The following is a 113,702-nucleotide window of genomic DNA, read 5'->3' on the forward strand; positions in this document are numbered from 1 at the left end:
TTGAGTTGGCGCTCTGGGATTTATCCCAAACAGCGAGTGCTCGCAACAACTTACGTGACCTCGGTCCAATTTATTCCGGACAGTAGTGGGCGTTCGCCGGGATGACCCGAGATTTTCCCCGGACAGCAGTGGGCCTGCGGCGGGATGACAAAAGAGGGATGGCTCGTGGCGCCGTTGCCTCGTCAAGTGCCCGGCCCGAACCGGGACAACGACCTCACCTTCGCCCGCGCCGCCTCGACCTCGCGGTCACGCGGCTCCGCGGTGGTGACCAGGGCGTCGATCAGCGTTCGGGCAGCGGCCGCAACGTCGAGCACCGCCTGGTCGAACGCGGCCTCGTTGGCCTTCGAGGGCACGGTGAACCCGCTGAGCTTGCGCACGAACTGCAAAGACGCGTCACGGATTTCCAGCTCGGTGGCCGGCGGCTCGAAATTGAAGAGGGTCTTGATGTTGCGGCACATGGGCACTCCCGGAAAACGCGGCGCCGGTTCGCCAAGGGGTCGGCGACGGTCTATAACCACGGCTGTGCCCCCAAGGAACCGGATCACCGCATGAGCATCCCGACACTCTACGCCCACCCGTTTTCGTCGTACTGCCAGAAGGTGCTCGTGGCCCTCTACGAAAACGACACCCCGTTCACGTACCGGTCACTGGAGGACCCGGCCGCCAACGCCGAGCTGCAGGCGCTGTGGCCGATGAAGCGGTTCCCCGTGCTCGTGGACGGCGGCCGCACGGTGATGGAGGCCAGCATCATCATCGAACACCTCGCCCTGGCGCGACCAGGACCCGTGCGGCTCCTGCCCGACGATCCGGCCGCCGCGCTGGACGTGCGCCTGATGGACCGCTTCTTCGACAACTACATCTCCACCCCGCAGCAGAAGTTCGTCTTCAACGCCATCCGCCCGGAAGGCGTGCGTGACCCCTACGGCGTGGACGAGGCCGGCCGCATGCTCGACACCGCGTACCGCTGGCTGGACGGCGTGATGGTGTCGCGCACCTGGGCGACGGGCGACGCGTTCACCCTGGCCGACTGCGCCGCGGCCCCGGCACTGTTCTATGCCGACTGGACCCGCCCGATCCCCACGGACTGCCCGAACGTGCGGGCGTACCGCAACCGGCTGCTGGCCCGGCCGTCGTTCGCCAGGGCGGTGGACGAGGCCCGGCCGTTCCGGCCGTACTTCCCGCTTGGCGCGCCCGATCGGGACTGACAGGAAAGCGCCGCGCGTCAAGCGAACCGGGCCACCAGCCGCACCACCGTGTTCCAGTTGCGGGTCGACAGTGGCGACCCCAACAGCTTCTCCAGGAACGCGTTCGGGCTGCCCGGGGAGTTGCCCACCATGCGGCACACGCTCAGCACCTCGCCGGGCGTGACTTGCACCAGCTCGACGTCGCGGCGCGCGGAGGCCATCGGCAGCGGGGGTGGAACCACCTCGGGCGATGACAGGAACGACACGCAGCACGCGTAGACATCGTGCGGGTCGACGCCGGCAAACGGCGCCGTGGCCACCACCTCCGACAGGTAGGCCACCGTGCGCACGAAACCGGGCTCCTTCAGGCCACACACGCCACGCAGCGCCTCGCACGCCGCCTCGTACACCGCCTGGGCCGAGCGCCCCGCCGCCGGCTCGTACACCAGCGTGCCGTTGGTCAGGAACGACGACGCGGTGTGCGCACCGGCGTCCAGGAACGCCGCCTCGAACTGGCCACGGGTCGGACAGTTGGGCCGGCCCAAGTTGACGTTGCGAAGGAAGACGGCATAGCGCATGGGGGGACATTCTGCCCGGCGCTCAGCCGTGCAACAACGCCTCGAGCTTACCCACCGTGGCCCAGTTGCGCCCGGTGCCCTCGTCGCGCAGCGCCTTCATCACCGCGTCGCCCAGCGGGGTGGACAGCAGGCCGTCCGGACACCACAGGAACGCGGCATGCTGCCCCACGTGCAGTTCGGCAGGCGACCAGTCTTCGGCCCGTGCCGCGTCCAGCAACCGCAGCGACCCCGGGTCACACGGGAACATCACGAGCAACCGCGACGGCTCGGGCACTGACTCGTACGGCAGCTCGGCCATGGCCGCGCGCCACTCGGCGGCGGTGCGCACCAGCACCCGGCACGTCACGCCCAGGTCGGACGCCACGGCCTGGGCGATCTGTTTCGCCGGGTCACCCCGGTATCTGGGCGGCACCGAAAACACCACGTTGCCGCTGTTGAGCAAGGTGCGGACGTCCCCGAACCCCAGCCCTGCCATCAGTTGTTTCAGGTCGGCCATGGCCACGCGCTTGGCCTTGCCGACGTTGATGCCGCGGAGCAGTGCGATGCGTTCGTCCATGGGGTAAGCCTTCGCAAGGAGGGGGCATTCTCTCCGAAGTGCGCTCTGAAAAAAAACGCCGCCGAACACGTGGAAAACGCCGTTCCCGTGTTAGCCCGCACCGGAAAATCCCCGGTGCCTCATCCTTGGGCATTCCAAGGAGAACCCAATAGGCATCGGGGGTTCAACGATCCGTCACCAAGTTGTGCACAAGGCTGTCCACGGGGCCTGTGGACTCACCGCAAAACCCCCTTTTCCACCCTGCCTCAAAGCCGGGCAATCCAAAGGAAAGCAAGCAACGGCGCGGGTTCCAGCGATCCATCACCAAGTTGTTCACATGGCTATCCACCTCTGGTGTGGAAAGGCGGCCGCGGTGGACAACTCGCGGTTCACTCGGCCGCGAGGCCCTCCACCTGGATGCGCAGCGTCACGTCCATGCGGAACCCGTAGGCCTTGCCGGCATCGATGCCGAACTCGTCCCGGTTGAACGTGCCCACCACATCCGCGCCGCAGAGTTCACGCTTGAGCATCGGGTGCGGGACACACTTGAACGAGTTGACCTTGAGCGCCACCGGCCGGGTCACGCCGTGCAGCGTGAGATCGCCCACCAACTGCGTGGGAACGCCGTCGATGAAGCCCTCGAGCCGGCCCTTGTAGGTGGCCACCGGGTACTTCGCGGTGTCGAACAGCGTGGCCTTCCTTGCCTCGGCGTTCATGATGTCCAGGCCGAAGTCGACGCTGTCCATGTCCACCGTGACGTCCACCTGCCCGGTCTTGGCCGCCTTGTCGAGCACCACCTGGCCGGCGGTCTTGTTGAACTTGCCGCGCCAGATCGAGACGCCCATGTGGTCGGCCTCGAAGCTCGGGTAGGTGTGGGCGGGGTCGAGTGTGTACGTGACGGGGGCGGCCAGGGCCGGTGCCGACGCTGCCACCAGGGCCAGCAGGAGAATCGATTTCATCGGGGTTCCTCGAAGGCAGTGGGTGAACGACGATTCTGCAACAGCAGCCGGCGTCAGGCACGCGCCATCAACGTGACGATCGACGACCCGGTGGTCAGCGTCTTGTGCACGGGGCAGGCCTCCGCCACACGCAGCAGGCTGGCTCGCTCGTCGTCGGTCAGCGTGCCGGACACCTGGATCGAGCGGGTCATCACGTTCTGCGTGCCGCTCTTGGCGTGTGACACCTCCACCCGCAACTGCGCCACCGCCATGCCCTTGCGGGCGATGTAGAGCTGCAGCGTCAACGTGGTGCAGGCGGCCAGCGCCGCATCGAGCAGGTCGTGGGGGGTGGGGCCGCCCAGGCCCCCGGCGGACGGCTCCAGGTCGGCGGCGAGCGTCTGCCCGTCGTCGAACGTGACGTCGCACGCGGAGGTGCCGCGGGCATGGTCCCAAAAGGCGTGTGTGGTCATGGCGGTATGGTCAGGGAAGAAGATCGGCCCCGAAGCTTAACCAGTGGGCCAGCGCGCTCCGAACGGCCATTGTGGAAGGATCGGAGCAGGCCCCCTACACTCGACGAAGCGTCGGCCGGGTCGGCCAGGAGGGAGATGCATGCCCTCCGCCTGCCTCCGTCAACCGCCGCGTGAATGATCCTGGCCGCCCACCCCTCTGCCCTGACCGCCCCATTCCCATGCCCGATTTCCGCAGCCCCGAATTCCTGCTCGCGCACATCCAGCACACGCTGTCGTTCTACGAAGGCCGCGAGATCGACCCTTCCGGCGGGTTCTTCCACTTCTACAAGGACGACGGCACGGTCTACGACCGCCGCACGCGCCACCTCGTCAGCAGCACGCGCTTCGTGTTCAACCACGCCACCGCATACCGCCGCTTCGGCCGCCCCGCCGACCTCGACGCGGTGCGCCACGGCCTCGCGTTCCTGCAGGCCGCACATGCGCAGCCGCAAGGTGGCTACGCGTGGCAGATCGACTGGCACGATGGCCGCGCCACCGTGCAGGACGGCACCAACCATTGCTACGGCCTCGCCTTCGTGGTGCTGGCCCACGCCCACGCGCTCAAGGCCGGCGTGGCCGAAGCGGCCGCCGGCCTGGAAGCCGCCTGGCAGCTCATGGAGCAGCACTTCTGGGAACCCGCCCATGGCCTGTACGCCGACGAAGCCACACCCGACTGGCAGCTGCAACCGTACCGCGGCCAGAACGCCAACATGCACTCGTGCGAGGCCATGATGGCCGCGTTCGATGCCACCGGCGACCGCAAGTACCTGAACCGTGCCGTGCAGCTCGCCGACGCCATCACCGGCCGCCAGGCCGCCCTGGCCGACGGCCTCGTGTGGGAACACTACGGCCCCGACTGGCAGGTCGACTGGGACTACAACCGCCACGACAAGACCAACATCTTCCGCCCCTGGGGGTTCCAGACAGGCCACCTCACCGAATGGACGAAGCTGCTGATGCAGCTCGACGCACACCTGCCGCCCGCCGAGCGCCCCGACTGGCTGCTGCCGCGCGCGCGCCACTTCTTCGACACCGCGATGCGCCACGGCTGGGACACCACGAACGGCGGCCTCGTGTACGGCTTCGCCCCCACGGGCGAGGTGTGCGATGCCGACAAGTACTTCTGGGTGCAGGCCGAAAGTTTCGCGGCCGCCGCGCTGTTGGCGGTGCGCACCGGCGAGACCGGCTACTGGGACTGGTACGACCGCATCTGGGCCTACAGCTGGGCCCACATGGTGGACCACACCCACGGCGCCTGGTACCGCATCCTCACGCCCGACAACCGGGCCTACAGCGACGAAAAAAGCCCGGCCGGCAAGACCGACTACCACACGATGGGCGCCTGCCACGACGTGTTGCGCGGCCTGAAGGCCTGATGCCCCCAACCACCGGACCCCGACCGTGAGCCTCTCCCCCGACCTCGCCCGCCTCGCCCTCCAGGAACAGCGCCTGCGCTTCAAGCACTTCGACGGCGACACCGCGTGGACGCTTGGCAACCGCATCAAGGCCCTGGCCGATGCGGCCGGCACGCCCGTCACCGTGGAGATCCGCGTGGGCGGCCACACCGTGTTTTTCATGGCCATGGCAGGCACCCAGCCGGCCAATGCCGACTGGGCACGCCGCAAGCGCAACACCGTGGAGCTGATGCACCGCAGCTCGTACCGCGTGGGCCTCGAGTTCGCGCGCGACAACAACACGCTCGAAGCCCTGATGGGCCTGCCCACCCGTGACTACTGCGCCCACGGCGGCGCCGTGCCCCTGCACGTGGAAGGCACCGGCGTGGTGGGGGTGGTCACCGTGTCGGGCCTGCCTCAACGCGACGACCACGAAATGGCCGTGGCAGCCATCGCCGAACTGTGCAGTGTGCCGGTGGCGGAGGTAGCGCTGGGCTGAAGCCCCATCGTGTCACCCCGACGAAAGTCGGGGCCCACCATGCCCAGGCGCCACGGCCCAGTGGGTCCCGGCTTTCGCCGGGATGACAGCGCGTCCCGTGAAGCGCCTTGGCGCGCGCGGACCGTGCCCGTCAGACCACCTTCCGGTCCGCCACCGCTGGCGGCACGTACTGGTAGAGCCACGTCTCCGTCAACGGCTTGCCCTCGTGGCGCAGGAAGAGGCGCAGCGTGATGGCCTGCGTGCTCGCATCCTCGGGCTTGAGGTCGAACATCGCGCGCCAGCCGTCGATGGCTTCCAGCGGCCGCGCCGACGTGATCTCGACCTTGCCGCGGCTGGCGGTGATGACCGCCTCCACCTTGGCATCGCGCCCGAGCCGCGACAGTTCACCGCCGGTGAAGTCCACCGCGAACCGCCATGAGAAGTACGGGCGCGGCTTGCCCACCACGCCACCCAGGCCCGTTCGCGTGGCCACGCAATGCGCGAGCGCCGACCGCGCCGGCGGCTGCGCGCCCCAGTACAACCGGTAGCCCACGAGCCACTCCTGCCCCGGCTGCGGCTTGCGGTCGGGGTTCCAGAAGGCCACGATGTTGTCGAAGGTCTCGTCGTTGGTGGGAATCTCCACCAGCTGGATGCTCCCCTCGCCCCAGTCCGACTTCGGCTCCACCCACAGCGACGGGCGGCGGTCGTAGAACACGCCGTCGTCCTGGTAGTGGTCGAAGTTGCGGTCGCGCTGCACGAGGCCGAAGCCGCGCGGGCTCTTGTCGGTGAACGCGTTGAACTGCAGGTTCGGCGGGTTCGTCAGCGGGCGCCACACCCACTCGCCGTTGCCCCGCCACATCGCGAGGCCGTCGGTGTCGTGGATCTCGGACCGCCAGTCGTTGGCCATGCGGTGGTCGTTCTCGCCATGCTGGAACATGCTGGTGCACGGCGCGATGCCGAGGCGCTCGATCACCTTGCGCGGGTACAGCGCAGCGTCGATGTCCATCACCTGGGTGTCGCCCGGCGTGATGGCAAAGCGGTAGGCCCCCGACACACTCGGTGAGTCGAGCAGCGCGTAGACCACGAGCGTGTTCGAACCCGGCGCGGGCCGTTCGAGGTAGTACGAGACGAAGTCAGGGAACTCCTCGGGCCGCTCCATGCCGGTGTCGATGGCAAGACCACGGGCCGACTGGCCGTACTGCCACTCGCTGCCCACCGCACGGAAGTAGCTCGCCCCCAGGAACGCGGCCGCGTCGCGCACCGGGTCGGTGTGGAAATTCAGGCGGAAGCCGGCAAAGCCGAGGTCGGCCGGCAACGCGCCTGCCTTGAGCCCGCTCTGGCCGTAGTCGAACATGGCCGGGTCGTAGGCCAGTTCCTGGGCCTGGCCCGAGGCCACTTCGTACATGCGAACGGGCTTCTTGAAAAAGAGCCCGAGGTGGAAGAACTTGGCGCGAAAGCGCGCGTCCTGGTCGGCCCACAGCGCGTGGTCGGACCGGAATTGCATCGACTGGTACTGGTCCCAGTCGAGCCCGGCGACCGAGGCGGGCAAGCGGTCGGGCCGGGCCACGTACGGCGCCGCGGACAAGGCCCGGGCCTGGCCCTTCAACGCGGCGAAGTCGAACGGTTGGGGACGGCCCAGCGGCTTGAGTGCGGCGAAGGTCTCGGTCCACGAGAGCCCGAGGCTGCCGGCGGTGGCGAGAGCGGCACCGCGGCCGAGGGAGCGGAGGAAGTGGCGTCGTTTTTGCATTGCGACGCAGTTTGCACAAAACCGGAAGGGCGGACGCAATGCCGGGTTTTTCCGGGGGTCTGACGGCGCGCATCCATACGCAACCAACCGCACCTGGGATAAACCCCGGGCAATGCGCGCATCAAAGTACAAAACCCCGCGACGTGCGTACCAAATCTGCAATTCGATACGCGTATCGTTCCCTCGGGGCGACGGTCATCCCGTCACACCCGCTGTCGAACAACGAGGAGAGAACGTCATGACATTCCAACGCGCCTTCGCGGCCCTGGGGCTCGGCCTGCTTGCCACCTCGAGTGGTTTCGCCGCCGATCTCGTGATCGCCACCGTGAACAACGGTCACATGATCGAGATGCAAAAGCATACCAAGGTGTTCGAGAAGGCAAACCCGGACATCACCGTCAAGTGGGTCACGCTCGAGGAAGGGGTGCTGCGCCAGCGCGTCACCACCGACATCGCCACCAAGGGCGGCCAGTTCGACGTGATGACGATCGGCCTCTACGAAGCGCCCATCTGGGCCAAGAAGGGCTGGCTGAAGGAAATCGGCACCTCGCCGGCCTATGACGTGGACGACCTGCTGCCATCCATCCGCAGCGGCCTGTCGAACGGCGGCAAGCTCTACGCGGCACCGTTCTACGGCGAAAGCTCCATGACGATGTACCGCGCCGACCTCGTCAAGGAAAAGGGCCTCACGATGCCCCCCAACCCGACGTGGGCCCAGATGGCCGACATCGTGTCGAAGCTGCACGACCCGGCCAAGGGCGTGTACGGCCTGTGCCTGCGTGGCAAGCCGGGCTGGGGTGACAACATGGCATTCCTGACCACCATGGTCAACACCCATGGCGGCCAGTGGTTCGACATGGCCTGGAAGCCGCAGATCGACACCAAGCCGTGGCACGACGCCATCGGCCTGTACGTGGACCTGATGAAGAAGTACGGCCCGCCCGGTGCGTCGGCCAACAGCTTCAACGAGAACCTCGCGCTGTTCAACGAAGGCAAGTGTGGTGTGTGGATCGACGCCACGATCGCCGCCTCGTTCGTCAGCGACCCGAAGCAGTCGAAGGTGGCCGACAAGGTGGCCTTCGTGCAGGCCCCCACCGCGGTGACCCCGAAGGGCGCCAACTGGCTGTGGTCGTGGAACCTCGCCATCCCCGCGTCGTCGAAGAAGCCCGAGGCCGCGCAGAAGTTCATCGCCTGGGCCACGTCGAAGGAGTACGTGAACCTGGTGGCGAAGGAAGCCGGCTGGCACGCGGTGCCCACCGGCACCCGCAAGTCCACCTACGCCAACCCCGAGTTCCAGAAGGTCGCGAAGTTCGCGGTCGAGGAACAGAAGGCCATGGGCACGGCCAACGCCAACGACAGCACGCTGCCGAAGTCGCCGTACACCGGCGTGCAGTACGCCGCGATTCCCGAGTTCCAGGCCATCGGCATCGCCGTGGGGCAGCAGATGAGCGCGGCGCTGTCGGGGAAGGTCACGGTGGACCAGGCCTTGAAGACCGCGCAGACGGCTGCCGAACGCGAGATGACCAAGGGCGGCTACTACAAGAAGTGACACCATGAACACCGCCACCCGGGAACTCCCGACGGCGGTGCCTTCCGCGGGCACCGCTGTTTCCACACCCCGCCGCGAAGGCGCGGCGGTGTCCCGCTTCCTGCCTCGTGCGCTGATGGCGCCGGCCGTTGTCACGCTGTTCCTGTGGATGATCGTCCCGCTGGTGATGACGATCTACTTCTCGGCCATCCACTACAACCTGATGCAGCCCGGCGAACACGGGTTCGCGGGCCTCGAGAACTTCCACTACTTCATGACCGACCCGGACTTCTGGCCGTCGGTCAACCACACGCTCCAGCTCTTCGCGTCGGTGATCGCCATCACGGTGGTGCTGGGCGTGGGCCTCGCGCTGCTGGTCAACGAACCGTTCCCCGGCCGGGGCCTCGTGCGGGTGCTGCTGATTTCGCCGTTTTTCGTGATGCCCACGGTGAACGCGCTGCTGTGGAAGCACATGATGATGAACCCGATCTACGGCGTGCTCGCGCACGTGTGGACGTTCTTCGGGCTCACGCCGATCGACTGGATGACGGACTTCCCGATGCTGTCCGTGATCATCATGCTGTCGTGGCAGTGGCTGCCCTTCGCGTGCCTGATCTTCATCACGTCGCTGCAGTCGCTCGACCGTGAACAGATGGAAGCCGCCCGCATGGACGGCGCCACCTCGCTGCACCAGTTCTGGTACCTCGTGCTGCCGCACCTGGGGCGTGCCATCGCCGTCGTCGTGATGATCGAGATGATCTTCCTGATGAGCGTGTTCGCCGAGATCTACACCACCACCTCCGGTGGCCCGGGCAACGAAAGCACGAACCTCGCGTTCCTGATCTACAAGCAGGCGCTGATGAACTTCGACGTGGGCGTGGCCTCGGCCGGTGCCCTGTTCGCGGTGGTGCTCGCCAACATCGCGGCCGTGTTCCTGATCCGCATGGTCGGCAAGAACCTCGACTGAAGGGAGACCGAGATGAAACAACCCCCCTTCCCCTACGTGCGCACCGTGAGCGCCTGGGCGCTCGCGCTGCTGCTGTTCTTCCCGCTGTTCTGGCTGGGCCTCACGGCATTCAAGACCGAGATGCAGGCCATTGCCACGCCGCCCCAGCTCTTCTTCACGCCCACGCTCGCCACGTTCGCCGAGGTGCAGGCACGCAGCGACTACCTGCTGTACGCGCGCAACTCGCTGATCACGAGCGTGGTGTCCACCGTGCTTGGCCTGCTGATCGCCGCGCCCGCGGCGTATGCCATGGCGTTCCACCGAACCAAGCGCACCCGCGACATCCTGATGTGGATGCTCTCCACCAAGATGATGCCGGCCGTGGGCGCCCTCGTGCCGGTGTACGTGATGGCCCAGACCACCGGGCTGCTCGACTCGCTGTTCAGCCTGATCGTGGTGTTCACGCTGTCGAACCTGCCCATCATGGTGTGGATGCTCTACAGCGCGTTCAAGGAAGTGCCGAACGACATCCTCGAAGCCGTGCGGCTGGACGGGGCCACGGTGTGGACCGAGTTCCAGCACGTGATCCTGCCGCTGACCAAGGGCGGCATCGCATCCACCGGGTTGCTGTGCCTGGTGCTCGCGTGGAACGAGGCGTTCTGGTCGCTCAACCTCACGTCGGCGAACGCCGGCACGCTCGCGGCGCTGATCGCGTCGTACTCGAGCCCCGAGGGCCTCTTCTGGGCGAAATTGTCGGCCGCGTCGTTGCTGGCCATCGCCCCCATCATCGTGTTCGGCTGGTTCAGCCAGAAGCAGCTCGTGCAAGGGCTGACCTTCGGCGCCGTCAAGTAAACACCACAGGAGAACACCATGTCCTACCTCCAACTCCATGGCGTCGTGAAGGCGTTCGGTGACATTCGCACCATCCGCGGCATCGACCTCGGCATCCAGAAGGGTGAGTTCGTCGTGTTCGTGGGCCCGTCGGGCTGCGGCAAGTCCACGCTGCTGCGGCTGATCGCCGGCCTCGAAACCACGTCCGAAGGGTCCATCGAACTCGACGGCAAGGACATCACCGACCTGCCGTCGGCCAAGCGCGACCTCGCGATGGTGTTCCAGTCGTACGCCCTCTACCCGCACATGACCGTGTTCGACAACATGTCGTTCGCGCTCAAGCTCGCGAAGGTGGACAAGGCGGTGATCCGCGAGAAGGTCGACCGCGCGGCCACCATCCTGAACCTCACGAAGTACCTCGATCGCACGCCGAAGGAACTCTCCGGCGGCCAGCGCCAGCGCGTGGCCATCGGCCGTGCCATCGTGCGTGCGCCCAAGGTGTTCCTGTTCGACGAGCCGCTGTCGAACCTGGACGCCGCGCTGCGCGGCCAGACGCGCGTGGAGATCGCCAAGCTCCACCGCGACCTGGGCGCCACCACCATCTACGTGACCCACGACCAGGTGGAGGCCATGACACTGGCCGACCGCGTGGTGGTGCTGCGCGACGGCCAGATCGAGCAGGTGGGCACACCGCTCGATCTGTACGACCACCCGGCCAACCAGTTCGTCGCGCAGTTCATCGGCACACCGCAGATGAACGTGGTGCCCGCGGCGGCCGTGCCCGAACTCACCCGCATCGCCGGCGGCCAGCTGCCGCCGGATGGTTCGGTGGGCGTGCGGCCCGAGGGCGTGCGTGTGCACGCCTCCGGCGAGGGCATCCCTGCCCTCGTGGAACTGGTCGAGTCGCTCGGCGCCGACACGCTGATCCACACCCGCGTGGGCGACCGCGCGCTGCTGGTGTCGCGCCAGAGCGAACGCACCGCCCTCAAACCCGGCGCGAAGGTGGGCATCTCGTTCACGGACGACGCCATGCACCTCTTCGATTCCCAAGGCCGCCTGCTGGCGGCACCCGCCACTGCCTGACCTCCGACATGAGCACCGCCCCCTCCGTCATCCTCCACCTCGGCCTCGGGTCGTTCCACCGCGCGCACCAGGCCGTCTACCTGCAACGGCTGATGGACGCCGGTCATGCGGGCTGGATCCTCAAGGGCGGCAACCTGCGCGACGACATGGCCGACACCATCGCGGCACTGCAGGCCCAGGACGGCGCATACACGCTCGAAACGGTGAGCCCGGCGGGCGAGCGCCGCTACGAACGCATCCACGCGATCCGCGAGGTGATCCCGTACGACCCGTGGCTCACGGGCCTCGTCGGCGCGGGGGCTGATCCGGCCACCCGCATCATCTCGTTCACGGTCACCGAGGCGGGCTACTACCTCGATGAACACGACCAGCTCGACCCCCGCTACCCGGACCTCGCCTCCGACCTGAGCGGTGCCACCTGCACCACCATCTACGGGGCACTGGCCGCCATCCTGGAAGCACGGCGGCTGCATGACGCCGGACCGGTCACGCTGCTCAACTGCGACAACCTGCGCCACAACGGTTCGCGGTTCCGCGCCGGGTTCATCGATTTCCTGTCACGCCGCGGGGACGACACGCTGCGTGCCTGGGTGCAGGCCCATACCACCTGCCCGAGCAGCATGGTGGACCGCATCACCCCGCGCCCGTTGCCCGACGTGGCCGAGCGCGTGCGCGCGGCCACCGGCCTCACCGATGGCGCGGCACTCATGGGCGAATCGTTCATCCAGTGGGTGATCGAGGACAACTTCGCGAACGGCCGGCCGGCGTGGGAGCTCGTGGGCGCGGAACTGGTGTCGTCGGTGCTGCCGCACGAGGAAGCGAAGATCCGCATCCTCAACGCCAGCCACAGCGGCTTCGCGTGGGCTGGCACGATGCTGGGCTCGCAGTTCATCCACGAGGACCTCGCACACCCCGAGATCCGCCGCCTCGTGCACGACTACGTCACGCTCGACGTGATCCCGTCGCTCGTGACGCGGCAGAACCCGTACCCGGTGGACCTGGCCGCCTACCGCGACGTGGTGTTCGAGCGTTTCGGCAACCCGTACCTGCGCGACACCAACCAGCGCGTGGCCGCCGACGGGTTCGCGAAGATCCCGGGGTTCCTCGTGCCCACGTTCCGCGACCGGCTGGAACAAGGGGCGCCCATCGCCAGCACCGCGGTGCTGGTTGCACTCTTCTTCGAGTTCCTGGGCCGCTGGCACCGCGGTGAACTGCCGTTCGACTACCAGGACCAGAGCATGGACCCGGCCAAGGCCCACGCCTTCTTCGCGGCGGACGACCCGCTCGGCGCCTTCGTGCGCGACCCGGTGCTGTGGGGGCCGCTGGCCGGCGACCCGCGCCTGGAAGCGGCGCTGCGCCAGGCCCACGGACGCGTGCGAGCGTTCGTTGGGACGTTCGTTGGGAGTAACGTATCGGTTTGATGTCACGATCGACCCCGGAGCAGACATGAACGGCAACCGAATGCGCAGCCCCGAACTGGAACACGATTTCCAGCGCGGCCCCGACCTCGGCTACGAACCCGAAGGCACGTACGGCTACGTGCGCTGCCTCGAACACGGCTTCCCGAACCCGCTCGTGCGATGGCACTACCACAACGAGTACGAGCTGCACCTGATCACGGACACCCACGGCAAGGTGTTCGTGGGCGACTACATCGGCCACTTCGAACCCGGCCACCTCGTGCTGACCGGCCCCAAGCTGCCGCACAACTGGATCTCCACCGACGTGCCCCCCGAGGGCGTGGCCCTGCGCGACGTGGTGCTGCAGTTCCACGAGGCCCCGCTGCGCCGTGCCGCGGAACTCATCACCGACCTGCGCGACGTGCTGCCGCTGCTGGAGCGCGCGCGCCACGGCGTCGAGTTCTTCGGCATGAGCGACGTGGCCGTGGCCCGCATGCAGCGCATCAAGGCGTTGCGCGGGCTCAAGCGTCTCACCGAGTTCCTGCAGTTCCTCGGCGAGCTGGCCGAGTGCGCCGACTACCGGCTGCTCTCCAGCATGCCGCTGCAGAGCTTCGACGACGAGCCCGCGCAGGCACGGGTGAGCAGCATCGTCGACTACATCACCGACAACGCGGCCAAGCCGCTGTCCATGGCCGAGATCAGCGCACGCGCCGGCATGAGCGAGAGCCAGTTCTCCCGCTTCTTCCGGCGTGCCACCGGCAACACGTTCACCGACTTCGTGAACCGCGTGCGGGTCACCCGCGCATGCCAGTTGCTGATGGACACCAACCAGTACATCACCAACGTCTGCTACGACGCCGGGTTCAACAACGTGGCCAACTTCAACCGCCGCTTCCTCGAGATCAAGGGCATGACCCCGAAGGAATTCCGCCGGCAGGCGGAGGCGCGGTTCGGGCCCGATCGATAGGTCAGCGCTTCCTGCGCTTGCGAGGCGCGACCGGGGTCTGCCACGCGCTGGTCCAGAACTTCATCGCCTCGTCGATGCCTTGAGCCACGACACGCTTCGACTGGCGAGAGGCCTCGGCGGACGCCTGGGACCGCGCGTGCGACGCCACGGTGTTGGCGCCGCTGAGCCACATGCTGAGGAACGGGTTTTTCTTGAGCCATGGGTTTTTCATCGAGTACCTCCGGATGAAGTAGCCATGCTACGTACCGCCCCCGGCCCGGTCTGTAGGAGGACACGCGGGCTGCACGTGCAGGTATCACACCCCCGTCCACACCACCCGGCCCGCCTCGGCGATCACCGCGTTGCGTGCGGCCGGGCTCGCGGCGCCGGCTTCGGTGAGGTACATCGCCACCACCACCGGGGCCCGGCCGGGCACCCACACCACGCCCACGTCGTTGGTGGTGCCATTCGCCCCGGAGCCGGTCTTGTCCCCCAGGCGCCAGCCGGCCGGCAGGTGGACACGCAGGCGGTCACCGCTGGTCTTGGTACCTCGCATCCAACCGGCCAGGCGCTCGCGCGACGCACGCGTCAACGCGTCACCCAGCACCACCTTGTTCAGCGTGGCGGCCATCGCCGCGGGGGTGGTGGTGTCGCGCGGGTCCCCGGGGCGCGCCTCGTTGAGCGACGGCTCGTTGCGGTCGAGGCGGGTGACGGTGTCACCCACGCTGCGCGCGTAGGCCGTGACCGCGGCCGGGTCGCCGCATGCGGCGAGGATCAGGTTCGCCGCCGCGTTGTCGCTGACGGTGATCGTGGCTTCGCACAGCTCACCGAGCGTGATGGTGCCGCCCACGCGGGTGACCGTCACCGGCGAGTGGTCGATGATGTCGTGCGCCGCCACCGGCAGGGCCCGATCGAGCCGCTCCACGCCGGCGTCCACGCGCTGCAGCACCACCGCCGCCGCGAGCCACTTGAAGGTGCTGCACATCGGGAACCGCTCGTCCACGCGGTGGCCGCTGCAATGACCGGTCGCGGTGTCGAGCACGGCCACGCCCAGGCGGCCACCCACCGACGTTTCCAGCCGAGCCCATTCGGGCGAGACTCCCCAGTTTTTCCGGGCCGTGGCCGCCGTGCCGCACCCGGTGAGCGCGGCCGCCAGCATGGCGTTGAACAGGCGTCGATCCATCGTTTCCTCCTCTTGCAGTTACTGATGGAGCGGGACGATAGCGGCGCGCACCGGTGCGGACAAACGACGATATCGAGGGCGAGCCATCAGAAAATCTGGGGCCCAAGGCAGCACAATGGCGGCACCATGCAGTTGCCCCTGAACGCCTTGCGTGCCTTTGAAACGGCGGCGCGCCACCTGAGTTTCACGCGCGCCGCGATCGAGCTGAACGTCACCCAGGCCGCGGTGAGCCAGCAGGTCAAGAACCTCGAGGACCGACTCGGTGCGCCGCTCTTTCGCCGCCTGCCACGAGGCCTCGCGCTCACCGACGAAGGCCTGGCACTGCTGCCGGTGCTGGCCGACAGCTTCTCGCGCATCGGGTCCGTGCTGGGCCAGTTCGATGAAGGCCGCTTCCGCGAGGTGCTGACCGTGGCCGCGGTGGGCACGTTCGCCGTGGGTTGGCTCATTCCCCGCCTGGAGGCGTGGCGGCGCGAGCACCCGTTCGTGGACCTGCGCCTCTTCACCAACAACAACCGGGTCGACATCGCGGGCGAAGGGCTCGACTTCGCGATCCGCTTCGGCGACGGGGCGTGGCACGGCACCGAAGCCGAGCCCCTCATCGATGCCCCGCTGTCGCCCGTGTGCTCACCTGCCATCGCTGCGCGGCTGGTGGCACCGGGTGCGCTGGGCGGCGAGACGCTGCTGCGCTCGTACCGTGCCGACGAATGGGCGCGGTGGTTCGAGGCGGCTGGTGTGCCGTGCCCGTGGTTGCGCGGCCCGGTGTTCGACTCGTCGCTTGCCATGGCGGCAGCCGCGTCGCAAGGGGCCGGGGTGGCACTGCTGCCGCCCACGATGTTTGCGGGCGAACTGGCCGATGGCCGGCTGGTGCGGCCGTTCGGCACCGAGGTGTCCACCGGGCGCTACTGGCTCACCCGGCTCAAGTCGAAGCGCCCCACGCCCGCGATGCGCAACTTCCGCACCTGGCTGCTGGCGGCGATGTGACGGTCAGAAGTGGGTGGTGACGGCGTCCGACACGCGGTAGTCGGGCTCCACCACCGGCATCCACGGCCACTTGTCGAACGTGGTGCACGGGTGCGAGATGCCGAGCCCCACGCGGTCGCCCACGGCCGGGGCATCGCTTTCGTCCGCGGCATCCCAGCGCAGGTAGGCATGCTGGTCGTTCAGCTGGTCGATGCGCCATCCGGCCGGCACCGGCGAAGCCTGGCGGTCGCCGAGTGCGGCGCGGGCCACCGGCACGGGCATCGCGAGGTCGAACGACAGGTCACGTTTGCCCACCGCGAGGATGGCGAGGCCCGGTTCGGGCCGGGACTGCACCGCGGCCCACACCTCCAGCGCCGGGCGCAGGGTTTCGTCGCACGCGCAGCCGAGCCGGGCCTCGACGGTGTGCACCATGCGGCGGTAGAAACCGTGGTCGTGTGTCACGTAACACCCTGAGCGCAACAGCCCGCGCACCGGTTTGCCGAGCGGTGGCGCCAGGCGGCCCGCCACGAGGTCGAAGATCGCGGAACCGCCGGCCGAGACGAGCACCTCATCGGCCTCGAAGAGGCCGGCGCTGTCGCAGTGCCGGGCGAGGTCCTCGACACGGTCCATGAGGTCGCGCACGAACGGTTCGTCGCGCGCCGTGTCGCCCGTGGCCTGCAGCCCTTCGTACGATTCGATGCCCACGAGGTGCACGGCCGGGCTCGCGTGCAGGGCCGCGGCCAGCGCCTCGCCTTCCGCCGTGGTACGGCAGCCGGTGCGGCCGCCCGAAAACCCCACCTCGAGCATCACCTCGAACGCCACGCTGCCCGGGTGGCGCACCCACCAGGCGTCAACGAGCGCGAGTTGTGCGAGCGAATCAACGAGGAACACGACGCGCAGCCCGGCATGCCCGCGCAGAAGTGCCTGGATGCAGGCCAGGTCGGCGTCGGCGAACACCTGGTTGGCCACCAGTGTGTTGCGCACGCCGGCCGCCACCCCCACCACCAGCTGGGTGACGGTGGCGAACGTGATGCCCCAGGCGCCGGCATCGAGTTGCCGGGCGAACAGCTGCGGCGACATCGTCGTCTTGCCGTGGGGCGCGAGGCCGATGCCCCAGCGCTGCGCCCGCCGCTGCATCCACGCGAGGTTGTGCTCCAGCGCCTCGCGCTTGATCACGGCCACTGGCAACGGAAGGTCGCCGGCCAGCACATTCCATCCGAGCTGCCCCACCTCGCTGCGACGCAATGGGCGGTGGCCGTGCGGGAAACCCTTCAGGCCGGGTTGGAGCAGCGGATCGAGCAGATCGTCGGGGGTCATCGCGGGCATCATGGCACCGTTTGGGCGTTGGCACACGCCTCGCCTCCGTCGTCCCGGCGCAGGCCGTGATCCCCACCTTTTCGCTGAACAGCAGCGTTCCCGTCTACCGCTGGAGATCCCGGCGTTCGCCGGGATGACCGAGATTTTCCCCGGACAGCAGTGGGCCTGCGCCAATGGGATGACAAAAGAGGGATGCCCGCTGGCGGTCAGCGGGGCCGGCGCGCGGCACCCGCCACGGCCACCGATCCGAGCAGCAGCATCAGCGCGGTGGCCGGCTCCGGCACCGGCGCCACCGGTGACAGCAGGAAGGCGCGTTGCTCGCCGCCGAACAAGCCGGTGCCCACGATCTGTCCCAGGTCGTTGATGTCGGCGAACCGCAGATCGGACCACCCGGCAGCGGCGACGGGGTCGAGCGCCGTGGCCAGGTCGACGAAACTGCGGGTGGCCAGGTCAAAGATGAATTCGTACTCGCCCAGTTCAGGCCCGCGGTAGGCGCGCCCGATCACCATGTCCTGTGTGTTGACCCGCTTGGCGACGCTGTACAGCGTGAGCCCATCGAGCCCGGCACCGATGTCGATGGCCTGTCCGTCGTGCACCGCGAAGGCGCTTCCGATCGTTGTGTCGGCGCCATCGTCCCAACGGTTGAACACCCCCACCACGGTACCGTCCTGGTTGAACCCGGCGGCCTCCGACCGGCCGCCCCCGGCCGGCACCGGCAGCGCGGTCCACACACCGTCATCCAACAGGCCCGCGCGAGAGGGCGTCCATATCGTTTCATCGAGGCGGGTACCGACGATCACACCGTCGTCGCGCAGGCCCGCCGCGGCGATCGCCAGCACGGGCGACGTCACCGGCTGCATGCCCGAGACGGGATCATGGATCGCGAGCTGCCTGATGCCGAGGCCGCCGGGCACGGTGGTGCCCAGCACACGGCCGGCGCTGTCGATGCCGATGGGTTCGAACGGAGGTGGGCCGATGTTGCGCATGCCGCCGTCGACCGTCCACGTGAAGGCGCGTACTTGCCGGTCCTGCAGCCACCAGCCGACCACCTGGCCACCGGCATTGATATCGATGCCCCGGGTAGCCAGCGCCGGCATGCCGGGTGTCGACCGTGCGTCGAGCCGCAGCAGGCCGGTGGTGGCGCTGTAGTAGTAGCCGCTCGACACGTCGTCGCGCGGGCTGAACCCGGTGACCTGGCCGGCATCGTTGATGGCGGTGGGCACCTGGAAAACGCCGTTGGCGCTGATGTCGCGCAGCCGGTAGTCGAAGGCCTGTGCCGGGCCCCACAAAGCGGTCAACGCGGCCACGGCGAATGACAGGGAACGCAAGCGCATGGCGAACCTCCGGCGCGGCAGGAATCCCACAACTTAGGCGATGCGCATCCGGTGCGCCATCCCACGAATCGCATGGCGTGGTCCATCACGCCAGGAGGGTCAGTTGCGGAGCAATTGCCCTATGTCAGTTTCGACTGGGCAGAGCCTGTCGAACGTAGTAGTTGTCGAATTCACCCTCGTCCACCATGAGGAATCCGTGACGGACATGAAAGCGGTTGGAGTCGTTCTTCAGCACCCAAGATTTTGGAGGTGCGATCACACCTCGAACGCAATGACGTTCTTCAGGAACACGCAGGGCACGTCGCTCTCGTTCCAATACGAGTAGCCAGTGTCCGTTGCAAAGAGGTGCGAGCGCCCCGCGGTCAGGTCGAGGCGCTTGCGGCCCACCTTCAAGGTCAGCGTGCCGTCGGCGATGTACAGCATCTCGTGGAACCCCTTCGGGTCGACCGTGGCGTCGTACCGCTCGCCGGCCGCGAGCCGCCATTCCCACAGTTCGAAGGCGCCCGCGGCCATGCGGTGGCTCTGCAGCAGCGACGCGTGGCTGCCGTCCTTCGTGCCCCGCCACGCCAGCACCGGTGCGGCCTCGCCGGTGGCAGGACGGATCAGTTCGGCGAACGTCACGCCCAGCACCCGCGCCAGCCGGTCGAGCGTGGCGAAGCTGACGTTGGCGTCGCCCCCCTCCAGGTTCACGAGCATGCGGCGGCTCACGCCAGAGGCGTCGGCCAGGGCCTGCTGGCTGAGCCCCAGCGCCACCCGGGCAGCGCGGAGGTTGCCCGACAAATGCTGAAGGACTTCAAGGGAACTGCCGGTCATGTGCGCAGTATACTGCCCAGCCTTGCGCACTTTGTTGCGCAACCCGAACCCCATGAACACCGCCGTCTCCAACCTGCCCGCCGCTGCCTCGCCCGTCCACCACCGCCGCGAGGCCCTGCTGGTGTTCATCACGATGCTGTGGGGAGGCACCTTCCTCGCGGTGCACAACGCGCTGCAGTGGAGCGGGCCGTTCGGGCTGGTCGCGGTGCGCTTCGGCCTGGCCGGGCTGATGCTCGCGCTGTTCCTGCGCGGCAAGCTGCGCCACATCACGGCCCGCGAATGGCGCGCCGGCGCACTCATCGGTACGGCGCTCTTTTTCGGTTATGCGCTGCAGTGCATGGGGTTGGAGACCATCTCCAGCAGCAAGTCCGCGTTCCTCACGGCGCTGTACGTGCCCATGGTGCCGCTGGTGCAATGGGTGTGGCAGCGGCGTGCGCCGTCGGCCACCGCGTGGTTCGGCATCGCGCTCGCCTTTGCCGGCGCCGTGTGCCTGGCCGACCCCTCGGCGCTGAGCTGGGCGTTCGGGCTCGGCGAGGGGCTCACCCTCGCGGCGGCACTGGCCATCGCGTTCGAGATCCTGTTGCTGAGCCGCTTCGCGCACGGGTGCGACCCGTCGCGGCTCGCGTTCGTGCAGATGCTGTTCGTCTCGGTGATGTGCACGGCCGTTGCGCTCGCGCGCGGGGAAGCCATGCCCGAACCTGCACCCGGCTTCGTGCTCACCATCGTGGCGCTGGCCGCGGCCACGGCGTTCATCCAGTTCGCCATGAACTGGGCGCAGCAGGTGGTGTCTGCCACCCGCGCCACGCTCATCTACTCGCTGGAACCGGTGTGGGCCGGCCTCGTGGGCCGCTTCGCCGGGGAACAGCTGGGGCCGCTCGGGCTGGTGGGCGGGGCGCTGATCGTGCTGGGCCTGGTGGTCACGTCACGCAAGCCATCCGAACCGCACCCCAACTGACACCGCGCTCAGGCGGTGATGCGCCGCAGCGACGCCACCGTCTTCACGGCCGCGATGGCCGCCTCGGCGCCCTTTTGCACGAAGTGTTCGCTGAAGTAGCGGCGGTGTTCGTCGTGGTCGTGGAAGTGGTGCGGCGTCAGCACGGCCGACATCACCGGCACGCCGGTGTCGAGCTGCACGCGCATCAGGCCCGAGACCACCGCATCGGCCACGAACTCGTGGCGGTAGATGCCGCCATCGACCACCAGCGCCGATGCCACGATGGCGGCATAGCGGCCGGTTTCGGCGAGGCGCTTGGCGTGCAGCGGAATCTCGAACGCGCCGGGCACCTCGAACGTATCGACGGCATCGGCCGGGAAACCCTGGCGGGCGAGCTCGGCGAGGAAACCTTCGCGGGCGCGGCCCACGATGTCGGCATGCCATTGGCCATGCACGAACGCGAAGCGGGGACGGGAAGCAACAACAGACTGATTCATGGTGTTCTCTTGAACGGTGAAAGCCAGAATCAGGGCGCACGAGCGCACTGCACCCGCGTCCGCGAAGGGCGGAAATGGGGGACACGTGCACGTCGCGCTCTCTTTCATCCGGACTGTGACCGTCGGCCCCGGAATCCAACCGGGTCTGCTGACCCCGGCACGGGGAGTGCCGGGCGCTCGCGGGCTTGTGCGATCGAGTCGCCATCACCGCCGGTGGGGAGTTTCACCCCGCCCTGAGAACGCAACAGCGGGCCTGGACCCGCCGCGAAGCGATCATAGCGTGCCGCGGGAAAACCCGCTGTCGCCCGGGCTACAGGCCCATCAGAGGTTCACACCGCCCGACACCTCGATCCGTTGCCCCGTGACCCACTGGTTGCCCGGCGACAGCAGCGCCGCCACCGCCCCGCCGATGTCGTCAGGCAGGCCCACGCGGCCGAGTGCGGTCTGCGACGCGATGGCCGCGTTCAGCTGCGCGTTGTCGCGCACCATCCCGCCGCCGAAGTCGGTTTCGATGGCGCCCGGAGCGAGGGTGTTGACACGGATGCGACGGCCGCCGAGTTCCTTCGCCAGGTACCGCGTGAGCACCTCGATGCCGCCCTTCATGGCCGCGTAGGCCGCATAGCCCGGCAGCGTGAAGCGCGCAAGCCCGGAGGACACGTTGACGATGCGCCCGCCATCGGCGATCAGCGGCAGCAGCGCCTGCGTCAGGAAAAACGTGCCCTTCAGGTGCACGTTCATCAACTCGTCGAACTGGGCTTCGGTGGTGTCTGCAAACGCCGCGTACACCCCCACGCCGGCGTTGTTCACGAGGTGGTCGAAGGAGTCGCGCTGCCACACCTCGGCCAGCACCTGCTTCAGGCTCACCACAAATGCGCCGAAGCTCGCGCTGTGGCCCACGTCGAGCGGCAGCGCCACGGCGCGGCGGCCCAGGGCCTCGATGCGGCGCACGGTGTCGAGGGCGGCCGCCTCGTTGCCGCGGTAGGTCAACACGATGTCGCTGCCGCCCGCGGCCAGCGCCAGCACGGTGTTCTGGCCGAGGCCGCGGCTGCCGCCGGTGACGAGGGCGATCGGGGTGGTCTGCATGCTGTTCTCCGGAGATGTCGTTGCGATGGGTGGACTGTAGGAATGTGGCCCCGCCGGATAAAGTGCCGCTACCCGACCTCACCGTTCAGCCAGCGAGAACAGTCACCGATGGAACTCGACGCCCTTCGCACGTTTGTCAAAGTCGCCGAACTGGCGAGCTTCACGCGCGCGGCCGACCAGCTCGGCATGCCCAAGGCCCGGGTCTCGACCTCGGTGCAACAGCTGGAGACGCGGCTCGGCACACGGCTGCTCCACCGCACCACCCGCACGGTGCGGCTCACGCCCGATGGCGAGGCCTTCCTCGAACGCTGCCAGACGCTGCTCGGTGAAGCCGACGACCTGCAGACGATGTTCCAGCAGGCCCCCGGCGCCATCGACGGCCGGCTGCGCATCGACCTGCCCGTCGCCTTCGCACGCAACGCGGTGATCCCGCGGCTGCCGGAATTCCTCGCGCGCCACCCGCGTGTGGCGATCGACCTCAGCACCACCGACCAGCGTGTCGATGTGGTGGACGGCGGGTTCGACTGCGTGCTGCGCATCGGCGCGCTGGAAGAGTCGGGGCTGGTGGCGCGGCCACTGGGCCGGCTGCAGATGGTCAACTGCGCGAGCCCCGGGTACATCGCGGCACATGGCACGCCGCAGTCGCTCGACGACCTCGACCAGCACCTGCTCGTGCGTTACTCGCAGACGCTCAACCCGAATGCCCCCGGATGGGAATACCCCGAAGGGCGCACGTGGAAGTTCCGGGACATGCCGAGCGTGGTCACGGTCAACAACTCCGATGCGTACCTGGCCGCATGCCTCGCGGGCCTCGGCCTGGTGCAGGTGCCGTTGATCGGAATGTCCGAGCTGCTGGCGGCGGGACGGCTCGTGACCGTGCTGCCGGCGTGGTGCGCGGAGCCCATGCCGGTGTCGATCGTGTACGCGAACCGCCGCAACCTGCCGAAGCGAGTGCAGGCGCTGATGGATTGGCTGGCAGAGGTGCTGGCGCCCTACATGGACGCCGCGCGGTGAGGGGTCAGGAGAGACCGGCCGTCACCTGCTTGCACACGTTCTGGCCCACGTCGGTGAGGCGGAGGCTGCCGCCGTTCCACTCGAACCATTCGAGGCTGATGTAGTCGTCAATGTCGGACGGGGCGATGTCGGCGGCACGGCGCTTCTTCAGGAGATTCACCGTGTCGAGCAGGGAACTGCGCAGCGCTTCGCGCCGCGGCGCGGACAACGAACGGGAAAACGGGGACATGGGATCAGTCTCCTGGGTGGTTCACCCACGATACCACTTCCACCAGACAGATTCGTGACCCTTTCGCAGCACGCCGAGGGTGTTAAGGTGAGGCCCTGCCGATTTCTTTTCCCGCCGGGTGCCAATGGCCTGGGTCCGACGAATTGCAAGGACTGCCATGACCGCCCCGCCCCTTCCCATCGTCATCGATTCGCTGCTGCTGACGGCCACCCGCATCGCCACGTTCGACGGCCAGCGAGCCCTCACATCGGCCTCGGGTTTTTTCTTCGAGCGCGACGAGCGCCTGTACCTGGTGACCAGCCGGCACGTGGTGTTCGACGAACCGTCGGGACACTATCCGAACCGCATCGAGATCGAGGTGCACGCGCAGGAAGGTGACCTCGGGAAATCGGTCAACATGTCGCTGTTGCTGTACAAAGACGGCCGCAGCCTGTGGCGCCAGGGGTCCGACACCGGGGGCGACATCGACGTCGCGGTGGTCGAGCTCGACCGCAGCGCCATGCCCGCGTCGGCCGTGCTGCAGGCCTTCACGCCGGCGCACCTGCAGCCGTCGCACAGTGCCGTGGAAGTGGGCAGCTCGATCCTCGTGGTGGGCTTCCCGCTCGGTTTCCACGACACGCTGCACCACCTGCCGGTGGTGCGCCAATCGGTGGTGGCCTCGGCCTTCGGCATGCGTTTCCAGGGCCAGGGCTACTTCCTGACCGACGCACGCACACACCGCGGCACCAGCGGGGCACCCGTGGTGCTGCGCGACCCGTCCAGCAAGAGCGCGCTGCCGTGGAAGCTGCTGGGGGTGCACTCGGCGCGGCTCGACATGTCGGGCCGTGACCTCGCCCAGGACGAATCGCTCGGACTCAACTGCGCGTGGTACGCCGACATGGTGATGACCCTCACCGAGGACCAGCCACCTCAGAAGCTGTGAATGGATGCGCGAGACGAGCGGGCGTTTCGGGCTCGTTCACACCGTCTCAGTAGCCACGTTCAGGCCGCACCACCCCGTCCACCGCGGCACCACGTTCGAGCGCCTCGATCTTCTGCACGATCTGCGCGACCGACTCGTGCCGCAGCGTCATCGCCGCCACGTGCGGCGTGAGCACGATGTTCGGGTGCGACCAGAACGGGTGGTCGGGCCGCGCAGGTTCGTTGCGGCACACGTCGAGCGTGGCGCCGGCCAGCACGCCGGTGTCGAGTGCGGCCAGCAGGTCGGCCTCGACCACGTGGTCGCCGCGGGCCACGTTGATGAAGTACGCAGGGGTCTTCAACTGCGCGAACACGCGCGCATCGATCAGGTCGTGGGTCTGCGGCGTGAGCGGCAGCATGTCCACGAGGATGCGCGTGTTCGCGAGGAACGGCGCGAGGCCGGCCTCGCCCGCATGCACCCCCGGTTCGCCGCGCGGGGTGCGGGTCCAGCCCGACACCGGGAAACCGAGCGCGCGCAGGGCCTGTGCCACCGCACGGCCCAGCACGCCCAAGCCGAGGATGCCGACGGGCCAGTCGGCCTTGCGCTGGGGCGGCAACGGCCGCCACGTGCGGCCGGCCTGCAGCACCGCATAGGCGTCGAAGCGGCGCACGTGATGCAACACCGCGTGCACCACGTATTCGGCCATCTGCTCGCCCATGCCGGCGTCCTCCAGCCGGATCACGGGCACGCCGGCCGGCAGCCGCATGGCCAGCAACGCGTCCACGCCGGCGCCGGCCGCGAAGATGGCCTTCAGGCGCGTCTGCCGGTCGAAGAAGGCCTGCGGGGCGCGCCACACCACGGCGTAGTCGGCATCGAGCGCGTCGGCGCTGACCTGGGCCACCGGCATCGCCGCGGCGAGTTCGGTCACCCACGGCCCGGTCTCGGCCGGTCCGGCCCCGAAACAGCACACGATCTTCATGTCACGCCCCTTCGTCAGAACAGCTTGCCCACATTGAACAACGTGAGCACGCCAAGTGCCGCGAAGATGGCGGCCGCGATGCCGTGCACGAGTTTCATCGACACCGCCTTCGCCAGCCGGTCGCCCACGAACACGGCGGGCACGTCGGCGATCAGCATGCCGCAGGTGGTGCCGGCCACCACGGCCACGAGGTCATGGTAACGGGCGGCCAGCGCCACGGTGGCGATCTGGGTCTTGTCGCCCATCTCGGCCAGGAAAAACGCAATGACGGTAGTCACGAACACGCCGTGGCCGTTGGTGGAGCCTTCGTCTTCGCCGATCTTGTCGGGGATCAGCATCCAGCCGGCCATCGCGATGAACGACACCCCGATGACCCATCGCAACACCTCGGGGCCGAGCAACGAGGCCACCCAGCCGCCCACCGCACCGGCGGCCGCATGGTTGAACAACGTGGCGACGAGGATGCCCAGCACGATGGGCATCGGGCGTTTGAACCGCACCGCCAGCAGCATGGCCAGCAGTTGTGTCTTGTCGCCCATCTCCCCCAGGGCGACCACACCGGTCGAGATCAGAAACGCTTCCATGAACACTCCAGGGCCTGCAGACGCAAGATGACCGCACCCTTCCCGGCCCTTGTTCCGGAAGGTGTGCAGTCAAAGGTCTTGCCAGGCGTGGAGCTGTTCGCGCCATGGCCGTGAGGGCCAAGTGTGTTGACGCGGACCCCTGCGGGCGCAGGGCGGCTACTCCCCAATGACGGGAAAAGGCGATTATACGGAGGCCACCGCGGCCACCCCGGCCTTGGCGATCTGCGCATCCTGGTCCGACTTCACGCCCGACACGCCCACCGAGCCCACCACCTGCCCGTCCACGATGATGGGCACACCCCCTTCGAGCATGCCGGCCAGCAGCGGCACCGACAGGAACGCGGTGCGCCCGCCGTTGATGATGTCTTCGTACGACTTGCTCTCGCGGCGGCCGAGCGCCGCGGTGCGGGCCTTTTCCGCCGAGATGTACGCGGCCGACGCCGCGCAGCCGTCGAGGCGCTCGAGGGCCAGCAGGTGGCCGCCATCGTCGGCGATCGCGATGGTCACGGCCCATTGGTTGCGGGTGGCCTCGAGGCGCGCGGCGTCGAGGATGAGGGAGACCTCGGCTTGGGTCAGCACGGGTTTGGTTTTCATGGGTCAGGGTCCTTGCAAGAATTCGGCGCGGTGCGCGCCCGGGGCGAATGATGCCTTGCCCGCAAGCGCGATGCCGTCGCGGGCGCAGTGTGGAACCGATATCAGCGTCGCGCAACACCGTACCGGTTCCCTCCATCCTGAGCGTTTGACCAATCGGCATCGAGGAACAAGCCTGGGCGAGCGCGAGACGACTCCATTCCGTCACCCCGACGGACGTCGGGGCCCACCGGTGGCGCTGCGAGTTGGGTTTTCTCTCTGGCGAGGCCGCGCCGGGTGTCGGCCCGGCAGCCGAGTCCCTTCTTTTTCTGGTGAAAAAGAAGGAACCAAGAAAACACCTCAACACCAGCTTCCCAGACCTTTGCCCAGGCGCTTCGAGGACGTCTCTCCACGCTCGGACGTCCGGGGTCTGCCTTCCCAGGCATCGCACCACCCGTGCCACTCGCGTCACCCTGAACGGGTCTCCAGCATGGTCATCGATACAGCCAGGCGCTGCGCACGGCGCGCCTCGCGAACTTCCGGATCGCTCGCCGTATGTCGCGCAAACGATGTGCACGCCCCGCTGTCGCCTCGGTGACGGCGTCCGGTCCGTCCCAACGCTGGCGGACACTAGAATGCACGGGTGAGAAGGTGCCGCGGTGGTTCGCCCCGCCGCGGTTAAACGGGAAACAGGTGCAAAGCCTGTGCTGCCCCCGCAACGGTCGGCGGATCGGGATGCCTCGGCAGGGTCGAACCCTGCAGCCACTGTGCCCCACGGCATGGGAAGGCGAGTCATCCGGCCGCGTGGTGATCCCCATCGGACCCACGCGCCACTCCGCGAGCCCGGATACCGGCCTTCGAACGAACTCGATGGCTGCGGGCGTGCGGCAACCGGGCGGGCCACGTGTGCGCGTCATCACCTGGCCGGCCCCCCTCGCTCCCGCGGCAAACGCCACCACGATGGACACGCCTGCGGGGACGCAGGCCCAGGAGCACGACATGATCACCAACCGCCCCCCGGCCCGCGCCGCACTCGCCACCGCCTTGCTGGCGCTGGCCACCTCCCCTGCGTTCGCGCACCATGCCATGGACGGCGAAACGCCCCGCACGTTCCTGCAGGGGCTCCTGTCCGGCATCGCCCACCCGGTGATCGGGCTGGACCACCTCGCCTTCGTGCTGGCCGCCGCCTGGCTCGTGTCGCGCCTCGCGGCACCGCTGCGCGTGGGCCTGGCCGCAGCCTTCGTGGCCGGCTCGCTCGCCGGCACGGTGCTGCACCTCGCATCGGTCGACGTGCCGGTGTCGGAGTTGCTGGTGGCGCTCACCGTGGTCGCCGCCGGCCTGGCCGTGGCCTGGCACCGCCTGGCCCCCACCACGCTGCTGTGGCTGGCCCTGCCGGTGGCCGGTGTGTTGCACGGCTACGCCTACGGTGAATCCATCGTGGGCGCCGAACGCATGCCGCTCGGGGCCTACCTGCTCGGCTTCGCGCTGATCCAGTCGGCCGTGATGCTGGGCGTTGCGGCCCTGCTGTCGCGCCGCCCGCTGCCGCAACTGCAACGCGCCGCCGTGCCGGTGGGTGCCGTGGTGGGCCTCGTCGGCGCGTACTTCGCGTTCGTGCAGCTGAACGCGCTCGCGGCCTGAGGACCGCACCATGACCCACGCCAAGATCCCCGCCACCGTCGTCACCGGTTTCCTCGGCAGCGGCAAGACCACGCTGCTGCGCCACATCCTCCAGAACGCGGGCGGCCGCCGCATCGCGGTGATCGTCAACGAGTTCGGTGAACTCGGCATCGACGGCGAGATCCTCAAGGGCTGCGGCATCGGCTGCGACGAGGACGGCAACGAACGCGTTGGCCAGCTCTACGAACTGGCCAACGGCTGCCTGTGCTGCACCGTGCAGGAAGAATTCCTGCCGGTGATGCAGCAGCTGGCCGCGCGGCGCGCCGACATCGACCACGTGCTGATCGAAACCTCGGGCCTCGCGTTGCCGAAGCCGCTGGTGCAGGCCTTCAACTGGCCCGAGATCGCCAACGTGTTCACCGTGGACGCGGTGGTGACGGTGGTCGACGGCCCGGCCACCGCGGCCGGCCAGTTCGCCGAGGACCCGGTGGCGGTGGACGCGCAACGCCGCGCCGACCCCGAACTCGACCACGACTCCCCGCTGCACGAACTGTTCGAAGACCAGCTCTCCGCCGCCGACTTCGTGATATTGAACAAGGCCGACCTGATGACCGCCGCGCAACGCGCCGAGGCCGAGGCCCTCATCCGCCCGGAACTGCCGGCCGGCGTGCAGATCGTCACCGCCGAGAACGGTGCGCTGCCGATCGACCTGCTGCTGGGCCAGGGCCGCGCCGCCGAATCGCAGATCCACCTGCGCGAGAGCCACCACGACCACGAGGAAGATCACGAACACGACGAGTTCGACTCGTTGGTGGTGGACCTGCCCGCGGTGGACCGCGACCGCCTGCTCGCCGCGCTCGGCACGCTGGTGACGCAGCACACGATCTTCCGCATCAAGGGGTTCGCCCAGGTGTCGTCGAAACCGCGGCGCCTGCTGGTGCAGGGCGTGGGCCAGCGTTTCGACAGCCACTTCGACCGGCTGTGGCGCACCGGCGAAACCCGGGCCACCCGCCTCGTGTTCATCGGCCAAGACCTCGACGCCGCCGTGTTGCGCGCGGGCCTCGACAGCGCCATCGCCTGACGGCGCGGCCATGCACCTGCTCAGCACCCGCCCCGGCGGGTTCGTCGAGGACGCGGGCACCATCGTGCGCCTCGGCCAGACCCCCGCCGAGATCGTGGTGCTGAGTTCGGCCGACACGACGCTGGCGCTGCTGGCCGCCGCGCAGGCGCGCGAAACCACGCCGCCCAGCCTGCGGCTGGCCAACGTGATGTTCCTGAAGCAGCCCGCGTCGCTCGACCTGTACGTGGACGAGGTGCTGCAGCATGCCCGCGTGGTGGTGGTGGACCACCTCGGTGCGGAATCGGCCTGGCCCTATGGCATCCAGCGCCTGGGCGAGCTGGCCCGCGCGCGTGGGCAGCGCCTCGCGATGTTCTCCGGCGACCTGCAGGAAGACCCGAACCTGCTGCGCAAGGGCACCGCCCCGGTCGCATGGAGCCGCGAACTGTGGCAGTACCTGCGGGCCGGCGGCCCCGCCAACGCCACGCAGTTCCTGCGCAGCCTCGCCCACCACGGGCTCGGCCGCGGCCGCGCGCCCGAACCACCCCGCGGTGTGCCGCAGGTGGCGCTGCACGCGCCTGGCCACGCCGGCCTCACCACGGTAGACGACGTGCGCGCGCGCTGGACGGCCGGCGCGCCCGTGGTGGCCCTGGTCTTCTACCGCTCGCACCTGCAATCGGGCAACCTGGCCGCGTTCGACGCCATCGCCGCCGCGCTGGCCCAACGGGGCATGAACCCGCTGCCGGTGGCGCTCGATTCGCTGAAGGACCCGGTGTGCCTCGCCACGCTGCGTTCGTTGTGTGCGGAACACGCGGTGTCGCTCGTGCTGAACACCACCGCCTTCGCGGCGCTGGCCGATGGCGAACCGCTCGCCGGTGACGCCCCCGTGCTGCAGGTGATCGTGAGCGGCACCGACCGCGACGGCTGGCTCGCCGACCCGCAAGGCCTGCGCCCGCGCGACATCGCCATGCAGATCGCGCTGCCCGAGGTGGACGGCCGCATCATCACGCGGGCCGTGAGCTTCAAGGGCCTCGCATGGCGATGCGAACTGACCCAGAGCGACGTGGCCGCGTACCAGCCCGACGCGGAACGCGTGGCGTTCGTGGCCGAGCTGGCGCGGCGCTGGTGCGTGTTGCGCGTCAAGCCCGCGCAGCACAAGCGCGTGGCCCTCGTGCTCGCCAACTACCCCGGCAGCGAGGGCCGCATCGGCAGCGGCGTGGGGCTCGACACGCCCGCGTCGGTCATCAACCTGCTGCGCCGCCTGGCCGCCGATGGCCTGCACGTGACGGGGGCGCCCGCCGACGGCGGCACGCTGATGGCCACGCTGCAGCAGGGCATCGCGAACGACCCCGCGCAGTGGCCGCTGCGCCCCGCGTGGCAGAGCCTGGCCCTGGCCGACTACCGCGCCCACCTCGCGCAGCTGCCCGCCGGACTGGCCGGCGCCATCGATGCCCGCTGGGGGCCGCCCGAGCAGGACCCCCTGGTGCGCCAGGGCCGCTTCATGGTGGCCGGACTGCGTTGCGGCCACGTGTTCGTGGGCATCCAGCCGGCCCGCGCGCTGGGCGTGGCCGACAGCACGTACGCGAGCTACCACGACGCCGACCTCGTGCCGCCCCACGGCTACCTCGCGTTCTACCTGTGGCTGCGGCACGCCTTTGCAGTGGACGCGGTGGTGCACGTGGGCAAACACGGCAACCTCGAATGGCTGCCGGGAAAGAGCCTGGCGTTGTCGGCCACGTGCTGGCCCGACGTGGTGCTGGGCCCGCTGCCCCACCTGTACCCGTTCATCGTCAACGACCCCGGTGAAGGCGCACAGGCCAAGCGGCGCACGCAGGCGGTGATCGTGGACCACCTGATGCCGCCGCTCACACGCGCCGAGTCGTACGGCCCGCTGCAGGACCTCGAACGCCAGGTGGACGAGTACTACGACGCGCTGCTCGTGGACAACCGCCGCGCCGTGCTGCTGCGCACGCAGATCCTCGCGGCCGTGCGCCGCCAGCGCCTGCACGAGGAACTCGACGTGACAACGAACGACGACGACACGCTGCTCGCCCGCGTGGACGCGTACCTGTGCGAGCTGAAGGAAACCCAGATCCGCGACGGCCTGCACGTGTTCGGCGAATCGCCCACCGGCCGGCTGCGGCGCGACACGCTGCTGGCCATCGCCCGGTTCCCCGTGGGTGACGGCCAGGGTGGCAACGCCGGCCTGCTGCAGGCCTTGTCGAACGACCTGCTGCCGGGCGACCGCTTCGACCCGCTCGACATCGACCCCGCCGCCCCGTGGACCGGCGCACGGCCCGCGCTGCTGCAATCCGCCGAGCCGTGGCGCCACCACGGCGACACCCGCGAGCGGCTCGAACTGCTCGCCCAGCAGGTGCTCGACGGCGGCGTGCCCCACGGCCTGCCTCACACCGCGCAGGTTCTGGCCCGCATCGCAGGCAACATCGCCCCGAACCTCGACGCGTGCGGCCACGAGGAACTGCACCAGCTGTCGCGCGGGATCCAGGGCCGCTTCGTGCCGCCCGGCCCGAGCGGTTCGCCGTCGCGCGGCCGGCCCGACGTGTTGCCCACCGGGCGCAACTTCTACGGCGTGGACACCCGCGCGATCCCCACGCGCACCGCCTACGACCTCGGTGTCAAGTCGGCCGAGATGCTGATCGAACGGCACCTGCAGGACCAGGGCGACTACCCGCGGGCCGTGGGCCTGTCCGTGTGGGGCACGGCCACCATGCGCACCGGAGGCGACGACCTGGCCCAGGCGTTCGCGCTGCTCGGCGTGCGTCCGCGCTGGGCCGCGGGCAGCCACCGCGTCACCGACTTCGAGGTGCTGCCGGTGGCCGTGCTGGGCCGGCCGCGCATCGACGTGGTGCTGCGCATCTCCGGCTTCTTCCGTGACGCGTTCCCGAACGCCGTGCAGATGTTCGACGCGGCCGTGCAGGCCGTGGCCGCGCAGGACGACGAGGACGCCGAACAGAACCCGGTGCGCGCCCGCATCCTCGCCGAACGCGATGCCCTCACGGCCCGGGGTGTGCCGCCGGATGCCGCACGCGCACAGGCCGGCTGGCGTGTGTTCGGCTCGCCACCGGGTCACTACGGCTCGGGCCTGCAGCCGCTGTTCGACCATGGCCAGTGGCAGACCGACCAGGACCTCACCGCGGCCTACGTGGGCTGGAGTGCCCATGCCTACGGGCAGCACGGCGACGCGGTGCCGGCCACAGGTGCCCTGGAACGCCGCCTGCGCGACATCGACGCGGTGGCGCAGAACCAGGACAGCCGCGAACACGACCTGCTCGACTCGAACGACTACTACCAGTTCCAGGGCGGCATGGCCGCCGCGGTGCGCACGCTGAGCGGCACGCAGCCCGCGATGTACCACGGCGACCACGCGAACCCGCGCGCGCCACGCGTGCGCACGCTGAAGGAAGAGATCGCCCGCGTGGTGCGCGCGCGGGTCGTGAACCCCAAGTGGATCGACGGCGCCAAGCGCCACGGCTACAAGGGGGCGTTCGAGATGGCCGCCACGGTGGACTACCTGTTCGGCTTCGACGCCACCGCCCGCGTGGTAGGCGACCACCAGTACGCGCTGGTGGCCGACGCCTACGTGCTCGACCCTGCCACCCGCTCATTCCTCGAACAGCACAACCCGCGGGCGCTCGGCGACATCCTGTCGCGCCTGCTCGAAGCCGTGCAGCGCGGGCTGTGGCAGCAACCGGGCGACCACCGCACCGCACTCGAATCGCTGCTGCTCGCCCACGAACACGACATGGAAGGACACGCCCGATGACCCCCGCCGCCCTGCCGCCGGTGTTCCCGTTTGCCGCGCTCGCGGGCCAGCCCGAGATGCGCCTCGCGCTGCTGCTGGCCGCCATCGACCCCGCGCTCGGCGGCGTGCTGATCGAAGGGCCGCGTGGCACGGCCAAGAGCACCGCGGCGCGTGCGCTGGCCGAACTGCTGCCGGGTGCGGCCTTCGTCACGTTGCCGCTCGGCGCGAGCCTCGATCACCTGGTGGGCTCGCTCGACCTGGGCGAGGCGCTCGCCGGGCACGCGCTGCGGTTCAAGCCCGGCCTGCTGGCCCGGGCCGACGGCGGGGTGTTGTACGTCGACGAAGTGAACCTGCTGCCCGACCTGCTGATCGACGCGCTGCTCGATGCCGCCAGCAGCGGTGTGCACACCGTGGAGCGTGACGGCATCTCGCACACCCACGCCGCCCGGTTCACGCTGATCGGCACCATGAACCCGGAAGAAGGCGAGCTGCGGCCGCAACTGCTCGACCGCTTCGGGTTGTGCGTGCACCTGTCGAACCTGACCGACCCGGCCGAGCGCGAGCAGGCCGTGCGCCAGCGCCTGGCCTTCGACACCGACCCTGCCGCGTTCCGCGCGCGGCATGCCGACGCCCAGGCGCGGCTGGCCGCCGGCCTGGTCCGCGCCCGCGCGGTGGTGCCCACCCTGCCTTGCCCCGACGCGGTGTTTGCCCGTGTCACCACGCTGTGCCTGGCCGCCCGTGCCGACGGCCTGCGGGCCGACCTCGTGCTGCTGCGGGCCGCGCGGGCATTGGCCGCGTGGGAAGGGGCCGCCGCCCCCACGGTGGACCACGTGAACCGCGCGGCACCGATGGTGCTGCGGCACCGCCGTCACCCGGATACGGACACGGCCGCACCGCCGCCACCGCCACCGCCCGCCGCGGGCAACGACACCACGCCCTCCCCGTCCGGCGACGGCCAATGGGGAGAGATGCCACCCGAGCCGGTGGGAATCACCCCGGTCAAGCCCTTGCGCCCGCTCGACGGCGCCGCCCTCGCAAAAAAAGCCTGAGCCCGCCGGACGCCCGCGGCGCGAACGCGGGCACCCGGTGGGCGGCGCCCGGCCGCGAGACCACCGGTCCGGCCGGCACCACGGTATTCGATTGGCCGCGCACCCTGGCCGTCCGCGGCGCGGAACGGCTTGACCGCACCCACCTCCGGTTCCGCGCCGAGGAGGCGCGTGCCGCCACCCTGCACTGCTTCGTGCTGGACTGCTCCACCTCGATGGTGACGAATGGCCAACTCGCACGCGCGAAGGGCCTGCTCGCCACCTGGCTGCAGGCCGCCTACCAGCGCCGGGACGACGTGGCGTTGCTGTGTTTCGCGGGGGGCCGCCTCGATTGGCGGCTGAAGCCGGGGCGCGCCCGAGCCTGGGTCGAGCGTGGGGTGTTGCCCATCGCGGGCGGTGGGGGCACCTCGCTCACCCAGGGCCTGGCCGAAGCCGATGCGATGCTGGCCCAGGCCGCGCGCCGGCAACAGGCGCAGTCACGTTGCCTCTGGCTGCTGACCGATGGCCGCAGCCCGCAACAGCCTCCACGGCCGCGCGCTGCGCACCACGTGGGGGTGGTCGATTTCGAATCATCGCGGGTGAAACTCGGCCGCAACGCGGTGCTCGCCGCGCGTTGGGGCGCTGTGTACCTTCAGGCGTAGGCGAGCAGCACCGCGTCGCACACGCGCGCGCCGGTTGGGGTCACGCGCAGCGCCCCGCCTTGCCAGCTCAACCAGCCCTGCCGCACGAACTGCTCCACCTTGGCGTCGTCCAGCAGGTCGGCTCGTCGGCGGCTCAAGGCGTCCACGGCAGTCAGCAGTTCGGCGCAGAGCGCCGCGTTGTCTTGGGAGGAGGTGACGCTGTTCATGGCTGGCAACCTGGGACGGGGTGATGGCGCCAAGCGTACTGGCGCGCCCCGGCACGAGACGTCGGTGGCGTACGCGACACCGCGTAGGACAACACCGGGATGCAGGATCGCTTTGCCGCACGCGCCTGCATCGACATAATGGGGCGACCTGACCCAGGGGAGCCTATGTCGAATCGAATGGCCTTGAAGACCATCGTCGCGGGAACTGCGTCCACCTTGCTGCTGCTCGCTGCCGCAGGCTGTGCGCTGGTTCAACCGTCATCCACCGCCTGCCAGGGAGCCGACCCCGCCGTGGTGTGCACCGCGGACGGCCCGGTGCGCGGCGCCATCGACCATGGGGTACTGGCCGTCAAGGGCATCCCCTACGCGGCTCCGCCCACCGGGGCACGCCGGTGGCAGCCACCCGCGCCCCCCACCCCGTGGTCCACCGTGCGCGATGGCACCCGCTTCGGCGCCATCTGCCCGCAGCTGGCCGGCCCCCAGGTGGCCGGCGATGAAGACTGCCTCACCGTCAACGTGTGGACCCCCCGGCCCGCCACTGCCGGGCCGCTGCCGGTGATGGTGTTTTTCACCGGTGGGGGCAACCACGCCTTTTCCGGCCAGGGCGCCGGCGTGTTCGGCGGTGTCCAGTACAACGGCGACCGGCTCGTGCCCGAGGGGGTCGTGTTCGTGAGCTTCAACTACCGGCTCGGGGCGCTCGGGTTCCTGGCGCACGCGGCCCCCGGCCCCGACCGCCTGGCCGGCAACTACGGCAGCCTCGACCAGATCGCCATGCTCCGCTGGGTGCAACAGAACATCGCGGCGTTCGGAGGGGACCCGAAGCGGGTGTTCCTCTTCGGCACGTCGGCCGGTGGGGGCAACCTTTGCGCGCTGATGACGGCGCCGTCTGCCCGCGGGCTGTTCCAGGGTGCGTCGCTGCAATCGAGCGTGCCCACCGGCTGCGAGATCGCCACGCTCGCCGACGTGCAGGCCGGTGCCGGCGCGCGCGTGGCGCAGGCCCTCGGGTGCGACGGCCCCGGTGCGGCCGCGTGCCTGCGCGCCAAGCCCATGGCCGACGTGGTGCGCGCCGTGCCCGGCACCTTCGGCGTGTTCCCGCGGCTCTATGGCCCGAATGTGGATGGCCAGGTGTTCCCCGAACAACCCATCGCCGCCATCCGGCGCGGCGCCCACACGGCCATGCCCGTCATCGTGGGCAACTCCACGCAGGAAACCATGCAGTTCGTGGGGGGCCTGGGCCCGGTGCCAGACGGTGCCAGCTACGCGGCCGCGGTGCGCAAGGCGTTCGGTGCCCCGGCCGACCGCATCCTCGCGCAATACCCCGCCGCGAACTACCCCACCCCGCGCGATGCGCTGGTGCGTGTCACCACCGACGGCCTCTTCACCTGCCAGTCCCGCCGCGTGGCCCGGGTGCTGGCCGGCGCCCAGCCCCAGCCGGTGTACCGCTACCTGTTCGACCACCGGCTCGACAACGACCCCGACCAGCGCGCCCTCGGTGCCGTGCACACCGTCGAGCATCCGTTCTTTTTCGCGTGGCAGGGCCAGTACCGTCCCACCGAGGCCGACCTCGCCGTGCAGCGCCTGCTCGTGGGGCACTGGACAAGCCTCGCGCGGGACGGCAACCTCCCATCCTGGGCACCCGCCGGCGATGCGTACCTTCGCATCTCCGACCGCCCCCTGCTCACCCGCGACGACGACGCGCGTTGCGACTTCTGGGACACGGTGACCCTGCCATGGCCGCACCTCTGAACACGCTGTCTCGGCGCACCTTCCAGGCTGCGCTGCTCGCCACGCCGTTGGCCACGCGGGCCGCCAGCGGCAAACCGGTGCTGCTCGGCATCGACGGCGAATTCGGGCTGCGAAACAGCACCTCCGCGCAGGCCATCGAACTCGGCGTGCGCGTGGCGGTGGACCAGATCAACGCCCGCGGTGGCGTGCTCGACGGCCGACCGCTGCTCGTCGTCACCCGCGACCACCGCTCCATTCCCGCCCGCGGCATCCAGAACATCGCCGAGTTCGCCGAGATGCCCGAGCTGGTGGCGCTCTTCGGCGGCCGCTTCAGTCCCGTCGTGATCGAGCAACTGCCGGCGCTGAAGGCGTCGAAGGTGCCGTTCCTCGCCGTCTGGTCGGCCGCCGACGCCATCGTCGACAACGGCAGCACGCCCAACTACGCCTTCCGGCTGTCGCTGCGCGACAGCCTCGCCATGCCGTTCATGATGGACGTGGCACGCAAGCGCGGGGTGGAGCGCATCGGCCTGCTGCTCACCAACACCGCGTGGGGCCGCAGCAACCTCGCGGCCGTGCGCGCCTACGAGGCCGACCACACGACACCTCGGGTCGTGGGCACCGCCTGGTACAACTGGCAGGAGCAGACGCTGGTCGACAAGTTCAAGCGGCTGGTGGACCTGGGCGCGCAGACCGTCCTGCTGGTGGCCAACGACGACGAGGCCGCCACGCTGGTGCGCGAGGTCGCGGCCCTGCCGGCCGAGGGCCGCGTGCCGATGCTGAGCCACTGGGGCATCACCGGCGGCCGATTCTTCCGCGAAGCCGGCCCCGGGCTCAAGGACATCGACTTCAGCGTGATCCAGACCTTCAGTTTCTTCAACGCCCCGAAGGCCGAGCTGGCCACGTTCCTCGCCACCGCGAAGTCCCACGGCATCGCCCGCATCGAAGACATCGAAAGCCCGGTAGGCACCGCCCATGCCTACGACATGACCCACATCCTCGCCAAGGCCATCGACCTCGCGAAAAGCACCGACCGGCCCGCGGTTCGCGACGCGCTCGAACAGGTGCGGCTCCACCAGGGCCTCGTGCGCCGCTACGCCCCGCCGTTTTCACCCACGCGCCACGAAGCCCTCGGGCCGGCGCAGTTGCTGATGGCCCGCTACCGGGCCGACGGCGTGCTCGTGCCCGCCGACGACTGAGCCGGCATGAACCGCCCCCGCTGGTGGCCCGCCAGCCTCGTCAGGCGCTATGCACTTGCCACGGCCGGCCTTGCGGCCGCGGCACTGCTGCTCACATCGCTCGGCTCCTGGTGGCTCATCCGCCAGCAACACGAGAATGCCATCGAGCAACTCGCCCAACGTGAACGCCAGCACCGCGCCGAATCCGTGGGCAACGACCTGCGTGCCCTCTCCGCGCGCATGGCCGAGGTGTCGGCCAGCACCATCCTCGCCACCGGGCTCGTGGACAGCGCCGGCCGCGAGACCTACCTGGCGCCGTTCCTGAACGGCATCCGGCAGATCAACGGCATCCCGGTGCAACTCACGTTCACCGACTACCGAGGCACCGAGATCGCCAGCAACGACACCAGCTCGTTCACGCCCGAGCAGTTGGCGTGGTTGCGCGCGCACCTGCAGGACGCCCAACCCGCCGCCACCATCTTCTCGTCGCCGAAGGGCGACGAACTCGTGGCAGTGGAACCCATGCTGTATGCCCGCACGTCGTCGCCGGAGGGGGCCGTGTTGTACAAGGTGGGGCTGCGCGACCTGGACTCCGGGCCGTCGGTGCAGCTCGAATGGGGGCCGCGCGAAGACGAAACCACCATCGACACCTCGCCGGTGCCCGTGCCCGCGGTGTTCCAGCACCTGAACTTCCGCGTGAAGGCACGCGACGGGTCGCTTGCCCACGCGGCGTCGCCCGAGCTGCCGTACTTCCACATCCTGCTCGTGACCATCGGGCTCTTCACGGTCATCGTGATCGCCGGCCTCAACCTGGCCCGCGTGCTCACCCGCGACCTGCGCCAGCTCGAGGCCTTCGCCACCCGCCTCTTCGAAGGCGACCTGGGCACCGAACGCGCCCCCGAAGGCAGTAGCGCCGAGGTGGATGCCGTCGCGCGGGCCCTCAACGGCATGCTCGACCGGATCAACCTGCAGCACATCACGCTGCTCGGTGAACAGGGCAAGCTCACGCGGCTCACCGGCGAACTGCAGGCCGCCGACCGCCGCAAGGACGACTTCCTCGCCATGCTGGGCCACGAGCTGCGCAACCCGCTCGCGCCCATCAGCGCCGGTGCGCAGCTGCTCGCCAAACTGCCCGGCACCGACCCGCGCATCGTGCGCACGAGCCAGGTGATCTCGCGCCAGGTGGGGCAGATGACGAAGATCGTCAACGACCTGCTCGACGTGTCGCGCGTCAACCGCGGGCTCATCACGCTCGAACGGATTCCCCTCGACGCCTCGGAGGTGGTGGCCGCCGCGGCCGAGCAAGTCAAGCCGCTGATCGAGTCGCGCGGGCACACGCTCACCATCATGCCGCCCACCGAACCGGTGCGAGTCATCGGCGACCACGCCCGCCTCGTGCAGGTGTTGAGCAACCTGCTGACCAACGCCGCCAAGTACACCCCCAACGGCGGCCACATCGTCGTGCGGCTCGGCTGCACCGCAGCCGAGGCCGTGCTCGAGGTCACCGACGACGGCATGGGCATCACGCCTGAGCTGATGCCCGAGATCTTCGAGCTGTTCACACAGGGCTCCCGCGGCGCCGACCGGGTGCAGGGGGGGCTGGGCCTCGGCCTGGCGCTGGTGAAGAACCTCGTGGAACTGCATGGCGGCGCCGTGCGCGCCGACAGCCCGGGCGAAGGCCGGGGCGCCACGTTCACCGTGCGGCTGCCCCGCGCGTCCGACATGCCGCTGTCCGCCAACGCCTTGCCGGCGCCCCACCTCGCCAAGGTGCAGCCCCGGCGCATCCTCGTCGTCGACGACAACGCCGACGCCGCCCGCACGCTGGCCGACTGGCTCAAGCTCGAAGGCCACACCGTGTACGTCTTCTTCGACGGCCCGAGCGCCCTCGACTTCGCCGCCCCCGACCACATCGACGCCTTCGTGCTCGACATCGGCCTGCCCGGCATGGACGGCCGCGAGGTGGCCCGCCGCCTGAGGGCCCGGCCCGACACGAAGGCGTCATTGCTCATCGCGCTCAGTGGGTACGGGCAGGCCGTGGACCTGGAGCGGTCCGCCGCCGCCGGGTTCGATCACCACCTGGTGAAGCCGGCGGATCCGGAGGCGTTGCAGCATTTGCTGGCGCAGGCTTGAGGGTACGACAGCGTCGAACTGCAGTCGCTCGGCGACGGCCGCTTCAACGTGATCGGCCATGAGGGCGGCCCGACGGTCGAGTGAGCCAGTGGGGGCGGCGGACAGGTTCGGGTCTGCGCTGCCCCGACCCGCCGCTCGCGTTGGGCGGCGCCACATCCCCGTACGCCAGCCGTCTCACTTCGGTCAGCGAACCATCATGACTGCAACCGTCCCCGCGCCTAATCTCGCGTTCTCCGGGTCATCGCGGCCCGAGAGGAACAGAAGGACTCCGGATGCGTGCGTGGTGCGATCTCCATGACAGGCCGCTTTGGCTACCGCTTGCGGTATCAGGGTTGACGCGGGTGCGGGGTGACGAGGCCGACCTCGGTGCATCGCAGGACAAGATGAACCGGAACGCCTGCGACATCGGCGCGTTGGAGGCGCTGTGAGCATGCAACGACATCGGCGCCTCAATGGTGCATGGTGGACGCTCGCGTTGTCCGTGCTCTGCGCTTGCAGAGCGGGAGGCGAGGGCGAGCGTGGCGCATCGGCATCGGCATCGGCGCCAGCACCCGCACCGTCCCCCTTCACCGCGAGCGCCAGCGCAGGCTGCGGAACCACCGCCCGGTTCGCCAACGGCAGGCATACCTTGGTGTCCGATGGGCAAACGCGCGAGTTCTGGGTGGACGTTCCGGCGAACTACAGGCCCGGCGTGCCTCTCCCGCTCCTGGTCAGTCTGCACTGGAGAGGCGGCCAGGCCACCGACGTCTACGGCACCGGTGCCGGCGCCTTCTTCGGACTGAAGCAGCTCTACGGCGAGTCTGCGATCTTCGTCGCTCCGAACGGCCTCGACCAGGGCTGGGCCAACAACAATGACCGCGACGTCCGTTTCATCCGCGCCGTGGTCGATCGACTCAAGCTCGGCCTGTGCATCGACAATGCACGCGTCCACGCGACCGGCTTCATCTATGGCGGCATGATGTCGAACGCCCTCGGTTGCCAGGCCGGCGATGTCTTCCGGGCCGTCGCACCCATCGCCGGATCGCTGTGGAGCGGCTGCGGCGACTCCCCGAACAAGGTGGCGGCCATCATGATCCACCCGGAGGCCGATTCGGTCGCCGCTTACCAGTTTGGCGAGGAGGCTCTCGGCAAGTACCTGGCCAAGAACGAGTGCAGCACGGTCAAACGCAGCATCGGCAGGAACGGCTGTGTCGAGTACCAGGGCTGCAGTGCCGGCCATCCAGTGGTGTGGTGCGGGTTTGCGGACCGTGGCCACTGGCCTCCCGAGTTCGCGGCCCGGGAGATCAAGACCTTCTTCGATCGCTTCTGATCGGGCAGGCCATTGCCAGGGAGCCAAAGGCGATCGCGAGCGATGTCAGAGCATTCCTACATTCAATGGTAATGTTGTCCTACAGGCTACATCCACCGCCCTCCGTACCCTGTCCCCCAGCAAGTTTGACCCCACATTCTGGAGAAGTTGATGCGCAGTGTTCTGTTGGCAGCCCTGGCCTTGGCCGCGCTGAGCGGTTGTAGGCAAATCCCCAAGATGCCGGATGCCGAGTCGGCAGTGGCCGTGCTCCGCACGGCGGACGGCCGCGAGGCCGGCAAGGTGACGTTGGTGGAAGTGCCCTCGGGGGTGCGGCTGGTGGTGGAAGCCACCGGGCTCACGCCGGGGCAGCACGGGTTCCACATCCACACCAACGGCGCATGCGAGGCCGCACCGGACGCCACCACCGGCAAGTCCGTGGCCTTCGGCGCGGCCGGCGGCCACTTCGATCCCCATGCCACGAAACACCACGGCGCGCCGGGGGATGCCCCCACCCACTCCCATGCGGGTGAGCTGCCGAACCTGGTGGCCGACGCCAACGGGCGGGCCACGCTGCAGTACGTCAATGCCCACGTGACCCTCGCCCCCGGCCCTGGTTCGGTGGCCGGCCGCTCGCTGATCGTGCACGCCGACCCCGACGACTACACCACGAACCCGGCCGGCAACTCCGGGCCGCGCGTGCTGTGCGGGCGCATCGAGGTGGCCGGCGCCAAATAAGGAGAGGCGGCGCCAGATTCAGGAGTCGTCCTACACACACGTGCCGCCATGTGCGGCACCATGTGCCACTCGCTGCAGTTGACGCGAGCGGTGTGGTGGCGCTGAACGGCCCCGCGCTGCAACCCGGCCATTCGGGAGTCGACAGTGGGTGTGTCTTTGTTCGATTTCGGAGAGTTGTTCACGCTGAGCGCGCGCCCGGTGATCGGGGAAGCGGCCAAGCGCGGACTCGGGTTCTATTTCGACTACCCGGCGGGCCCCACGCGCATCCATGGCGATGCACAGGCCTTTCAGCGCAGCATCTACCGGGTGGTCTCGGCCGCCAGCCGCACGTTGGGCAGCGGCGCACTGATCCTCGCGGCCGACGCGGTCAACAGCCCGGTCGACGGTTTCGCGGACCTGCAGATCCGCGCGGCGGCCTCGGGCAAGCGGCGATCAGATGCCAGCATCGACGACTTGCTCGCCGAACTTCACCTGACCAAGGAACGGGCCTCGGCCGACGGCACCCGCGTGGTGTCGGCCAGGGGCACATGCCCCGTCCTGGGGGCGCAACTGCGCTACCGCTGCGTGCCCAGCGCCGGCATCCTGCTGAGTTTCAGCCTGCGGCACCGCGGTGAGGTGCGCGACGACGTGCGCCTGCCCGACGCCCAAGGCAGCCATGCACTCATCCTGCACGACCAGAACGCGCCAGTCCAGGGCATGAACCGCCGGCTCCAGCGGCTGGGCTGGCGAGTAAGCCTCTTCGAAGAAGAAACCGCATTCCGCCAGGCACTGGCCCAGGACGACGGCACGTGCCGCCTCGTCGTGGTGGTCGAGTCGGAACGCCTGGGCCTCGACGCATTGACGCGCCTGAGTGCCTCGCTGTCGATTTCCCCCACCGGGAGCGGGCCATGCTCGTTCGTCTATGCAGTGGGCATGGGCTCGCCGGCCGCGGTGGCCCAGGCACCCTCGGGCTGGGAAATGCACACGGTGCCGCTCCTGCCGTCGGAGTTGTGGGAATTCACGCGGCGCGCCGACCCCGACGGCGACGAGATCCACGAGCACTCCCGCCCCACCCCGCTGCCGGCGTCGCACCGTCCCCGGGTGCTGGTGGTGGATGACGACGAGGTCAACCGGGTGATCGCGTCCGGGCTGCTGCAGATGATCGGCTACGAGGCCATGTCGGCGGCCAGCGGCCACGAGGCCATCGCGATGTGCCAGCAAGGCGCCCCGGATGCGGTGCTGATGGACATCAACATGCCCGGCCTCGACGGCTACCAGACCACCGCGGCCCTCAAGCGCCTGCAGCAGCGTGGTGGCATCCCGCCGTTCCCCATCATCGCCGCCACCGCGGCCGGCACGCCGGCCCGGTCGCTGGAACGCGGGCTCGACGGACACCTCAACAAGCCGCTGCTGGCCGAAGACCTGCGGGCCCAGTTGGGCCGGGCGCTGAAAGGCCTGGCCACCGGCCTGTGACTACTCCGCCACCGGCAGCGCGCTCGTGCACTTGATCTCGTCCAGGCACACACTCGACCGCACGCCACTGACGCCCGGCAACCGCATCAGCTTGTCCATCAGGAACTGCGACAACGCCTTCAGGTCTTGCGCCACCACCTTGATGACGTAGTCGAAGTCACCCGTCACGGAATAGCACTCGAGGATCTCGGGCATGCCAGCAATCTGGTCGGTGAACCGCTGGATCTCGCGGATGTGGCCGCGTTCCATGGAGACGTGGATGAAGGCCACCACGCTCAGGCCCAGGTGGGCGGCGCTGAGCCGGGTCTCGTACGCGGCGATGACGCCCCGCTCCTCCAGCCTGCGGTGTCGCCGGTGCGATTGCGCCGGCGACAGCGCCACGGCCTCGGCCACCTCCAGGTTCGAGGCCCGGCCCTGGGTCTGCAGGAAGCGGAGGATCTTCCGGTCGGTGCGGTCGAGCGCGAGGTCACGCAACATGTTCATCACCTTTGTTCAGATGGAGAAATATTCTCTCCCATTCAGCCACATACCGAGCAACACAAGAAACCCGATTTCGCCGCGTATCGGCGACACTTTTCACCATCGATCCATCCACGAACCCCGCCGGCGGCAGAGAAATCTTCTCTCTCGGCGTGACCAGGAGCTGCCATGACCGACCTCGTTGACAATCCGATGGGCCTGATGGGTTTCGAGTTCGTCGAGTTCGCGTCCCCCACCCCCGGCGTGCTGGAACCCGTCTTCGAGGCCATGGGGTTCACGAAAGTGGCGCAGCACCGATCCAAGGCGGTCACGCTGTACCGGCAGGGTGGCATCAACTTCATCGTCAACAGCGAACCGCACAGCGCGGCGTCGTACTTCGCCGCCGAACACGGCCCATCCGCCTGTGGCATGGCGTTCCGCGTCAAGAACTCGCACCTGGCCTACGCGCGGGCACTGGAACTCGGCGCCCAGCCCGTCGAGGTGCCCACCGGCCCCATGGAGCTGCGCCTGCCGGCCATCAAGGGCATCGGCGGCGCCCCGCTGTACCTGATCGACCGGTTCGCCGATGGCCAATCCATCTACGACATCGACTTCGAGTTCATCGACGGCGTGGACCGCCACCCTCGCGGGTCGGGCCTCCGGGTGATCGACCACCTGACCCACAACGTGTACCGCGGCCGCATGGCCCACTGGGCCGCGTTCTACGAGCGGCTGTTCAACTTCCGCGAGATCCGCTATTTCGACATCAAGGGCGAATACACCGGGCTCACGTCCCGCGCCATGACGGCGCCCGACGGCCTGATCCGCATCCCGCTGAACGAGGAGTCGTCCAAGGGCTCGGGCCAGATCGAGGAGTTCCTGATGAAGTTCAACGGCGAGGGCATCCAGCACATCGCCCTGCTGAGCGACAACCTGCCGGCCACGCTGGACCAGCTGCGCCAGGCGGGTGTGCCGATGATGGCCCCGCCACCGGCCACGTACTACGAGATGCTCGACGCCCGCCTGCCGGGGCACGGCGAATCGGTGGCGGCACTGCAGTCCCGCGGCATCCTGCTCGACGGCTCCACCGAGGGCGGCCGCCCGCGCCTGCTGCTGCAGATCTTCAGCGACACGCAGCTCGGCCCCGTCTTCTTCGAGTTCATCCAGCGCAAGGGCGACGACGGGTTCGGCGAGGGCAACTTCAAGGCCTTGTTCGAGTCCATCGAGCGTGACCAGGTGCGGCGTGGGGTGCTGCAGGCGGGGTGACGTTCCACGGACGCGCCGCTGGCGCGTCAGCTGGCAGACGCCCCCGATTTCTGCACAAGGGCCGCCCACCGCGGGATCTCGGTGGCCATCAGCGCGGCCAGCGCCTCGGGCGACCCCGCGGCGATCTCCATGCCGAACTGCCCTCCCAGCTTCGCCGACACCTCCGGCGTCTGCAGCGCCTTGCGGATCTCCGACGACAGCCGGTCCACGATGGCCCGGGGCGTATTCTTCGGCGCGTACACCGCCTGCCACGATGCCATCTCGAAGCCTGCCACACCGGCTTCCACCATGGTCGGTGTGCCCGGCGACAGCGCGATGCGCTTGGCCGTGGTGACGGCCAGCAGCTTCAACTTGCCCTGCTGCAGCAACGGCAGTGCCGCCGTCATCTGGTCGAACATGAAGGTCACGTTGCCACCCGACACGTCGATCATCGCCGGCGGGGTTCCCTTGTAGGCCACGTGGGTCAACGGCACACCGATCAGGTCGGCGAACAACTCACCGGCCAGGTGGGTGGACGTGCCGGCGCCCGACGACGCGAAGGTGCGGCGGCGCTCGTCCTTCTTGAGCAGCGCGATCAGCTGCGCCACCGTGTCGACCCCGAGGTTCGGATCCACCAGCAGCACGTTGGGCAGGAAGGCCACGAGCGACACCGGCTCGAAGTCCTTCACCGGGTCGTACGGCAGCGCCTTGTACAGGCTGCGGTTGATCGCGTGGGTGCTGATGGTGCCGCCGATCAGCGTGTAGCCGTCAGGGGCGGACCGCGCCACGTGCGTGGCGCCGATGCTGCCGCCCTGCCCCGGGCGGTTCTCGACGATGACCGTCTGGCCCAGCGACTCCTGCAGCTTCTGTGCGATCAGGCGGCCCACCACGTCGGTGGACCCGCCGGCCGTGAACGGCACGACGTAGGTGATCGGCCTGGCCTTCGGCCACGCGGGTGACTGGGCCCAGGCGGGCAGCGATGACGCCGCCAGCGCGGACAGTGCGGTGCGGCGTTTCATCGGCGGCCTCCCTGGCGCCAGGCTTCGAAGGCCGGCAGGGTCTCCGGGTCGGTGGGCGGGTACAGGCCCACGATCGACTGGCCCGCCATCACGCGTTCGGTCACGAAGTCCTCGAACTCGGTCATCGCCGTGGCCTCGGCCGCCACGTCATCCGCCAGGTGCGCGGGAATCACGATGACCCCCTCGCCGTCACCCACCACCACGTCGCCCGGGAACACCGCCACGTCACCACAGCCGATGGGCACGTTGATGTCGATGGCCTGGTGCAAGGTCAGGTTGGTGGGGGCCGACGGCCGCTGGTGGTACGACGGGAACGGCAGCGCGGCGATGGCCGGCGAGTCGCGGAAACCGCCGTCGGTCACGATGCCCGCCGCGCCGCGCTTCATGAGGCGCGACACGAGGATGGAACCGGCCGATGCGGCGCGCGCATCCTGGCGGCTGTCGATCACCAGCACCGCGCCGGACGGGCACGTTTCCACCGCCACCCGCTGCGGGTGGGCCCGGTCCTGGAACACCGAGAGGGTGTTCAGGTCCTCGCGTGCGGGGATGTAGCGCAGCGTGAAGGCCTCGCCCACCATGTTCGGCAGCGTGGCGTTCAGCGGGTGCACGTTCTGGAGGAACTGGTGGCGCAGCCCGCGCTTGAACAGCGCGGTGCACAGCGTGGCCGTGCTGACGAGGGCGAGTTGGTCGCGGGTGGTGGCTTTCACGAGGGTCCTTGGCGTTCAGAAGATGTCGGGTTCGGCCACGGGCGCGCCGAACGTCGTTTCGAGGAAGTCGAAGTCGCAGCCTTCGTCGGCCTGGAGGATGTGCCGCGAGAACATCCAGCCGTAACCTCGTTCGAAGCGCGGTGGCGGCGGGGTCCAGGCGGCACGCCGTTCGGCGAGTTCGGCGTCGCTCACCTCGAGGTGGATGCGGCGCGCCGGCACGTCCACGGTGATGAGGTCGCCGGTGCGAACCAGCGCCAGCGGCCCGCCCACGTAGGCCTCCGGCGAGCAGTGCAGGATGCAGGCGCCGTAGCTCGTGCCGCTCATGCGCGCATCCGACAAGCGCAGCATGTCGCGCACGCCCTGCTTCACGAGCTTCGCGGGAATGGGCAGCATGCCCCATTCGGGCATGCCGGGGCCGCCCTGCGGGCCCGCGTTGCGCAGCACCATGATGTGGTCGGCCGTGACATCCAGGTCCTCGTCCTCCACCGCCGCCTTCATCGTGGCGTAGTCGTCGAACACCAGCGCCGGGCCCGTGTGGCGCAGGTAGCGCGGCGCGCAGGCGCTCGGTTTCATCACGGCACCGCCCGGTGCGATGTTGCCGCGCAGCACGGCCAGCGCGCCTTCGGCATACAGCGGGTTGCCCAGCGGGCGGATCACGTCGTCGTCGAACACCTTGGCTTGCGCGATGTTCTCGCCGAGCGTGCGGCCGTTCACCGTGAGGGCGTCGAGGTGCAGCCGGTTGCCGAGGCGGTTCATCAACGCTGGCAGCCCGCCCGCGTAGTAGAAGTCTTCCATTAGGTACTTCTCGCCGCTGGGGCGGATGTTCGCCAGCACGGGCACCGTGCGGCTTGCCGCGTCGAAGTCGTCGAGCGTGACGTCGCAGCCCGCACGCCGCGACATCGCGATCACGTGCACCACCGCATTGGTGGAGCACCCCATGGCCATCGCCATCGCAATGGCGTTCTCGAACGACGCGCGGGTCAGCACACGCTGTGGCGTGAGGTCCTCCCACACCATGCCCACGATGCGGCGGCCGCACTCCGCGGCCATGCGCACGTGGTTGGCGTCGGGTGCGGGGATGGACGACGCGCCGGGCAAGGTCATGCCCATGGCCTCGGCGATGCCCATCATCGTGGCGGCGGTGCCCATGGTCATGCAGGTGCCGTGGCTGCGCGCGATGCCGGCCTCCACGCCGATCCATTCGGTGGTGCTCAGCTTGCCGGCGCGGCGTTCGTCCCACAGCTTCCACGCGTCGGACCCCGATCCCAGCACCTGGCCGTTGTGGTTGCCACGCAGCATGGGCCCGGCCGGCAGGTAGATGGCCGGCAGGCCCGCGCTGATGGCGCCCATCAGCAGGCCTGGCGTGGTCTTGTCGCAGCCACCCATCAGCACTGCGCCATCGACGGGGTGGCTGCGCAGCAGTTCCTCGGTTTCCATCGCGAGGAAGTTGCGATAGAGCATCGTGGTGGGTTTGACAAACGCCTCGGCGAGCGAGATGGCGGGCAGTTCGAGCGGGAAGCCACCGGCCTGCAGCACGCCGCGCTTGACGTCGTCCACCCGCTGGCGGAAATGCCCGTGGCACGGGTTGATGTCGGACCAGGTGTTGACGATGGCGATCACGGGCTTGCCCGCCCAGTCTTCCGGTGCGTAGCCCATCTGCATGATGCGCGACCGGTGGCCGAAGGACCGCAGGTCGTCGGGGGCGAACCACCGCGCGCTGCGCAAGGAGTCGGGGGATCGGTGTGTCATGGCCGACAGTGAAGCACTAAGATATTAGTGTGTCAATTCTCGCGGCCGATAGAATGACTCATCGATTTCCCTGATCCGCATGAACACACCGCACCGCCTGGACCGCTCCCGCCACGCTGCCCCGCAGGTCTTCGACAAGCTGCGCGAGTCAATCATCGGGCTCGAGCTGTCGCCGGGCACGGTGCTGTCGCGGGCCGATCTCGCCACCCGCTTCGGCATCAGCCAGACCCCGGTGCGCGATGCCCTCATCCGGCTCGGCGAGGAAGGCCTCGTCGACATCTTTCCGCAGCACGCCACCGTGGTGAGCCGCATCGACGTGGGCTCGGCGCGCCAGGTCCACTTCCTTCGCCGGTCCATCGAGCTCGAGGTGGTGCGAACGCTGGCCGAGAAGCCGGAGCCCCAGCTCGTGGCGAAGTTGCGCACGCAGCTCAAGCTGCAGTCAGCGCTGGTCGACACCACCGACTACGCCGAGTTCGTGGCGGCCGACCAGGCCTTCCACCAGACCCTGTACGAAGCGGCCCACGTGCCCGACCTGTGGCGCCTCACCCGCCGCATGAGCGGCCACCTCGACCGCCTGCGCCGGTTGCACCTGCCTGCCAAGGGCAAGACCCGCGCGGTCGTGCGCGACCACACGGCCATCGTCGACGCCATCGCGGCCGGCAACGTGGCCAAGGCGCAGGATGCGCTGCGCGAACACCTGTCGGGCACGCTCGCCACGGTGGACGCCATCTGCGCGAAGTATCCCGACTACATCCACGGCGTCTAGCGGCCGGCCGATCCCGACCGGCCCCGAACCGCATTTACCCTAAGTGACACACTAATGTTTTAGTGCGTTACTGGCGGCCATTCGCCGCAGGTGTCTTCCCGCGGCGCAGTCCTTCAACCGACCAAGGAACCGCCCATGAAGATGCTGTACGCCACGGCGCTGATCGCCGCCTCGTTCCCCCTGCACGCCGTGGAACTTCGCTCGGCCGACGTGCACAACAGCGACGAGTACCCCACCGTCGCCGCAGTGCGCCACATGAGCGAGACGCTCGACAAGCAAAGCGGCGGCCGCTACAAGATTAAGGTGTTCAACAAGGGTGCGCTCGGCAACGAGAAGGAGACCCTCGACCAGGTGAAGATCGGCGCGCTCGAGATGAACCGCGTCAACATCAGCACGCTGAACGCCATCTGCCCGAAGAGCCTGGTGCCCACCATGCCGTTCCTCTTCGACTCCATCGCCCACATGCGCAAGACGCTCGACGGCCCGGTGGGCGAAGAGGTGCTCAAGGGGTGTGAACACGAAGGCCTGGTAGGGCTCGCGTTCTACGACAGCGGTTCGCGCTCCATCTACGCGAAGAAGGCCGTGCGTTCGCTGGCCGACACCAAGGGCCTGAAGATCCGCGTGCAACCGTCGGAACTGTGGGTGGCCGTGGCCAGCGCCATGGGCGCAAACGCCACGCCCATGCCCACCGGCGAGGTGTACACCGCGCTGAAGACGGGGCTGATCGACGCGGCCGAAAACAACGTGCCGTCGTACGAGGGCTTCAAGCACTACGAGCCGGTGAAGTTCTACTCGCGCACCGAACACTCCATGGCCCCCGAGATGCTGGTGATCTCCAAGGCGGTGTTCGACAAGATGCCGAAGGCAGACCAGGACATGTTCCGGGCCGCGGCGAAGGAATCCGTGGCCTTCCAGCGCGCACGCTGGGACGAGCAGGAGGCCAAGGCACTTGCCATCGTGACCAAGGCGGGCACCCAGGTGGTGGCCGACGTGGACAAGGCGGCCTTCAAGGCCGCCATGGCGCCGGTGTACACGAAGTTCATCACCACCCCCGACCTGCAGCGCCTCGTCCAGGCCGTGCAGCAGAACAAGTGAGCGCGTCCCTGCCAGTCGCGGCGGCGACGCATGCACCGGTGTCATCGCACTTCTACACGCGGCTTTGCGCCCGACTGAGCAAGGCGTGCCTCGTGGCGGCGGTGCTGGGGCTGTTCGGCATCATCGTCAGCGTGCAGGCGCAGGTGATCGGGCGCTACGTCTTCAACGACACCCCCACGTGGACCGAAGCGCTCGCGCTGCAGCTCGTCCTGTATGTCACGGCCTTTGGCGTGGCCGTGGGTGTGCGCGACGCCGGCCACATCGGGCTCGAGTCCCTGGTGACGCTGCTGCCCGACACGATGCGCCGCAAGGTGGAGGTGCTGATCCACGCGCTCGTGGGCCTCTTCGGCGGCATCCTGGTGCACAGCGGCTGGCTGTGGACGCGGCTGAAGTGGACCGAGCTCGACCCGATGCTGCACCTGCCCGTGGGCATCGACTACCTGTCGCTGGTGATCGCCGGCACGCTGATCGTGATGTTCTCGATCGAACACATCGTGGCCCTGCTGCGCGGTGAAGAGGTCGTGCCGGCCTGGCACTGACCTCCCCCAAGGAAGTTTCATGGAATTGGCTGTCCTGTCCCTCAGTTTCCTCGCGCTGCTGTTGCTGGGCGTTCCCGTGGCGTTTTCGATCGGGCTGTCGTCGGTGGCCACCGTGCTGTATGCCGGCGTGCCCGTTGCCATCGTGGTCCAGAAGATGGTGGGGGGCATGCAGGTGTTCTCGTTCCTGGCGATCCCGTTCTTCGTGTTTGCCGGCGAACTGATGCTGTATGGCGGCATCGCCGACCGCATCGTGCGGTTTGCCAACGCGCTGGTGGGCCACGTGCGCGGCGGGCTGGGCATGAGCAACGTGGTGGGCTGCACGCTGTTCGGGGGGGTCGCCGGTTCTGCGCTGGCCGACGTATCGGCCATGGGCTCGGTGATGATCCCGCTGATGAAAAAGGAAGGGTACGACGCCGACTACGCGGTCAACGTCACCACCCACGCGGCGCTGGTGGGCGTGCTGATGCCCACGTCGCACAACCTGATCATCTTCACGCTCGCCACCACCGGCATCGCGTCGGTCAGCGTGCTGAACCTCATCCTCGGGGCCGTGATCCCCGCGCTGCTGCTGACGCTGTGCAACCTGGGCGCCGCCTACTACGTGGCCGTCAAGCGCGGCTACCCCACCCGCGGCGCCTTCCCGGGCTGGGCCGCGGTGCTCGTGGCCTTCCTCGGTGCCCTGCCCGGCCTGCTGATCGTGCTGATCATCCTCACGGGCATCCTGTCGGGCATCTTCACCGCCACCGAGTCGGCGGCCACCGCGGTGCTCTGGGCGCTGCTGGTCACCGCGTTCGTCTACAAGTCGCTCAGCTGGCACGACTTCCTGAAGGCCTGTGCGAAGGCCTGCAAGACCACCGGCGTGGTGCTGCTGCTCATCGGCATCTCCTCGGCCTTCGGCTACTTCATGGCGCTGTACGAGGTGCCTCAGAAGACCGGCGAGCTGATGCAGATGGTGTCCAGCAACCCGCTGGTGATCTTCCTGCTGATCAACCTGCTGCTGTTCATCCTCGGCACCTTCCTCGACATGGCCGCCACCATCCTCGTGTGCACGCCGATCTTCCTGCCCATCGCGATGCAGTACGGCATGGACCCGGTGCAGTTCGGCATCGTGATGCTCATCAACTGCGCGCTGGGCCTGAACACGCCGCCGGTGGGGGTCACCCAGTTCGTGGGGTGTGCGATCGGGGGGATCTCGGTGGGACAGGTGATGAAGTCGATCCTGCCCTTCTACAGCGCGCTGGGCATGTGCCTGATGCTGGTGACCTACGTGCCGGCGTTTTCGCTGTGGCTCCCGTCGATGTTCCGGTGAGCCCTGGTGCAGTCACGCCCGCTTCGCTACCAGCGTCAGGATGTCGTAGCTCGCCACCAGGTCGCCGTCCTGGTTCCGGACCTCCACGTCCCACGCCACCACGCCCTGCCCCACGCCGTGGGCGTCCCGCTTGTTGCGGTCGGTCTTGCGCTTGGCGGTGAGCCGGGCCTGGATGGTGTCGCCGATGCCCACGGGCTTGACGAACCGCAGGGTGTCGAGTCCGTAGTTGGCGAGCACCGGGCCGGGGGCCGGCGACACGAACAGCCCCGCCGCGGCCGACAGCACGAAGTAGCCGTGGGCGATGCGTTTGCCGAACGGCGACGCCTTCGCGGCGATCTCGTCGAAGTGCATGTAGAAGTAGTCGCCCGACAGGCCGCCGAAGGCCACGATGTCGGCTTCGGTGACGGTGCGGCGGTGGGTCAGCAGCGAGTCGCCGATGTGGAGGTCCTCGAAGTGGCGGCGGAACGGGTGCACGTCCGACTCGCGCACGGCGGCGCCCCGGATGTGTTCGCCCACCACCGCGGCCACCATCGTGGGTGAACCCTGCAACGCGGTGCGCTGCAGGTAGTGGCGCACGGCGCGCAGGCCACCCAGCTCCTCGCCCCCGCCCGCACGCCCCGGGCCGCCGTGCTTGAGCTGTGGCAGCGGCGAACCGTGGCCGGTGGACTCGGCTGCGGCGTCGCGGTCGAGCACCAGCAGCCGGCCGTGCAGCGCGGCTGCCATCGGCACCGCGCGCGCAGCCGTGGCCGGGTCTCGCGTGACCAGCGTGCCCACGAGGCTGCCGCGGCCGCGTGCGGCCAGCGCCAGGGCTTCGTCGAGGTCGTCGTACGGCAGCAGCGTGCTGACCGGGCCGAAGGCCTCCACCTCGTGCACGGCATCGTCCGCATGCGGGTCGCGGCTCAGCAGCAGCGTCGGCGCGAAGAAGGCCCCGTCGGCGGTGCCGTCGCCCACCGGCGCAAAGCCGTCGCGTGCACCGTGCACCAGCTCCGTGTGGCGGCACAGCCGCGCCACCCGTTCGGCCACGTCGGCCTGCTGCGCGCGAGACGCCAGCGCGCCCATCGTCACGCCCTCCACCGCGGGGTCACCCACCACCGTGCGCGCCAGGCGTTCCTTCAGCCGCGACACCACGGCGTCCACGTGCCGGCGCGGCACGATCGCGCGGCGGATCGCTGTGCACTTCTGGCCCGCCTTGACGGTCATCTCGCGTGCCACCTCGGCCACGAACAGGTCGAACTCGGCGTCGTCGGGCGACACGTCCGGCGCGAGGATGGCACAGTTGAGGGAGTCGGCCTCGGCGTTGAACGGCACGCACTGGCGCACGAGGTTCGCGTTCACACGCAGCCTGGCGGCCGTGTCCGCAGACCCGGTGAACGTGACCACGTCGCGGCCGTCGAGCCGGTCCAGCAGGTCGCCGCACGACCCGATCACGAGTTGCAGGGAACCGGCCGGCAGCACCCCGCTGTCGATCATCAGGCGCACCACGGCTTCGGTCAGGTAGCTGGTGGCCGTGGCCGGTTTGCCGATGGCCGGCATGCCGGCCAGGAACGTGGGCGCGAACTTCTCGAGCAGGCCCCAGATGGGAAAGTTGAAGGCGTTGATGTGCACCGCCACACCCCCGCGAGGCACCAGGATGTGCGTGCCGACGAACTGGCCCTGCTTGCCGAGCGGGATGGCCGGGCCCTCATGCACGAGGTTGCCCGACGGCAGCTCGTTGCCGGCCATGCTGGCGTAGGCGAAGAGCGTGCCGATGCCCCCCTCGATGTCGATCCAGCTGTCGCTCCTGGTGGCCCCGGTGTGGGCCGAGATCGCGTAGAGCTGCGACTTGCGTTCCAGCAGGTACGCGGCGAGGGCCTTCAGGCGCGCCGCCCGCTGCTGGAAGTCGAGCGCCAGCAGCGCCGGGCCGCCCTCGCAGCGGGCCCACGCCACCGCGTCGGCGAAGTCCGGGGTTTCGGTGTGCGTGGCGGCCACTGGGCGGCCGTTGATGGCGCTGGGCAGCACCTGCGCCGCCTGGGTACCGAACCACTGGCCGGCGAGGTAACTCTGCAAGGTGGGGGTCATTGGTTTGTCTCCAGCTCAGCGCTCGTCGAACGAGAGCACGACGCGTTCCGTCAACGGATGGGCCTGGCAGGTGAGCACGAACCCGGCGGCCACCTCGGCCTTGTCGAGCGCGAAGTTGCGCTCCATGCGCACCTCGCCCTCGACCAGCTTCGCGCGGCAGGTGCCGCACACGCCGGACGTGCACGAGAACGGCACCTCCAGCCCGGCTGCGGACGCGCAGTCGAGGATGCTCGGCTGGTCCTTGTGGAACTGGATCTCGCGGGTCAACCCGTCGCGCACGATGACGATGCGGGCCTGTTCGGCGTCGCCCGGTCTCGACTCATGCAACACGGCGCCCACCGGAGCCCCCTCCGGCTGGGCCACGCCGAACCGCTCGACGTGGATGCGTTCCCGCGGCACACCGGCCGCCAGCAGCGCGGCCTCGGCCTCGTCGTTCACGTCGAACGGGCCGCACACGTACGCGTGGTCGATCGTGTCGGCGGGCACCACGCTCGCCAGGAACTGGCCGATCTTCCCGCGGCTCATGCGGCCGCTGTTCAACGGGGAATCGGTGGGTTCGCCAGAGAACAGGAGGTGCAGCGCCAGCCGCGTCATGTAGCGGTTCTTCAGGTCCTCGAGTTCTTCCTTGAACATCGTGGACTGGAGCTTGCGGTTGCCGTAGATCAGCGAGAAGCTCGAGCCGGGCTCGCGCGCCAGCACGGTCTTCATGATCGACAGGATCGGCGTGATGCCGCTGCCGCCCGCGATGCCCACGTGGTGGCGCCGCGCCTGGCGGTCGATGGGCACGAAAAACCGGCCCTGCGGCACCATCACGTGAAGGGTGTCGCCCACCTGGAGGTGCTCGTGGATCCACTTCGAGAAGACGCCGCCCTTCACGCGCCGAACGCCCACCCGCAGCTGGCCGTCGTCGACGCCGGCGCAGATGGAGTACGAGCGGCGCTGGTCCGACCCATCGATCTCCTTGCGGAGCGTCAGGTACTGCCCCTGCGTGAAGCCGAAGGCCGCCTGCAGGTCGGCCGGCACGTCGAACGAGACGATCACCGCGTCGGCGGTGTCGGGCTCGATGCTGTGCACGCGCAGGGCATGGAACAAGGTGCTCATGGTCAGAGGGGTTTGAAGTACTCGAAGGGCTCGCGGCAGGCCACGCAGCGGTACAGCGATTTGCAGGCCGTGGACCCGAACTGCGACAGACGCTCGGTGCGGTCGCTGCCGCAACGGGGGCACGGCACGGGGACCGCCGGCCTGCGCACGATCCGCACCGGCACCGCCCCGTCGGCCAGGTGCACCGGTGGTGCGATGCCGTACTCGCGCAACTTGCGGCGGCCGTCGGCGCTGATCCAGTCGGTGGTCCAGGCGGGAGCTCGTTGCAGCCGCACCCGCACGGGCCCGAGGCCGGCGGCCTCGATCGCGTCGCGCACGCTGCGTTCGATCACCTCGGTGGCCGGGCAGCCGCTGTAGGTGGGCGTGAGCACCACGGCCAGGCCATCGCCGTGCACCGACACGTCGCGCACGATGCCGAGGTCGCGCACCGACAGGGCCGGCACCTCGGGGTCGGGCACGCCGTCGAGCACGGTCCAGGCGCGTTCGACGCGGAGGTCGGCCACCGCGATCACCACACGCCCCCGGGGTACGCACGCTGCAGGTGCTGCAGTTCGGTGAGGATGTAGCCCATGTGTTCGGTGTGGACGCCGCGCTTGCCGGTGCTGCGGAACGGGCTTTCGCCCGGCACGTCGAGCCGGGCATCCGCCAGGATGGCGGCCATCTCGGCGAACCACGGCTCGCGCAGGCCGGCCCAGCTGGGGCCGAGGCCGCTGGCCACGGCCGCGGCGTCCACCGCATCGGCGTCGAACAGCTCCGGCACGTAGCGCCACAGCTGGGCGAGCGCGGCCTGCATGCGCCGGCGCGACTCGTCGGTGCCGTCGCCCAGGCGCACCACCCAGTCGGCGGCGTGCTGCTGGTGGTACCGCGCCTCCTTCACGGCCTTGCCGGCGATGCCGGCCAGTTCGCTGTCCGTGGAGTGGGCCAGGCGCTCCCACAGCAGCTTGAGCCACGTGGCCACCATCGCGTTGCGCAGCGACGTGAACGCGAAGTCTCCGCGCGGCAGCTCGGCGATGGTGACGTTCCGGTAGTCACGTTCGTCACGCAGGAAGGCGAGCTGGTCCTCGTCGTACACACGGTCCTGGCCACTGCCCTCGAGCGTGCCGGCATGGGTGAGCAGGCCGCGGGCCTGGCCGATGAGGTCGAGCGCCATGTTGGCGAGCGCGATGTCTTCCTCGAGGACCGGGGCGTGGCCGCACCACTCCGCGATGCGCTGCCCGAGGATCAGGCACGTGTCGCCAAGGCGAAGCACGTACTGCGACGCGGGGCTGTCGTGGATCTGGATGGACGCTTGCACAGGCAGCCTCACATGTGGTCGACGGACTTGGGCAACACGTAGAAGGTCGGGTGGCGGTACACCTTGTCTTCCATCGGGTCGAAGAACATGTCCTTGTCGTGCGGGTCGTTCGCGACGACCTGGTCGCTGCGGACCACCCACACGCTGCAGCCTTCCTGGCGGCGGGTGTAGACATCCCGGGCCATCTGGATGGCCATCGCCGAATCGGCGGCGTGCAGGCTGCCGCAGTGCTTGTGGTCGAGGCCGGCGCGGCTGCGCACGAACACTTCCCACAACGGCCATTCCCGAGCGATCTCGTTCTCGTTGTGCATGGTGTTTCCTTCAGGCCGCGCCGGTCGCGGCATCTTGCTTGCGGGCGTGGGCCAGGGCGGCCTCGCGCACCCAGGCGCCGTCGTCCCACGCCTTCACGCGGGCGGCGAGGCGCTCGCGGTTGCAGGGGCCGTCGCCGTTGACGACACGCCAGAACTCGGGCCAGTCGATGGCACCGAAGTCGTGGTGCTGGCGCGCCTCGTTCCACTTCAGCGCGGGGTCGGGCAGCGTCACGCCCAGCAGCTTGGCCTGGTCCACGGCGGCGTCGATGAACTTCTGGCGCAGCTCGTCGTTCGAGACCCGCTTGATGCCCCAGCGCATCGACTGGGCGGAGTTGGGCGACTGGTCGTCGGGCGGGCCGAACATCATGATCGACGGCCACCACCAGCGGTCGACCGCGTCCTGCACCATCGCGCGCTGCGCGCCGGTGCCGCGGGTCATCATCGTCAGCAGCGCCTCGTAGCCCTGGCGCTGGTGGAAGCTTTCCTCGCGGCAGATGCGCACCATGGCGCGGGCGTACGGCGCGTACGAGCACCGGCAGATGGGCACCTGGTTCATGATCGCGGCGCCGTCCACGAGCCAGCCGATCACGCCCATGTCGGCCCACGTGAGCGTGGGGTAGTTGAAGATCGAGCTGTACTTGGCCTTGCCGGCGTGCAGCGCATCGATCATCTGGTCGCGGCTCGTGCCCAGCGTTTCCGCTGCGGCGTAGAGGTACAGGCCGTGGCCGCCCTCGTCCTGCACCTTCGCGAGCAGGATCGTCTTGCGCTTGAGCGTGGGCGCACGGCTGATCCAGTTGCCCTCCGGCAGCATGCCCACGATCTCCGAATGCCCGTGCTGGCTGATCTGGCGCACGAGCGTCTTGCGGTAGTGGTCGGGCATCCAGTCCTTGGCTTCGATGAATTCGCCCGCGTCGATGCGGTCGTCGAAGCGCTGCTGCAGGCGCATCTCCTCGGCCGGGCGCACGGCCTGGCGGCCGTCACCGTCCTGGCCCATCGTGTCCATCGCTTGGGTGTACATGGCGGGGCTCCTCAGGCTTTGGGCCGCTTGTCGACGACACGCCGGGCCTTGCCGACGAGCGTGCGCTCGATGGATTCGGGGGGCAGCACCTGCACCCGCGTGGTGATGCCCACGAGCGCCTTGATCCGTGCCTGCAGCCACGTGGCGGTCGCGCCGCGGTCGCTGTCGCTGGCGGCGCCGTGGCGTACCTCGCACAGCACCTCCATCTCGTCCAGCAGGCCGTCCCGGGTCAGCACCAGCTGGTATTGGCCGGACAGCCCCGCGTGCTGCAGCACGATCTCCTCGATCTGGGTGGGGAAGACGTTGACACCGCGGATGATCAGCATGTCGTCGCTGCGGCCCACGATCCGGCCCATGCGGCGGAACGACCGCGACGTGGGCGGCAGCAGCCGGGTCAGGTCGCGGGTGCGGTAGCGGATGATCGGCAGCGCCTCCTTCGTGAGGGACGTGAAGACGAGTTCCCCCTCCTCCCCGTCGGGCAGCACCTCGCCGGTCAGCGGGTGCACCACCTCCGGGAAGAAGTGGTCTTCCCAGATGACCGGGCCGTCCTTCGATTCGACGCACTCGCTCGCCACACCCGGGCCCATGACCTCGGACAGGCCGTAGATGTCCACCGCATCGATGCCGGCCCTGGCCTCGATGTCGCGGCGCATCGCCTCGGTCCACGGTTCGGCGCCGAAGATGCCCACCCGGAGCGAACTCGCGGCGGGGTCGAGGCCCTGGCGCACGAACTCCTCGATGACGACTTGCATGTAGCTCGGGGTCACCAAGATGATGTCGGGCTGGAGGTCGTGGATCAGCTGCACCTGCTTTTCGGTCTGCCCGCCCGACACCGGGATCACGGTGCAACCGGCCCGTTCGGCGCCGTAGTGCGCCCCGAGGCCGCCGGTGAAGAGGCCGTACCCGTAGGCCACGTGCACCGTGTCGCCGGGGCGGCCACCGGCCGCGCGGATCGAACGCGCCACGAGGTTCGCCCAGGTGTCGATGTCCTTGGCCGTGTAGCCCACCACGGTGGGTTTGCCGGTGGTGCCCGACGACGCGTGGATGCGCGCCACCTGCGCGCGCGGCACCGCGAACATCCCGAACGGGTAGTTCTCGCGCAGGTGCTTCTTTTCGGTGAACGGGAACGTCGACAGGTCGGTGAGCGAGCGCAGGTCGCCCGGCTGGACGCCCTTGGCATCGAAGGCCTGGCGGTAGTGCGGCACGTGGTCGTAGGCGTGCTGCAGCGTGGCGCGCAGGCGCTGCAGCTGCAGGCCGGCGATCTCGTCGCGGCTGGCGGTCTCGATGGGCTCGAGTTCACCGGGGGCGGGTGACTGGGTCATGGTGCTTCCTCAGGACGGCACGCAGGTGGGCGGCTCAGCGGTCCGTGAAACGGGCGGCCCGCTTGGCACCGAACGCCGCCACCCCTTCCAGGTAGTCGTGTGCGTGGCCCAGCGTGCCTTGCAGGCGGGCTTCCGCGTCGAGCGCCGCGGCTAGGGACAGGCCCTGGGCGGCATCGAATGCGTGGCGGGTGGCCACGAGGGCCGCGGTGGGCATGCCCGCCAGCTGCAGTGCCAGGCGCTGCACGGTGTCGTGCAGGGCACCGTCCTCGACACACGACCAGATCAGGCCCAGCCGCTCGGCCTCAGCCGCGGCCACGCGGTCACCGAGCATGGCCAGCCCGAGCGCCCTCGCCCGCCCCACCAGGCGGGGCAGCAGCCATGTGCCCCCCGTGTCCGGCACGAGGCCGATCTTGGCGAAGGCCTGGATGAACGACGCACTGCGGCCGGCCACCACCACGTCGCAGTTCAGCGCCAGGTTGGCGCCCGCGCCGGCCGCGATCCCCTGGACGGCGGCCACCACGGGCACCGGCATCGCGCGCAGGCGCTCGACGAGCGGCTTGTAGAAGCGCGCCACCACCGCGCCGAGGTCCTTCGGTGCGGCGCCGGGCGCCGGGTCCGGCGCCACGGCGGGGTCTGCCAGGTCCTGGCCGGCGCAGAACGCCCTGCCCGCTGCGGCCAGCACCACGCAGCGCACCGTGGTGTCCGCGGCGGTCCGGTCGAGTTCACCCAGCAGCGCGCCATGCAATTCGGCGTTGAAGCTGTTCAGCGACGCGGGCCGGTTCAACGTCAGCCACCGGACGGCACCTTCATCGATCGACAGCACGTTGGGTTCGGACATCGGGGCTCCCGCTGGGCCGCCCATCATTGACCGACCGTTCGGTCGATATTAGTGTTCGGATTCACCGGAACGCAAGTCCGGCGAGCCGGGTGGAAACCCTGCCCCTGAGGGCGCTCAAGCGCGCGGCGGTCGCACCTTGCGCGGCGCCTTCACGCCCTTGGGCACCGTGATGCCTTGTAGTCCGTGGAAGAAGAGTTCGCACACCATGGGGGCGATGGTGGTGTGGTCCAGGCGGCCATTCGGCCGAAGCCAGGTGAACATCCAGTTGAGCATGCCGAAGAGCAGCATCGACACGGCCATGTCCAGGCCCTCGGCCCGCAGGTCGGGGCGGAGCACCGCCACCGCGTCGGCGAAGGCCCGCACCACCGCCCGCTCCCGGGACACGATGCGCTCGCGATCGGCCTCGGGCAGGAACTTCACGTCTTCGGTCAGCACCCGGTGCGAACTCTGCGCGCGGGCGTAGGCCTGCAGGAAGCGCACGATCAGCACCTCGAGGCGCGCGGCGGGCGGCAGCGACGGATCCGCCTCGATCTCGACGACGAGGTCGTGGAGCCGTGTCACGTGCCCTTCGGCGATGTTGACGAGGATCTGGTCCTTGTCCCGGTAGTAGTGGTAAAGCGTGGCCTTGGAGAGGCCGCTGGCCTCGGCCACGTCGTTCATCGACGTGCCGTGGTAGCCGCGCTGGGCAAAAAGATCGGCCGCCTTCGTCAGGATCGACTCGCGCTGGTCGTCGTACGTCGCTGCCTTGGAACGTGCCATGTCTGCCTGTGGATGCTGTCGGCGCGGGCGGCCGGGCCGCCCTGCACAACGATGTTACCCGAGCCCCCGTGCATCGCCTCTGTGAGGAAATGGAGGCCCGGCCCATAATCCGCGCTCGCCCCGGCCACCACGGCCATCGCAGGAAATTCCCATGACACACGGTCAACCGCAACGGGTCGTCGAACCCAACGAAGAAACACCGCAGGCCACGCGCCTCGACGACGTCCGCATCCACGAGATCCGCCCGGTCATCTCCGCGGCGCTGCTGCAATACGACCTGCCGGCCGACGATGCCACGCAAGCGTTCGTCGAACACAGCCGCCGGCAGATCGCCGACGTACTGCACGGCCGCGACGACCGGCTGCTCGTGGTGGTGGGCCCCTGCTCCATCCACGATGCCGAACAGGCCCTCGACTACGCCGACCGGCTTCGTGCGCTGTCGGCCGAGGTCGACCGCGACCTGCTGGTCGTGATGCGCGTGTACTTCGAGAAACCGCGCACCACCGTCGGCTGGAAGGGGTACATCAACGACCCGCGCCTCGACGGCAGCTTCCGCATCAACGAAGGCCTGCGCCGTGCGCGCGAACTGCTGCTGGCCATCGCCCACAAGCGGCTGGCGAGCGCCACCGAGTTCCTCGACCTGCTGAGCCCGCAGTACATCGCCGACCTCATCAGCTGGGGCGCCATCGGCGCCCGCACCACCGAAAGCCCCAGCCACCGCCAGCTCGCCTCGGGCCTCAGCTGCGTGGTGGGTTTCAAGAACGGCACCGACGGCAGCGTGCAGGTGGCCGCCGACGCGCTGATCGCATCGCGCTCACCGCACTCGTTCATGGGCATGACCAAGATGGGCCAGGCCGCCATCTTCGACACGCTCGGCAATGAAGACACCCACATCATCCTGCGCGGCGGCTCGCGGGGGCCCAACTACAGCGCGGCCGACGTGGACGCCGCCTGCGCGGCGCTCAAGAAGGCCGGCGTGCTGGAGCGTGTGATGGTGGACTGCTCGCACGCCAACTCGTCGAAGCAGTACGCCCGCCAGATCGAGGTGGCCCACGACATCGCCGACCGCATCGCTGCTGGCGAACAGCGGGTGATGGGCCTCATGATCGAAAGCCACCTGGAAGACGGCAAGCAGGACCTGTTGCCCGGCGCGCCGCTGCAGCGCGGCGTGTCGATCACCGACGGGTGCATCGGCTGGGCCAGCACCGAGCCGCTGCTGCGCCGGCTGGCCGAGGCGGTGCGCACACGCCGCCAGCGCTGAACCTCAGCGGCCCCGTTCGGCGCGCCGCTCGTTGACGTTGTCGTCGATGGGCAGCGCGGCCTCGGACTTGATCTCCTTCAGCACGATGCTCGAGCGCACGTGGGTCACCCCCGGCAGCTTGAAGATGGTGTCGTGCAGCAGCTGCTCGTAGTGCTTGATGTCGGACACGAGCACCGTGAAGATGTAGTCGGCCTGGCCCGTGGTGGACATGCAGCGCACGATCTGCGGCGTGGCCGCCACCGCTTCCTCGAACCGGCGCACGAGTTCCTCGCTGTGCTGGTTCAGGTTGGCCTCCACCACCACCGCCAGGTTCAGGCCCACCCGTTCCCGGTCGATGAGGGCGGTGTAACCCCGGATCACCCCCGCGGCCTCCATGTCCTTCACCCGCTTCCAGCACGGCGTGGGCGACAGGCCCACCGCCTCGGAGAGCTGCTGCACCGTCTGCCGCGAATCGCGCTGCAGTTCCCGAAGGATCTTCAGGCTGTAGCGGTCAAGGAGAATGGAATCGTCACTCATGGCGCATCCGGGAGAAGGATCTTTCTCCACCAAGGGGAATCGCCAGTGTATTGAAGAAGCATTTCCTCCGGTTGGGAAACAAGAATTCCCCGCATGGATGCTGTTGCCCCTTCCCCCACCTGCCCCGTTCGCCGCCCCCACTACAAGCTGGAAGACAACCTGTGGGCGGAGGACGGCGTCGTGTTCCTCACGGGCACCCAGGCCCTGGTCCGGCTGCTCGTGATGCAACGCGCCCGCGATGCCGCGCGCGGCCTCCACACCGAGGGGTTCGTCAGCGGCTACCGCGGGTCACCGCTCGGCCTGGTGGACCAGGCCATCTGGAAGGCCGGCCAACGGTTCAAGGACGCGGGCATCCGTTTTGTCCCGGCGATCAACGAAGAGCTGGGCGCCACGCAGGTGCTCGGCACCCAGCGTGTCGAACTCGACCCCGAGCGCACGGTCGAGGGTGTGTTTGGCATGTGGTACGGCAAGGGCCCCGGCGTGGACCGCGCCGGGGACGCCCTCAAGCACGGCAATGCGTTCGGCACGTCGCCGCGCGGTGGGGTGCTGGCGGTGGCCGGTGACGACCACGGCTGCGTGTCGTCGTCGATGCCCCACCAGAGCGACCACGCGTTCATGGCCTGGGGCATGCCGGTGCTGCAACCGGCCAATGTGGCCGAGTACCTGGAGTTCGGCCTCTATGGCTACGAGCTCTCGCGTTTCTCGGGCGCGTGGGTGGGGTTTGCAGCGCTGTCCGAGGTGGTGGAAAGCGGCGCCACGGTGGACCTGGACCGGGTCAACGCCCGCGCCGCGGCGTGGCTGGACGCCGATGCCGTGCGCGAGGCCACCGGCCACCAGGCCCCGGCCGACGGCCTGCACATCCGCTGGCCCGACCTGCCGTCGCTGGCCATCGAGGCGCGCATGGCCGCGAAGCTGCAGGCCGTGGCGGCGTTCGCGCGGGTCAACAGCGTGGACCGGCACGTGATCACGAGCGCCCGCGCAACGCTCGGCATCGTCACCTGCGGCAAGGCGCACCTCGACCTGATGGAGGTGCTGCGGCGCCTGGCCATCACGCCCGAGATGCTGTCGCAGGCCGGCGTGCGCCTTTACAAGGTGGGCCTGAGCTTCCCCATCGAAACCACCCGCATGAAGGCCTTTGCCGCCGGGCTGGAGGAGATCCTCGTGGTCGAGGAAAAAGGCGCGGTGGTCGAGACCCAGCTGCGCGACCTGTTCTACAACGCACCGGCCGGCGCACGCCCGGCGCTGGTGGGCAAACACGACCGCGACGGCCACCCGCTGGTGTCGGCCCTCGGTGAACTGCGCCCGTCGCGGCTGATCGAGATCGTGGCGCGCTGGCTCGCCAGCCACCTGGGCGACAACGCGTTCGGCGACTTCCTGCAACACGTGCGCGACTTCACACCGCCGGCACTGCTGTCGAACGGCGCGGACACCGTCAAGCGGCTGCCCTACTTCTGCGCCGGCTGCCCGCACAACACCAGCACCAAGGTGCCCGAGGGGTCCAGGGCCCTGGCCGGCATCGGCTGCCACTTCATGGCGAACTGGATGAACCGCGACACCGAGGGCCTGATCCAGATGGGCGGCGAAGGGGTCGACTGGGTGTCCCACGCCATGTTCACGCGCGTGCCCCACGTGTTCCAGAACCTCGGTGACGGCACGTACTACCACTCGGGCTACCTGGCGATCCGCCAGGCCGTCGCGGCCAAGGCCACCCTCACCTACAAGATCCTGTTCAACGATGCGGTGGCGATGACCGGCGGGCAGCCGGTGGACGGCCCCATCTCCGTCGATGCGATCGCACGCCAGGTGGAAAGCGAAGGGGTGCGCCAGGTGGTGGTGGTCAGCGACGACATCGGCAAGTACGACACGATCAAGTCGCGCTTCCCCGCCGGCACCGAGTTCCACGACCGCGCCGAACTCGACGCCGTGCAGCGCCGCCTGCGCGAGATGCCAGGCGTGACCGTGTTGATCTACGAACAGACCTGCGCCGCCGAGAAGCGCCGGCGCCGCAAGAAAGGCGAGCTGGTCGACCCGGCCCGGCGCCTGTTCATCAACGAGGCGGTCTGCGAAGGGTGTGGCGACTGCTCGGTGCAGAGCAACTGCGTCGCCGTGCTGCCGCACGAGACGGCGCTTGGCCGCAAGCGCAAGATCGACCAGACCAACTGCAACAAGGACTACTCCTGCGCGAACGGCTTCTGCCCGAGCTTCGTGAGCGTGACCGGCGGCAAGCTGCGCCAGCGTGCCGGGGCATTGAGCACGGGCAAGGACGCCTTCCTGTCCCGTGTGAACGAGCTGGCCCGCCCGGACGTCCACGCGTGGACCGCGCCCTACGACCTGCTGGTGACCGGCGTGGGGGGCACCGGCGTGGTCACGGTGGGCACGGTCATCGCGATGGCCGCACACCTCGAAGGCAAGAGCGCCAGCGTGCTCGACTTCATGGGCTTCGCGCAAAAAGGCGGCTCGGTGCTGAGCTTCGTGCGCCTGGCCGACGTGCCGTCCCGGCTCAACCAGGTGCGCATCGACACGCAACAGGCGGACGCGATCCTCGCCTGCGACGTGGTGGTGGGCGCATCCCCCGAGGCGTTGCAGACCGTGCGCCACGGCCGCACCCGGGTGCTTGCCAATGTGCACGAGATCCCGGTGGCCGAATCGTTGCGTGACCCGGACGCCAGCCTGAAGGTGGACCTGCTGCTCGAGAAGATGCGGTTCGTGGCCGGCGACGCGCAGGTGGAAACGTTCGACGCGCAGGCGCTCGCCGAGGAATTCCTCGGCGACACCATCGCCTCGAACATCCTCGCGATGGGTTACGCCTGGCAGCGCGGGCTCGTGCCCGTGAGCCTGGAGGCCATCACCCTTGCCATCGAACTGAACAACGTGGCGGTGGATTCGAACCTGCTCGCGTTGTCGCTCGGCCGCCTGGCCGCGGCCGAACCGGCTGCGTTGCAGGCCTTGCGCAACGCGCCAGCCCAGGCCACCGCCGACGAGCCGCTGGACGCGCTGGTGTCACGCGGGGTGTCCTGCCTGACCAGCTACCAGGACGCGGCGTGGGCCCGCCGTTTCGAAGACGTGGTGCGCCGCGTGGCGCGTGCCGAATCGGCGCTCGGCGGCGGCGAGTCGATGCCACTGTCCCGCACCGTGGCCCGCAGCCTGCAGAAGTTGATGAGCTACAAGGACGAGTACGAGGTGGCCCGCCTGTACACCGACGGCGCGTTCCGCAAGCAGCTGTCGGACCAGTTCGAAGGCGAGCTGAAGCTCGAGTTCCACATGGCGCCGCCCATGCTGTCGCGGTCGCGGGATGGCACGCCACCGCGCAAGGTGCGCCTTGGTGCGTGGATGCTGCCCGCGATGCGTTGGCTCGCCCGCGGCAAGGTGCTGCGCGGCACCGTGTTCGACGTGTTCGGGCACACCGCCGAGCGCCGCATGGAGCGCGAACTCATCGTCCAGTACGAGGCTCGGGTGGCCGAACTGCTGGAGGCGCTGCGCGCCGAGAACTGCGCGCTCGCCACCCAGATCGCGGCCATCCCGCTGTCGATGCGGGGTTACGGCCACGTCAAGGTCGCGAACATCGCGGTGGCCCGCGCCCGCGAGGCAGAACTGCTGCACCGCCTGCTGCCCGCCCGTTACCCGAAACCGCCGTCGAGCGGCCAGGCCGGGCAGTTCCGCGGCATTGCGGTGGTGGCGGGCTGATCAGGCCGTCGCCACCGTGGGCTCCGGCACCCCGAGGACCGACACCGCCAGGTCGGTGTCCATGTACTCGGTGATTTCGCGCAGCAAGCCCCCTTCGAGCCGGCACACGAAACAGTAGTGGTTGTCGTAGCGGGCACCCGCGCGGGTGGTCACCTTGCCGCGGGCCTCGACCACCACGAGGTCACCCTCGGCGACGACGCGCCAGGCGGTGCTCGTGTAGGTGTCGGCGAACCGCGCGAACAGCGGACGCAGCAGCTCCTGCCGCACCGCCTGCTTGCCGCGCCAGGTGCGTGACCACGCAGACACCCCCGCGATGGTCCAGCAGAAGTCGTCGGCCATCGCGTCCACGAGCGGGCGGCCGTTGCCCTTGGCGAGTTCATCGAAGATCGCCTGCATCCGTTGCTTGTTGTCGGTGGTCATGGTGTTTCTCCGGGTGGGGGTGGCGGCACGAAAGGATCGAGCAACGGGCGCTTGCCGCTGGCCTGCCACTCGCCGTAGAAATTGATCTTGGCGTCCAGCAACGCGAGTGCATCGGTCCACTCGGCGATGGTGCGTTGCACCCGCTCGCGGTGGGCCTGCAGCATCTGGCGGCGTTCGACGAGCGTGGACTTGCCCTGCTGGACCAGCCGCGTGTAGCGGCGCATGTCGGCCACCGGCATGCCGCTGCGGCGCAGCCGCTCCATCAGCCGCAACCAGCCCACGTGCTGCGCGGTGTAGACACGCCGCCCGCCGGCGTCCCGTGTCACGCCGGGCACCAGGCCCTGGGTTTCGTACCAGCGGAGGGTGTGCACGCTGCGGCCGGTGAGCGCGGCCAGCGCGCCGATGTGAAGAGGTTCGTTCATGGTGTCCGGCTATTTGACAAGCTCGAGTGCACTCGAAGTCAAGCACCGATTCAACCGGAACGCCAGGCCCCGGCCCGGACGCGGGTGAACCTCAGCTGCGCCGTGCCGCGCTGAGCCAGGCCACCCCGCCGGCCACCACACCCCAGAACGCCGACCCGATGCCGAGGAAACTGACACCGGACAACGTCACGAGGAAGGTGAGCAGCGCCGCATCCCGGTGCTTTTCGTCGCGCAGCGCACCGGCCAGGCCGGTGCCGATGGTGCTGAGCAGCGCCAGCCCGGCCACCGCCACCACGAGCTCCCGCGGCAGCGCCGTGAACAGGCCCGCCACCGCCCCGCCGGCCAGCCCGGCCACCACGTAGAACACCCCGGCGGCCACCGAGGCGGTGTAGCGCCGCGCCGGGTCGGCGTGGGCCTCGGGGCTGAGGCAGATGGCCGCGGTGATGGCGGCCAGGTTCACCGTGTGCCCGCCAAACGGCGCCAGCAGCAGCGACGCCACGCCGGTGGCACCAACCACCGGCGACACCGGGATGCGGTACCCCGCGGCCCGTTGCGCGGCCACGCCGGGCAGGTTCTGAGAGGCCATCGTGACGAGGAAGAGCGGCAGCGCGATGCCCACCAGCGCGCGCACCGACCACGCCGGCGAGGTCCACACCGGCTGCGCCCAGCCCCAGGCCACCTGCCCGCCCTGCAACAGCCCCAGCCATCCGGCGATCCCGATGCCCACCAGCAACACCCCCGGCACCGCATACCGCGGCCACCAGCGCCGGCCGGCCAGGAAGGCCGCGGCCATGCCGATCACCAGCGCCGGCTGCACCCCGCTGGCCAGCACGGCGTCGAGCGCAAAACGGGTCAGCACCCCGGCCAGCAACGCAGATGCGATGGCCGCGGGAATGTGGTCCATCACCTGCTCGAACCAGCCGGTGTACCCCACGATGGCGATCAACACGGCACACACCAGGAACGCACCGATCGCCTCGGCCATGGGCACGCCTTGGGTGGCCGCGATCAGGGCCGCACCGGGGGTGGACCAGGCGGTCAGCACCGGCTGCCGGTACCACCACGACAGCCCGAGGCTCGTGAGGCCCATGCCGAGCCCCACCGCCCAGATCCACGAGGCCGTCTGGGCCGGCGTGGCACCCAGCGCCTGCGCCGCCGCAAAAACCAGCGCCACCGAACTGGTGAACCCCACGAGCACAGCCACGAATCCCGCGACGGTGGCGGACAGAGAGAGGTCGGCGAGGAGCGAACGTGTCACGACAGGGTCTCCGGAAAAGTCAGGGCGCCATCATCGCCGCACCTCGGGTTCCCGGAACCGCACGTCGACGCCGGCCGTTCGGCATCGAGCACCTCGAGGACCTTCCGACCGCTGACCCGCGACGCCTACCCGATGGCCGGGTAGGTGCCGTACCCGTCGGGCCAGGCGGTCAGCACGTCGAACCCCTCGGGCGTGACCGCCACCATGTGCTCCCACTGCGCCGACAATGAGCGGTCGCGCGTGACCACGGTCCAGCCGTCGGGCAATTCGCGGGTGGCGGCCTGGCCGGCGTTGATCATGGGCTCGATGGTGAACACCATGCCGGGTTCCAGCCGCAGCCCCTGGCCCGGCCGGCCGTAGTGGAGCACCTGCGGATCGTCGTGGTAGATGCGGCCGATGCCGTGCCCGCAGTACTCGCGCACCACGCTGAACCCCTGGGCCAGCGCCACGCCCTGGATCGCATGCCCCACGTCGCCGAGCGTGGCCCCGGGGCGCACCGCCCGGATGCCCGCGCACATGGCGTCATAGGTGGTGTCGACCAGGCGCCGCGCCAGCGGTGACGGCGTGCCCACGAAGTACATGCGGCTCGTGTCACCGAACCAACCGTCCTTGATGACTGCCACGTCGATGTTGATGATGTCGCCGTCCTTCAGCCGCTTCAGCGGCGATGGGATGCCGTGGCACACCACCTGGTTGACGGAGGTACAGATGGTCTTCGGGAACCCGTGGTACCCGATGTTGGCCGGCGTGGCGCCCTGCACGTGCACGATGTGGTCGTGGCAGAGGCGGTCGAGGTCGTCGGTGGTGACGCCGGGCCGGACGTGGTCCCCGATCATGCGCAGCACGTCGGCCGCGAGCGCGCCGGCCTGCCGCGCCATGGCGATTTCCTCGGGCGTCTTGATGACGTGGGCGCCCTTCATCGCGCGGCCCGGCGCCGCGCCGCCTTCGGTTCGGGTGCCGGCGGATGCGCGGCATCGATCAGCAGCGACAGTTCGTCCATGCCGGACTGCCGCGCCCGCAGCATCAGCTGGCAGATGTCGCCATGGCAGAGGCCGGGGTTCAGCTCGGCCAGCATGCCCACCCGCATCCAGTGTTCGGCTTGTGCGTTGATGGAGCGGCTCAGCGCATCGCTGGCCGTGCGCAGGTTCTCATGCATGAGGTCGGAAATCTTGACAATGCCCATGGCCGCGATGATACACGTTCCGTATATGGAACGTATATCAATGATCTCACGCGGCGGCCGGCAGCGAGCTGCGGCGATAGGCACCCGGTGCCGCCCCGCTGGACCGCTTGAACGCCTTGTTGAAGGCCGCCTCGGACTGGTAACCCACGCTGTCGGCAATTTCCACCAGCGGCTTGTCCGTGTGGCGTAGCAGGTGCCCCGCGCGAAACATGCGCCAACGCGTGAGGTAGTCGAGCGGTGACTGCCCGAGCTTCTCCTTGAAACGCAGCGCGAACCCGGAGCGCGACATGCCGGCCGCCGCGGCCAGCGCCTCCACCGTCCAGTTCGCCGCGACGTCCTGGTGCAGGAGGCGCAGCGCGGCACCGATGCGCCGGTCCGACAGCGCGGCGAGCCATCCCGTGCCGGTGTTGGCATCGAGCGCGTCGATGTGGGCCCGAACGGCCTGCACGAAGATGATGTCGGCCAAACGGCTGGCGACCAGGCCGGAGCCGAGGCCCCGCTGGGATGTCTCCATGGCCAGCAGCTGCAGTGCGGCCTGCAGCAACTGGGTGCGGTCCTGGTCCATGCGGATGTGCAGCAGTCCGGGCAACAAGTCCATCAACGGCTGCGCGCCATGGGCATCGAAGTTGAACCAACCGCTGACGATGGTGGTCCCGGCGCCATCGCCGCCGATCGGCACCACACCGCCGATGTTCGCCCGCACGACATCCACGCAGTTGACCGTGGGGGACTTGGGTTCGTCGCGCAGCGTGTACGGCAGGCCCTGGGGAATCACGAAGCAATCGCCTGCGACCAGCGCGATGGGCCCAAGGGGCTGCGTGTTGTCGTCGAGTGTCAACCAGCAACCGCCACGCAGGATCAGGCCGAAGCGCGCGGTGCCGTCCACGCGCCGCGTGCTCAACCCCCAGGGCGCCTTGGCCTCCAGCCGCGCGTACAGCGCGTTTTCGACACGCATCGCGGCGAATACTTCGTCGAGTGGATCCATGGTTCAGGCCGAGAAACTGGACGATCGGACAAGAAGTCTAGCGCCCGTGACATTGAGTGTCCAACGATGGGTGCCTAGCATTCCCTTCGTCAACCTCCAACAGGACCCTGCGATGTCAACGGGCACCTCGGGGCCCCCCTTCCAAGGAACCGCCATGACCTCCACTGCACAACAACTGGCCGACCGCTACGCCGCGGTCTGGAATGAACCGGATCCGGTGGCCCGGCGCGATGCCATCGAACAGCTGTGGGTGCCCGATGGCCTGCATGGCGTGTCCACGCGCCAGGCCCGCGGGTACGCGGCGCTGGAGGAACGCATCACCGGCGCATACAACACGAACGTGCGCGATGCGGGCCACAGGTTCCGGGCGGTGGCAAACGCCCAGGGTCTGCGCGACGTGGTCACGTTCAACTGGGAGATGGTCCGGCCGGCCACCGGGGAGGTGCTGGCCGTGGGCCTCGAGTTCCTGCAGGTCGACGCCGAGGGGCGCATCGTCACCGACTACCAGTTCATCGTGTCGTAGAGCCGCTCCCGGCGGCAGGGTCTTGTCCGCTGGATGCCTGTCTCGCCTGCATTTATGCTCCAATTGGATTCCAATTAGAATCCAGGAGGATGGCATGACACAGGACAACACGGCACTCGAAACGCGGCAACGGGCCGGCGAGACGGAGAAGATGACGGTCAACGTCGGTGTGGTCGACCTCGGGCAGGTCGACCTCCTGGTCCAGGAGGGGTTCTATTCCAACCGCTCGGACCTGATCCGCACCGCCCTGCGCAACCAGCTCGCGCTGCACGCCGACGTGGTGAAACAAACCGTCGCCCGCCGCACCCTCACGCTGGGTCTCCAGCACTTCAGCCGCGCCGACCTGGAGCAGGCCGTGGCGTCGGGCCACCGCCTGAACGTCCAAGTGGTCGGCCTGGCCCGCATCGCCAACGACGTGACACCCGACCTGGCGCTCGCCGCCATCGAGTCGGTGACGGTGCTGGGCGCCTTCCAGGCCAGCCCGGCCGTGCGGCGTGCCCTGTCCGGCCGCATCCACTGATCCGCAGCCCCCGAACCGGAGACCTCTCATGAACAACCCCTTCAAGCCAAGTGCGTCCACCTTCGACGCCCATGCAATCAACGAAACGATCCAGCGTGCGCTTGCGTCCGCGGGGCTCGACACCTCGTCCGGCCCGATGCACCAGGTGACCGAAACCATCCGGCGCGCACTCGCATCGACGGGCGGCACGGGCATGCCCATGCCGCCGGTGCCGGCCGGGCCCGTGATCGACGTGGTCGCCCGCGTTGTCGACACCGAAGACCACGAGCCCGCCCGTCGGCCGCCGCCGGACCCGGTGGACCAGGCGGATGGCACCGGCACCTTCGAGACCTGTGAATTCAGCAACCGGTTCGGCAGCCGCGCCTACAAGCTCTACGTCCCCGCCGGCGCCCCGGACGCGGCGCGGCCCCTGGTCGTGATGCTGCACGGGTGCACCCAGTCGGCGGACGACTTCGCTGCGGGCACGCGCATGAACAGGCTCGCCGACGAACACGGCTTCCTGGTGGTGTACCCCGAGCAGCCGGCCCACGCGAACCCGTCGAAGTGCTGGAGCTGGTTCAAGCCGCAAGACCAGGCACGCGACGCGGGCGAACCGTCGTTGATTGCCGGCATCGTGCGCGAGGTGCTGGCCCGCCACGGCACCGACCCGCGCCGCACCTTCGTCGCCGGACTGTCGGCGGGTGCCGCGATGGCCGTGGTGCTGGGCGAGACCTACCCGGAGGTGTTCGCGGGCGTGGGCGCGCACTCGGGCTTGCCGTACGGCAGTGCACACGACATCCCTTCGGCCATGGCGGCCATGAAAGGCGGGCGCAGCGGGCTGCCCGGTCTTCGCGGCCTGCCGGGCGCCGGCACCGATGGCGCGAAGACGGCAGCCCAACCGGTGCCCATCATCGTCTTCCACGGCGACCGGGACCACACCGTCCAGCAGGTCAACGGCACCGAGATCGTCAAGCAGGCCAAGGACGCCTACCAGGCCCAGGCGGGGCAGGACGCCTTGATCGCCAGCACCCAGAGCGGCCAGACGCCGCGCGGCCGCCGCTACAGCCGCACGCTGTTTGCCCGACCCGGCGAGGAGCCGCAGATCGAGTCGTGGACCCTGCACGGCGCCGGGCACGCGTGGTCGGGAGGAGATGCCCGCGGCACCTACACCGATGGCAACGGGCCGGATGCCTCGGCGGAGATGATCCGGTTCTTCCTCGCGCTGCCGCGCGCGGGGTCGGCGTGATCTGCCACCGATGCGTCGTGGTTGCCGTGGCCCGGCCGGAACCGATCTGGATCGCAAGAACCCGTCGGCCCCCCTCTCCACCAGGTCTCGAAAACTCGGCTTGAACCGGACGACTCGGAGAATCAGGCCTGCCTTACTGAGCCTCGATGATCTCGCACGACCACACAAGGTCCACGCACAGGCCGCCGCCGGGTGCGTCGACCAGTGCAATATCGACGCCATGACGATCGCATATCTCCTTCACGATGGCCAGGCCGAGGCCGCTTCCTTGGGTCTGCGATCCCGCGATGCGATAGAACCTCTCGAACGCCCTGGCCCGCTCGGCGGGCGCAATGCCAGGCCCGTTGTCGACGACACACAAGGTGGCGCATTGCGCTCGCTTGCCGACGCTGACGGTCACCGTTCCGCGTTCCTGCGTGTAGACGATGGCGTTGTGCACGAGGTTGGCGACGAGTTCTCGCAACAGCACACGCTCCCCGCGCACCAGTAGCGAGTCGCTGCCCTCGAAGCCGAGATCGATCCCCTTGCCCCTGGCGACGGGAAGCATCTCGAACGTCGCCTCGCGCGCCAGCGCCGTCAATTCGACGTCCTCTACTTCGAGCGTGCGCCCGGGTTCGCTGCGTGCCAGTGCAAGCAACTGGCCGACAAGCCTGCCGGTCGTGTCCGTGGCCTCATGCAGGCGGCTCACCACGCCACGCATCGCCTCCAGGTCGATCTGCATCAGGGCGTGGCCGACCTGGGCGCGCAGCAGCGTGAGCGGCGTCTTCAGTTGGTGCGACGCGTTGGCGACGAAGCGCACCTGGGCCTCGCTGAGCTGGCGTTGGCGTTCGGTGTGTGAATTGATGGCGTGAATGAGCGGTGCCACCTCGCGCGGCACCGTGCGCGTGTCGACGGGGGTCAGGTCGTGTGCGCCACGCGCGCGCACCTCGTCGCGCAATCGTTTCAGCGGCGCCAGGCCCTGCCGCACGCCCAACGCGATCAAGCCCGCAGCCGCAGCGATCAACAACAGCTGCACGCTTGCCGCGTCCGCCACGATGCGCCACGTGAGTTGGCGTCGGGCATCCATGGTTTCGGCGACTTGCACGAGCAGAGGTCTCTGCTCGGCACCGTCCACCACCGTGAAGGCCAGCGCCACGACACGAATGTCATGGCCCTTGTAGGCGGCGTCGTAGAACACGGGCTCTTCGCGTGGCAGCGCGGCCGGTGCCGGCAGGTCTTCGTAACCTGTGATGAAGCGGCCACCTTTCAGGTCGGCGATGCGGTAGAAGATGCTGTCCTGTGCGTCGGTGCGCAGCATCTCCAGCGCGGCATAGGGCAGGTCCGCCACCACTTCGCCGTCGGCCATGTTCAGGCGCTCGCTGACGACCAGCGCCGAACCCAGCAAGGTCCGGTCGTACGCTTCATGGGCCTGAGAGAGGCTGCGCATGTAGCCGGCGACGAACCCCAGCGCCCACAGCGAGAGGGTGGGAACCAGCAGCCAGCGCAGCAGCAGGCTACGCAGGCGTGTCATCGGCAGCCTCGAGCACATAACCGAGCCCGCGCAGCGTGTGGATCGCCGCGCCGCTGCCGTCGAGCCTGCGCCGCACGCGGTGCACGTAGACCTCGACCGCATCGTGGCTGAGCACGGTGTCGCTGGAGCGCAGCCGGTCGGCGAGTTCGATCTTCCTGACGGGCCGGCCGGCCTGGACGGTCAGGGCCTCCAGCAGGTCGTGTTCGCGCGGCGGCAGGTCCAGGTGGCGCGCACCCACGGCGAAGCGCCGCGAGACGGTGTCGAACTCAAGCAGGCCGACACGCAGCACCGAGTGCACGGCGCCGAGGCTGCGCCGGTGCAAGGCCCTCAGCCGCGCCTCGAGCTCGGACAGGTCGAAGGGCTTGGGAAGGTAGTCGTCGGCGCCCGCGTTCAGGCCGTTCACACGGTCGAGGGTGTCGCCACTGGCCGTCAGCACGAGCACCGGCACATTGTTCCCGCGCCTGCGCAGGCGCCGCAGGATCTCGATGCCTCCCAGCCGCGGCAGGGCCAGGTCGAGGACGACCGCGTCGAATGCGTGCTGCTGCAGGTCCTCATCGGCCTGCAAGCCGTCGGAACAGGCGTCGACCAGGATTCCCAGCACGCCGAGCGACTGGGTCAGGGTTTGCACCAGTTGCAGGTGGTCTTCGATCAGCAGGATGCGCATGGACGGTCGGGTATCGCCGCGAGGCAGGGTTTGATCCGCTTGTTCGGGCTGCAGGGTACACGCAAGGGCGATGGGCGCGCACTGCAATAATCCCGGCACACAACGGAGATGACAGGATGCCAACACGCCGCAGTGCGATCGGGGTGGGCTTGTTGGGACTGGGGGGCACCTTGGCGAGTGCTGTTCGCGCAGCGGGCACCGGCTCGGACGCGCGGTCGGCGGACCGCCGCGTGCGTGTGATGTCCACCACCGATCGGGCAGCCGTTCAGCCGCTGATCGACGACTTCGAGCGCCGGCATGCCGGCCTGCGGGTCGACTACCGCCAGCTCGGAAGCGTGGAGTTGTACCAGCGATTCCTGCATGAAAAGCGCCATGCGGCGGACCGGCCCGATGTCTTGTGGAGCTCGGCCATGGACCTGCAGATCAAGCTGGTCAACGACGGGCACGCATTGCGGTACGAGAGCCCGCACGCATTGCAGCTGCCCCGCTGGGCCGTCTGGAAGCACGAAGCCTACGGCACGACGCGCGAACCGGTCGGCATCGTGTACAACCGCCAGCTGCTCGCCGAGCACGACGTGCCCCGCACGCATGCCGCGTTGGCTGCGCTCTTGCGGGCCGACACCGCTCGCTTCCGAGACCGCGTGTCGACCTATGACATCGAGCGCGCCGGGCTGGGTTTCCTGATCGCGGCCCACGACGCCATGGCCACACCGCGCTCCTGGGACTTGGTGCAGGCGCTCGGCCTGTGCCGCGCGAGCCTGCATGCCGATACCCAAAGCATGCTCGAAGGTGTGGCCACCGGGCGATCGCTGCTGGCATTCAATGTGCTGGGCACCTATGCGGAGGCCTTTGCGCGGAGCAACTCCGAGGTAGCGGTCGCGTACCTGAACGACTACACGCTGGTCGTGTCGCGCGTGGCCTTCATCGCGCGCAGCGCGCCCAACCCGCAGGGCGCCCGCGCGTGGCTCGACCACTTGCTTTCGCTGGATGGCCAGCAACTGCTGGCCGACGGCGGCGGACCGTATGCGGTGAGGACAGACGCCACGCGGCCCCGGTCGGCCGCCGCGATCATGCGCCAGCTGGGAACCGCGGCCCGGCCCATCGCCTTGGGTCCCGGGCTGCTGGCTCATCTCGATCGCAGCAAACATGACGCCTTTCTGAAGCGTTGGCACCGCGAGTTCGGCCAGTCGCGCTGATGCGGCATGGCGTCACGACCTGGCGGCCAGCGAGCATCGAACACTGCCCTAGAGCACAGCCTGTAGCGCTGCGCCCCGGCGCCGCCGAACCAGCTTCGCCAGTCGCGGCACGATGACCGCTGCCGCCGTGATCGCCAGCACCGCCGCCGAGATCGGCTGGGTGAAGAAGATCGACGGGTCACCCTGGCTGATGGCCAGTGCGCGGCGCAACTGGGTCTCCGCCATCGGCCCGAGGATCATGCCGACGATGGTGGGTGCCACCGGGATGTCGTGGCGCCGCATTGCGAAGCCGATCAGGCCGATGCCGTACAGAAGCGCCAGGTCGAACCACGAGTTGCGCAGGCCGTAGGCGCCGAGCGTGGCGAACACCAGGATGCCCGCATAGAGCAGCGGCCGTGGAATCGACAGCAGCTTGACCCACAGGCCCACCAGCGGAAGGTTGAGAATGAGGAGCAGCACGTTGCCCACGTAGAGGCTCGCGATCAGGCCCCACACGAGCTGCGGCTCGTTGGCGAACAGGAGCGGCCCGGGCTGCAGCCCGTATTGCTGGAAGGCCGACAGCATGATCGCCGCCGTCGCGCCGGTGGGCAGGCCCAAGGTCAGCAGGGGCACCAGCATGCCGGCGGCGGCCGCGTTGTTGGCCGCCTCGGGCCCGGCCACGCCTTCGATCGCACCCTTGCCGAACTCTTCGGGATGTGTGGTGAGCTTCTTCTCCATTGCGTAGGAAAGAAAGGTCGGGATCTCCGAGCCGCCTGCCGGCATGGCACCGAACGGAAACCCGATCGCGGTGCCGCGCAGCCAGGGCTTCCACGAGCGCGACCAGTCCGACGCGCTCATCCACACCGAGCCCTTGACCGATTCCACCTTGTCGGCGACGCGGTCCAGGTAGGTCGCGACGTACAGCGTCTCGCCGACCGCGAACAGGCCGACCGCGACGATCACGATGTCCACACCGTCGAGCAGCTCGGGCACGCCCAGTGTCAGGCGCGGCTGGCCGCTCTGGCTGTCCAGCCCGATCAGTCCCAGCACCAGGCCGAAGAACAGGCTCGCCAGCCCGCGCGCCGGTGAACTGCCCAATACGGCCGAGACGGTGGTGAAGGCCAGCACCATCACCGCGAAGTACTCGGCGGGGCCGAACTTCAGCGCTACCTCGACCATGGCCGGGGCCGCGATGGTGAGCATCACCGTGGCCAGCGTGCCAGCCACGAACGAACCGATCGCCGCGGTGGCCAGCGCCGGGCCGGCGCGGCCGCGCTTGGCCATCAGGTTGCCCTCCATCGCGGTGACGATGGTGGCCGACTCGCCGGGCGTGTTGAGCAGGATCGAGGTGGTCGAGCCGCCGTACATGGCGCCGTAGTAGATGCCGGCGAACAGGATCAGCGCGCCCGTCGGGTCGACGCTGGCGGTGGCGGGCAGCAGCAGCGCGATGGTCAGCGCCGGCCCCACGCCGGGCAGCACGCCGATGGCGGTGCCCAGCGTGACGCCGAGCAGGCCGAGCAGCAGGTTCTTGATGCTGAGCGCAACGGCGAAGCCGCTCATCAGGGCGGTGAACGTGTCCATCAGGCCTCCTGGCGGGCCGCCCCAAGGGAGGCCTGCGCCCCTCCGGGGGGCAGTGAACGAAGTGAGCGTGGGGGTTTCATCCTGGTGCTCCCCGGCTCAGCCACCCCATCGGCAGGTTCAGGCCCAGCCCGCGGGTGAACAGAAAGAACACCAGCACCGAGATCAGCACTGCAATCACGATGTCGCGCGCCGGCCGGGTGCTGCCGAAGCCGCGCGCGATCAGTGCGTACAGCAGCGCCGAGGCGACGATGAAGCCGGCCCAGCCGATCAGCACCATGTGCAGCAGCACCGCCAGGCTGATCAGGCCGAAGGCGCGCCAGTCGGCGCCCTGCTGCGCCGTGGCGTCGTCGGGCATGCCACGCCAGCCCCCATTGAGGGCCTGCCAGCCGAGCACCAGCCCGATCACGGACATGCCACTGCCGATCAGCGTGGGGAACAGCCCCGGGCCGACGCCGGCATGGCTGCTCGCCGCCTTCACCAGACTGCCCTGCCACACGACGAATCCGCCGAGCAACACCATGCCGAGCGAAAGCAGCGCTTCGCCGCCGAGCGCCGGGCGGGTGGATTTCAAGAGGGGTTTGCTCACGTGGGACCTTTCGTGGCGGCACTATTTCTTGATCATCCCGAGCGAGCTCACGACCTTGGCGATGCGCGGCTGCTCGGTCTCTAGGAAAGCCTTGAAGGCATCGCCCGACAGGTACAGGTCGTTCCACTCGTTCTTGTCCAGCGTCTCCTTCCACGACGGCGTCTTGACCGCCTTGTCGACCGCTGCGACCAGCTCGGCCTTCTGCGCTTCGCTGGTGCCGGGCGCGCCGAAAAGGGCGCGCCAGTTGGCCAGGACCACGTCGACGCCTTGTTCCTTCAGGGTGGGCACGTCCTTCACATCGGGCAGCCGCTCGGCAGCCGAGATGCCCAACGCGCGCAGCTTGCCGGCCTTGACCTGCGCGGCGAACTCGCCCCAGCCGCTGACGCCCACCGTGACGTGCCCGCCCAGGATGGCGGCCTGCGCCTCGCCGCCGCCGGCATGCGCGATGTAGTTGATCTTGCCCGGATCGACGCCCGCAGCCTGCGCGACCATGGCCGCGAGCAGGTGGTCGGTCGCACCTGCTGACCCGCCCCCCCACGACACCGCGCCCGGGTTGGCTTTCAGCAGCACGACCAGGTCGGAGAGCTTCTGGATCCTGGACGCCGCCGGCACGACGATCACCTCGTACTCGCCGGTCAGGCGGGCAATCGGGGTCACCTGCGAGAGGTTCACCGGCGAGCCGTTCACCAGGATCGCGCCGACCATCACCGTGCCGCCGACCATCAGGGCCTGCGGGTCGCCCTTGGACGAGTTGATGAACTGCGCCAGGCCGATCGTGCCGCCGGCACCGGCCTTGTTGTCCACCGTCACGCGCTTGACGATGTCGCCGCTCTGCAGGGCGCGCTGCATCGAGCGTGCGGTCTGGTCCCAGCCGCCGCCGGGCGCGGCCGGGGCGAGGATCTTCAGGGCGTCAAGCGCCATCGCGCAAGGGGCGGCCAGCAGCAAGGCGGATGCGGCGACGGCGATGAGATGCCCCCTGGAAAACGTGCGTGTCATGAACGTGTCTCCTCTGCTTGTGGCGGGCGATCTTGTCCCCGTGGATTCGCGAGGAGCTTTCGAAGAGCTTTCAGAACTGGCCTTCGAAGCCTCGGTACTTTCCCGATCAGGATTACCCGCTGCGGGTAAGCGATAGGGGGCGATGAAAGGGTTTAGAAAGCCCCGCCGCCCAGCTGTTTCCTAGCATCGCCGCCACGAGTGACCCACTGCGCACGAAGGACAGTCGATGAACATCACAGGCATGCTGCACGGCTCCCGGCTCCTCAAGCTGGCCGGCTTTCCGACCCCGGACATCCTCGGCCCCGACGCAAGCGAGGCCGACATCAAGGCCCTCATCGCGCGCCACGGCCAGGTGTTCATCAAACCCGTGTTCAAGGGCGGCGTGGGCAAGAAGGGCAAGGCCGGGCTGATCGGCCGCGCGAGCGACCTGAAGACCGCACTGGCCGAAAAGGAACGCCTGTACTTCTGCGAACACCGCCACGGCAACCAGTACGCCAAGGCCAACGGCGTCACCTTCGAGGCGGGCGTTCCGGCCGAGCACGAGGTCTACTTCTCGCTGACGGACGACACCCGCTTCCGCGCCCCGACGATGACGCTGACGCACCATGGCGGCATCGACATCGAGGAGCTCGACAAGTCGCAGATCGTCAGCGTACCCTTCAACCCGCTGACCGGCCTGAAGGCCTTCATCGTGGCCAATGCGCTGTCGGAGCTCGGGGCGCCCAAGCAGATCATCTCGCCGCTGGTGCAGCACCTGCCGAACCTGTGGGACCTGTTCCACGACTACGGCATGACGACGCTGGAGCTGAACCCGATCCGCCTGCGCGCCGACACGAAGGGCCGGCTCACGCCCGTGGCCTGCGACTTCAAATGCGGCTTCGATCGCGACGACCCGCGCTGGCAACGGCTCGAGCTGCCGGCCGACCTGTTCGCGGCCGACTACTCCGACTTCGAGCAGGAGATCAACACGCTGCGCACCTACCAGGGCCAAAGCGACGTCTACGTGATCAACGCCAAGGGCACGATCCTGGCACCGACGTTCGGCGGCGGCGCCAATTCGCTGGTGACCGAGATGCTGGGCGACGACGCGATCATCTCGTCCGACTTCGGCGGAAACCCGCCCTACGAGAAGATGAAGTCGGTCGCGCGCATCTGCTTCAAGCACTGGCTGAAACAGTCGAACGTGCTGTTCATCATCGGCGGGAAGAGCAACAACACCGACATCTTCGAGACCTTCCGCGCCATGGCCGACGCGCTGCGCGAGCACTTCGGCGAATACGGCGCGCAGCCGCTGTACCTGGTGATCGGGCGCGGCGGCCCGAACCTGGTGCGCGGGATGGGCGTCATGCGGGACACCTGCGAGGCGCTGGGCATCCCCTACCGCATCTTCGGCTTCGACTCGGCGATGAGCGAGGTGGTGGACTACGCGCGCCGCGTCGACGGATGGATGAAGGCCGGCGGGCGCGACAAGGTCGCCGCCAGCATGGGGCTGGGCGCCGGCAGCGTCCGCGCCGCCTGAACCCGAACCCCTCGAACAACAGGAGCATCGATCATGGCCCAGAGCGTCGGCCCCTTCAAATACCACGTCGGCATCAAATCGCTGGCGCAGATCGCCACGCGGCAGGACCGCGTGTGCGTGCTCAACATCATGGGCGGCGAATCGAGCGAGGTCACGCCGGTGGGCCACGCCTGGAGCGGCGGCAACGTGGTGTTCGGCACCTCGCCCGGCCGCCGCGGTCAGGTGCTGGAAACGCCGCAGGGCGACATCCCCGTCTACAACAACGTGCGCGAGGGGCTGGAGGCCGGCCACCAGTTCAACTGCGGCGTGGTCTACCTGCCGCCGAGTGCGGCGGACGACGGCGTGGTCGAACTGATCCGCGTCAATCCCGAGCTGCAGAAGATCTTCATCCCGACCGAGAAGATGAGCGTGCACGACGCGCGCGAGATCCGTGCGATGGCACAGGCGCGCGGCATCGACATCTTCGGCGGCAACAGCCTGGGCGTGGCCGACTCGTGGAACCAGGTTCGCATCGGCGGCGCGCTGGGCGGTGACGCCCCCGGCGACACGCTGCGCAAGGGATCGGTGGCGATCCTTTCCAACTCGGGCGGCTTCACGACGACCATCGCGCAGTACCTGCGCATGGGGGGTTGGGGTACGACCACGCTGGTGTCCAGCGGCAAGGACGTGTACATCCACTACGCCGCGCCAGAGTTCGCGTTCGCCTTCGGCAACGACGATCGCAGCAAGGCCGCGGTGCTGTACTGCGAGCCCGGCGGCTACTACGAGCTCGATGCCGAGTTCACCAAGCCGGTGGTGGCCTGCGTGGTGGGGCGCTGGAAGAGCCGGCTCACGCGCGCGGTGGGCCATGCCGGGGCCATGTCGGGCGGCGGCGACGACGCGGCGTCCAAGGAGCGTTGGTTCATGCAGAAGTTCGGCGTCGACGCGCTGTTTACGCGCGAGCGCCCGGTGTGCTCGGCCAAGGGCGCGGTGGTGGTCAACATCGCCGACATTCCGGCAGCGCTGACCGCGGTGATGGCGGCCAACGGCGTGAAGCCCGACTTCGCACCCGAAGGCACGACGGAGCTGAAACCCTGGTTCGGCTCCAACATGCGCGTCGCGCTGCCGCCGGAGTTGGACCTGCCCGTGGTGCGCGCGGCGGTGCCGTACGACGTGCAGGTCGAGACGCTGGACCGGCACGTGGGCGCCGTGTTCGCGCGTGCGGCCATGAAGGACGCCTCGGGCGTCTCGCAGATGGACCCGAAGACGCAGGTCACGCGGCTCAACGGCGTGTCGGTGCTCGACGCGGCGCAGTACCCGCTGGAGGCCAACGTCAACCTGGCCCTGCTCAAGGAGCCGGGCGGTGAGAACGACCGCAAGCTGGTGAGCGTGGCGATCGCGGCCCACCTGAACCTGCACGGCGATGCGACGCTGGCGGCGGCGCAGGCCGCCCGCGAAGCCGGCAACGCGCCGAATGCCGTTCTGGCGGCGGCGCTGGCCATCGTGGGACCGCGGCGCACCGAGCCCGCCCGGGCCATCGCGAGCCATCTGATCGAGCGCTTCGCGGCGGCCGGACTGCGCGACGCACTGGACGAAAGCTTCGCGCTGGAGGCGCTGCTGGAGGCGGACGAGCGCGGCGGCCAGATGCTCTGCAGCCGGCCCGATCCGCGTGCCCAGGCCATGCTCGACGCCCTGCGCGCGCGCGGCGCCCGCTCGGTGTTCGTGCGCTACATCGAGCGACTCGGCAGCTACCCCAGCGCCGACGCGGTGCTGGCCGCCATCACCACCACGCTCGGTTGGGGGCCGTTGATGCGCCGGCGCATCTCGCGCCTGACGGTGGAGTGCCTGCCGGCGTGGGTGCAGCTGTTCGGCACCCTGATCGGCGCCTCGGTTGACGCCGAGCGGCACGAACCGACGCGCTTCTGCGGTATCGCCGAAGCCGATCTGCTCGGTAGCCGTTCGCTCACCGAAGTGGCCTGTGTGGCGCTGCTGCACGAGAAGCCGAGCGAGAGCGACTTGTTCACCTTCCAGACCCTGGTGGGGCTGCTGCTGAGCAACGGCCCGGGCACGATTTCGGCACAGGGTGCCAAGGGCGCGGTCTCGTCCGACGGGCCCGAGCAGCCTGAGCGGGTACAGCTCAACAAGGGGCTGCTCGGGTTCCTGACACACTGCGGCTACGCGCACGGCGGCAACGGCTATGAGGGGGTGGCCTTCCTGCTCGACCAGTTCAAGGACAGCGGCCTCGCCGATCCGGGCGACCCGTCGCATGGCGTGGACATCGCGGCCCTTGCGGCGCGTTATGTCGACACGTATGCACGCTACAAATCCGAGAAGAAGACCAGCGGCAACCTCGACATCCAGAAGATCCCCGGCGTGAACCATCCGGTGTTCAAGGACAAGCCGGTCAACCACGATCCGCGAGAGGTGTTCATCGGCGAGCTGATGCAACAGCGCGGCGAGCACAACGTGTTCCATGCCTTCTACAAGGCGCTGGTGCAAAGGCTCTACGACGAGGGCGTGTCTCGCACCGTCTACTGCGTGAACATCGACGCGGTGATCGCCGCGTTGCTGCTCAAGATCGTATGGCCGGCGTACCGCGCCGGCAGCATCAAGGCCGATGCGCTGGAGACGGCGGCCTTCACGATCTTCCTGTACGCCCGCATGCTGGGTTGTGCCGCCGAGGTCGACGACCACCTCAACCGCGGCCGCAACATGGACACACGCGCAGCGGCGTCGGCGTGCCGCTTCGTGACCTGAGGGGGGCCTCGAGAACCACTGCACCGACCTGCCGCCGCACACGCAGCAGGAACTGATCGACCCCGAGGAGAACCCCATGGCAGATGACCTGCGCGACGCCGCGCTCGACTACCACCGTTACCCCACGCCCGGCAAGATTTCGGTGACCCCGACCAAGCCGATGGCCACCCAGCGCGACCTGGCGCTGGCGTACTCGCCCGGCGTCGCCGAGGCCTGCCTGGCCATCGCCCGCGACCCGCTTGCGGCGGGCCAACTCACCTCCCGGGCCAACCTGGTGGCCGTCATTACCAACGGCACCGCCGTGCTGGGCCTGGGCAACATCGGCCCGCTGGCGGGCAAGCCGGTGATGGAGGGCAAGGGCTGCCTGTTCAAGAAGTTCGCCGGCATCGACGTGTTCGACATCGAGCTCGACGAGCTCGACCCCGACAAGCTGATCGACACCATCGCGCGCATGGAGCCGACCTTCGGCGGCATCAACCTCGAAGACATCAAGGCGCCCGAATGCTTCTACATCGAGCAGAAGCTGCGCGAGCGCATGAAGATCCCGGTCTTCCATGACGACCAGCACGGCACCGCCATCGTCGCGGCGGCGGCCATTCTCAACGGCCTGAAACACGTGGGCAAGGACATCGGCGAGGTCAAGCTGGTGGCTTCGGGCGCCGGCGCCGCCGCGCTGGCCTGCCTGGACCTGGCGCTGAGTCTCGGTCTCAAGCGCGAGAACATCTGGGTCACCGACGGCAAGGGCGTGGTCTACATCGGGCGCACCGCGGGCATGGACGACAACAAGGCGCGCTACGCCCAGGAGACGAACGCGCGCACGCTGGCCGACGTGATGCCCGGGGCCGACATCTTCCTCGGCTTGTCGGCCGGCGGCGTGCTCTCGCCGGAGATGGTCAAGGGCATGGCGCGCGACCCCTTGATCTTCGCCATGGCCAACCCCACGCCCGAGATCATGCCGGAGGACGCGCTGGCGGTGCGCCCCGACGCCGTCATCGGCACCGGCCGTTCGGACTACCCGAACCAGATCAACAACGTCCTGTGCTTCCCGTTCATCTTCCGCGGCGCGCTCGATGTCGGCGCCACCTCCATCAATGAAGCGATGAAGGTGGCCACGGTACACGCCATCGCGGGGCTGGCGCATGCCGAGGTCCCGGACCTGGTCGCCAAGGCCTATGGCGCCGCCGGCCTGCGCTTCGGCCGAGACTACCTGATCCCCAAGCCCTTCGATCCGCGCCTCATCGTGGCCGTGGCGCCCGCCGTGGCGCGGGCGGCCATCGACTCCGGTGTGGCGACGCGACCCATCGCCGACATGGACACGTACCGCGCCACCCTCGCCCGTTTCGTCTACCACTCCGGGTCGGTGATGCAGCCGGTGTTCGACGCGGCGCAGAAAGCGCCCAAGCGCGTGGTCTACGCCGAGGGCGAAGACGAACGCGTGCTGCGCGCGGTGCAGATCGTCGTCGACGAGCGGCTGGCCAAGCCGATCGTGGTGGGCCGCGCCGGCGTGGTGGCGCAGCGCATCCAGGACTTCGGGCTGCGCCTGGCGCCGGGGCGCGACTTCGAACTCGTCGATCCCGACACCGATGCACGCGTGCCGCAGGCCGCGCAGGCCTACTACCAGCGCACCCGCCGCAAGGGGGTCACGCCCCTCGCGGCCGAGGCCACCTTGCGGCGCAACCCGACAGCACTGGCCGCGATGCTGGTGCGCCACGGCGACGCCGACGCGCTGCTGTGCGGCGTCAACGGCGGCTACCGTGCGCACCTCGAGGTGGTGGCCGACGCGATCGGCCTGCGCGAAGGCGTGGAGACGCTGGCCGCCATGAACATGCTGATGCTGCCCGAACGCACGCTGTTCATCTGCGACACCTACGTCAACGCCGACCCGAGCCCCCAGCAGCTGACCGAGATCACCGTGCTGGCCGCCGACGAGCTGCGCCGCTTCGGCATCAGGCCGCACGTGGCCCTGGTGTCGCATTCCTGCTTCGGCAGCGAAGACACGCCGAGTGCGCAGAAGATGCGCCGGGCGCTGGCACTGATCCGCTCGCTCACCCCCCCGTTCGAGGTCGAGGGCGAGATGCACGGCGATGCGGCCCTGTCCAAGGAGACCCTGGACCAGGTGTTCCCCGACTCGGGTTTGACGCGTGAAGCGAACCTGCTGGTGATGCCGACGCTCGACGCGGCCAACATCACGTTCAACGTGCTCAAGGCCAGTGCGGGCAACGGCATCACTGTCGGGCCCATCCTGCTCGGCCTGGCCAAGCCGGCGCACGTCCTCACGCCGACCGCCAGCGTGCGGCGCCTTGTCAACATGACGGCGCTGGCCTCGGTGGACGCCGCGGCACAGTGGGCCAGCCACACGGCCACGTCGATGCTGTCGCACGTGGACGCCGCCCGTTGAACACCCAACCAGCCGAGGAAGACTTCCAGGGTTTCCGGCATCGAGCTTGCGATCTGTCCTTGCAGCCGCGTAACCGCGTACTGGCCGTGGCCTGCGACGTGGCCGACTTCGCCTCGTGCACCCAGGCCGTGGCCCAGGTGCAAAGGGACGTCGGCGCTGTCGACCACGTCTCGTCGGTCAACGGCTCCAAGGGCGCGTTCGGCCAGACCCTGAAAGGAAGTGGCGGGCCTGATCATCTACCTCGCCTCGGAGGAAGCGGCGTTCGTGACCGGCGCCAACATCGCGATCAATGGCGGCCAGCACATGCAGCAGGAGTCGCCGGACTGTCGGCGGACACCCGCGGCGGTTGGTGCTGGTGCAGGTCCGTCAACGACGGTACTCATGCATCACCTCGCGGTTCTTCCCGGATCGCTTGGCCTCGTAGAGCGCCTTGTCCGCGGCTTCGATGAGCTGGACGGATGAGCCGCCGCGTTGCGGGATCGTCGAGGCGCCGCCCACGCTCACGGTGAGGTTCCGGACCACCGCTGAAGCGCCGTCCACCAGCTGAAGGTCGCGCACTGCCGCGCGGAGTTTTCCGGCCATGAAGCTTGCGCCCGTCAGCGGTGTGGTGGTCATGACCAGTGCGAATTCCTCGCCGCCGTAGCGAGCAACGAGATCGGTCGACCGGTTGGCATTCAGCTGCAAGGTGCTTGCCACCTTCTTCAAGGCCTCGTCTCCGCCCAGGTGGCCGTAGGTGTCGTTGTACTGCTTGAAGTCGTCGATATCGATCATCAACACGGAAAGGGGACTTTGGTCGCGCAGCGACCGGCTCCATTCCAGCTGGAGGTGCTCGTTGAAATGACGCCTGTTGCAGATTTCGGTGAGTCCGTCCACGTTGGTCAACCGCTGCAGCTCGATGTTCATCTCCGTCAGCTGCTGCTGGCTCTCGCGCAACGCCCGGTATGCTTCGTCGCGCTGCAGCTGGTTCAAGTACGCCTTGGAGTGGTAGCGGATGCGCGCGACCAGCTCGATCTGGCTGGGCAACTTGACGAGATAGTCGTTGGCACCGGCTGCGAACGCATCACCCTTCACAGCGGGGTCTTCGGTGGTGGACAGCACCACGATCGGGATGTCGCTGGTGGCCGAATTTGCGCGGTATCGGCGAACCAGCGTCAAGCCGTCGATGCCGGGCATGACCAGGTCCTGCAGGATCACCGTCGGCCGAATCTGCTCAGCCACCGCGACCGCCTTTGCCGGGTCGGCGCAATAGTGGAAGTCGATGCCCGGCTGGTTCAGCAGCGCGCGGCGTACGGCCTCCCCAACCATCGCCTGGTCGTCGACCAACAGCACCATGACGGCGGAGTGCGTCGCCATATCAAGCTTTTTCGCTTCAAGGTCCATCATGACCCCCTGGTTTTGGTTGGATGGAAAGCACAGCGCACAGTCGCGGCGCGATCGCGTGGATGGGCAAGATGTCCACCGCGGCGTCCAGCGCGACAGCCGCCTTGGGCATGCCATAGACGGCGCAACTGGCCTGGTCCTGCGCGATGGTGTGGTGGCCCTGGTCGCGCAAGGCCTTCAGGCCGAGCGCACCGTCGCGTCCCATGCCGGTCAGCAGCACGCCGACGATGTCACCCGGCCACAGGGCACACGCGCTGTGGAAGAACACGTCGACCGACGGACGGTAGACATAGTCCCGCGGGACGGGCGTGTAGGCCAGTCGCTCACCGGGCTCAAGCCGCAGATGGTCGTTGGTGGCGGCGAGCAGGACCGTGCCGCGGGCCGGCCGATCGCCCTCGCGGGCCACCTGCACCGGCAACACCGAATGCTGCCCCAGCCACTGCGCCATGCCGGCGGCGAACTGCTCGTCCACATGCTGGACGATGACCACGGCGGCCGGGAAGTCCGCCGGCAGGCCGCGCAGCAGCGTTGCAAGCGCCGCCGGCCCACCCGCGGATGCGCCGATCGCGACCAACTGCCGTGCACGCGTCCCGCGCGATACCGCGGCAGACCGGGCGGCGATGGCGCCGGCCGGGACGCTGTCGCCGATCAGCTTGCCAATGATTTCGATCTTTGCCAGCAGAGGTGCGGCGCCAGCGCGAAGGTCACCGCCGCCGAGCACCGGCGTATCGACGACATCGAGTGCGCCGTGGCCCATCGCGTCGAAGATGCGAGCGGTGTTGGCACCCATGTCGGCCGTGACGAGCAGGATGGCGCACGGTGTCTCGGCCATGATGAGGCGTGTGGCCTCGACGCCGTCCATCTCCGGCATCAGCAGGTCCATGAGCACGAGGTCAGGCCGCAGTTCGGCGCAGCGCTGCACCGCCTGCGCGCCGTTCCCGGCCACCCAGACGACGCGGTGTTCCGGCCGCAGCGCCAGCACGCGCCGCAGGGCCTCCACCGCCATTGGCAGGTCGTTGACGATGGCGATCTTCATGCCATGGCCTCGCCGATCAGGTCGACGGCCGCCTGCAGCAGCGTCTGGTCATGAAAGCTGCCCTTGGTCAGGTAGTGGTCGGCCCCGGCCTCCAGCCCGCGCCGGCGATCGTCGGCGCGGTCCTTGTACGACATGATCATCACCGGCATCGACTTCAGGTTCAGATCCTTCTTGACCAGCGTGACCAGCTCGATGCCATCCATGCGCGGCATGTCGATGTCGGTCACCAGCAGGTCGAAGTGACCGGTGCGCACGGCGTTCCAGCCGTCCATGCCGTCAACGGCGACCTCGACGTCGTAGCCGTGCTGCGCCAGCAGCTTGCGTTCGAGCTCGCGCACCGTCAGCGAGTCGTCGACCACCAGCACGCGTTTGCGCTTCTTCCCGTCGGCGGCGATGCCACCCGGTTGCACCTGGCTCAGCTGCCCGGATGCGATCAGCTTCTGCACCGATCGGATCATGTCCTCGATGTCGATGAGGAGCACCGGCGAGCCATCCTCCATCAGTGCACCGGCGCTGATGTCCTTGATCTTTCCAAGGCGCGGGTCGAGCGCCTGCACCACGAGCTCGCGTTCGCCGAGGAAACGGTCGACCACCAGGCCATAGGTGTCGTCGTGGTCGCCGACGACGATGACCGACAGGTCGCCGCCGGACGTTTGCGGCTCGCCCGCCTGGAGAATCTGATGCGCGGTGACGAGGCCGATACGCCGCCCGTCCACGTCGACGTGCTGCCGCCCCTCGAGCACTTCGACCTGCTGCGGCGCGAGTTTCAAGGCGCGAACGATGCGCGCCAGCGGGAAGGCGTAGGGCTCGCCGCCGATGTCCACGAGCAAGGTGCGCACGACCGACAGCGTGAGCGGCAATTGCAATTGAAAGCGTGTCCCGTGGCCGGCCTGCGTCGACACCCGAACGCTGCCGCGAACCTGCTTCACCATGTCCTGCACGACGTCCAGCCCGACGCCGCGGCCGGAAATCTCGGTCACGCGATCGCTGAGCGTGAAGCCCGGCAGGAACAGGAACTCCAGCAGTTCGGCCTCCGACAGCTCGGCCGCGATCTCGACCTTGGTGTGATTGCGCTCGACCACGGCGCGGCGCAGCACATCGAGGGCGATGCCGCGGCCGTCGTCGGACACGGTGATCTGCAGCGCCCCGGCACTGTGGCGCGCTTCCAGCCGCACGAGGCCTTCCGCGGCTTTGCCCGCGGCGCGGCGCTGCTCGGGCGACTCGATGCCGTGGTCGAGCGCATTGCGCAGCAGGTGACCCAGCGGTGCGTCCAGCCTCTCGAGTACGTCGCGGTCCACCGGCGTCTCGGCACCGACGATGTCGAGCCTGACCTGCTTGCCGAGCGAGCGGCCAAGGTCGCGCAGCATGCGCGGCATGGCCTGGACACCGTCGGCGAACGACCGCATGCGACAGGCCACCGCTTCGTCATACAGCCGGCGCGACAAGTCGGCCGAGCGCCGCTCGAAGGTCTCCAGGTCGTCGAGCCCCTGCGCCAACAGCTGTTCGCATTCGAGCACGCGGCGCTTGACCTCGTGCAGTGCCGCGCGAGACCGGTCTTCCAGAGGGGACGTCGGCCCATCGTCGCGCATCGCGTCGAGCCCTTGCACGGTCTGGTGCTGCAGCCGCTTGAGCCGCAGCAGCGAACGGGCGAAGGGATTGAGCCAGCGCGCGGCCACCAGCGATTCGCCAGCCAGGCCGAGCAGCCGGTTCAGGTTGTCGGCGGTGACGCGCACGACGCGGTCCGAGTTGTCTCGCGCGGCCACGGTCGCAGGGGTCGCGGGCGCGGCGCCCGACGCCGGCCCAGCCCCATCCGGCGCCGGATCGCCTTCGCCGTTGGTCTGCATCGCGTGTGCCAGCGACTCGACGAATGCCGTCACTTTCGGCGCATCGGCCTGGTCCGTTCCGGAGGTTTTGGCGAGGTGTGCCAGCAGATCCACGCCGCCGAGCAACGGGTCGATGTGGCCCTGGCGCAATCGCAGCCGGCCCTCTTGCGCGGCGACAAAGCAGTCTTCCATGGCATGGGCCACTTTCACCGCGGCGCCGATGCCGACGATGCTGGCCGCACCCTTGAGCGAATGGGCGGCGCGCATGCAGGCCTCGAGCTGGTCGGCCGCATCTGGGTCCCGCTCCAAGGCGAGCAGTCCCGCCGTCAGCAACGGCGCGTGGTTCTCCACCTCGATGCGAAAGAGCGCCAGCATCGACAGTTCGCTGAGATCATCGCTGCTCATTGGGCATCCTCATGCTGCGCACGTCGGCATTCGCCCTCGGCAAAGCAGCCTGCGGGCTCATGCCAAGCTCCGGTGGAGTGTGTAGAACAGCAGTTGCTCGTCAAGCAGGCCGACCGCGTGTTCATGGGTGCACGCCGGCGCTTCGCGCCGCCCTGCGAGAGGGGTTCGCCCGCCTTCGGGCGGCCGGACGACGGGCTCGTTCCACGCCAGGATCGCTCTGGCGTAGGTGGCCGTGGCGCGTGCGACGGTGGCGGGCACCGCCTTCAGTGCGCCCGGATCGAAGCGCACGATGCCGTGCATTTCGTCGGCCGTGAAGCCCAGGCGCCGGCCATCGAGGCCGATCACCACCAGGCGCTGCGATCCCAGGCGTTGCCGTGGCGCATGACCGGTCCCGGTCGAGTGCGCCAGGCCAAGCACGCTGCCGAGTGACACGCAAACCAGCAGTTCACCGCGCACATTGGCAACACCCTGCACGATACCGCCGCGCCGGTTCGGCAGCGAATGAATTGCAGGCAAGGCAGCAACCTCCCGGAACACCGGCGTCGGCAAAGCCAGCCATTCGGCACCGATGCGAAAGATGACCACGGAGTCCACGTCCTGCCCAGCCTCGGGCGCCTGCGCCATGTGACGCGTGCAATCGGCGAGGTAGCCGGGCGGAGCTTCCCGGTCCAGCAGGGCCGATGCGGCGGCAGCGTGGACCGGACAGCGGCTGCAGTGCACGTGCTGCCTCAGTTCCGCGCAGGAGCGATCGCCGCGCACGCCGATGCGGTTCCAGCAATCGTCGATGGCGGCATGCGCCGGGCCGGCAGCGAGGGTAGACGCGGCGTGCATCTCAGGCCCCGCCGCCTTGCTGCAGCCGGCTCGCGCGCCGCTGCAAGCGTTGCGCGCCGGCCGCATCGCCCTGCTTTTGCAGCAACAGGGCGAGGTGGACCAGCGCCTCGTGGTGATTCGGTTCCAGGTAGAGCGCCTTGCGGTACTGATCGGCGGCATCGTCCGTCTTGCCACTCGCATCGCGCACCAGGCCGAGCAGGTTGTACGCCTCGGCCGTGGGACCGCGCTCGCGCAGATGCGCTTCGCAGAGCGCCGCAGCCTCGGCCAGGTGCCCCTGGTCGGCAAGGCGCCGCGCGCGGTCGATGCCCGTTGTCGCTTCAGCCCGCGCAGCCGTTCGCGGCGTGGCGGCAGGCGGCGCCACCCGGGGCCGGGCGGGCCGTGGGGCCGCGGCCGCTGGTGCCAGCGCACGAATGGGCCTGGATGGCGCCGGGGTTGCGCGAAGCGTCGTGCCACCACCGGGGGCGGACCCCTTGCGGAAGGCAAACGCGAGTGGCAGCTTCGCTGAGACGAAACCGTGGTCCGACAGCAGGGCCGTTTCGGAAGGGCCGACGAACAGCCACCCGCACGGCGTGAGCAGCCGGCCCAACACCGCGATGGCACGGTCTTGCGTGACGCGGTCGAAATAGATCAGCACGTTGCGGCAAAAAATGACGTCGTACAGTTCCGCCTCGGCCACGAGACCGTCCAGCAGGTTGCCGTGCCGAAACTTCACCAGCCGCTGCACCGCGTCGGCCGGGCTGTGGCCGCCCGCGGTCGCGACGAAGTGGCGATCACGGAAAGCCAGGTCGCCGCCGCGAAACGAGTTGCGGCCGTACACCGCCCCCTGTGCCCTCGCCAGCGCGCGGTGGCTGATGTCGACGGCATCGATGCGCAGCGCGCTTGCCGGGAAGCCGGCGTCGAGCAACGCCATGGCCATCGAATAGGGCTCCTCCCCCGTGGAGCACGGCACGCTCAGCAAGCGCAACACGCCCTGTGCCTGGCGTGGCGACCGCTCATCGCGGAGCAGGCGCGCCAGCGCCACGAAGGATGCGGGGTCGCGGAAGAACCAGGTCTCCGGAACGACCACCGCCTCGATGAGTTCCTGCAACTCGGTGCCCGAGCCGCTGAGCCGATCCCAATAGCTCCGCGCGTCCGCCAGCCCGCAAGCCGACACCCGCTCCTGCACCGCGCGCTCGACGGACGCCGAACCGATGGAGGCCGCATCCAGGCCCATCTTCTGCTTCAACAATTGCTCGAAACGGGCGGTGTCCATCACGCTGCCTTGGCCTCATCGAACAACAGCGCACGCAGCGGCGCCGGGAGCAGGCGCTGCACCTCGATGCGCTGGATCAGCCCGCGCGCGTCGGCGGTCACCGGCCCCAGATAGGACGCTGCGCCAACGCTCACGCCGGCCGCAACGAAGTCCGCCGGGTCACGGCGCAGCGTTTCCGTCGCCCTTTCGGCCAGCAGGCCGAGCAGGTGCGGCCCGTCGACAGGGTCGGGGAACTGCACGAGCACGATGCGCGTGCTCAGGCGCGCCGCCGCCGGGCACCCGAGCGCGAGTTCGCTCAGGTCGATGACCGGCACCGGGACACCCCGGTATTGGCACAGGCCGGCCACCGCCGGCGGCGCGTGGGGGATCGCCTTCACGCCCAGCCGCGGCAGCACGGCGACGACCTGGCCCGCGTCTAGCGCGTAGCGTTCACCGCCCAGCTGAAAGAGGAGGAACAGCATCCGGCTGGCCCTCGCACCTCAAGCCTTCACCAGTTTGAAGCGCGAGACGCCGCTGCGCAGCACGCCGGCCGCCTGGTGCAAGCCGTCGATCGCCTGGCCCGACTGGCGCAGCGAGTCGACTGTCTGCTGGGCAGCTTCGCTCAGCTGTGTCAGCGCCTGGCTGATCTGCTCGGCCCCGGTCGCCTGCGCCTGCACGCCCTCGCTGACCGCATCGAAACGCGGCGCCAACGCCTGCACCTGCGCGATGATCTGCGACAGCTGCGCGCCAACCTCCTGGACCTCCTGCATGCCGCGGCGCACCTCCTCGGAGAACTTGTCCATGCCCATCACGCCGGCCGACACGGCGGACTGCATCTCCTTGACCATCTGCTCGATGTCGTAGGTGGCCACGGCGGTTTGGTCGGCGAGCCGGCGGATCTCCGTGGCCACCACGCCGAAGCCGCGCCCGTATTCGCCGGCCTTCTCGGCCTCGATGGCAGCGTTCAGCGACAGCAGGTTGGTCTGGTCGGCCACCTTGGTGATGGTGGTGACGACCTGATTGATGTTGCCGGCCTTGTCGCTCAGTACGGCGAGTTTGGCGTTGATCGACCCTACCGCCTCCATCACGTTGTGCATGGTCTCGGTCATGCGCCGCAAACCTTCCTGCCCGCCGCCCGCCAGCAGGGCAGTCTCCTCGGCGACCTGCGACACCTCGCTCATCGTCTTCACCAGTTCGCGCGAGGTGGCGGAAATTTCCTTGGACGTGGCGCCGATCTCGGTGGTCGTCGCGGCGATTTCGCTGGCGGTGGCCTGTTGCTCCTTGGACGTGGCGGCGATCTCGGTCGCCGAGGTGTTGACCTGGATGCCAGACTGCTGGACCTGGCCAAACAACACCATCAGTTGCTCCGTCATCCGATTGAACCCCTGCGCCAGCGTGCCGAACTCGTCGCGCCGCTCCAGGTCCATCCGCTGGGTCAAGTCACCGGTGCTGATCGCGTCGGTGGCCGTGAGCAACCGGCCCAGCGGCCGGGTGATCGATCGCAGCAGGACGTAGCCGAGCGCCAGCGCCAGCAACAGCGCCGCGGCGAGGCTGACCACGATGGCAATGTTGGCCACCGCGACCGATCTGGTGATCTCCCGGCCTGACTCCTCGCCATCCGCCATGTTGTAGTTGACGAGGGATTGCACGGCGGCGCGGACCTTCTCGAACTGCGGATCGAGCTGGCCGTGCAGCAGTGCCCGGGCTTGTTCGTTCTTCTTGGCCGCGCTCAGCTTCAGGATGTCCTCCTGCGTTCGCAGGTAGACATCGGCAGCGTGAAGGCTCTTGAACGCCTCGTAGTTCTCGCGATCCCCGGCCGTGAAGATGGTGGCCTCGTAGCTCCTGGCCAGGTTCTCGAGCCTTGCCCGGTTGCCCAGCAGTTGCGACTCGACCTTGCGGGCCTCGGCTTCATCCGTCTCGAACACCTGCGCCTGGGTCAATGCGAAGTTCTCTTGCCAGGCGACCATCAGTTGACTGCTGTGCAACATGCCGGGCAGGGCCTCCTTCTGAATGACGGTCGCGTCCTGCGCCACGCGCGCGAGGCAGGCGTAGGCGACAGCGCCCATGACGATCATCAACGCCAGCACGGCTGCGAAGCTGGCGAGAATGCGGTGTCGTATGGTCCAGGCGTCCATGAAGTTCGGCTCCCTCACCATGGATTGCGCCTCACCCGGCCCCGGCGGACAGGTCGACGCGATGCACTGGACCATACTCTCTATCCGACGCGCTTTCCATGTGCCGCCACACATAGCGAGTTCACCCAGCCGACTCGTCACGGCGGGGCGAAAACTGGCCGCCCAACATGAGCGAACACCTTGACCGCGACCCCGAGCATGGCTGTCGACCGTGAAGGGGGCGCGGCTGCACCTCGGGTTCAGACGGTCAGGTAGCCACCGTCCACGGGCAAGGTCACGCCAGTGATGTAGCCGGCGGCAGGCGAACAGAGAAAGACGATGGCGTCGGCCACGTCGGCCGGCTGCCCCCAGTGCCCGAGCGGCGTTCGATCCATGATTCTCCGGCTCGCTTCCTCGTCGCGAGCAAGCCCCTCGGACAGCGGTGTGGTGATCCAGCCCGGAGCGACGGCATTCACACGAACTTTCGCAGCGGCATAGGATTGCGCCAGGGACTTGGTCAGTTGGACCACGCCACCCTTGCTTGCCGCATAGGCGGGCCGATCCGCGCTGCCGAAGGTGCTGAACATCGAGGCGACATTGACGATGCAGCCGCGGGCATGGATGAGCGCAGGCACAGCGAGGCTGCAGGCGCGCATGATCGACGTGAGGTTGACGTCCAGCACGTGCTGGAACACGTCAAGCTCGTACTCCGCCCGATCGCGGCTGATTCCGGCGCAGTTGACCAACACATCGATCGAGATCTCTTTCGACAGCACCGCCTGCAGTGCCGGCCCATCGGTCACATCGAGTTCGATGCAACGGATCCGGTCGTGCACTGGCGCGTGCTTTCCGGCGGCTTGCAGGCCCACCGCCAGCACGTTAGCGCCCAACTCCGCCAGGCGGAGCGCGGTGCCGGCGCCGATCCCCGACGTCCCGCCCATGACGATTGCACGTCGTCCCTCAAAGAGCGTTGCACTGAAAGTCATGCCATATCCTCCCCATTCGGTGCGACCAGAACCTTGACCTGGTCCTTGTCGGCAAGTAGCGCGTTGAAACCCTGCGATACCGCCTGCGCAAGCGATACCTTCCTCGTGACAATCGCGGACGGGTCGATCAGGCCCCTGGCCGTCCACGCCATCAGCGTCGGAAAGACATCCCTGTAGCCGACGCTTGCAGTCAGCCGCAGCTCACGGTTGACGATGTCGAAGACGTCGATTTGGGCCTTTCCCATCAAACCAACGAGCACGGCCTCGCCGCCCTTGCGGACACACGCCAGCGTTGAATCGAGCGAGGCCTGTGAGCCGGCCACTTCGAACGCGATGGCCGCCCCTCGGCCCGAGGTCGCCGCGAAGACCGTGCTGGCGCTGTCCTCGCGGGAGGCATTCACGGCCCTGCTGGCGCCCATGGCGCCCGCCAGCGCCAGGCGGTTGGCATGCACATCCACCGCGATGATCTCGCCGGCGCCGCATTGACGCAGCATGGCAACCGTCAGCAGGCCGACAGGCCCCATGCCGAACACCGCGCAGGCGTCACCTGCTCGCAGCCCACTGGTGCGCACGGCATGCAAAGCAACGGCGGCGGGCTCGAGCGCGGCGGCTTGATCAAAGCGCACTTCGTCCGGAAGCCGGTGGACCATGTACGCGGGCACCACCACTGATTCCGCCAGCCCGCCGTCGCCCATGAGACCGGCAAATCCCATTGAAATGCAGCGGTTGTACTGCCCTTGGCGACAGTACAGGCACTCCCCGCAACGGTACGCCGGTTCGATCGCGACACGCCTGCCGACTTCGATCTCCGGGTCCACGGACTCGACCACCACGCCGCAGAACTCGTGGCCCAACGTCAACGGCGCGCACCGGCCCGAGATCGGATGCGGGCGTTCGATGGGAATCGCATGCGGCCCGTCGGCGTACTCGTGCAAGTCGCTCCCGCAGATGCCGCAGTACGCGACCCGAATGCGCACCTCGCCAGGCCGCAATTCGCACGCCACCAGGTCCACCAATCGCAGATCCCGCGGCCCGTGCCAACGCAGTGCCTTCATCGCGGTCACCGGAACAGTGTGTCTACATGAGCTGCGCCGATGCCGACCTTCTCATAGTGCTCGCGGCACAGCTGAATGTAGTCATGCACGTCGAAGTGCCCAGTGGAGACGCCCTTCTCGTCGAGCCAGATCAGGGGCCCCTTGACGATGAAGAAAACGCGCATCGGATCGGGGTGCTCATAGGAGACCAGCGTGTGACCCTCACCGGGCGTTTCGTACACGAAGCTTCCGGCCGTTGCGATCCAGTCATGCTCGAGATAGCCCCACTTGCCAGAAATCGTGAACGCGAAGACCTCATGGGGGTGGTAGTGGCGGTTGACGAGCCCCGGCTTGTCGGCGCGCAGCACATCTGCCCATCTGTTCTCGCTGGGAGATATCCACAACGGCCGCGAGAAGACGGTTTCGCTGAGGGGCACGTAATAGCGCAAGTCGTCCGTCGCTGCATTCGCGATGTGCACCTCTGGCTTGGCGTCTGGCTTGAACACATCAGCGATTGGCGGAATGTTTCGCCAGAATTCGGATTCGACAGTCATCGTTGCCCCCCTGCAAGCGGTGTGAGTAGGGCGACTTTGTCTTCAACTGAACGCGGCTGCTGTTCCAGGCGCGACGAGTTGTTTGCGTCACATGGACAACGCAGCAGAGCCTCAGGGATTGCCCTGATGAGCACCCTGCTTGCCGCTGCCGACCGACTGTTAGCATGAGATGCACTGACCGGTTGCCGCGGTCGGCTTCTTGCCAGCCCTATGCAATCCCTCGTCACTGAAGAACGCCGCTTTGTCCCCTTGAAGGAAGGGGCGACGGAGCTCGCACCGGCGCGGGAACGCTTGCGCTATTGGGAGTCGTACACCACGTCGGCGTTGATCGGTCTTCGCTGTTCTACGTACGCCGAGGAAGGGCTCCATGCACGGCAGCGGAACTTCGACCTCGGCGCACTTCGCATTGCCGACATTGTCGGGAACGAACACGTTGTGGAACGCACGATGCCCATCGTGCGCCGCCACCCGAAACATTCGCTGTTTGCCTGCATGCTGTTGGAGGGCGAGGCCTTCTTTTACCAATCCGGCCACTGCACCCTCGTTCACAGCGGCGATCTCATCATCTACAGCACGGAGAAGCCGTATCTCTACGGGTTCACACGGCCGATGCGTCAGTTGATGATCGACATCAAGGCAGACGAAGTGCTTGATTCCGGCGACGAGATTTCCCAAGCATCGATGCTCAAGATCGATGGCAGCCTTCGCGCGGGGCAATTGCTGATCCAGCCGCTGAGGGACGGGATCCTGGGTTTCATGGACGACCCGCTGTCCGTGTTGGCACCGGCCGTGCATCGCGAGGTGCGGGCGAGGTTGCGGCTGCTCCTGGAACCGAGGGGGCATGGTACGCCCCGAGGCGACGACGTCATGGCCCTGCGCCTCCTGAGGGCTGAGCGTTTCATCGCTGAACATCTTGCTGAACGCGATCTCGACGCTGAGGCCGTCGCAAACCACATGGCCATGTCGCTGCGCAACTTGAACCGCGTGTTCGAAAGGCACGAATGCAGTGTCACGCAGTGGATCTGGCAAGAACGCCTCGTGTTGGCGCATCGGCAGCTCGCCGAGCTGGGCCATTCCGCCCGCTCCATCGGTGACATCGCGTTGGGTTGTGGCTTCTCTACGCAAGCTCACTTCGCACGCGAGTTCAAGCAGCGCTACGGTTCCACACCGACGCAACATCGACAGGCTTCAGTCGGTGCCGGCCCATCCGATCGGACCTGACGCGGCGCGCCGGTCCTTCAGACCTCCGTCAGCTGCCGGAACACCGATGCCGGTTGCGCGCACCCGAACTCACGGCCCAGCTCGGCGTACTCCTGTTCACTGCCGAGGCCCGCGAACAGTGGTGACCACAGGAAGACGCGGGCATAGATGCGGCAGCGTGATTCGCCGGAACTGACTTGCGGCGACAGCCGAAGCGACGCCTTGAGCGACGCGATGTCCTGGCGCACACCAGCCATGCGCAGACCGCCTCCGGCCGGACTGTCGATCAACAGCGTCTCGGCCGCCATGCCATGGGTACGCCGCTGCCATTGCGCATCGCCGGACAGCCGAGGCACGCCCACGCGCGCAAAGCTCGTCCACGCGTCACCCATGGCCTGCGCCACGGCGCGCCGCCCGGCTCGATTGGATGAGGTATTGATGCCGAAGATGTCCAGCTCGCCCGCTGTGTCACGGAAGGCGAACGCCATCTCCATGCCGTGCGCCGCGCCAAGCAGAATGTCGGGCCGCACGAACGGAACGGCAGGTGCTTCATCCCAGTCGAAGCGGTAGGTCCACACGTCGGCGTGGCCACCGGCCAGCATCGCATCCGCAGGTTCTTCGACATGCAGCGAGCGCCAGGCCTGTGAGTAGAAATTCGATTCGGTGATGTACTCGGCGCGATCGCGCAGCAAAGGCAGTTTGCCGAACAGCAGCCGCACGTGCTCTGGTTTGTCCGCCAGGAAGGTGCGGTACTCGTCGCGGTTGCTGCCGATGATCACCGGCACGCGGTTCCATGCGCCATGGCGGAAGACCTCGGGCAGTGGGTCGAGCGGCAGCACGACACCGTCGCGCACGGGACGTGGGCTCAAGCAGATGCCGACGCTCCCTGGCTTGAAGACGCTCAACAGTTCTTCGGGCTTGAGTGAGCGCAGCCAGGTCGCCAGGTCGGTTGCTGGCGTGGCATGCAGTGCCTGATCGGCGGCATCCACATCCGGCGCCTTGCCGGCCGCTGTCCACAGCCGGGCGACCACTTCGCGGGCGCTGGTACGTTGGCTTTCCAGCGGCAAGTCATTGCGCTCGGTGGCCTCGTGAACACTGAATGTTTCGGCCACGGGCGACTGTGCGATGGCGCGCTGGAAGAGTCCAGCGGCCAGCGGGCTGGCCAGCAGCGTCAGCACGTTCTGGCCGCCGGCCGATTCGCCGAAGATCGTGACGCAGCCCGGGTCGCCGCCGAAGGCGGCAATGTTGTCGCGCACCCAACGGAGGGCGGCGATCAGGTCCAGCGTGCCGAAGTTGCCCGAGCGCTCTTCGGCCGTGCCCGAGTCCGCCTCGTGCAGCGCGGGATGACGGAACCAGCCGAGCACCCCGAGCCGGTAGTTGACGGTGACGACGACCATGCCGTCGTGCGCTGCGTAGTTGCGTGCGGCGTCGTAGCTGGCGGCAGTGCCCACTGCGTTGCCTCCACCGTGGATCCACACCATCACCGGCCGGCGCTGGACGCCTGCGGGCACGGCGTCCGATGCCCAGGCGGGCGCGAAGATATTCAGCGAAAGGCAGTCCTCGTCGCCCACGATGCGGCCGTACAGCTTGGCCGGCACCGGCGCGAGCAAGCCCGCGTACTGCGGAGCCATCGGCCCATGCGCCAGTGCGTGGAACACGCCGTCCCACGCTGATGCCGGCTGCGGTGCACGCCAGCGCAGCGGACCCGTGGGCGCCTGTGCGTAGCGGATGCCACGCCAGGCATGTGTGCCGTTGGCTTCTTGCGAGCCGATCAATTCCCCGCCGGCCGCGCGGCGACGGGTATCAGCGTGCGGCGTACGGATCGATTTGTGCATCACGTGTACTTCCATTGTTGTGTTCGGCATCCCATCGGCGCAGTGCCGGGGACGCTCACTTCCGTCAGCACCGCGATCGGCGACCGTCCGCTTCTTCATGCAAGGTAGCTGCCGTGCAGGATTTCCGGCTGGTCACGCAGCGTCTGCGCCGCGCCCGACCACGCCGTCCGGCCCCGCTGCAGCACACACGCACGGCTCGCGAGCGTCAGCGCGAGCGTGGTGAACTGCTCGATCAACAGCACGCCGACCCCATCGGCGGCCACCTGCCGCAAGACTTCGGCGAGGCGCCGCACGACCAGCGGAGCGAGGCCGAGCGACAACTCGTCTACCACCAACACCTTGGGTCGCGCGAGCAGAGCCTGTGCCATGCAGACCATCTGCTTTTGTCCGCCGGACAACGAGCGCCCTGATTGCGCGAGCTTGGCTTCGAGTTCCGGAAAGGTCTTCAGCACACGCGCGATGGCCGGCTCGACCTCGGCGCCGGGCAGGACCATCGCGGCGGCCCGCAGGTTGTCGTGCACCGACAAGCTGCCGAGCAGGTGGTGGCCCTCGGGCACGATGGCCAAACCGGCGCGCCGTACCGCGTCAGGCGCGAGGCCCTCGAGCGCGACGCCGTTGACGCTCACGCGGCCCTGCCCGCGCGCAATGGCTCCGGCCAGCGCGAGCACGATGCTCGACTTGCCGGCACCGTTCGGGCCGAGCAGCGCGACGATCTCTCCGGCCGCGACGTCGAGGTCGAAGCCGTGAACGACGGCCTTGCCGCCGCGCGAAACACTGAGTTGGCGAACTTCAAGCATGCTGCGTCCGTGTAGGGTCAAGCGCCGAGGTAAGCCTGGCGAACGGCCGGGTCGTCGAGCACCGCGCGCGTGGTGCCCAGCGCAAGCCGGCGACCGAAGTCCAGCACCAGCGTCTGGGTACAGATGGCGGCAATCAGGTCGACGTCGTGATCGATCAGCAGCACCTGGGCGCCGAAAGCATCGGGAATCGCTGCGATGGCCTCGCGCAGCACGCGCGACTCGCGTTCGTCGAGCCCTGCGCCCGGCTCGTCGAACAGGATCAGGCGCGGCACGCCCACCAATGCCTTGGCCACTTCGACCATGCGGCGCCGGAACAGGTCGAGCTCGGCACCCGGCACCGCGGCGCAATCGAGCAGCCCGGCGTGCTCGAGCGCCCGGTGCACCTGGACGTCGGCCTGGTCGCGGGGATGCGGCACGTGGTCGAGCATGGATTGCACGTTGCCCCAGACGCTCAGGTCCTCCACCACCTGCTCGGTCTGGAACGAGCGGCGCAGGCCGAAGCGCACGCGGCGCGCGGTGTCCATGCGGAGCAAGGCCGCGCTGCCCACGTGCACCTCGCCCGCGCGGGCCTGCACGAAGCCGCTGAGCAAGTTGACGAGGGTGGTCTTGCCCGCGCCGTTCGGGCCGATCAGGCCACACACCGGGGCGTCGAGCACCGCATCGAGCGCATCGATCGCAACGACGGCACCAAAGGCCACGGTGAGGCCACGGATCTCGATCATGTCCGCCCCTTTGTCATCCGGCGCTGCACAGCGGCGAGCCACTGGCCGGCCAGTCCGCGCGGCGCCGTGATCAGCGCATGCAGCAGCGCGGCACCGAAGAACACCATGGCCAGGTACCCGTTGACACCCAGGTCGACCAGCAGCGAGGGCACCGCGCGCAACAGGAGGCCGGCGACGAGCGCGCCACCCCAGTGGTAGGCGCCCCCGATCAGCGACAGCGCGAACAACATCACCGACTCACTGGCGGCGAACGCGCGGCCATCGAGCTGGCCCACGGCACCGGCCAGCAAGGCGCCCGCAACGCCCGCGCACACGCCAGCGAGGCCGAAGGCCCAGGTCTGGTACAGCAGCACGTTGACCCCCGCGCCTTCGGCCACCGCCTCGCCGCGGCGAATCAACGCCCACGATCGGCCAGCCCGCGTACGCCGGTGCAGTTCCAGCAACGCCAGCATGGCGGCGAGCCACGCGGCCACGTAGGCGAAGTACGCGCCCTCGCCCTGCGCGATGGCAGGACGCGGCAACATCAACCGCTCGCTGCCACTGATGCGCCCGAGAAAGCCCGCGCCGCCATCGGGAAAGCCCGTCGCGCTGATCACGACCTGGAAGCCACCTGCCAACATCAGTGTCACCAGGGCCAGGTACAGCCCCTTCAAGCGCAACGCCGGCAGCCCGGCCAGCATGCCCACCACACCCGCAGCCAGCCCACCGGCGCACACACAGGCCTCGAACGGCCAGTGCAGCCCATGGCCCACGCGCAACGCGACCCACCCCCCGACGCCAAGCAAGGCGTACTGGCACAGGCTCACCAAACCCAGCTGGCCGTACAGCAGCGCCACGCCAGCGGCCGCGATGGCGAGCGCCAGCGAGGAAGTCAAGGTCTTGATCCAGTAGGCGTTGGCCAGCCAGGGCACCAGCGCGCCGATGGCCAGTACGACCAGCACCATTCGCAGCAGGGCCATGCGCGCGGCACGCCGCTCGCGTCGGATGGCGTCGGGCGTCATCGGGGGACCCTTCGGCCTGTCGGTGGGTCCCGCCACGCGGGAATGTGCCCCTTCGGGCGGCAGGACGGAGCTCATGCTTTGCGGGAGGCGTCGCGCCACAGCACGATGGCCAGCAGCGCAATGATGAAAGGGGTGGACGTGCGAAATGCCGAGAAGCCCGGCACCAGCACGGCGACCGCCTCGAGCATGCCGATCACCAGCCCGGCCGCGACGGTGACTGGAAGCGACGACAAGCGGCCGATGATCGCCGCAGCGAAAGCCGGAATGACGAGGAAGGTCAGCACCGTCGCTTGCAGGCGCACGATGTTGGCCAGCAGGAGTCCGCACACGCCAGCGAAGGCACCCGAGATGACCCAGGCCGCGGTATCCACCTGGAGCACGCGGATGCCCAGGATGGAACTCAGGCCGCGCTGATCGGCCAACGCCCGCATCGCCAGGCCGATGCGCGTGCGGGCCAGCAGCAGGCCCACCGCGGTCATCATCGACACCGCGGCAGCCAGGCCGAGAACACGGGTATAGGTGAGCCGCACATCGGCGAACTCGAGCGCCCCCGCATCGGTGGGCAGCACGAGCCGGCGCGGCTGCTCGCCCCAGAACCATTCGGTGAAGCCGAGCACGACGAGCGCCAGGCCCAAGGTGCCGATCGAGCGCACCGTGGGTTCGCGTTCGGCCAGGCGCGGCGCGAGCAGGCGGCCATAAATCAACGAGATGGCAACCGAGGTGGCCACCGCGGCCAGTGCAGCCAACGCCAGCGGCCAGTCGTGGTCCAACGCCGACCAGGCCACGTAGGCCGCCACCGCGCCGAGGGCGCCGAACGCAAAGTTCAGCACCCCCGACGAGCGGTACAGCACGACCAGCCCGACGCCCGACAGCGCATAGACCGCGCCAACGCCGAGACCGGAGATCAGGAATGGCAACAGATCGGGCATCGCAGCCTCACAGCCCGAGCTTCTTTTCCTGCTCGCGCAGGTCGTTCAGTTCGGGATCAGCGGCCGTCAGGCAGCCATTGCTGACCTGCTTGAAGCCATTGCCGCTGACCTGCGAGATCGGGCCGCTGCTGTTGGCGTTGTGGCGCGCGCCGTCGCCCACGTAGAACGGCCGGCACAGGATGTCGCTCTTGAAGCCCTTGACGTTGCGCAGCGCGGTGCTGACGCTGGCGCGGTCGATCTTCTTCGGGTCCATCTTCAGCAGTGCTTCGGTCGCGATGCGTGCCGCCAGGTAGCCCGCCTGCGCGAACGAATCGCGCGGATCGCTCTTGGCGCCGTAGGCTTCCATCGTCGCCTTCCAGTTCAGGTTGTCCACGCCGGCCGACTCCACCGGCATGAACTCCAGGTGGATGTCGAAGTTGCCGTTCCAGGCCGAACCGATGGTCTTGGGCACGTCGAAGTTGTAGGCCGGCGTGCTGGAGACGAAGTGCATCTTCTTCGCCAGGCCCTGCTGTTCGGCAGCAGCGAGCATCGGCACCAGGATGCCCTTGGGCACGTTCAGGATGATCGCGTCCGGCTTCTTCGCGGCCGCCTGCAGCATCGTGGAGGTGGCGTCAGGCGAACCCGGATCGATGGCGATCACGTCCACCTCCACGCCGTTGGCCTTGCCCCAGTCCTTCGCACCATCACAGGCCCAGTTGCCCAGGCTCGGGATGTTGGGGATCACACAGACCATCTTCCTGGCCTTGTACTGTTGCGCGGCATACATCGCAACAACCGTGGCCGAGACACGCGGGCCGGCGTTCACCGGCACGTAGTTCTTTGCGAAGAAGCACTCGCGCGGCACGCCAACGCCGGCGATGACCATCACGTTTTCCTGTGCGTACAACTTGGCGTTGACGCCGCACTCGACGAAGCTCGAGCTGCCCACCATCGCGAGCACCTTGCGGTCCTTCACCAGTTTGGCGGCGGCCTGGGCGGCGACCTCCGGATTCCACTGGTCGTCGACGATCGTCAGTTCGACCGGCCGGCCGTTGATGCCGCCATTGGCATTGACGCACTTGAAATAGGCTTGCGAGGCCAGCGCCGAAGCGCTGAAGTCGTCGGGCCCGGTCTTGCCCACGACGGCGCCGAGTGCGATCGGTTCACCGCTCGCGGCCTTGCCGTTGTTGAGCCCGCAGACAGGCTTGCCTTGGGCCATCGCGGCGCTCGTGGCGAGCAACGCGGTGATGGCGAGGATGCGATTCAATGGGAACTTCATGATTCGTCTCCAGGGTTCAGAAGGGCAGGATCGTCTTGATCCACAGCGCACTGCCTTCGGGCCGATTGCGCACTGACATCTCGCGCTGCCACTTGGCGGTGATGAACCAGCCCTTGCCGTTGTCGTACTTCATCGTCGGGCCGATCGCGAACGCGCTCGCCTTGCTGTCGGGAAGCGATGCACCGGCGCTGGTGTCGTTGGAGAGTTGGCGCATCGCGAAGCCGCCCGCGCCGAGCACCCACCCGTTGCCCAGGCCCCAGCCGGCGGCGTAGTCGAGGTAGACCTCGTTGCCGGACCGGTAGTCGGTGTCGCCGTTGCGCTGGTTGAAGTTGAACGTGAGCTTGAAGTCGCCATTGAAGCCGGCCGGGTCGATCTGGCTGACCGCGACCAGCGGCTGGAGCGACCAGTAGTTGCGGCCGATGTTGGCCACGTCTCTTTGGTCGTAGCGCCCCAGCGGCGCGACCAAGTCGAACCCCAGCACGCTGTGCAGGCTGGGCGAGTGGTGAAAGCCCAGGGCCGGGCCGAAGGTGATGTCGCCCAGGCCGGTCTTGCGCTGCGACAGGCCCGGCACCTCGACCTTCAGGTCCACCAGCGGCACGATGGCGTGGTACATCAGGTTGCCGCCGGCCACCATGGTCGGCGTGGACCACACCAGGCGCGTGGCCACCACATTGGCCGCCACCTTGAACACGGGCAGAGGCACGTCGTCGCCACTGCCGTCCTTGAGCTTGTCGGCGCGATGGATGTTGCCGTACTCCAGCACATAGAAGCCGGGCGGCGGCGCCGCACCGGTCAGAAAGTTCTCCACGCCTCCGGGGTAGCTCGACCCGCCTCCTTCGCCTGCCTGAGCGACAGGTGCGACACAGACCAGTGCCATCGCCGCAGCCGCGGCGGGCATTCCCAAATTCCTCATCTTGTCTCCAGGTAGTTAGAAATCGCCGGTGTGTCAGACCGACATGCAAACGCTCTTCACTTCGGTATAGGACTCGACGGCTGCGCGGCCCAGATCGCGGCCGATGCCGCTCTGCTTGTAGCCGCCGAACGGCATGTTGGCGTCGAGCATGTTGTGGGTGTTGACCCACACGGTGCCGGCCTTCAGCCGCGGCACGATGCGATGCACAGCCGACAAATCGTTCGACCAGACGCTCGCCGTGAGCCCGAAAGGCGAGGCGTTCGTTTGCCGGATCACGTCCTCGACGTCGTCGAAGGGCATCGCCGCGAGCACCGGGCCGAACACTTCGTCGCGCACGATCTGCATCGTGGGGTTCACATCGACCAACACGGTGGGCTCCACGAAGCAGCCGGCGTCGCGTGCGCGCTTCCCGCCAGTCAGCGCGGTAGCACCCGCGATGCGTGCCCCCTCGAGGAAGCCCATCACCCGGTCGAAATGCCGGCGCGAGACCAATGGCCCGAGCTCCGAGGCAGGGTCGAATCCCGAGCCGATGCGCATGCCCTCGGCAAGCCGCGCCACTTCGTGCACGACCTTGTCGAACAAGCTGCGGTGCACGTACAACAGCGAGCTGGCGGCGCAGACTTGCCCCTGATTGAAGAAGATGCCCATGGCAGCACCCCTGGCCGCGGCGGCCGGGTCGGCATCGGGCAAAACGATCATGGGCGACTTGCCGCCGAGTTCCAGCGTGAACCGCGTCATGTGGTCCACCGCGGCGTGACCGATGGCGCGTCCCGTGGGCGTGGAGCCGGTGAAGCTGATCTTGTCGACGCCCGGGTGCGCACACAGCGCGGCACCCGTGCCGCCGCCGCCGCACACGACATTCAGCACGCCGGCCGGCAGGCCGGCTTCGATCGCCAGCGCTGCAAGGCGAAGCGCGGTCAGCGGCGTCTCTGGCGATGGCTTGACCACGACCGTGCAGCCAGCGGCCAGCGCCGGCGCGATCTTCCACAGCGCGATGGCGAGCGGGAAGTTCCACGGCACGACCGCCGCCACGACACCGACGGGCTCGCGCTGCGTGTACGTGTGGTACCGGGCGCCGGGCGGAAACGGAATCGAGTTCTGCAGCGTGCTGCCCTCGATCTTGGTGGCCCAGCCCGCCATGTAGCGCACGAACTCGGCGGAGAAGCCGACGTCGATCATGCGCGCCACGCCCTGCAGTTTGCCGCCCTGCAGCGTTTCCATCGCGCTGAGCTCGTCGCCGTGCTCCTCGATCAGTTGCGACAGGCGAAAGAGGATGCGCTCGCGGTCGGCCGGCCGCATGCGTGACCAAGCGGAATCTTCCAGCGCGCGGCGCGCGGCTGCCACGGCAGCGTTCACATCGTGTTCATCACTGTCGGGCGTCTCGGCCACGACCATCTCGGAGGCGGGATCGACCACCTCGATGCGCTTGCTGGCGTGGGCCTCGCAAAGGGCGCCATCGATGAAGTTGCCGTGGCTGCGCTGCGACAGGAAGCTGATGCGAGCCAGTTCCTGCTGAGTAAGGTCTTGGGTGTTCATGGGGCGTGGTGGGTGGTGGGTCGTTGAAGGAGACCGCCGCCGTCAGCGTGCGAGCATCAGCTCGGCCCCGCGCTCGGCGATCATGATGGTTGGCGCGTTGGTGTTGCCACTGCAGATCGTGGGCATCACGGAGGCGTCGCACACGCGCAGCCGGCCGACACCATGCACGCGCAGCTGCGGGTCGACGACGGCCATCGCGTCGGTTCCCATGCGGCAGGTGCCCACCGGGTGGTACACGGTCTTGGCGTACTGCCGCACGAATTGCTCGAGTTCCGCGTCGGGCATGTGCTCGTCCGGGCCGGGATAGAGCTCTTCTGCAATGACCTTGTTCAACGAAGGCATGCGGAGAATTCGACGTGCGAGCTTCAAGCCGCGCACGAGGGTGTCCACGTCTTCCTGCGCGCTGAGGAATCCGCCATCGAACTCCGCCTGCGCCATCGCGTCGGCACTCTTCGCTCGCACGCGGCCCCTTGACTTCGGCCGCAGGAAACACGGGTCGATCGAGATGCCATGGACCTCGGGCATCGGCCGGTCCACGTCACCCACCAGCACCGGCAGCACGTGGAACTGGATGTCCGGCCGGCCGCTCCCTGTCGTGTCGACAAAGCCACCGCTCTCGACGACGTTGGAGGTCAACAGCCCGGTCTTGAACAGCTCCCACTGGAGGCCATGCTTCAGCGCCGTGAGGCCCTTGTCCTGCCCGAGGAGACTGATCGGGTCCCGGCAGCGGCCGTGCACAATGACCTCGAGGTGGTCCTGGAAGTTCTCCCCGACACCCGGCAGGTCGTGCTGCACCGGCACGCCAATCTGCCGCAGGTGTTCCGCCGGGCCGATGCCGGAGACGTGCAACAGCTTGGGGCTGGCCAAGGCGCCCGCGCTGAGAACGACCTCGCGGTTCGCCGTTGCACGCTTCGTCGTGCCGTCGCCCAGCCGGTACTCCACACCGGTCGCCTGGCCGCCGGCCATCGTCACGCGGAGCACGTGCGCACCGTTGACCACGGTGAGCTTCGGGTCACCTTGCACGGCAGCGAGGTAGGTCGCCGCCGTGCTGCCACGCATGCCATCGATCGTCGTGGTCTGGTAGAAGCCCACCCCGTCCTGGCGACCGCTGTTGAAGTCGTCGTTGTATGGCAGCCCCGCTTCCTGGGCCGCCTTGAGGAAGGCCAGGCTCAACGGATGGCGAAACTTCGTGTCACTGACCCGCAGCGGCCCATCAGTGCCATGCATTTCGCCGGACAAGCGCATGTTGCTCTCGGCGCGCCTGAACATGGGTAGCACGTCTTTCCACGCCCAGCCCGTGCAGCCCGCTTCGGCCCACGCGTCGTAGTCCGCCGCCGCCCCGCGGATGTAGATCATCGCGTTGAGTGAACTGCCTCCGCCGTTCATGCGGCCTTGCGGCACGTACATCTTGCGGCCATTGGCATGCGCCTGCGGCGTGGTTTCGTAGACCCAGGAACGTTCCGTGCCGATCACTCGCACGAAGGTCGCGGGCATCTTGACGAACTTCACCGCATCGGTCGGCCCGGCCTCGAGCAACAGTACCGAGTGGCCTGCCTTGACGAGACGGTGTGCAATGACGCAACCGGCCGAGCCGGCTCCGACGACGATGTAGTCAACAACTTGCTTGTCCAACGTGAAGTCTCCGTGTCCATCGACCCTGCACAGAAGATGCTGTTCGGGTCGTTGGAAGGTATCGTCGTGAACAAGCGGTCGCAGCCCAAGCAACTTCGTTGGGTATGCGCTGTAAATCAATCCGAAGTGCGCGTTGGCGACTTCGACGCACGTTTCAAGCTAACCGGGACGAGACTGTCGCTCGCCCCACCCCATCGGGCGACTCAGCCAGCTGCCGTATAGGCCGTTTTCACGGTGGTGTAGAACTCGCGCGCATAGGTGCCTTGTTCGCGCGATCCGTAGCTCGAGCCTTTGCGGCCGCCGAAGGGCACGTGGTAGTCCACGCCGGCGGTCGGCAGGTTGACCATCACCATCCCGGCCTCGGCATGCTGCTTGAAGTGCGTGGCGTGCTTCAGCGAGGTGGTGCAGATGCCCGACGCGAGGCCGAATTCGGTGTCGTTGGCGATGAACAGCGCCTCGTCGTAGTCCTTCGCGCAGACCACGCTGGCGATCGGGCCGAACACCTCCTCGCGGTTGATGCGCATGGCCGGCGTCGTCTCGGTGATCAAGGCGGGCATCTGGTAGAAACCCTGCTTCTCGCGCTGGAGCGGCTCGCCGCCGAAGGCCACGGTGCCGCCTTCGGCCCTGGCGATGCCGATGTACTTCAGGTTGCCGGCCAGTTGATGCTGGTCGACCACGGGGCCGATGTCGGTGCCGGCCTTCAGCGCGTGGTCGATCTTCAGCCCGGAGAGCTTGTCGATGACCGCGGTGACGAATCGGTCGTGAATCTTCTCCGTCACGATGATCCGGCTGGAGGCGGTGCAGCGCTGGCCGGTGGAGAAGTAGGCGCTTTGCACGGCGGCGTTGACCGCGATGCCGAGGTCGGCGTCGTCGAGCACGACCAGCGGATTCTTGCCGCCCATCTCGGCCTGCACCTTGGCACCTCGCCCGGCGCAGGCCGCAATGATGCGCCGCCCCGTGGCCACCGAGCCGGTGAAGCTGATGGCATCCACCTGCGGCGAATTCACCAGCCCGCTGCCGACCACCTGGCCCGACCCCATCACGAGGTTGAACACGCCCTTGGGCACGCCGCAGCGGTGCAGGATGTCGGCCAGCGTCCAGCCGCAACCGGGCACCAGCTCGGCCGGTTTGAAGACGACGCAGTTGCCGAACGCGAGGGCCGGCGCGATCTTCCAGGCCGGGATCGCGATCGGGAAGTTCCACGGCGCGATCAGCCCGACCACGCCGAGCGGCTGGCGGAACACTTCCACGCCCACCCCCGGCCGCACCGAAGGAACCACCTCGCCGCCGCAGCGCAAGGCCTCTCCGGCGAAAAACTTGAAGATCATCGCCGCGCGCACCGTCTCACCGATGCCTTCGGGCAGCGTCTTGCCCTCCTCGCGCGACAGCAGCCGGCCGATCTCGTCCTTGCGGGCGAGGATCTCGCTTCCGACCGCATCGAGCAGGTCGAAGCGCTGCTGCGGCGTGCTGCGGCTCCAGGCCGGGAACGCCGTGCGCGCGGCGGCGATGGCCGCTTCGGTCTGGCTCGCGTCGGCCTGCGCATACAGGCCGATCACATCGCTGGTGTCCGAGGGGTTGATGTTGGGCAGCTCGCTGGTACCGGCGATCCATTCACCATGGACCAGGTTGTGAAAGCTCGTCATGTTCATTTGCCCCAGCGAAGCACCATTGGGTCGAGGCGCCGTGCCGTCTCGATCAGCCCGGCACGCGTGTCGGGATGCAGGGCGGGCAGCGGGTGGCGCGGCGCCTCGCAGGCGATCACGCCGCCTTCCTTCATCAGCGCCTTCGCAGCCAGCAGTCCGCACTGGCGGTTCTCGTGGTTGATGAGGGGGAGCCAGCGCTGGTACTCGGCCACGGCGGTCTCACGGTCACCGCGGGCGTAGGCGTCGACGATGAGGCGAATGCCGTCGGGATAGGCCCCGCCGGTCATCGCGCCGGTGGCGCCGGCATCGAGGTCGGGCAGCAGCGTGATCGCCTCTTCGCCGTCCCACGGCCCCTCGATCGCGCTGCCACCGATGCGGATCAACTCGCGAAGTTTCGATGCGGCACCAGCGGTCTCGATCTTGAAATAGGCGACATGCTCGATCTCGTGCGCCATGCGCGCGAGGAAGGCCGCCGACAGCACGGTGCCGCTGGCCGGTGCGTCCTGGATCATGATGGGAATGTCGACCGCATCGGACAGGCGCGCGTAGAACTCGTGGATCTGCGGCTCTGGCACGCGGAACGTGGCGCCGTGGTACGGCGGCATCACCATCAGCATTGCCGCGCCCATGGCCTGCGCGCGCCGGCTGCGTTCGGCGCAAACCGCGGTGCTGAAGTGCGTGGTCGTGACGATCACCGGCACGCGGCCGTCCACGTGCTCCAGGATCGTCCTGGTCAAAACCTCGCGCTCGTCGTCGCCCAGCACGAACTGCTCGGAAAAGTTGGCCAGGATGCAGATGCCGTTGCTGCCGGCATCGATCATGAAATCGATGCAGCGCTTCTGGCTCGCGAGGTCGAGCGCTCCGGTGTCGGCGAAGGTGGTGGGCGCGACCGGAAACACGCCCCTGTAGCGTGGTGAGCTGGGCTGGTTCATGGTGTCACTCCACGATGTTGAACTGGTCGAGGTACTCGGTCTTCAACGTCAGGCCCAGGCCCGGCGTGTGGTCGTCGAGTTGCAGGAAGCCGTTCTCCGCGGCCGGATCGCCGTCGAAGATGTAGTAGAAAAGCTCGTTGCCGACCTCCACGTCGTGGACCGGGAAGTACTCGCTCATCGGGCAGTTCAGGCTGCTCATGGTGAGGTGGTAGTTGTGCATCTGTCCGGCGTGCGGGATCACCGGCACGCTGTAGCTCTCGCACAGCGCATTGATCTTGTGCGCCATCGTGATGCCGCCCACGCGGTTGGTGTCGTACTGAACCACCGACACCGCCTTGCGGTCGAGCAGCTGCTTGAAGCCGTACAAGCTGAACTCGTGCTCGCCGCCCGAGATCGGGATGCTGGTGAGCTGGTTCAGCTCGGCGTAGCCGTCGATGTCGTCGGCGATCACCGGCTCTTCGAGCCAGCGCGGCTGGTACTTCTCGAGCTTGGGCAGGATGCGCTTCGCGTACTCCAGGTTCCAGCCCATGTAGCACTCGAGCATCAGGTCGTTGTCATACCCGATCACCTCGCGCACCGCCTCGACCGATTTCAGGTTCTCGACCACGCCCTGCTGGCCGTGTGCCGGGCCGTAGCCGAACCGCATCTTGAACGCCCGGAAACCCTGGTCGAGAAACTTCTTCGCCTCGGCCTGCATCTCCTTCAGGTCGGTGCGGTACAGCTTGCTGTAGTAGCAGGGGATCTTCTCCTTGGTGCGCCCGCCCAACAGCTTGAACACCGGCTTGGAGACCGACTTGCCCAGGATGTCCCAGATCGCGATGTCGACCGCCGAGATGGCTGCCATGCCCACGCCCTTGCGGCCCCAGGCGTGCGTGGCGCGGTACATGCGCTGGTTCAGGTACTCGTAGTCCCACGGGTCCTGGCCGATCACCAGCGGTGCGAGGTATTCGTCGATGATGGCCTTGGCAATCCTCGGCGCCAGCGCCACGTTGCCCAGGCCGACGATGCCGTCATCGGTCTCCACTTCCACGACGGTCCAGCCGTGGAAGCGGAAGGTGTTCATCGTGTCTTTGCCGGCAGCATGCCGGTTGGCCTGGTTGTCGTACACCAGGTCCATCGCGTTGGAGCAGAAGTTTCCCTGCGGTGGAACGGTCTTGCCCTTCCACTCGAAGACACGGGCACGCACGGACTTGATTTTCATGGCTTGAGGCTCACTGGTTGGAGGTGGGTTGGCCGAAGAGAGACTGGCCATCGCGGTAGGCACGGCCCATGCGGCAGGCGATCTGGAATGCGTTGGCGGTGGCGTCGACGTTGGCCTTGCCGAGTCCGGCGATGTCGTAGGCCGTGCCGTGGGCCGGCGTGGTGATCGGAACCGGCAGCCCGCCCTGCACCGTGACGCCCTTGGAGAAGCCCATCAGCTTGATCGCGATCTGCCCCTGGTCGTGGTACATGGTCACGATGGCGTCGAGTTCGCCGTCGCGTGCCTTCAGGAAGATGGTGTCCGCCGGATAAGGCCCCGCCACCGGCAAACCGAGCGCACCCAGCTCGCGCACGGCCGGCTCGATGATGTCGATTTCCTCGCGGCCGCAGGTGCCGCCGTCGCCGTTGTGCGGGTTGAAGCCCGCCACCGCGACGCGCGGCTGCGCCACGCCGTTGGCTTGCAGCGAGCGGTAGATCAGGCTCGCGGCGGCCACGATGCGGGCCTTGTCGAGGTACTTCGGCGCGTCCTTGAGCGGCACATGCGACGAGACCCGCGAGGTCCACAGGCCTTCGAGCGTGTTGAACTCGCAGAAGTAGCCGGTCACGCCCAGGTGCTGCGCGAAGTGGTG

The 113,702-nt window shown here is 68.5% G+C and carries 105 protein-coding genes, 1 pseudogene and 3 riboswitches (1 of these 109 running past the window's edge); of the genes and pseudogenes, 40 read left to right on the top strand and 66 right to left on the bottom strand.

The window, feature by feature from the left end; genetic code table 11:
* Positions 1-182: 182 nt before the first annotated feature.
* Positions 183-458: a DUF2277 domain-containing protein gene (locus ASC87_RS05830; RefSeq protein WP_056658141.1), complete on the bottom strand. Its 276-nt coding sequence runs from the start codon at positions 456-458 to the stop codon at positions 183-185.
* A 90-nt stretch (positions 459-548) separates the two neighbouring features.
* Between ASC87_RS05830 and ASC87_RS05835 the strand changes: the two genes are divergently transcribed.
* On the top strand, positions 549-1,205 hold the full coding sequence (locus ASC87_RS05835; RefSeq protein WP_056658146.1) for a glutathione S-transferase family protein: 657 nt from the start codon (positions 549-551) through the stop codon (positions 1,203-1,205).
* Between the two features lie 17 nt (positions 1,206-1,222).
* Here the strand turns inward: ASC87_RS05835 and ASC87_RS05840 are convergent, their stop codons facing one another.
* The 4 genes from ASC87_RS05840 to ASC87_RS05855 all read right to left on the bottom strand — a co-directional run bounded on the left by ASC87_RS05840 (position 1,223) and on the right by ASC87_RS05855 (position 3,705).
* Complete coding sequence (locus tag ASC87_RS05840) at positions 1,223-1,762, bottom strand: DUF1697 domain-containing protein (RefSeq protein WP_056658149.1); 540 nt, start codon at positions 1,760-1,762, stop codon at positions 1,223-1,225.
* Between the two features lie 22 nt (positions 1,763-1,784).
* Positions 1,785-2,318, bottom strand: coding sequence for a DUF1697 domain-containing protein (locus tag ASC87_RS05845; RefSeq protein WP_056658153.1), 534 nt, complete (start codon positions 2,316-2,318; stop codon positions 1,785-1,787).
* 368 nt (positions 2,319-2,686) lie between these two features.
* Positions 2,687-3,256: a YceI family protein gene (locus ASC87_RS05850; protein WP_056658156.1), complete on the bottom strand. Its 570-nt coding sequence runs from the start codon at positions 3,254-3,256 to the stop codon at positions 2,687-2,689.
* 53 nt (positions 3,257-3,309) lie between these two features.
* Positions 3,310-3,705 (bottom strand): OsmC family protein, encoded by a 396-nt coding sequence (locus ASC87_RS05855; RefSeq protein ID WP_056658159.1) that lies wholly within the window; start codon positions 3,703-3,705, stop codon positions 3,310-3,312.
* Positions 3,706-3,923: 218 nt separating this feature from the next.
* Between ASC87_RS05855 and ASC87_RS05860 the strand changes: the two genes are divergently transcribed.
* Together ASC87_RS05860 and ASC87_RS05865 are read left to right on the top strand one after the other, a co-directional pair.
* Entirely contained in the window at positions 3,924-5,120 is a 1,197-nt protein-coding gene (locus ASC87_RS05860) for an AGE family epimerase/isomerase (protein WP_056658163.1), read from the top strand.
* Between the two features lie 25 nt (positions 5,121-5,145).
* A complete protein-coding gene (locus ASC87_RS05865) occupies positions 5,146-5,637 on the top strand; it encodes a heme-degrading domain-containing protein (protein ID WP_056658166.1) in 492 nt (163 codons plus the stop codon).
* 130 nt (positions 5,638-5,767) lie between these two features.
* On the opposite strand, the gene ASC87_RS05870 is transcribed toward ASC87_RS05865, so the two are convergent.
* On the bottom strand, positions 5,768-7,363 hold the full coding sequence (locus ASC87_RS05870; protein ID WP_056658169.1) for a glucan biosynthesis protein: 1,596 nt from the start codon (positions 7,361-7,363) through the stop codon (positions 5,768-5,770).
* 238 nt (positions 7,364-7,601) lie between these two features.
* Between ASC87_RS05870 and ASC87_RS05875 the strand changes: the two genes are divergently transcribed.
* The 6 genes from ASC87_RS05875 to ASC87_RS05900 all read left to right on the top strand — a co-directional run bounded on the left by ASC87_RS05875 (position 7,602) and on the right by ASC87_RS05900 (position 14,118).
* Positions 7,602-8,912 (top strand): sugar ABC transporter substrate-binding protein, encoded by a 1,311-nt coding sequence (locus ASC87_RS05875; RefSeq protein ID WP_082568429.1) that lies wholly within the window; start codon positions 7,602-7,604, stop codon positions 8,910-8,912.
* Between the two features lie 88 nt (positions 8,913-9,000).
* Positions 9,001-9,858: a carbohydrate ABC transporter permease gene (locus ASC87_RS05880; protein WP_056658490.1), complete on the top strand. Its 858-nt coding sequence runs from the start codon at positions 9,001-9,003 to the stop codon at positions 9,856-9,858.
* Between the two features lie 12 nt (positions 9,859-9,870).
* Positions 9,871-10,689, top strand: coding sequence for a carbohydrate ABC transporter permease (locus ASC87_RS05885; protein WP_056658171.1), 819 nt, complete (start codon positions 9,871-9,873; stop codon positions 10,687-10,689).
* A gap of 18 nt (positions 10,690-10,707) precedes the next feature.
* Positions 10,708-11,751 (top strand): ABC transporter ATP-binding protein, encoded by a 1,044-nt coding sequence (locus tag ASC87_RS05890; RefSeq protein ID WP_056658174.1) that lies wholly within the window; start codon positions 10,708-10,710, stop codon positions 11,749-11,751.
* A gap of 8 nt (positions 11,752-11,759) precedes the next feature.
* Positions 11,760-13,172 (top strand): D-arabinitol 4-dehydrogenase, encoded by a 1,413-nt coding sequence (dalD, locus tag ASC87_RS05895; protein WP_056658177.1) that lies wholly within the window; start codon positions 11,760-11,762, stop codon positions 13,170-13,172.
* A gap of 25 nt (positions 13,173-13,197) precedes the next feature.
* Complete coding sequence (locus tag ASC87_RS05900; protein WP_056658180.1) at positions 13,198-14,118, top strand: AraC family transcriptional regulator; 921 nt, start codon at positions 13,198-13,200, stop codon at positions 14,116-14,118.
* 1 nt (position 14,119) lies between these two features.
* Here the strand turns inward: ASC87_RS05900 and ASC87_RS05905 are convergent, their stop codons facing one another.
* Together ASC87_RS05905 and bla are read right to left on the bottom strand one after the other, a co-directional pair.
* Positions 14,120-14,329 carry a hypothetical protein gene (locus ASC87_RS05905; RefSeq protein ID WP_056658183.1) on the bottom strand — a complete coding sequence of 70 codons (210 nt, stop codon included), beginning with the start codon at positions 14,327-14,329 and terminating at the stop codon, positions 14,120-14,122.
* Positions 14,330-14,413: 84 nt separating this feature from the next.
* Positions 14,414-15,280, bottom strand: a complete 867-nt coding sequence (bla, locus tag ASC87_RS05910; RefSeq protein WP_082568430.1) for a class A beta-lactamase — start codon at positions 15,278-15,280, stop codon at positions 14,414-14,416.
* Between the two features lie 126 nt (positions 15,281-15,406).
* Between bla and ASC87_RS05915 the strand changes: the two genes are divergently transcribed.
* Positions 15,407-16,261 (top strand): LysR family transcriptional regulator, encoded by an 855-nt coding sequence (locus ASC87_RS05915; RefSeq protein WP_056658186.1) that lies wholly within the window; start codon positions 15,407-15,409, stop codon positions 16,259-16,261.
* A 3-nt stretch (positions 16,262-16,264) separates the two neighbouring features.
* Here ASC87_RS05915 and ASC87_RS05920 read toward each other — a convergent pair whose 3' ends face one another.
* The 3 genes from ASC87_RS05920 to ASC87_RS05930 form a co-directional block, all read right to left on the bottom strand.
* On the bottom strand, positions 16,265-17,566 hold the full coding sequence (locus ASC87_RS05920; RefSeq protein ID WP_157603871.1) for an alanine racemase: 1,302 nt from the start codon (positions 17,564-17,566) through the stop codon (positions 16,265-16,267).
* A 197-nt stretch (positions 17,567-17,763) separates the two neighbouring features.
* On the bottom strand, positions 17,764-18,891 hold the full coding sequence (locus tag ASC87_RS05925) for a PEP-CTERM sorting domain-containing protein (protein WP_056658193.1): 1,128 nt from the start codon (positions 18,889-18,891) through the stop codon (positions 17,764-17,766).
* Between the two features lie 255 nt (positions 18,892-19,146).
* Complete coding sequence (locus ASC87_RS05930; protein WP_056658196.1) at positions 19,147-19,704, bottom strand: helix-turn-helix domain-containing protein; 558 nt, start codon at positions 19,702-19,704, stop codon at positions 19,147-19,149.
* A 52-nt stretch (positions 19,705-19,756) separates the two neighbouring features.
* Between ASC87_RS05930 and ASC87_RS05935 the strand changes: the two genes are divergently transcribed.
* On the top strand, positions 19,757-20,659 hold the full coding sequence (locus ASC87_RS05935; RefSeq protein ID WP_056658199.1) for a DMT family transporter: 903 nt from the start codon (positions 19,757-19,759) through the stop codon (positions 20,657-20,659).
* Between the two features lie 8 nt (positions 20,660-20,667).
* On the opposite strand, the gene ASC87_RS05940 is transcribed toward ASC87_RS05935, so the two are convergent.
* Complete coding sequence (locus tag ASC87_RS05940; protein ID WP_056658202.1) at positions 20,668-21,135, bottom strand: 6,7-dimethyl-8-ribityllumazine synthase; 468 nt, start codon at positions 21,133-21,135, stop codon at positions 20,668-20,670.
* A gap of 92 nt (positions 21,136-21,227) precedes the next feature.
* A riboswitch (FMN riboswitch) is annotated at positions 21,228-21,380 on the bottom strand.
* Positions 21,381-21,456: 76 nt separating this feature from the next.
* Positions 21,457-22,218: an SDR family NAD(P)-dependent oxidoreductase gene (locus tag ASC87_RS05945; protein WP_056658205.1), complete on the bottom strand. Its 762-nt coding sequence runs from the start codon at positions 22,216-22,218 to the stop codon at positions 21,457-21,459.
* Positions 22,219-22,326: 108 nt separating this feature from the next.
* Between ASC87_RS05945 and ASC87_RS05950 the strand changes: the two genes are divergently transcribed.
* Positions 22,327-23,232 (top strand): LysR family transcriptional regulator, encoded by a 906-nt coding sequence (locus ASC87_RS05950; protein WP_056658208.1) that lies wholly within the window; start codon positions 22,327-22,329, stop codon positions 23,230-23,232.
* A 4-nt stretch (positions 23,233-23,236) separates the two neighbouring features.
* Here the strand turns inward: ASC87_RS05950 and ASC87_RS05955 are convergent, their stop codons facing one another.
* Entirely contained in the window at positions 23,237-23,461 is a 225-nt protein-coding gene (locus ASC87_RS05955) for a hypothetical protein (RefSeq protein WP_056658211.1), read from the bottom strand.
* 157 nt (positions 23,462-23,618) lie between these two features.
* On the opposite strand from ASC87_RS05955, the gene ASC87_RS05960 reads away from it, so the two are divergent.
* Positions 23,619-24,383 (top strand): serine protease, encoded by a 765-nt coding sequence (locus tag ASC87_RS05960; RefSeq protein WP_056658214.1) that lies wholly within the window; start codon positions 23,619-23,621, stop codon positions 24,381-24,383.
* A 46-nt stretch (positions 24,384-24,429) separates the two neighbouring features.
* On the opposite strand, the gene ASC87_RS05965 is transcribed toward ASC87_RS05960, so the two are convergent.
* From ASC87_RS05965 to ASC87_RS05975, 3 genes are all read right to left on the bottom strand, one after another.
* On the bottom strand, positions 24,430-25,341 hold the full coding sequence (locus ASC87_RS05965; RefSeq protein WP_056658217.1) for a glyoxylate/hydroxypyruvate reductase A: 912 nt from the start codon (positions 25,339-25,341) through the stop codon (positions 24,430-24,432).
* A 14-nt stretch (positions 25,342-25,355) separates the two neighbouring features.
* Entirely contained in the window at positions 25,356-25,925 is a 570-nt protein-coding gene (locus ASC87_RS05970; protein WP_056658219.1) for a TMEM165/GDT1 family protein, read from the bottom strand.
* A gap of 4 nt (positions 25,926-25,929) precedes the next feature.
* Positions 25,930-26,102: riboswitch (yybP-ykoY riboswitch) on the bottom strand.
* A 6-nt stretch (positions 26,103-26,108) separates the two neighbouring features.
* Positions 26,109-26,519 carry a heme-binding protein gene (locus ASC87_RS05975; protein WP_056658222.1) on the bottom strand — a complete coding sequence of 137 codons (411 nt, stop codon included), beginning with the start codon at positions 26,517-26,519 and terminating at the stop codon, positions 26,109-26,111.
* 608 nt (positions 26,520-27,127) lie between these two features.
* A riboswitch (cobalamin riboswitch) is annotated at positions 27,128-27,369 on the top strand.
* A gap of 125 nt (positions 27,370-27,494) precedes the next feature.
* On the opposite strand from ASC87_RS05975, the gene ASC87_RS05980 reads away from it, so the two are divergent.
* From ASC87_RS05980 to ASC87_RS33080, 5 genes are all read left to right on the top strand, one after another.
* On the top strand, positions 27,495-28,133 hold the full coding sequence (locus ASC87_RS05980) for a HupE/UreJ family protein (protein WP_082568439.1): 639 nt from the start codon (positions 27,495-27,497) through the stop codon (positions 28,131-28,133).
* A 10-nt stretch (positions 28,134-28,143) separates the two neighbouring features.
* Positions 28,144-29,193: a cobalamin biosynthesis protein CobW gene (cobW, locus tag ASC87_RS05985; protein ID WP_056658228.1), complete on the top strand. Its 1,050-nt coding sequence runs from the start codon at positions 28,144-28,146 to the stop codon at positions 29,191-29,193.
* Between the two features lie 10 nt (positions 29,194-29,203).
* Complete coding sequence (cobN, locus tag ASC87_RS05990; RefSeq protein ID WP_056658231.1) at positions 29,204-32,953, top strand: cobaltochelatase subunit CobN; 3,750 nt, start codon at positions 29,204-29,206, stop codon at positions 32,951-32,953.
* Entirely contained in the window at positions 32,950-33,981 is a 1,032-nt protein-coding gene (locus tag ASC87_RS05995) for an ATP-binding protein (RefSeq protein WP_056658234.1), read from the top strand. Before cobN ends, ASC87_RS05995 begins: the two co-directional genes overlap by 4 nt.
* Before the next feature lie 104 nt (positions 33,982-34,085).
* Positions 34,086-34,619 carry a VWA domain-containing protein gene (locus tag ASC87_RS33080; protein WP_056658495.1) on the top strand — a complete coding sequence of 178 codons (534 nt, stop codon included), beginning with the start codon at positions 34,086-34,088 and terminating at the stop codon, positions 34,617-34,619.
* Here the strand turns inward: ASC87_RS33080 and ASC87_RS06005 are convergent.
* Positions 34,610-34,825, bottom strand: coding sequence for a hypothetical protein (locus ASC87_RS06005; RefSeq protein WP_056658238.1), 216 nt, complete (start codon positions 34,823-34,825; stop codon positions 34,610-34,612). The two genes, ASC87_RS33080 and ASC87_RS06005, sit on opposite strands and share 10 nt — an antisense overlap.
* 183 nt (positions 34,826-35,008) lie before the next feature.
* Here ASC87_RS06005 and ASC87_RS06010 point away from each other — a divergent pair, with 183 nt between their 5' ends.
* The 6 genes from ASC87_RS06010 to ASC87_RS06035 all read left to right on the top strand — a co-directional run bounded on the left by ASC87_RS06010 (position 35,009) and on the right by ASC87_RS06035 (position 43,330).
* On the top strand, positions 35,009-36,571 hold the full coding sequence (locus ASC87_RS06010; RefSeq protein ID WP_200954317.1) for a carboxylesterase/lipase family protein: 1,563 nt from the start codon (positions 35,009-35,011) through the stop codon (positions 36,569-36,571).
* Positions 36,556-37,746 (top strand): ABC transporter substrate-binding protein, encoded by a 1,191-nt coding sequence (locus tag ASC87_RS06015; protein WP_200954318.1) that lies wholly within the window; start codon positions 36,556-36,558, stop codon positions 37,744-37,746. The genes ASC87_RS06010 and ASC87_RS06015 overlap by 16 nt, the downstream gene beginning before the upstream one ends.
* Before the next feature lie 6 nt (positions 37,747-37,752).
* Positions 37,753-39,855 (top strand): ATP-binding protein, encoded by a 2,103-nt coding sequence (locus ASC87_RS06020; protein WP_056658244.1) that lies wholly within the window; start codon positions 37,753-37,755, stop codon positions 39,853-39,855.
* Positions 39,856-40,516: 661 nt separating this feature from the next.
* Positions 40,517-41,164: a PHB depolymerase family esterase gene (locus tag ASC87_RS06025; RefSeq protein WP_235582071.1), complete on the top strand. Its 648-nt coding sequence runs from the start codon at positions 40,517-40,519 to the stop codon at positions 41,162-41,164.
* 150 nt (positions 41,165-41,314) lie between these two features.
* The gene (locus tag ASC87_RS06030) at positions 41,315-41,878 is read left to right on the top strand and encodes a superoxide dismutase family protein (RefSeq protein ID WP_082568432.1); all 564 of its coding nucleotides are present in this window, start codon (positions 41,315-41,317) and stop codon (positions 41,876-41,878) included.
* A 150-nt stretch (positions 41,879-42,028) separates the two neighbouring features.
* Positions 42,029-43,330: a response regulator gene (locus ASC87_RS06035; protein WP_235582072.1), complete on the top strand. Its 1,302-nt coding sequence runs from the start codon at positions 42,029-42,031 to the stop codon at positions 43,328-43,330.
* Here ASC87_RS06035 and ASC87_RS06040 read toward each other — a convergent pair whose 3' ends face one another.
* Positions 43,331-43,813, bottom strand: a complete 483-nt coding sequence (locus ASC87_RS06040; protein ID WP_369820737.1) for an Lrp/AsnC family transcriptional regulator — start codon at positions 43,811-43,813, stop codon at positions 43,331-43,333.
* Positions 43,814-43,978: 165 nt separating this feature from the next.
* Here ASC87_RS06040 and hppD point away from each other — a divergent pair, with 165 nt between their 5' ends.
* Positions 43,979-45,055, top strand: coding sequence for a 4-hydroxyphenylpyruvate dioxygenase (hppD, locus tag ASC87_RS06045; RefSeq protein ID WP_056658256.1), 1,077 nt, complete (start codon positions 43,979-43,981; stop codon positions 45,053-45,055).
* A gap of 26 nt (positions 45,056-45,081) precedes the next feature.
* Here hppD and ASC87_RS06050 read toward each other — a convergent pair whose 3' ends face one another.
* From ASC87_RS06050 to araD, 3 genes are read right to left on the bottom strand one after another with little or no spacing between them, the layout of a single operon-like run.
* Positions 45,082-46,053, bottom strand: coding sequence for a tripartite tricarboxylate transporter substrate binding protein (locus ASC87_RS06050; protein ID WP_056658259.1), 972 nt, complete (start codon positions 46,051-46,053; stop codon positions 45,082-45,084).
* Entirely contained in the window at positions 46,050-46,760 is a 711-nt protein-coding gene (locus ASC87_RS06055) for a ribonuclease activity regulator RraA (RefSeq protein WP_056658261.1), read from the bottom strand. Before ASC87_RS06055 ends, ASC87_RS06050 begins: the two co-directional genes overlap by 4 nt.
* A gap of 15 nt (positions 46,761-46,775) precedes the next feature.
* Positions 46,776-48,509 (bottom strand): L-arabinonate dehydratase, encoded by a 1,734-nt coding sequence (araD, locus tag ASC87_RS06060; RefSeq protein ID WP_056658264.1) that lies wholly within the window; start codon positions 48,507-48,509, stop codon positions 46,776-46,778.
* Between the two features lie 79 nt (positions 48,510-48,588).
* Between araD and ASC87_RS06065 the strand changes: the two genes are divergently transcribed.
* The 4 genes from ASC87_RS06065 (at position 48,589) to ASC87_RS06080 (ending at position 52,218) form a co-directional block, all read left to right on the top strand.
* Positions 48,589-49,275, top strand: coding sequence for a GntR family transcriptional regulator (locus ASC87_RS06065; RefSeq protein WP_056658266.1), 687 nt, complete (start codon positions 48,589-48,591; stop codon positions 49,273-49,275).
* Positions 49,276-49,410: 135 nt separating this feature from the next.
* Complete coding sequence (locus tag ASC87_RS06070) at positions 49,411-50,370, top strand: TRAP transporter substrate-binding protein (RefSeq protein ID WP_056658270.1); 960 nt, start codon at positions 49,411-49,413, stop codon at positions 50,368-50,370.
* On the top strand, positions 50,367-50,909 hold the full coding sequence (locus ASC87_RS06075; RefSeq protein ID WP_235582073.1) for a TRAP transporter small permease: 543 nt from the start codon (positions 50,367-50,369) through the stop codon (positions 50,907-50,909). The genes ASC87_RS06070 and ASC87_RS06075 overlap by 4 nt, the downstream gene beginning before the upstream one ends.
* A gap of 19 nt (positions 50,910-50,928) precedes the next feature.
* Positions 50,929-52,218, top strand: a complete 1,290-nt coding sequence (locus ASC87_RS06080) for a TRAP transporter large permease (protein ID WP_056658273.1) — start codon at positions 50,929-50,931, stop codon at positions 52,216-52,218.
* A gap of 12 nt (positions 52,219-52,230) precedes the next feature.
* On the opposite strand, the gene paaZ is transcribed toward ASC87_RS06080, so the two are convergent.
* From paaZ to ASC87_RS06125, 9 genes are all read right to left on the bottom strand, one after another.
* Positions 52,231-54,276 carry a phenylacetic acid degradation bifunctional protein PaaZ gene (gene paaZ / locus ASC87_RS06085; RefSeq protein WP_056658276.1) on the bottom strand — a complete coding sequence of 682 codons (2,046 nt, stop codon included), beginning with the start codon at positions 54,274-54,276 and terminating at the stop codon, positions 52,231-52,233.
* Positions 54,277-54,291: 15 nt separating this feature from the next.
* Positions 54,292-55,377, bottom strand: coding sequence for a 1,2-phenylacetyl-CoA epoxidase subunit PaaE (gene paaE, locus ASC87_RS06090; protein ID WP_056658280.1), 1,086 nt, complete (start codon positions 55,375-55,377; stop codon positions 54,292-54,294).
* Between the two features lie 2 nt (positions 55,378-55,379).
* Positions 55,380-55,889 (bottom strand): 1,2-phenylacetyl-CoA epoxidase subunit PaaD, encoded by a 510-nt coding sequence (paaD, locus tag ASC87_RS06095; protein ID WP_056658503.1) that lies wholly within the window; start codon positions 55,887-55,889, stop codon positions 55,380-55,382.
* Positions 55,886-56,671 (bottom strand): 1,2-phenylacetyl-CoA epoxidase subunit PaaC, encoded by a 786-nt coding sequence (gene paaC, locus ASC87_RS06100; protein ID WP_056658506.1) that lies wholly within the window; start codon positions 56,669-56,671, stop codon positions 55,886-55,888. Before paaC ends, paaD begins: the two co-directional genes overlap by 4 nt.
* A gap of 8 nt (positions 56,672-56,679) precedes the next feature.
* Positions 56,680-56,982: a 1,2-phenylacetyl-CoA epoxidase subunit PaaB gene (gene paaB / locus ASC87_RS06105; protein WP_056658283.1), complete on the bottom strand. Its 303-nt coding sequence runs from the start codon at positions 56,980-56,982 to the stop codon at positions 56,680-56,682.
* 10 nt (positions 56,983-56,992) lie between these two features.
* Entirely contained in the window at positions 56,993-58,000 is a 1,008-nt protein-coding gene (gene paaA, locus ASC87_RS06110) for a 1,2-phenylacetyl-CoA epoxidase subunit PaaA (protein ID WP_056658286.1), read from the bottom strand.
* Between the two features lie 11 nt (positions 58,001-58,011).
* Entirely contained in the window at positions 58,012-59,322 is a 1,311-nt protein-coding gene (paaK, locus tag ASC87_RS06115; protein WP_056658288.1) for a phenylacetate--CoA ligase PaaK, read from the bottom strand.
* A 34-nt stretch (positions 59,323-59,356) separates the two neighbouring features.
* On the bottom strand, positions 59,357-60,160 hold the full coding sequence (locus ASC87_RS06120) for an enoyl-CoA hydratase-related protein (protein ID WP_056658290.1): 804 nt from the start codon (positions 60,158-60,160) through the stop codon (positions 59,357-59,359).
* A gap of 114 nt (positions 60,161-60,274) precedes the next feature.
* A complete protein-coding gene (locus tag ASC87_RS06125; RefSeq protein WP_056658293.1) occupies positions 60,275-60,919 on the bottom strand; it encodes a TetR/AcrR family transcriptional regulator in 645 nt (214 codons plus the stop codon).
* Between the two features lie 151 nt (positions 60,920-61,070).
* On the opposite strand from ASC87_RS06125, the gene ASC87_RS06130 reads away from it, so the two are divergent.
* Positions 61,071-62,180, top strand: coding sequence for a 3-deoxy-7-phosphoheptulonate synthase (locus ASC87_RS06130; RefSeq protein ID WP_056658295.1), 1,110 nt, complete (start codon positions 61,071-61,073; stop codon positions 62,178-62,180).
* A gap of 3 nt (positions 62,181-62,183) precedes the next feature.
* Here ASC87_RS06130 and ASC87_RS06135 read toward each other — a convergent pair whose 3' ends face one another.
* Positions 62,184-62,696, bottom strand: coding sequence for an Lrp/AsnC family transcriptional regulator (locus ASC87_RS06135; RefSeq protein WP_056658298.1), 513 nt, complete (start codon positions 62,694-62,696; stop codon positions 62,184-62,186).
* 93 nt (positions 62,697-62,789) lie between these two features.
* On the opposite strand from ASC87_RS06135, the gene ASC87_RS06140 reads away from it, so the two are divergent.
* The gene (locus ASC87_RS06140; RefSeq protein WP_056658301.1) at positions 62,790-66,380 is read left to right on the top strand and encodes an indolepyruvate ferredoxin oxidoreductase family protein; all 3,591 of its coding nucleotides are present in this window, start codon (positions 62,790-62,792) and stop codon (positions 66,378-66,380) included.
* On the opposite strand, the gene ASC87_RS06145 is transcribed toward ASC87_RS06140, so the two are convergent.
* From ASC87_RS06145 to ASC87_RS06170, 6 genes are all read right to left on the bottom strand, one after another.
* The gene (locus ASC87_RS06145) at positions 66,381-66,800 is read right to left on the bottom strand and encodes a nuclear transport factor 2 family protein (RefSeq protein ID WP_056658304.1); all 420 of its coding nucleotides are present in this window, start codon (positions 66,798-66,800) and stop codon (positions 66,381-66,383) included.
* Positions 66,797-67,222 (bottom strand): MerR family transcriptional regulator, encoded by a 426-nt coding sequence (locus ASC87_RS06150; protein WP_056658307.1) that lies wholly within the window; start codon positions 67,220-67,222, stop codon positions 66,797-66,799. Before ASC87_RS06150 ends, ASC87_RS06145 begins: the two co-directional genes overlap by 4 nt.
* Before the next feature lie 91 nt (positions 67,223-67,313).
* Positions 67,314-68,480 carry a benzoate/H(+) symporter BenE family transporter gene (locus tag ASC87_RS06155; protein WP_056658311.1) on the bottom strand — a complete coding sequence of 389 codons (1,167 nt, stop codon included), beginning with the start codon at positions 68,478-68,480 and terminating at the stop codon, positions 67,314-67,316.
* A gap of 125 nt (positions 68,481-68,605) precedes the next feature.
* Positions 68,606-69,400: a type I methionyl aminopeptidase gene (gene map, locus ASC87_RS06160; protein ID WP_056658314.1), complete on the bottom strand. Its 795-nt coding sequence runs from the start codon at positions 69,398-69,400 to the stop codon at positions 68,606-68,608.
* Entirely contained in the window at positions 69,397-69,663 is a 267-nt protein-coding gene (locus ASC87_RS06165) for a ParD-like family protein (RefSeq protein WP_056658317.1), read from the bottom strand. Before ASC87_RS06165 ends, map begins: the two co-directional genes overlap by 4 nt.
* A 46-nt stretch (positions 69,664-69,709) precedes the next feature.
* Complete coding sequence (locus ASC87_RS06170; protein ID WP_056658320.1) at positions 69,710-70,648, bottom strand: AraC family transcriptional regulator; 939 nt, start codon at positions 70,646-70,648, stop codon at positions 69,710-69,712.
* 154 nt (positions 70,649-70,802) lie between these two features.
* On the opposite strand from ASC87_RS06170, the gene ASC87_RS06175 reads away from it, so the two are divergent.
* The 3 genes from ASC87_RS06175 (at position 70,803) to ASC87_RS06185 (ending at position 72,916) form a co-directional block, all read left to right on the top strand.
* A complete protein-coding gene (locus tag ASC87_RS06175; RefSeq protein WP_056658323.1) occupies positions 70,803-71,171 on the top strand; it encodes a hypothetical protein in 369 nt (122 codons plus the stop codon).
* Between the two features lie 94 nt (positions 71,172-71,265).
* Positions 71,266-71,691, top strand: a complete 426-nt coding sequence (locus tag ASC87_RS06180; RefSeq protein WP_056658327.1) for a hypothetical protein — start codon at positions 71,266-71,268, stop codon at positions 71,689-71,691.
* 28 nt (positions 71,692-71,719) lie between these two features.
* A complete protein-coding gene (locus tag ASC87_RS06185) occupies positions 71,720-72,916 on the top strand; it encodes a PHB depolymerase family esterase (protein WP_056658330.1) in 1,197 nt (398 codons plus the stop codon).
* Positions 72,917-73,049: 133 nt separating this feature from the next.
* Here the strand turns inward: ASC87_RS06185 and ASC87_RS06190 are convergent, their stop codons facing one another.
* Together ASC87_RS06190 and ASC87_RS06195 are read right to left on the bottom strand one after the other, a co-directional pair.
* Entirely contained in the window at positions 73,050-74,426 is a 1,377-nt protein-coding gene (locus ASC87_RS06190) for a sensor histidine kinase (protein WP_056658333.1), read from the bottom strand.
* On the bottom strand, positions 74,410-75,090 hold the full coding sequence (locus tag ASC87_RS06195; protein WP_056658335.1) for a response regulator: 681 nt from the start codon (positions 75,088-75,090) through the stop codon (positions 74,410-74,412). Before ASC87_RS06195 ends, ASC87_RS06190 begins: the two co-directional genes overlap by 17 nt.
* A 116-nt stretch (positions 75,091-75,206) precedes the next feature.
* Between ASC87_RS06195 and ASC87_RS06200 the strand changes: the two genes are divergently transcribed.
* Entirely contained in the window at positions 75,207-76,286 is a 1,080-nt protein-coding gene (locus ASC87_RS06200) for an ABC transporter substrate-binding protein (RefSeq protein WP_082568434.1), read from the top strand.
* Between the two features lie 48 nt (positions 76,287-76,334).
* Here the strand turns inward: ASC87_RS06200 and ASC87_RS06205 are convergent, their stop codons facing one another.
* The 3 genes from ASC87_RS06205 to ASC87_RS06215 form a co-directional block, all read right to left on the bottom strand.
* Positions 76,335-77,846 carry a tripartite tricarboxylate transporter permease gene (locus ASC87_RS06205; protein ID WP_056658340.1) on the bottom strand — a complete coding sequence of 504 codons (1,512 nt, stop codon included), beginning with the start codon at positions 77,844-77,846 and terminating at the stop codon, positions 76,335-76,337.
* Between the two features lie 76 nt (positions 77,847-77,922).
* On the bottom strand, positions 77,923-78,432 hold the full coding sequence (locus ASC87_RS06210) for a tripartite tricarboxylate transporter TctB family protein (protein WP_056658343.1): 510 nt from the start codon (positions 78,430-78,432) through the stop codon (positions 77,923-77,925).
* A 21-nt stretch (positions 78,433-78,453) separates the two neighbouring features.
* On the bottom strand, positions 78,454-79,428 hold the full coding sequence (locus ASC87_RS06215; protein WP_056658346.1) for a tripartite tricarboxylate transporter substrate binding protein: 975 nt from the start codon (positions 79,426-79,428) through the stop codon (positions 78,454-78,456).
* A gap of 226 nt (positions 79,429-79,654) precedes the next feature.
* Between ASC87_RS06215 and ASC87_RS06220 the strand changes: the two genes are divergently transcribed.
* The 4 genes and pseudogenes from ASC87_RS06220 to ASC87_RS33085 form a co-directional block, all read left to right on the top strand.
* Entirely contained in the window at positions 79,655-80,947 is a 1,293-nt protein-coding gene (locus ASC87_RS06220) for an ATP citrate lyase citrate-binding domain-containing protein (protein WP_056658348.1), read from the top strand.
* A gap of 33 nt (positions 80,948-80,980) precedes the next feature.
* On the top strand, positions 80,981-83,683 hold the full coding sequence (locus tag ASC87_RS06225) for a CoA-binding protein (protein ID WP_056658351.1): 2,703 nt from the start codon (positions 80,981-80,983) through the stop codon (positions 83,681-83,683).
* Positions 83,684-83,759: 76 nt separating this feature from the next.
* The gene (locus ASC87_RS06230; protein ID WP_056658355.1) at positions 83,760-86,081 is read left to right on the top strand and encodes an NADP-dependent malic enzyme; all 2,322 of its coding nucleotides are present in this window, start codon (positions 83,760-83,762) and stop codon (positions 86,079-86,081) included.
* Positions 86,082-86,294: 213 nt separating this feature from the next.
* A pseudogene (locus ASC87_RS33085) lies at positions 86,295-86,387 on the top strand (SDR family oxidoreductase); the annotation flags it as partial.
* Between the two features lie 60 nt (positions 86,388-86,447).
* On the opposite strand, the gene ASC87_RS06235 reads toward ASC87_RS33085, so the two are convergent.
* From ASC87_RS06235 to ASC87_RS06280, 10 genes are all read right to left on the bottom strand, one after another.
* Positions 86,448-87,464: a diguanylate cyclase gene (locus tag ASC87_RS06235; RefSeq protein WP_235582074.1), complete on the bottom strand. Its 1,017-nt coding sequence runs from the start codon at positions 87,462-87,464 to the stop codon at positions 86,448-86,450.
* Positions 87,451-88,497 (bottom strand): chemotaxis response regulator protein-glutamate methylesterase, encoded by a 1,047-nt coding sequence (locus ASC87_RS06240; RefSeq protein ID WP_056658358.1) that lies wholly within the window; start codon positions 88,495-88,497, stop codon positions 87,451-87,453. The genes ASC87_RS06235 and ASC87_RS06240 overlap by 14 nt, the downstream gene beginning before the upstream one ends.
* Positions 88,494-90,725, bottom strand: coding sequence for a hybrid sensor histidine kinase/response regulator (locus tag ASC87_RS06245; protein WP_056658361.1), 2,232 nt, complete (start codon positions 90,723-90,725; stop codon positions 88,494-88,496). Before ASC87_RS06245 ends, ASC87_RS06240 begins: the two co-directional genes overlap by 4 nt.
* Before the next feature lie 57 nt (positions 90,726-90,782).
* On the bottom strand, positions 90,783-91,556 hold the full coding sequence (locus ASC87_RS06250; RefSeq protein WP_082568441.1) for a chemotaxis protein CheW: 774 nt from the start codon (positions 91,554-91,556) through the stop codon (positions 90,783-90,785).
* Position 91,557: 1 nt separating this feature from the next.
* Positions 91,558-92,808, bottom strand: coding sequence for a protein-glutamate O-methyltransferase CheR (locus ASC87_RS06255; RefSeq protein ID WP_056658365.1), 1,251 nt, complete (start codon positions 92,806-92,808; stop codon positions 91,558-91,560).
* On the bottom strand, positions 92,808-93,269 hold the full coding sequence (locus ASC87_RS06260; RefSeq protein ID WP_056658368.1) for a chemotaxis protein CheW: 462 nt from the start codon (positions 93,267-93,269) through the stop codon (positions 92,808-92,810). Before ASC87_RS06260 ends, ASC87_RS06255 begins: the two co-directional genes overlap by 1 nt.
* 18 nt (positions 93,270-93,287) lie before the next feature.
* Positions 93,288-94,922 carry a methyl-accepting chemotaxis protein gene (locus ASC87_RS06265; RefSeq protein WP_056658510.1) on the bottom strand — a complete coding sequence of 545 codons (1,635 nt, stop codon included), beginning with the start codon at positions 94,920-94,922 and terminating at the stop codon, positions 93,288-93,290.
* A gap of 239 nt (positions 94,923-95,161) precedes the next feature.
* Positions 95,162-95,887, bottom strand: coding sequence for an SDR family NAD(P)-dependent oxidoreductase (locus ASC87_RS06270; RefSeq protein ID WP_056658370.1), 726 nt, complete (start codon positions 95,885-95,887; stop codon positions 95,162-95,164).
* The gene (locus tag ASC87_RS06275) at positions 95,884-96,942 is read right to left on the bottom strand and encodes a 2,3-butanediol dehydrogenase (RefSeq protein WP_056658513.1); all 1,059 of its coding nucleotides are present in this window, start codon (positions 96,940-96,942) and stop codon (positions 95,884-95,886) included. The genes ASC87_RS06270 and ASC87_RS06275 overlap by 4 nt, the downstream gene beginning before the upstream one ends.
* A gap of 5 nt (positions 96,943-96,947) precedes the next feature.
* Positions 96,948-97,475: a 2,4'-dihydroxyacetophenone dioxygenase family protein gene (locus ASC87_RS06280; RefSeq protein WP_056658373.1), complete on the bottom strand. Its 528-nt coding sequence runs from the start codon at positions 97,473-97,475 to the stop codon at positions 96,948-96,950.
* Between the two features lie 210 nt (positions 97,476-97,685).
* Here ASC87_RS06280 and ASC87_RS06285 point away from each other — a divergent pair, with 210 nt between their 5' ends.
* On the top strand, positions 97,686-98,696 hold the full coding sequence (locus ASC87_RS06285) for an AraC family transcriptional regulator (protein ID WP_056658375.1): 1,011 nt from the start codon (positions 97,686-97,688) through the stop codon (positions 98,694-98,696).
* 17 nt (positions 98,697-98,713) lie between these two features.
* Here ASC87_RS06285 and ASC87_RS06290 read toward each other — a convergent pair whose 3' ends face one another.
* The 13 genes from ASC87_RS06290 to ASC87_RS06350 all read right to left on the bottom strand — a co-directional run.
* Positions 98,714-100,609 carry a carboxylesterase/lipase family protein gene (locus ASC87_RS06290; protein WP_235582075.1) on the bottom strand — a complete coding sequence of 632 codons (1,896 nt, stop codon included), beginning with the start codon at positions 100,607-100,609 and terminating at the stop codon, positions 98,714-98,716.
* Positions 100,606-101,307: an ABC transporter ATP-binding protein gene (locus tag ASC87_RS06295; RefSeq protein ID WP_056658377.1), complete on the bottom strand. Its 702-nt coding sequence runs from the start codon at positions 101,305-101,307 to the stop codon at positions 100,606-100,608. The genes ASC87_RS06290 and ASC87_RS06295 overlap by 4 nt, the downstream gene beginning before the upstream one ends.
* Before the next feature lie 17 nt (positions 101,308-101,324).
* The gene (locus tag ASC87_RS06300) at positions 101,325-102,029 is read right to left on the bottom strand and encodes an ABC transporter ATP-binding protein (RefSeq protein WP_056658379.1); all 705 of its coding nucleotides are present in this window, start codon (positions 102,027-102,029) and stop codon (positions 101,325-101,327) included.
* Positions 102,026-103,030, bottom strand: coding sequence for a branched-chain amino acid ABC transporter permease (locus ASC87_RS06305; protein WP_056658381.1), 1,005 nt, complete (start codon positions 103,028-103,030; stop codon positions 102,026-102,028). Before ASC87_RS06305 ends, ASC87_RS06300 begins: the two co-directional genes overlap by 4 nt.
* A gap of 71 nt (positions 103,031-103,101) precedes the next feature.
* A complete protein-coding gene (locus ASC87_RS06310; RefSeq protein WP_056658384.1) occupies positions 103,102-103,959 on the bottom strand; it encodes a branched-chain amino acid ABC transporter permease in 858 nt (285 codons plus the stop codon).
* A 7-nt stretch (positions 103,960-103,966) separates the two neighbouring features.
* A complete protein-coding gene (locus ASC87_RS06315; protein WP_056658386.1) occupies positions 103,967-105,217 on the bottom strand; it encodes an ABC transporter substrate-binding protein in 1,251 nt (416 codons plus the stop codon).
* Between the two features lie 16 nt (positions 105,218-105,233).
* Positions 105,234-106,025 (bottom strand): transporter, encoded by a 792-nt coding sequence (locus ASC87_RS06320; protein WP_235582076.1) that lies wholly within the window; start codon positions 106,023-106,025, stop codon positions 105,234-105,236.
* Positions 106,026-106,163: 138 nt separating this feature from the next.
* Positions 106,164-107,666: an aldehyde dehydrogenase gene (locus tag ASC87_RS06325; protein ID WP_056658390.1), complete on the bottom strand. Its 1,503-nt coding sequence runs from the start codon at positions 107,664-107,666 to the stop codon at positions 106,164-106,166.
* Between the two features lie 42 nt (positions 107,667-107,708).
* A complete protein-coding gene (locus ASC87_RS06330; protein WP_056658393.1) occupies positions 107,709-109,298 on the bottom strand; it encodes a GMC family oxidoreductase in 1,590 nt (529 codons plus the stop codon).
* Positions 109,299-109,501: 203 nt separating this feature from the next.
* Positions 109,502-110,941: an aldehyde dehydrogenase family protein gene (locus ASC87_RS06335; RefSeq protein WP_056658395.1), complete on the bottom strand. Its 1,440-nt coding sequence runs from the start codon at positions 110,939-110,941 to the stop codon at positions 109,502-109,504.
* A 2-nt stretch (positions 110,942-110,943) separates the two neighbouring features.
* Positions 110,944-111,873, bottom strand: coding sequence for a dihydrodipicolinate synthase family protein (locus tag ASC87_RS06340; protein WP_056658397.1), 930 nt, complete (start codon positions 111,871-111,873; stop codon positions 110,944-110,946).
* A 4-nt stretch (positions 111,874-111,877) separates the two neighbouring features.
* Positions 111,878-113,074, bottom strand: a complete 1,197-nt coding sequence (locus tag ASC87_RS06345; protein ID WP_056658400.1) for an L-rhamnonate dehydratase — start codon at positions 113,072-113,074, stop codon at positions 111,878-111,880.
* A 10-nt stretch (positions 113,075-113,084) separates the two neighbouring features.
* Positions 113,085-113,702 carry the 3' portion of a 4-hydroxythreonine-4-phosphate dehydrogenase PdxA gene (locus ASC87_RS06350; RefSeq protein WP_056658402.1) on the bottom strand. It continues 438 nt past the right edge of the window, so 618 of the gene's 1,056 nt are visible here — the last part of the coding sequence; the start codon falls outside the window, past its right edge; the stop codon is at positions 113,085-113,087.

It is taken from the genome of Rhizobacter sp. Root1221 (assembly GCF_001425785.1).
Lineage (GTDB): Bacteria > Pseudomonadota > Gammaproteobacteria > Burkholderiales > Burkholderiaceae_C > Rhizobacter.

Bases quoted from the DNA above. Each gene is read 5' to 3' on its own strand.
- ASC87_RS05830 (WP_056658141.1), bottom strand. From the start codon at position 458: ATGTGCCGCAACATCAAGACCCTCTTCAATTTCGAGCCGCCGGCCACC.
- ASC87_RS05835 (WP_056658146.1), top strand. From the start codon at position 549: ATGAGCATCCCGACACTCTACGCCCACCCGTTTTCGTCGTACTGCCAG.
- ASC87_RS05840 (WP_056658149.1), bottom strand. From the start codon at position 1,762: ATGCGCTATGCCGTCTTCCTTCGCAACGTCAACTTGGGCCGGCCCAAC.
- ASC87_RS05845 (WP_056658153.1), bottom strand. From the start codon at position 2,318: ATGGACGAACGCATCGCACTGCTCCGCGGCATCAACGTCGGCAAGGCC.
- ASC87_RS05850 (WP_056658156.1), bottom strand. From the start codon at position 3,256: ATGAAATCGATTCTCCTGCTGGCCCTGGTGGCAGCGTCGGCACCGGCC.
- ASC87_RS05855 (WP_056658159.1), bottom strand. From the start codon at position 3,705: ATGACCACACACGCCTTTTGGGACCATGCCCGCGGCACCTCCGCGTGC.
- ASC87_RS05860 (WP_056658163.1), top strand. From the start codon at position 3,924: ATGCCCGATTTCCGCAGCCCCGAATTCCTGCTCGCGCACATCCAGCAC.
- ASC87_RS05870 (WP_056658169.1), bottom strand. From the start codon at position 7,363: ATGCAAAAACGACGCCACTTCCTCCGCTCCCTCGGCCGCGGTGCCGCT.
- ASC87_RS05875 (WP_082568429.1), top strand. From the start codon at position 7,602: ATGACATTCCAACGCGCCTTCGCGGCCCTGGGGCTCGGCCTGCTTGCC.
- ASC87_RS05885 (WP_056658171.1), top strand. From the start codon at position 9,871: ATGAAACAACCCCCCTTCCCCTACGTGCGCACCGTGAGCGCCTGGGCG.
- ASC87_RS05890 (WP_056658174.1), top strand. From the start codon at position 10,708: ATGTCCTACCTCCAACTCCATGGCGTCGTGAAGGCGTTCGGTGACATT.
- dalD (WP_056658177.1), top strand. From the start codon at position 11,760: ATGAGCACCGCCCCCTCCGTCATCCTCCACCTCGGCCTCGGGTCGTTC.
- ASC87_RS05900 (WP_056658180.1), top strand. From the start codon at position 13,198: ATGAACGGCAACCGAATGCGCAGCCCCGAACTGGAACACGATTTCCAG.
- ASC87_RS05905 (WP_056658183.1), bottom strand. From the start codon at position 14,329: ATGAAAAACCCATGGCTCAAGAAAAACCCGTTCCTCAGCATGTGGCTC.
- bla (WP_082568430.1), bottom strand. From the start codon at position 15,280: ATGGATCGACGCCTGTTCAACGCCATGCTGGCGGCCGCGCTCACCGGG.
- ASC87_RS05915 (WP_056658186.1), top strand. From the start codon at position 15,407: ATGCAGTTGCCCCTGAACGCCTTGCGTGCCTTTGAAACGGCGGCGCGC.
- ASC87_RS05920 (WP_157603871.1), bottom strand. From the start codon at position 17,566: ATGCCCGCGATGACCCCCGACGATCTGCTCGATCCGCTGCTCCAACCC.
- ASC87_RS05925 (WP_056658193.1), bottom strand. From the start codon at position 18,891: ATGCGCTTGCGTTCCCTGTCATTCGCCGTGGCCGCGTTGACCGCTTTG.
- ASC87_RS05930 (WP_056658196.1), bottom strand. From the start codon at position 19,704: ATGACCGGCAGTTCCCTTGAAGTCCTTCAGCATTTGTCGGGCAACCTC.
- ASC87_RS05935 (WP_056658199.1), top strand. From the start codon at position 19,757: ATGAACACCGCCGTCTCCAACCTGCCCGCCGCTGCCTCGCCCGTCCAC.
- ASC87_RS05940 (WP_056658202.1), bottom strand. From the start codon at position 21,135: ATGAATCAGTCTGTTGTTGCTTCCCGTCCCCGCTTCGCGTTCGTGCAT.
- ASC87_RS05945 (WP_056658205.1), bottom strand. From the start codon at position 22,218: ATGCAGACCACCCCGATCGCCCTCGTCACCGGCGGCAGCCGCGGCCTC.
- ASC87_RS05950 (WP_056658208.1), top strand. From the start codon at position 22,327: ATGGAACTCGACGCCCTTCGCACGTTTGTCAAAGTCGCCGAACTGGCG.
- ASC87_RS05955 (WP_056658211.1), bottom strand. From the start codon at position 23,461: ATGTCCCCGTTTTCCCGTTCGTTGTCCGCGCCGCGGCGCGAAGCGCTG.
- ASC87_RS05960 (WP_056658214.1), top strand. From the start codon at position 23,619: ATGACCGCCCCGCCCCTTCCCATCGTCATCGATTCGCTGCTGCTGACG.
- ASC87_RS05965 (WP_056658217.1), bottom strand. From the start codon at position 25,341: ATGAAGATCGTGTGCTGTTTCGGGGCCGGACCGGCCGAGACCGGGCCG.
- ASC87_RS05970 (WP_056658219.1), bottom strand. From the start codon at position 25,925: ATGGAAGCGTTTCTGATCTCGACCGGTGTGGTCGCCCTGGGGGAGATG.
- ASC87_RS05975 (WP_056658222.1), bottom strand. From the start codon at position 26,519: ATGAAAACCAAACCCGTGCTGACCCAAGCCGAGGTCTCCCTCATCCTC.
- ASC87_RS05980 (WP_082568439.1), top strand. From the start codon at position 27,495: ATGATCACCAACCGCCCCCCGGCCCGCGCCGCACTCGCCACCGCCTTG.
- cobW (WP_056658228.1), top strand. From the start codon at position 28,144: ATGACCCACGCCAAGATCCCCGCCACCGTCGTCACCGGTTTCCTCGGC.
- cobN (WP_056658231.1), top strand. From the start codon at position 29,204: ATGCACCTGCTCAGCACCCGCCCCGGCGGGTTCGTCGAGGACGCGGGC.
- ASC87_RS05995 (WP_056658234.1), top strand. From the start codon at position 32,950: ATGACCCCCGCCGCCCTGCCGCCGGTGTTCCCGTTTGCCGCGCTCGCG.
- ASC87_RS06005 (WP_056658238.1), bottom strand. From the start codon at position 34,825: ATGAACAGCGTCACCTCCTCCCAAGACAACGCGGCGCTCTGCGCCGAA.
- ASC87_RS06015 (WP_200954318.1), top strand. From the start codon at position 36,556: ATGGCCGCACCTCTGAACACGCTGTCTCGGCGCACCTTCCAGGCTGCG.
- ASC87_RS06020 (WP_056658244.1), top strand. From the start codon at position 37,753: ATGAACCGCCCCCGCTGGTGGCCCGCCAGCCTCGTCAGGCGCTATGCA.
- ASC87_RS06030 (WP_082568432.1), top strand. From the start codon at position 41,315: ATGCGCAGTGTTCTGTTGGCAGCCCTGGCCTTGGCCGCGCTGAGCGGT.
- ASC87_RS06040 (WP_369820737.1), bottom strand. From the start codon at position 43,813: ATGAACATGTTGCGTGACCTCGCGCTCGACCGCACCGACCGGAAGATC.
- hppD (WP_056658256.1), top strand. From the start codon at position 43,979: ATGACCGACCTCGTTGACAATCCGATGGGCCTGATGGGTTTCGAGTTC.
- ASC87_RS06050 (WP_056658259.1), bottom strand. From the start codon at position 46,053: ATGAAACGCCGCACCGCACTGTCCGCGCTGGCGGCGTCATCGCTGCCC.
- araD (WP_056658264.1), bottom strand. From the start codon at position 48,509: ATGACACACCGATCCCCCGACTCCTTGCGCAGCGCGCGGTGGTTCGCC.
- ASC87_RS06065 (WP_056658266.1), top strand. From the start codon at position 48,589: ATGAACACACCGCACCGCCTGGACCGCTCCCGCCACGCTGCCCCGCAG.
- ASC87_RS06070 (WP_056658270.1), top strand. From the start codon at position 49,411: ATGAAGATGCTGTACGCCACGGCGCTGATCGCCGCCTCGTTCCCCCTG.
- ASC87_RS06080 (WP_056658273.1), top strand. From the start codon at position 50,929: ATGGAATTGGCTGTCCTGTCCCTCAGTTTCCTCGCGCTGCTGTTGCTG.
- paaZ (WP_056658276.1), bottom strand. From the start codon at position 54,276: ATGACCCCCACCTTGCAGAGTTACCTCGCCGGCCAGTGGTTCGGTACC.
- paaE (WP_056658280.1), bottom strand. From the start codon at position 55,377: ATGAGCACCTTGTTCCATGCCCTGCGCGTGCACAGCATCGAGCCCGAC.
- paaB (WP_056658283.1), bottom strand. From the start codon at position 56,982: ATGCACAACGAGAACGAGATCGCTCGGGAATGGCCGTTGTGGGAAGTG.
- paaA (WP_056658286.1), bottom strand. From the start codon at position 58,000: ATGTACACCCAAGCGATGGACACGATGGGCCAGGACGGTGACGGCCGC.
- paaK (WP_056658288.1), bottom strand. From the start codon at position 59,322: ATGACCCAGTCACCCGCCCCCGGTGAACTCGAGCCCATCGAGACCGCC.
- ASC87_RS06120 (WP_056658290.1), bottom strand. From the start codon at position 60,160: ATGTCCGAACCCAACGTGCTGTCGATCGATGAAGGTGCCGTCCGGTGG.
- ASC87_RS06125 (WP_056658293.1), bottom strand. From the start codon at position 60,919: ATGGCACGTTCCAAGGCAGCGACGTACGACGACCAGCGCGAGTCGATC.
- ASC87_RS06130 (WP_056658295.1), top strand. From the start codon at position 61,071: ATGACACACGGTCAACCGCAACGGGTCGTCGAACCCAACGAAGAAACA.
- ASC87_RS06135 (WP_056658298.1), bottom strand. From the start codon at position 62,696: ATGAGTGACGATTCCATTCTCCTTGACCGCTACAGCCTGAAGATCCTT.
- ASC87_RS06140 (WP_056658301.1), top strand. From the start codon at position 62,790: ATGGATGCTGTTGCCCCTTCCCCCACCTGCCCCGTTCGCCGCCCCCAC.
- ASC87_RS06145 (WP_056658304.1), bottom strand. From the start codon at position 66,800: ATGACCACCGACAACAAGCAACGGATGCAGGCGATCTTCGATGAACTC.
- ASC87_RS06150 (WP_056658307.1), bottom strand. From the start codon at position 67,222: ATGAACGAACCTCTTCACATCGGCGCGCTGGCCGCGCTCACCGGCCGC.
- map (WP_056658314.1), bottom strand. From the start codon at position 69,400: ATGAAGGGCGCCCACGTCATCAAGACGCCCGAGGAAATCGCCATGGCG.
- ASC87_RS06165 (WP_056658317.1), bottom strand. From the start codon at position 69,663: ATGGGCATTGTCAAGATTTCCGACCTCATGCATGAGAACCTGCGCACG.
- ASC87_RS06170 (WP_056658320.1), bottom strand. From the start codon at position 70,648: ATGGATCCACTCGACGAAGTATTCGCCGCGATGCGTGTCGAAAACGCG.
- ASC87_RS06175 (WP_056658323.1), top strand. From the start codon at position 70,803: ATGACCTCCACTGCACAACAACTGGCCGACCGCTACGCCGCGGTCTGG.
- ASC87_RS06180 (WP_056658327.1), top strand. From the start codon at position 71,266: ATGACACAGGACAACACGGCACTCGAAACGCGGCAACGGGCCGGCGAG.
- ASC87_RS06185 (WP_056658330.1), top strand. From the start codon at position 71,720: ATGAACAACCCCTTCAAGCCAAGTGCGTCCACCTTCGACGCCCATGCA.
- ASC87_RS06190 (WP_056658333.1), bottom strand. From the start codon at position 74,426: ATGACACGCCTGCGTAGCCTGCTGCTGCGCTGGCTGCTGGTTCCCACC.
- ASC87_RS06195 (WP_056658335.1), bottom strand. From the start codon at position 75,090: ATGCGCATCCTGCTGATCGAAGACCACCTGCAACTGGTGCAAACCCTG.
- ASC87_RS06200 (WP_082568434.1), top strand. From the start codon at position 75,207: ATGCCAACACGCCGCAGTGCGATCGGGGTGGGCTTGTTGGGACTGGGG.
- ASC87_RS06205 (WP_056658340.1), bottom strand. From the start codon at position 77,846: ATGGACACGTTCACCGCCCTGATGAGCGGCTTCGCCGTTGCGCTCAGC.
- ASC87_RS06215 (WP_056658346.1), bottom strand. From the start codon at position 79,428: ATGACACGCACGTTTTCCAGGGGGCATCTCATCGCCGTCGCCGCATCC.
- ASC87_RS06220 (WP_056658348.1), top strand. From the start codon at position 79,655: ATGAACATCACAGGCATGCTGCACGGCTCCCGGCTCCTCAAGCTGGCC.
- ASC87_RS06225 (WP_056658351.1), top strand. From the start codon at position 80,981: ATGGCCCAGAGCGTCGGCCCCTTCAAATACCACGTCGGCATCAAATCG.
- ASC87_RS06230 (WP_056658355.1), top strand. From the start codon at position 83,760: ATGGCAGATGACCTGCGCGACGCCGCGCTCGACTACCACCGTTACCCC.
- ASC87_RS06235 (WP_235582074.1), bottom strand. From the start codon at position 87,464: ATGATGGACCTTGAAGCGAAAAAGCTTGATATGGCGACGCACTCCGCC.
- ASC87_RS06240 (WP_056658358.1), bottom strand. From the start codon at position 88,497: ATGAAGATCGCCATCGTCAACGACCTGCCAATGGCGGTGGAGGCCCTG.
- ASC87_RS06245 (WP_056658361.1), bottom strand. From the start codon at position 90,725: ATGAGCAGCGATGATCTCAGCGAACTGTCGATGCTGGCGCTCTTTCGC.
- ASC87_RS06250 (WP_082568441.1), bottom strand. From the start codon at position 91,556: ATGCACGCCGCGTCTACCCTCGCTGCCGGCCCGGCGCATGCCGCCATC.
- ASC87_RS06255 (WP_056658365.1), bottom strand. From the start codon at position 92,808: ATGGACACCGCCCGTTTCGAGCAATTGTTGAAGCAGAAGATGGGCCTG.
- ASC87_RS06260 (WP_056658368.1), bottom strand. From the start codon at position 93,269: ATGCTGTTCCTCCTCTTTCAGCTGGGCGGTGAACGCTACGCGCTAGAC.
- ASC87_RS06265 (WP_056658510.1), bottom strand. From the start codon at position 94,922: ATGGACGCCTGGACCATACGACACCGCATTCTCGCCAGCTTCGCAGCC.
- ASC87_RS06270 (WP_056658370.1), bottom strand. From the start codon at position 95,887: ATGACTTTCAGTGCAACGCTCTTTGAGGGACGACGTGCAATCGTCATG.
- ASC87_RS06275 (WP_056658513.1), bottom strand. From the start codon at position 96,942: ATGAAGGCACTGCGTTGGCACGGGCCGCGGGATCTGCGATTGGTGGAC.
- ASC87_RS06280 (WP_056658373.1), bottom strand. From the start codon at position 97,475: ATGACTGTCGAATCCGAATTCTGGCGAAACATTCCGCCAATCGCTGAT.
- ASC87_RS06285 (WP_056658375.1), top strand. From the start codon at position 97,686: ATGCAATCCCTCGTCACTGAAGAACGCCGCTTTGTCCCCTTGAAGGAA.
- ASC87_RS06290 (WP_235582075.1), bottom strand. From the start codon at position 100,609: ATGAAGAAGCGGACGGTCGCCGATCGCGGTGCTGACGGAAGTGAGCGT.
- ASC87_RS06295 (WP_056658377.1), bottom strand. From the start codon at position 101,307: ATGCTTGAAGTTCGCCAACTCAGTGTTTCGCGCGGCGGCAAGGCCGTC.
- ASC87_RS06300 (WP_056658379.1), bottom strand. From the start codon at position 102,029: ATGATCGAGATCCGTGGCCTCACCGTGGCCTTTGGTGCCGTCGTTGCG.
- ASC87_RS06305 (WP_056658381.1), bottom strand. From the start codon at position 103,030: ATGACGCCCGACGCCATCCGACGCGAGCGGCGTGCCGCGCGCATGGCC.
- ASC87_RS06310 (WP_056658384.1), bottom strand. From the start codon at position 103,959: ATGCCCGATCTGTTGCCATTCCTGATCTCCGGTCTCGGCGTTGGCGCG.
- ASC87_RS06315 (WP_056658386.1), bottom strand. From the start codon at position 105,217: ATGAAGTTCCCATTGAATCGCATCCTCGCCATCACCGCGTTGCTCGCC.
- ASC87_RS06325 (WP_056658390.1), bottom strand. From the start codon at position 107,666: ATGAACACCCAAGACCTTACTCAGCAGGAACTGGCTCGCATCAGCTTC.
- ASC87_RS06335 (WP_056658395.1), bottom strand. From the start codon at position 110,941: ATGACGAGCTTTCACAACCTGGTCCATGGTGAATGGATCGCCGGTACC.
- ASC87_RS06340 (WP_056658397.1), bottom strand. From the start codon at position 111,873: ATGAACCAGCCCAGCTCACCACGCTACAGGGGCGTGTTTCCGGTCGCG.
- ASC87_RS06345 (WP_056658400.1), bottom strand. From the start codon at position 113,074: ATGAAAATCAAGTCCGTGCGTGCCCGTGTCTTCGAGTGGAAGGGCAAG.